This is a genomic window from Nostoc sp. 'Peltigera membranacea cyanobiont' 232 (genome assembly GCF_002245985.1).
In the GTDB taxonomy this organism is placed as follows: Bacteria; Cyanobacteriota; Cyanobacteriia; order Cyanobacteriales; family Nostocaceae; genus Nostoc.
Genome location: NZ_NOLK01000002.1, coordinates 1 through 115,343 on the forward strand (window position 1 = coordinate 1; position 115,343 = coordinate 115,343).

General features: G+C 41.9%; 107 protein-coding genes and 3 pseudogenes. 57 read left to right on the forward strand and 53 right to left on the reverse strand.

The window, feature by feature from the left end; translation table 11 throughout:
* Positions 1-451: 451 nt before the first annotated feature.
* From CDG79_RS00975 to CDG79_RS00985, 3 genes are all read left to right on the forward strand, one after another.
* Positions 452-1,507 carry a glutathione S-transferase family protein gene (locus tag CDG79_RS00975; protein WP_094339745.1) on the forward strand — a complete coding sequence of 352 codons (1,056 nt, stop codon included), beginning with the start codon at positions 452-454 and terminating at the stop codon, positions 1,505-1,507.
* Positions 1,508-1,560: 53 nt separating this feature from the next.
* Positions 1,561-2,445 (forward strand): aspartoacylase, encoded by an 885-nt coding sequence (locus CDG79_RS00980; RefSeq protein ID WP_094339746.1) that lies wholly within the window; start codon positions 1,561-1,563, stop codon positions 2,443-2,445.
* 230 nt (positions 2,446-2,675) lie between these two features.
* Entirely contained in the window at positions 2,676-3,659 is a 984-nt protein-coding gene (locus CDG79_RS00985) for a polysaccharide deacetylase family protein (RefSeq protein ID WP_094339747.1), read from the forward strand.
* A 27-nt stretch (positions 3,660-3,686) separates the two neighbouring features.
* Here the strand turns inward: CDG79_RS00985 and CDG79_RS00990 are convergent.
* A pseudogene (locus CDG79_RS00990) lies at positions 3,687-3,914 on the reverse strand (IS982 family transposase); the annotation flags it as partial.
* A 161-nt stretch (positions 3,915-4,075) separates the two neighbouring features.
* Here CDG79_RS00990 and CDG79_RS43305 point away from each other — a divergent pair.
* A pseudogene (locus CDG79_RS43305) lies at positions 4,076-4,252 on the forward strand (DUF5678 domain-containing protein); the annotation flags it as partial.
* Between the two features lie 83 nt (positions 4,253-4,335).
* Here CDG79_RS43305 and CDG79_RS45335 read toward each other — a convergent pair.
* The 4 genes from CDG79_RS45335 to CDG79_RS43315 form a co-directional block, all read right to left on the reverse strand.
* Positions 4,336-4,635 (reverse strand): type II toxin-antitoxin system RelE/ParE family toxin, encoded by a 300-nt coding sequence (locus CDG79_RS45335; RefSeq protein WP_094339749.1) that lies wholly within the window; start codon positions 4,633-4,635, stop codon positions 4,336-4,338.
* Positions 4,632-4,889, reverse strand: a complete 258-nt coding sequence (locus CDG79_RS01005) for a type II toxin-antitoxin system ParD family antitoxin (protein WP_094339750.1) — start codon at positions 4,887-4,889, stop codon at positions 4,632-4,634. The genes CDG79_RS45335 and CDG79_RS01005 overlap by 4 nt, the downstream gene beginning before the upstream one ends.
* 155 nt (positions 4,890-5,044) lie before the next feature.
* Complete coding sequence (locus CDG79_RS43310; protein WP_223277964.1) at positions 5,045-5,227, reverse strand: hypothetical protein; 183 nt, start codon at positions 5,225-5,227, stop codon at positions 5,045-5,047.
* Between the two features lie 61 nt (positions 5,228-5,288).
* Positions 5,289-5,435, reverse strand: a complete 147-nt coding sequence (locus CDG79_RS43315; protein WP_223277965.1) for a hypothetical protein — start codon at positions 5,433-5,435, stop codon at positions 5,289-5,291.
* 458 nt (positions 5,436-5,893) lie between these two features.
* Here CDG79_RS43315 and CDG79_RS01015 point away from each other — a divergent pair, with 458 nt between their 5' ends.
* Positions 5,894-6,529, forward strand: coding sequence for a hypothetical protein (locus CDG79_RS01015; protein WP_094339751.1), 636 nt, complete (start codon positions 5,894-5,896; stop codon positions 6,527-6,529).
* 42 nt (positions 6,530-6,571) lie between these two features.
* Complete coding sequence (locus CDG79_RS01020) at positions 6,572-6,946, forward strand: hypothetical protein (protein ID WP_094339752.1); 375 nt, start codon at positions 6,572-6,574, stop codon at positions 6,944-6,946.
* Between the two features lie 128 nt (positions 6,947-7,074).
* On the opposite strand, the gene CDG79_RS01025 is transcribed toward CDG79_RS01020, so the two are convergent.
* From CDG79_RS01025 to CDG79_RS01035, 3 genes are all read right to left on the reverse strand, one after another.
* A complete protein-coding gene (locus CDG79_RS01025) occupies positions 7,075-7,425 on the reverse strand; it encodes a DUF1257 domain-containing protein (protein WP_012407317.1) in 351 nt (116 codons plus the stop codon).
* Between the two features lie 142 nt (positions 7,426-7,567).
* A complete protein-coding gene (gene ycf46, locus CDG79_RS01030; RefSeq protein ID WP_094339753.1) occupies positions 7,568-9,079 on the reverse strand; it encodes a stress-responsive protein Ycf46 in 1,512 nt (503 codons plus the stop codon).
* A 78-nt stretch (positions 9,080-9,157) separates the two neighbouring features.
* On the reverse strand, positions 9,158-9,511 hold the full coding sequence (locus tag CDG79_RS01035; RefSeq protein WP_094339754.1) for a hypothetical protein: 354 nt from the start codon (positions 9,509-9,511) through the stop codon (positions 9,158-9,160).
* A gap of 514 nt (positions 9,512-10,025) precedes the next feature.
* On the opposite strand from CDG79_RS01035, the gene CDG79_RS01040 reads away from it, so the two are divergent.
* The 5 genes from CDG79_RS01040 (at position 10,026) to CDG79_RS01060 (ending at position 16,473) form a co-directional block, all read left to right on the forward strand.
* On the forward strand, positions 10,026-10,556 hold the full coding sequence (locus CDG79_RS01040; protein ID WP_094339755.1) for a hypothetical protein: 531 nt from the start codon (positions 10,026-10,028) through the stop codon (positions 10,554-10,556).
* Between the two features lie 188 nt (positions 10,557-10,744).
* Entirely contained in the window at positions 10,745-11,899 is a 1,155-nt protein-coding gene (locus tag CDG79_RS01045; RefSeq protein ID WP_094339756.1) for an NAD-dependent epimerase/dehydratase family protein, read from the forward strand.
* Between the two features lie 12 nt (positions 11,900-11,911).
* Positions 11,912-12,556: a DUF4291 domain-containing protein gene (locus tag CDG79_RS01050; protein ID WP_094339757.1), complete on the forward strand. Its 645-nt coding sequence runs from the start codon at positions 11,912-11,914 to the stop codon at positions 12,554-12,556.
* Positions 12,557-12,562: 6 nt separating this feature from the next.
* Positions 12,563-13,693: a glycosyltransferase family 4 protein gene (locus tag CDG79_RS01055; RefSeq protein WP_094339758.1), complete on the forward strand. Its 1,131-nt coding sequence runs from the start codon at positions 12,563-12,565 to the stop codon at positions 13,691-13,693.
* 224 nt (positions 13,694-13,917) lie between these two features.
* Positions 13,918-16,473: a GAF domain-containing protein gene (locus tag CDG79_RS01060; RefSeq protein WP_094339759.1), complete on the forward strand. Its 2,556-nt coding sequence runs from the start codon at positions 13,918-13,920 to the stop codon at positions 16,471-16,473.
* A 157-nt stretch (positions 16,474-16,630) separates the two neighbouring features.
* On the opposite strand, the gene CDG79_RS01065 is transcribed toward CDG79_RS01060, so the two are convergent.
* Positions 16,631-16,909, reverse strand: coding sequence for a DUF7219 family protein (locus CDG79_RS01065; RefSeq protein WP_094339760.1), 279 nt, complete (start codon positions 16,907-16,909; stop codon positions 16,631-16,633).
* Between the two features lie 692 nt (positions 16,910-17,601).
* On the opposite strand from CDG79_RS01065, the gene purC reads away from it, so the two are divergent.
* The 7 genes from purC (at position 17,602) to CDG79_RS01100 (ending at position 26,519) form a co-directional block, all read left to right on the forward strand.
* Positions 17,602-18,339 (forward strand): phosphoribosylaminoimidazolesuccinocarboxamide synthase, encoded by a 738-nt coding sequence (gene purC, locus CDG79_RS01070; protein ID WP_094339762.1) that lies wholly within the window; start codon positions 17,602-17,604, stop codon positions 18,337-18,339.
* A gap of 176 nt (positions 18,340-18,515) precedes the next feature.
* Positions 18,516-21,056: a BamA/TamA family outer membrane protein gene (locus CDG79_RS01075; protein WP_094339765.1), complete on the forward strand. Its 2,541-nt coding sequence runs from the start codon at positions 18,516-18,518 to the stop codon at positions 21,054-21,056.
* A 203-nt stretch (positions 21,057-21,259) separates the two neighbouring features.
* Positions 21,260-22,108 (forward strand): UDP-3-O-acyl-N-acetylglucosamine deacetylase, encoded by an 849-nt coding sequence (gene lpxC / locus CDG79_RS01080; RefSeq protein ID WP_094339767.1) that lies wholly within the window; start codon positions 21,260-21,262, stop codon positions 22,106-22,108.
* Positions 22,109-22,207: 99 nt separating this feature from the next.
* Positions 22,208-22,732, forward strand: coding sequence for a 3-hydroxyacyl-ACP dehydratase FabZ (gene fabZ / locus CDG79_RS01085; RefSeq protein ID WP_094331408.1), 525 nt, complete (start codon positions 22,208-22,210; stop codon positions 22,730-22,732).
* Positions 22,733-23,036: 304 nt separating this feature from the next.
* A complete protein-coding gene (lpxA, locus tag CDG79_RS01090) occupies positions 23,037-23,855 on the forward strand; it encodes an acyl-ACP--UDP-N-acetylglucosamine O-acyltransferase (RefSeq protein ID WP_094331409.1) in 819 nt (272 codons plus the stop codon).
* Positions 23,856-23,985: 130 nt separating this feature from the next.
* Complete coding sequence (gene lpxB, locus CDG79_RS01095; protein ID WP_094339769.1) at positions 23,986-25,161, forward strand: lipid-A-disaccharide synthase; 1,176 nt, start codon at positions 23,986-23,988, stop codon at positions 25,159-25,161.
* Positions 25,162-25,250: 89 nt separating this feature from the next.
* Entirely contained in the window at positions 25,251-26,519 is a 1,269-nt protein-coding gene (locus CDG79_RS01100) for a DNA cytosine methyltransferase (protein WP_223277966.1), read from the forward strand.
* A gap of 108 nt (positions 26,520-26,627) precedes the next feature.
* On the opposite strand, the gene CDG79_RS01105 is transcribed toward CDG79_RS01100, so the two are convergent.
* Positions 26,628-27,542 (reverse strand): DUF928 domain-containing protein, encoded by a 915-nt coding sequence (locus CDG79_RS01105; RefSeq protein ID WP_223277967.1) that lies wholly within the window; start codon positions 27,540-27,542, stop codon positions 26,628-26,630.
* Positions 27,543-27,965: 423 nt separating this feature from the next.
* Positions 27,966-29,870: an ATP-dependent zinc metalloprotease FtsH gene (gene ftsH / locus CDG79_RS01110; RefSeq protein ID WP_094339773.1), complete on the reverse strand. Its 1,905-nt coding sequence runs from the start codon at positions 29,868-29,870 to the stop codon at positions 27,966-27,968.
* A gap of 412 nt (positions 29,871-30,282) precedes the next feature.
* Between ftsH and CDG79_RS01115 the strand changes: the two genes are divergently transcribed.
* Positions 30,283-30,828: an NADPH-dependent FMN reductase gene (locus CDG79_RS01115; RefSeq protein ID WP_094339775.1), complete on the forward strand. Its 546-nt coding sequence runs from the start codon at positions 30,283-30,285 to the stop codon at positions 30,826-30,828.
* Positions 30,829-30,866: 38 nt separating this feature from the next.
* Here the strand turns inward: CDG79_RS01115 and CDG79_RS01120 are convergent, their stop codons facing one another.
* From CDG79_RS01120 to CDG79_RS45340, 4 genes are all read right to left on the reverse strand, one after another.
* Positions 30,867-31,985 carry a ferrochelatase gene (locus CDG79_RS01120; protein WP_094339778.1) on the reverse strand — a complete coding sequence of 373 codons (1,119 nt, stop codon included), beginning with the start codon at positions 31,983-31,985 and terminating at the stop codon, positions 30,867-30,869.
* 460 nt (positions 31,986-32,445) lie between these two features.
* Positions 32,446-32,658 (reverse strand): type II toxin-antitoxin system HicA family toxin, encoded by a 213-nt coding sequence (locus CDG79_RS01125; RefSeq protein ID WP_094339781.1) that lies wholly within the window; start codon positions 32,656-32,658, stop codon positions 32,446-32,448.
* A gap of 11 nt (positions 32,659-32,669) precedes the next feature.
* Positions 32,670-32,894: a type II toxin-antitoxin system HicB family antitoxin gene (locus CDG79_RS01130; protein WP_094339783.1), complete on the reverse strand. Its 225-nt coding sequence runs from the start codon at positions 32,892-32,894 to the stop codon at positions 32,670-32,672.
* Between the two features lie 123 nt (positions 32,895-33,017).
* Positions 33,018-33,206, reverse strand: a complete 189-nt coding sequence (locus CDG79_RS45340; RefSeq protein WP_442946157.1) for a WD40 repeat domain-containing protein — start codon at positions 33,204-33,206, stop codon at positions 33,018-33,020.
* Here CDG79_RS45340 and CDG79_RS01135 point away from each other — a divergent pair.
* The 5 genes from CDG79_RS01135 (at position 33,181) to dacB (ending at position 39,495) form a co-directional block, all read left to right on the forward strand.
* On the forward strand, positions 33,181-33,801 hold the full coding sequence (locus CDG79_RS01135) for a hypothetical protein (RefSeq protein WP_094339940.1): 621 nt from the start codon (positions 33,181-33,183) through the stop codon (positions 33,799-33,801). The two genes, CDG79_RS45340 and CDG79_RS01135, sit on opposite strands and share 26 nt — an antisense overlap.
* A 182-nt stretch (positions 33,802-33,983) precedes the next feature.
* The gene (locus CDG79_RS01140) at positions 33,984-35,261 is read left to right on the forward strand and encodes an MFS transporter (RefSeq protein ID WP_094339785.1); all 1,278 of its coding nucleotides are present in this window, start codon (positions 33,984-33,986) and stop codon (positions 35,259-35,261) included.
* A gap of 133 nt (positions 35,262-35,394) precedes the next feature.
* On the forward strand, positions 35,395-37,308 hold the full coding sequence (gene ilvB / locus CDG79_RS01145; protein ID WP_094339787.1) for a biosynthetic-type acetolactate synthase large subunit: 1,914 nt from the start codon (positions 35,395-35,397) through the stop codon (positions 37,306-37,308).
* Positions 37,309-37,489: 181 nt separating this feature from the next.
* A complete protein-coding gene (locus CDG79_RS01150) occupies positions 37,490-37,954 on the forward strand; it encodes a tellurite resistance TerB family protein (RefSeq protein WP_094339789.1) in 465 nt (154 codons plus the stop codon).
* A 77-nt stretch (positions 37,955-38,031) separates the two neighbouring features.
* Positions 38,032-39,495, forward strand: coding sequence for a D-alanyl-D-alanine carboxypeptidase/D-alanyl-D-alanine endopeptidase (dacB, locus tag CDG79_RS01155; protein WP_094339791.1), 1,464 nt, complete (start codon positions 38,032-38,034; stop codon positions 39,493-39,495).
* 191 nt (positions 39,496-39,686) lie between these two features.
* On the opposite strand, the gene CDG79_RS01160 is transcribed toward dacB, so the two are convergent.
* Positions 39,687-40,193, reverse strand: a complete 507-nt coding sequence (locus tag CDG79_RS01160; protein ID WP_094339794.1) for a GNAT family N-acetyltransferase — start codon at positions 40,191-40,193, stop codon at positions 39,687-39,689.
* A gap of 475 nt (positions 40,194-40,668) precedes the next feature.
* On the opposite strand from CDG79_RS01160, the gene CDG79_RS01165 reads away from it, so the two are divergent.
* From CDG79_RS01165 to hetR, 4 genes are all read left to right on the forward strand, one after another.
* Complete coding sequence (locus tag CDG79_RS01165) at positions 40,669-41,715, forward strand: zinc-dependent dehydrogenase (protein WP_094339797.1); 1,047 nt, start codon at positions 40,669-40,671, stop codon at positions 41,713-41,715.
* 84 nt (positions 41,716-41,799) lie between these two features.
* Positions 41,800-43,122 carry an inorganic phosphate transporter gene (locus tag CDG79_RS01170; protein ID WP_094339942.1) on the forward strand — a complete coding sequence of 441 codons (1,323 nt, stop codon included), beginning with the start codon at positions 41,800-41,802 and terminating at the stop codon, positions 43,120-43,122.
* Positions 43,123-43,789: 667 nt separating this feature from the next.
* The gene (locus tag CDG79_RS01175) at positions 43,790-46,132 is read left to right on the forward strand and encodes an EamA family transporter (protein ID WP_094339799.1); all 2,343 of its coding nucleotides are present in this window, start codon (positions 43,790-43,792) and stop codon (positions 46,130-46,132) included.
* A 2,237-nt stretch (positions 46,133-48,369) separates the two neighbouring features.
* Positions 48,370-49,269, forward strand: a complete 900-nt coding sequence (hetR, locus tag CDG79_RS01185) for a heterocyst differentiation master regulator HetR (RefSeq protein WP_094332006.1) — start codon at positions 48,370-48,372, stop codon at positions 49,267-49,269.
* Positions 49,270-49,988: 719 nt separating this feature from the next.
* Here the strand turns inward: hetR and CDG79_RS01190 are convergent.
* Complete coding sequence (locus CDG79_RS01190; RefSeq protein ID WP_317616565.1) at positions 49,989-50,639, reverse strand: hypothetical protein; 651 nt, start codon at positions 50,637-50,639, stop codon at positions 49,989-49,991.
* 468 nt (positions 50,640-51,107) lie between these two features.
* Here CDG79_RS01190 and rpsD point away from each other — a divergent pair, with 468 nt between their 5' ends.
* A complete protein-coding gene (gene rpsD, locus CDG79_RS01195) occupies positions 51,108-51,716 on the forward strand; it encodes a 30S ribosomal protein S4 (RefSeq protein ID WP_094332004.1) in 609 nt (202 codons plus the stop codon).
* A 114-nt stretch (positions 51,717-51,830) separates the two neighbouring features.
* Here rpsD and moaA read toward each other — a convergent pair whose 3' ends face one another.
* Entirely contained in the window at positions 51,831-52,817 is a 987-nt protein-coding gene (moaA, locus tag CDG79_RS01200; RefSeq protein ID WP_094339806.1) for a GTP 3',8-cyclase MoaA, read from the reverse strand.
* A gap of 337 nt (positions 52,818-53,154) precedes the next feature.
* On the opposite strand from moaA, the gene CDG79_RS01205 reads away from it, so the two are divergent.
* Complete coding sequence (locus CDG79_RS01205; protein WP_094339808.1) at positions 53,155-54,186, forward strand: hypothetical protein; 1,032 nt, start codon at positions 53,155-53,157, stop codon at positions 54,184-54,186.
* 290 nt (positions 54,187-54,476) lie between these two features.
* Here the strand turns inward: CDG79_RS01205 and CDG79_RS01210 are convergent, their stop codons facing one another.
* The 8 genes and pseudogenes from CDG79_RS01210 to ndhC form a co-directional block, all read right to left on the reverse strand.
* Entirely contained in the window at positions 54,477-56,993 is a 2,517-nt protein-coding gene (locus CDG79_RS01210) for a two-partner secretion domain-containing protein (protein WP_094339810.1), read from the reverse strand.
* Between the two features lie 276 nt (positions 56,994-57,269).
* A complete protein-coding gene (locus CDG79_RS01215) occupies positions 57,270-57,599 on the reverse strand; it encodes a hypothetical protein (protein WP_094339812.1) in 330 nt (109 codons plus the stop codon).
* A 315-nt stretch (positions 57,600-57,914) separates the two neighbouring features.
* Entirely contained in the window at positions 57,915-58,040 is a 126-nt protein-coding gene (locus tag CDG79_RS44690) for a hypothetical protein (RefSeq protein WP_258169492.1), read from the reverse strand.
* Positions 58,041-58,059: 19 nt separating this feature from the next.
* Positions 58,060-58,209, reverse strand: a pseudogene (gene ndhJ, locus CDG79_RS01220) (photosynthetic/respiratory NAD(P)H-quinone oxidoreductase subunit J); the annotation flags it as partial.
* Positions 58,210-58,374: 165 nt separating this feature from the next.
* Positions 58,375-60,099 carry a DUF262 domain-containing protein gene (locus CDG79_RS01225; RefSeq protein WP_094339814.1) on the reverse strand — a complete coding sequence of 575 codons (1,725 nt, stop codon included), beginning with the start codon at positions 60,097-60,099 and terminating at the stop codon, positions 58,375-58,377.
* Positions 60,100-60,465: 366 nt separating this feature from the next.
* Positions 60,466-60,996: an NAD(P)H-quinone oxidoreductase subunit J gene (locus tag CDG79_RS01230; RefSeq protein ID WP_094339816.1), complete on the reverse strand. Its 531-nt coding sequence runs from the start codon at positions 60,994-60,996 to the stop codon at positions 60,466-60,468.
* A complete protein-coding gene (gene ndhK, locus CDG79_RS01235) occupies positions 60,989-61,726 on the reverse strand; it encodes a photosynthetic/respiratory NAD(P)H-quinone oxidoreductase subunit K (protein ID WP_094339818.1) in 738 nt (245 codons plus the stop codon). The genes CDG79_RS01230 and ndhK overlap by 8 nt, the downstream gene beginning before the upstream one ends.
* On the reverse strand, positions 61,717-62,079 hold the full coding sequence (gene ndhC, locus CDG79_RS01240) for a photosynthetic/respiratory NAD(P)H-quinone oxidoreductase subunit C (RefSeq protein WP_094333328.1): 363 nt from the start codon (positions 62,077-62,079) through the stop codon (positions 61,717-61,719). The genes ndhK and ndhC overlap by 10 nt, the downstream gene beginning before the upstream one ends.
* 341 nt (positions 62,080-62,420) lie before the next feature.
* Here ndhC and CDG79_RS01245 point away from each other — a divergent pair, with 341 nt between their 5' ends.
* From CDG79_RS01245 to CDG79_RS01270, 6 genes are all read left to right on the forward strand, one after another.
* Entirely contained in the window at positions 62,421-62,756 is a 336-nt protein-coding gene (locus tag CDG79_RS01245) for a rubredoxin (protein ID WP_094339820.1), read from the forward strand.
* A gap of 175 nt (positions 62,757-62,931) precedes the next feature.
* Positions 62,932-63,936, forward strand: a complete 1,005-nt coding sequence (locus tag CDG79_RS01250) for a photosynthesis system II assembly factor Ycf48 (protein ID WP_094339822.1) — start codon at positions 62,932-62,934, stop codon at positions 63,934-63,936.
* A 172-nt stretch (positions 63,937-64,108) separates the two neighbouring features.
* On the forward strand, positions 64,109-64,357 hold the full coding sequence (gene psbE / locus CDG79_RS01255) for a cytochrome b559 subunit alpha (protein ID WP_094339825.1): 249 nt from the start codon (positions 64,109-64,111) through the stop codon (positions 64,355-64,357).
* A 9-nt stretch (positions 64,358-64,366) separates the two neighbouring features.
* Positions 64,367-64,504 carry a cytochrome b559 subunit beta gene (gene psbF, locus CDG79_RS01260; protein WP_012411801.1) on the forward strand — a complete coding sequence of 46 codons (138 nt, stop codon included), beginning with the start codon at positions 64,367-64,369 and terminating at the stop codon, positions 64,502-64,504.
* Between the two features lie 8 nt (positions 64,505-64,512).
* Positions 64,513-64,635, forward strand: coding sequence for a photosystem II reaction center protein L (locus CDG79_RS01265; protein ID WP_094332364.1), 123 nt, complete (start codon positions 64,513-64,515; stop codon positions 64,633-64,635).
* A 70-nt stretch (positions 64,636-64,705) separates the two neighbouring features.
* Positions 64,706-64,825: a photosystem II reaction center protein J gene (locus CDG79_RS01270; RefSeq protein WP_012411803.1), complete on the forward strand. Its 120-nt coding sequence runs from the start codon at positions 64,706-64,708 to the stop codon at positions 64,823-64,825.
* 169 nt (positions 64,826-64,994) lie between these two features.
* Here CDG79_RS01270 and CDG79_RS01275 read toward each other — a convergent pair whose 3' ends face one another.
* Positions 64,995-65,105 carry a photosystem I reaction center subunit VIII gene (locus CDG79_RS01275; protein ID WP_084227157.1) on the reverse strand — a complete coding sequence of 37 codons (111 nt, stop codon included), beginning with the start codon at positions 65,103-65,105 and terminating at the stop codon, positions 64,995-64,997.
* Positions 65,106-65,275: 170 nt separating this feature from the next.
* Between CDG79_RS01275 and CDG79_RS01280 the strand changes: the two genes are divergently transcribed.
* Positions 65,276-66,169 carry a hypothetical protein gene (locus CDG79_RS01280; protein ID WP_094339827.1) on the forward strand — a complete coding sequence of 298 codons (894 nt, stop codon included), beginning with the start codon at positions 65,276-65,278 and terminating at the stop codon, positions 66,167-66,169.
* A 6-nt stretch (positions 66,170-66,175) separates the two neighbouring features.
* On the opposite strand, the gene CDG79_RS01285 is transcribed toward CDG79_RS01280, so the two are convergent.
* The 3 genes from CDG79_RS01285 to CDG79_RS43320 form a co-directional block, all read right to left on the reverse strand.
* Entirely contained in the window at positions 66,176-66,982 is an 807-nt protein-coding gene (locus CDG79_RS01285) for a hypothetical protein (protein WP_094339830.1), read from the reverse strand.
* Positions 66,983-67,075: 93 nt separating this feature from the next.
* The gene (locus tag CDG79_RS01290) at positions 67,076-67,672 is read right to left on the reverse strand and encodes a hypothetical protein (protein ID WP_143855390.1); all 597 of its coding nucleotides are present in this window, start codon (positions 67,670-67,672) and stop codon (positions 67,076-67,078) included.
* A gap of 242 nt (positions 67,673-67,914) precedes the next feature.
* Positions 67,915-70,920: a hypothetical protein gene (locus tag CDG79_RS43320; protein WP_223277968.1), complete on the reverse strand. Its 3,006-nt coding sequence runs from the start codon at positions 70,918-70,920 to the stop codon at positions 67,915-67,917.
* Positions 70,921-71,483: 563 nt separating this feature from the next.
* On the opposite strand from CDG79_RS43320, the gene CDG79_RS01300 reads away from it, so the two are divergent.
* Positions 71,484-71,681: a hypothetical protein gene (locus CDG79_RS01300; RefSeq protein WP_094332363.1), complete on the forward strand. Its 198-nt coding sequence runs from the start codon at positions 71,484-71,486 to the stop codon at positions 71,679-71,681.
* Positions 71,682-71,762: 81 nt separating this feature from the next.
* Complete coding sequence (locus CDG79_RS01305) at positions 71,763-72,239, forward strand: Tic20 family protein (protein ID WP_094332362.1); 477 nt, start codon at positions 71,763-71,765, stop codon at positions 72,237-72,239.
* Between the two features lie 3 nt (positions 72,240-72,242).
* Here the strand turns inward: CDG79_RS01305 and CDG79_RS01310 are convergent, their stop codons facing one another.
* Positions 72,243-73,016: a fumarylacetoacetate hydrolase family protein gene (locus CDG79_RS01310; RefSeq protein ID WP_094339834.1), complete on the reverse strand. Its 774-nt coding sequence runs from the start codon at positions 73,014-73,016 to the stop codon at positions 72,243-72,245.
* A 246-nt stretch (positions 73,017-73,262) separates the two neighbouring features.
* On the opposite strand from CDG79_RS01310, the gene rpsF reads away from it, so the two are divergent.
* Positions 73,263-73,613, forward strand: coding sequence for a 30S ribosomal protein S6 (rpsF, locus tag CDG79_RS01315; RefSeq protein WP_094339837.1), 351 nt, complete (start codon positions 73,263-73,265; stop codon positions 73,611-73,613).
* Positions 73,614-73,826: 213 nt separating this feature from the next.
* Positions 73,827-74,387 carry an Npun_F5560 family protein gene (locus tag CDG79_RS01320; RefSeq protein ID WP_094332359.1) on the forward strand — a complete coding sequence of 187 codons (561 nt, stop codon included), beginning with the start codon at positions 73,827-73,829 and terminating at the stop codon, positions 74,385-74,387.
* Between the two features lie 496 nt (positions 74,388-74,883).
* Here CDG79_RS01320 and CDG79_RS01325 read toward each other — a convergent pair whose 3' ends face one another.
* Positions 74,884-75,234 (reverse strand): STAS domain-containing protein, encoded by a 351-nt coding sequence (locus tag CDG79_RS01325; RefSeq protein ID WP_094332358.1) that lies wholly within the window; start codon positions 75,232-75,234, stop codon positions 74,884-74,886.
* 487 nt (positions 75,235-75,721) lie between these two features.
* On the opposite strand from CDG79_RS01325, the gene CDG79_RS01330 reads away from it, so the two are divergent.
* Positions 75,722-76,354: a DedA family protein gene (locus CDG79_RS01330; RefSeq protein WP_094339839.1), complete on the forward strand. Its 633-nt coding sequence runs from the start codon at positions 75,722-75,724 to the stop codon at positions 76,352-76,354.
* Between the two features lie 142 nt (positions 76,355-76,496).
* Here CDG79_RS01330 and CDG79_RS01335 read toward each other — a convergent pair whose 3' ends face one another.
* The 5 genes from CDG79_RS01335 to CDG79_RS01355 form a co-directional block, all read right to left on the reverse strand.
* Positions 76,497-77,699 (reverse strand): argininosuccinate synthase, encoded by a 1,203-nt coding sequence (locus CDG79_RS01335; RefSeq protein WP_094339841.1) that lies wholly within the window; start codon positions 77,697-77,699, stop codon positions 76,497-76,499.
* Between the two features lie 314 nt (positions 77,700-78,013).
* Positions 78,014-78,523, reverse strand: a complete 510-nt coding sequence (locus CDG79_RS01340) for a PEP-CTERM sorting domain-containing protein (protein ID WP_094339843.1) — start codon at positions 78,521-78,523, stop codon at positions 78,014-78,016.
* A 113-nt stretch (positions 78,524-78,636) separates the two neighbouring features.
* Positions 78,637-80,595 (reverse strand): alkaline phosphatase, encoded by a 1,959-nt coding sequence (locus CDG79_RS01345; protein WP_094339845.1) that lies wholly within the window; start codon positions 80,593-80,595, stop codon positions 78,637-78,639.
* Positions 80,596-80,615: 20 nt separating this feature from the next.
* The gene (locus CDG79_RS01350; protein WP_223277969.1) at positions 80,616-80,855 is read right to left on the reverse strand and encodes a hypothetical protein; all 240 of its coding nucleotides are present in this window, start codon (positions 80,853-80,855) and stop codon (positions 80,616-80,618) included.
* Positions 80,856-80,979: 124 nt separating this feature from the next.
* Positions 80,980-81,954: a cation diffusion facilitator family transporter gene (locus tag CDG79_RS01355; RefSeq protein ID WP_094339847.1), complete on the reverse strand. Its 975-nt coding sequence runs from the start codon at positions 81,952-81,954 to the stop codon at positions 80,980-80,982.
* A gap of 316 nt (positions 81,955-82,270) precedes the next feature.
* Between CDG79_RS01355 and CDG79_RS01360 the strand changes: the two genes are divergently transcribed.
* The 3 genes from CDG79_RS01360 to CDG79_RS01370 all read left to right on the forward strand — a co-directional run bounded on the left by CDG79_RS01360 (position 82,271) and on the right by CDG79_RS01370 (position 84,495).
* Entirely contained in the window at positions 82,271-83,224 is a 954-nt protein-coding gene (locus CDG79_RS01360; RefSeq protein ID WP_094339849.1) for a glycosyltransferase family 2 protein, read from the forward strand.
* 213 nt (positions 83,225-83,437) lie between these two features.
* Positions 83,438-83,980, forward strand: coding sequence for a tetratricopeptide repeat protein (locus CDG79_RS01365; RefSeq protein WP_094339852.1), 543 nt, complete (start codon positions 83,438-83,440; stop codon positions 83,978-83,980).
* 104 nt (positions 83,981-84,084) lie between these two features.
* A complete protein-coding gene (locus CDG79_RS01370; protein ID WP_223277974.1) occupies positions 84,085-84,495 on the forward strand; it encodes a tetratricopeptide repeat protein in 411 nt (136 codons plus the stop codon).
* A gap of 48 nt (positions 84,496-84,543) precedes the next feature.
* Here the strand turns inward: CDG79_RS01370 and recG are convergent, their stop codons facing one another.
* The 7 genes from recG to CDG79_RS01400 all read right to left on the reverse strand — a co-directional run bounded on the left by recG (position 84,544) and on the right by CDG79_RS01400 (position 92,882).
* On the reverse strand, positions 84,544-87,027 hold the full coding sequence (recG, locus tag CDG79_RS01375; RefSeq protein WP_094339857.1) for an ATP-dependent DNA helicase RecG: 2,484 nt from the start codon (positions 87,025-87,027) through the stop codon (positions 84,544-84,546).
* Between the two features lie 81 nt (positions 87,028-87,108).
* Positions 87,109-87,945, reverse strand: coding sequence for a hypothetical protein (locus CDG79_RS01380; RefSeq protein WP_094339859.1), 837 nt, complete (start codon positions 87,943-87,945; stop codon positions 87,109-87,111).
* 211 nt (positions 87,946-88,156) lie between these two features.
* Entirely contained in the window at positions 88,157-89,101 is a 945-nt protein-coding gene (tsf, locus tag CDG79_RS01385) for a translation elongation factor Ts (RefSeq protein WP_094339861.1), read from the reverse strand.
* A gap of 209 nt (positions 89,102-89,310) precedes the next feature.
* Complete coding sequence (gene rpsB, locus CDG79_RS01390) at positions 89,311-90,105, reverse strand: 30S ribosomal protein S2 (RefSeq protein WP_012411819.1); 795 nt, start codon at positions 90,103-90,105, stop codon at positions 89,311-89,313.
* A gap of 207 nt (positions 90,106-90,312) precedes the next feature.
* A complete protein-coding gene (locus CDG79_RS42040) occupies positions 90,313-90,483 on the reverse strand; it encodes a hypothetical protein (protein ID WP_189524843.1) in 171 nt (56 codons plus the stop codon).
* Positions 90,484-91,293: 810 nt separating this feature from the next.
* A complete protein-coding gene (locus CDG79_RS01395; RefSeq protein ID WP_094339864.1) occupies positions 91,294-92,034 on the reverse strand; it encodes a Uma2 family endonuclease in 741 nt (246 codons plus the stop codon).
* Positions 92,035-92,084: 50 nt separating this feature from the next.
* The gene (locus tag CDG79_RS01400; RefSeq protein ID WP_094339866.1) at positions 92,085-92,882 is read right to left on the reverse strand and encodes an HAD family hydrolase; all 798 of its coding nucleotides are present in this window, start codon (positions 92,880-92,882) and stop codon (positions 92,085-92,087) included.
* 105 nt (positions 92,883-92,987) lie between these two features.
* On the opposite strand from CDG79_RS01400, the gene CDG79_RS01405 reads away from it, so the two are divergent.
* Together CDG79_RS01405 and CDG79_RS01410 are read left to right on the forward strand one after the other, a co-directional pair.
* Positions 92,988-93,809, forward strand: coding sequence for a hypothetical protein (locus CDG79_RS01405; RefSeq protein WP_094339945.1), 822 nt, complete (start codon positions 92,988-92,990; stop codon positions 93,807-93,809).
* A gap of 1,286 nt (positions 93,810-95,095) precedes the next feature.
* On the forward strand, positions 95,096-95,419 hold the full coding sequence (locus CDG79_RS01410; RefSeq protein WP_181154152.1) for a hypothetical protein: 324 nt from the start codon (positions 95,096-95,098) through the stop codon (positions 95,417-95,419).
* 163 nt (positions 95,420-95,582) lie between these two features.
* Here CDG79_RS01410 and CDG79_RS01415 read toward each other — a convergent pair whose 3' ends face one another.
* Both CDG79_RS01415 and CDG79_RS01420 read right to left on the reverse strand, forming a co-directional pair.
* On the reverse strand, positions 95,583-96,128 hold the full coding sequence (locus tag CDG79_RS01415) for an ImmA/IrrE family metallo-endopeptidase (protein WP_094339868.1): 546 nt from the start codon (positions 96,126-96,128) through the stop codon (positions 95,583-95,585).
* A 30-nt stretch (positions 96,129-96,158) separates the two neighbouring features.
* Positions 96,159-96,497: a helix-turn-helix domain-containing protein gene (locus CDG79_RS01420; RefSeq protein WP_189524844.1), complete on the reverse strand. Its 339-nt coding sequence runs from the start codon at positions 96,495-96,497 to the stop codon at positions 96,159-96,161.
* 312 nt (positions 96,498-96,809) lie between these two features.
* Between CDG79_RS01420 and CDG79_RS01425 the strand changes: the two genes are divergently transcribed.
* The 3 genes from CDG79_RS01425 (at position 96,810) to CDG79_RS01435 (ending at position 99,627) form a co-directional block, all read left to right on the forward strand.
* Positions 96,810-98,840, forward strand: coding sequence for an FAD-dependent oxidoreductase (locus CDG79_RS01425; protein WP_094339870.1), 2,031 nt, complete (start codon positions 96,810-96,812; stop codon positions 98,838-98,840).
* A 131-nt stretch (positions 98,841-98,971) separates the two neighbouring features.
* Positions 98,972-99,298 carry an ATP-dependent Clp protease adapter ClpS gene (gene clpS / locus CDG79_RS01430; protein ID WP_094339873.1) on the forward strand — a complete coding sequence of 109 codons (327 nt, stop codon included), beginning with the start codon at positions 98,972-98,974 and terminating at the stop codon, positions 99,296-99,298.
* Between the two features lie 5 nt (positions 99,299-99,303).
* Positions 99,304-99,627 (forward strand): DUF2103 domain-containing protein, encoded by a 324-nt coding sequence (locus CDG79_RS01435; protein ID WP_094339875.1) that lies wholly within the window; start codon positions 99,304-99,306, stop codon positions 99,625-99,627.
* 42 nt (positions 99,628-99,669) lie between these two features.
* Here the strand turns inward: CDG79_RS01435 and CDG79_RS01440 are convergent, their stop codons facing one another.
* The gene (locus tag CDG79_RS01440; RefSeq protein WP_094339878.1) at positions 99,670-99,990 is read right to left on the reverse strand and encodes a hypothetical protein; all 321 of its coding nucleotides are present in this window, start codon (positions 99,988-99,990) and stop codon (positions 99,670-99,672) included.
* A 481-nt stretch (positions 99,991-100,471) separates the two neighbouring features.
* Here CDG79_RS01440 and CDG79_RS01445 point away from each other — a divergent pair, with 481 nt between their 5' ends.
* Positions 100,472-101,305, forward strand: a complete 834-nt coding sequence (locus tag CDG79_RS01445) for a hypothetical protein (protein WP_094339880.1) — start codon at positions 100,472-100,474, stop codon at positions 101,303-101,305.
* A gap of 346 nt (positions 101,306-101,651) precedes the next feature.
* Here the strand turns inward: CDG79_RS01445 and CDG79_RS01455 are convergent, their stop codons facing one another.
* Complete coding sequence (locus tag CDG79_RS01455; protein WP_094339884.1) at positions 101,652-102,140, reverse strand: molybdenum cofactor biosynthesis protein MoaE; 489 nt, start codon at positions 102,138-102,140, stop codon at positions 101,652-101,654.
* Positions 102,141-102,255: 115 nt separating this feature from the next.
* On the reverse strand, positions 102,256-105,393 hold the full coding sequence (locus tag CDG79_RS01460) for an MFS transporter (protein ID WP_442946156.1): 3,138 nt from the start codon (positions 105,391-105,393) through the stop codon (positions 102,256-102,258).
* Between the two features lie 525 nt (positions 105,394-105,918).
* On the opposite strand from CDG79_RS01460, the gene CDG79_RS01465 reads away from it, so the two are divergent.
* The 4 genes from CDG79_RS01465 (at position 105,919) to CDG79_RS01480 (ending at position 109,080) form a co-directional block, all read left to right on the forward strand.
* Entirely contained in the window at positions 105,919-107,196 is a 1,278-nt protein-coding gene (locus tag CDG79_RS01465) for a histidine kinase (protein ID WP_094339890.1), read from the forward strand.
* A gap of 135 nt (positions 107,197-107,331) precedes the next feature.
* Complete coding sequence (locus CDG79_RS01470; protein ID WP_094339892.1) at positions 107,332-107,793, forward strand: BON domain-containing protein; 462 nt, start codon at positions 107,332-107,334, stop codon at positions 107,791-107,793.
* Between the two features lie 200 nt (positions 107,794-107,993).
* The gene (locus CDG79_RS01475; protein WP_094339895.1) at positions 107,994-108,428 is read left to right on the forward strand and encodes a CAAD domain-containing protein; all 435 of its coding nucleotides are present in this window, start codon (positions 107,994-107,996) and stop codon (positions 108,426-108,428) included.
* Positions 108,429-108,672: 244 nt separating this feature from the next.
* Positions 108,673-109,080, forward strand: coding sequence for a hypothetical protein (locus CDG79_RS01480; protein ID WP_094339897.1), 408 nt, complete (start codon positions 108,673-108,675; stop codon positions 109,078-109,080).
* A gap of 123 nt (positions 109,081-109,203) precedes the next feature.
* On the opposite strand, the gene CDG79_RS01485 is transcribed toward CDG79_RS01480, so the two are convergent.
* A complete protein-coding gene (locus CDG79_RS01485; RefSeq protein WP_094339899.1) occupies positions 109,204-110,766 on the reverse strand; it encodes a metallophosphoesterase family protein in 1,563 nt (520 codons plus the stop codon).
* A 184-nt stretch (positions 110,767-110,950) separates the two neighbouring features.
* Positions 110,951-111,922, reverse strand: coding sequence for a YegS/Rv2252/BmrU family lipid kinase (locus CDG79_RS01490; RefSeq protein ID WP_094339901.1), 972 nt, complete (start codon positions 111,920-111,922; stop codon positions 110,951-110,953).
* A gap of 260 nt (positions 111,923-112,182) precedes the next feature.
* On the opposite strand from CDG79_RS01490, the gene CDG79_RS01495 reads away from it, so the two are divergent.
* Positions 112,183-112,605 carry a lysozyme inhibitor LprI family protein gene (locus CDG79_RS01495; protein WP_094339904.1) on the forward strand — a complete coding sequence of 141 codons (423 nt, stop codon included), beginning with the start codon at positions 112,183-112,185 and terminating at the stop codon, positions 112,603-112,605.
* Between the two features lie 97 nt (positions 112,606-112,702).
* Here CDG79_RS01495 and CDG79_RS01500 read toward each other — a convergent pair whose 3' ends face one another.
* Together CDG79_RS01500 and CDG79_RS01505 are read right to left on the reverse strand one after the other, a co-directional pair.
* Positions 112,703-113,350 (reverse strand): response regulator, encoded by a 648-nt coding sequence (locus tag CDG79_RS01500; protein ID WP_094333141.1) that lies wholly within the window; start codon positions 113,348-113,350, stop codon positions 112,703-112,705.
* Positions 113,351-113,352: 2 nt separating this feature from the next.
* Positions 113,353-114,567 (reverse strand): sensor histidine kinase, encoded by a 1,215-nt coding sequence (locus CDG79_RS01505; RefSeq protein ID WP_223277970.1) that lies wholly within the window; start codon positions 114,565-114,567, stop codon positions 113,353-113,355.
* A gap of 335 nt (positions 114,568-114,902) precedes the next feature.
* On the opposite strand from CDG79_RS01505, the gene CDG79_RS01510 reads away from it, so the two are divergent.
* Positions 114,903-115,292 carry a hypothetical protein gene (locus CDG79_RS01510; RefSeq protein WP_094333138.1) on the forward strand — a complete coding sequence of 130 codons (390 nt, stop codon included), beginning with the start codon at positions 114,903-114,905 and terminating at the stop codon, positions 115,290-115,292.
* Positions 115,293-115,343: the final 51 nt, after the last annotated feature.

Sequence of the window (115,343 nt, forward strand, 5' to 3'; positions counted from 1 at the left end):
ACAGATATATTTGATAAATCCCAATATTTCCGACATAGCAGCGTCTGCATTCTTCACAGCCTTCAAGGAGTTTCAAAAATCTCAGCAAATCAGAGCATTTTTCTCTCACCAGAGACATAAAAGAGCGATAATTTGGTAAATAGACTGCCATTGGGGAGCGCTGGCTTAAGAATTGTGTTTTTGACCTAGATTTCTGACACTATTACTTATTGATAAATGGTTGATAAACTTAACTTTTTAACAATGATTTGATGTAAAAAAGGGTACATACATCCAAAAATGAAATTTGAATGACGATTAGCTGAGAAATTTTTCATAAAGAGTTACGATACAAAGCACAGGCAAAGCGTAGTAAAGTAAAGTAGTAAAACTCAGAGTAGGTTGTAAGCAGCGAAACCTACTGTGGTAAAAACATTGATAACGTCAATCCTCCCAAAGCAAGATTGTCACCATGAGCAACTCAACTCCAATGGATGACGAGAAAAATCTCCCAAAGAAAAAGGGTAGGACACTACCTCCCAAGCTAATCATTTGGCTGGGAAAATTTGTCTGGACGACTATGTGGCAGATAATGATGTCAAAGCTTGCTCCTAGCAATCAGTCGGGAGCATATATTCGTCCTAATAGTCAGTTTCGCAAGTTCATTGGCACAGAACAAGGAAATCCACACCCACCAGCAACAGGACGCTACAAACTCTATGTTGGGCTGGGTTGTCCTTGGGCGCATCGAACCCTGGTTGTGCGATCGCTCAAAAAACTCGAAGCGGTAATATCAGTATGTATCGTCTCTCCTTCTCCCATTGAAGGCGGTTGGATATTTAACGAAGAAGAAGAAGGTTGTCACACACTGGCTGAATTTTATCAGTTGGCAGAACCTGGTTACAGTGGACGCTCTACAGTTCCAATTTTATGGGATAACCAAACAAAAACTATTGTTAATAATGAGAGTTCAGAGATTATCGTCATGCTGAATTCTGAGTTTAACGAATTTGCTAACAATCCCACCCTGAATCTTTACCCAGAAGCACTCAAAGAGAAGATCGACTGGTGGAATGAGAAGATTTATCACGCGGTAAATAACGGTGTGTATCGCTGCGGCTTTGCCCAAAGTCAAGAGGCATACAATCAAGCTTGTAATGAACTGTTCGCAACTCTTGATGAGATTGACATTACATTGCAAACTAGTCGATATCTATGTGGGGACGATCTGACGCTTGCGGATGTCCGTTTATTCACGACGTTATTTCGGTTTGATAGTGCCTACTATGGGTTGTTTAAGTGCAATAGACAGCGAATTCGAGACTATCACAACTTGGGAGCTTACTTACGCGATTTATATCAGCTTCCAGGTGTAGCTGACACCTGCGATGTCGAGAGTGTGAAGCGAGACTACTACGGGAACCTATTCCCACTCAATCCTGGGGGGATCATTCCCGATGGGCCTGATATGTCTTATCTGAATCAACCATCTGGGCGCGATCGCATCAGCACAGTGAATGCTTCATAGGGTACATTGATAACTGATACCTCGATGGCTGCACGTCTGGAGTTGGTGTAATTGTGAACCAGATTAATCGAGTTGCAATTGTCGGTGGAACTCATGGCAATGAGTTTACTGGGGCCTATTTAATCCAAAAATTTGCCCAGTTTCCTGATTTGATTGCTAGACAAAGTTTTGAGACAGTCACTCTGTTAGCAAATCCTAACGCTTTTGCAGCAGGGAGGCGATATGTACAAAAGGATTTAAATCGCTGTTTTCTTCAGCAAGATTTACAAGATCCAACTCTTAACAGTTACGAAGAATTGCAAGCTAAATCAATTCAAAATACCCTAGCATCAAACAGAGATGGACAAGCAGATTTTATCTTAGATTTGCACAGCACTACAGCTAATATGGGTCTGACAATTATTTTGGTAAACAGTCATCCCCTAAACTTGCAATTAGCTGCTTATATCAGCGAGATTAGCCCTTTGGTAAGGATTTATCGCTGCTCTTTTAAATCAATTGGAGAAAATCCATTTGTAAATTCTCTGTGTGAATTAGGCTTTGCGATCGAGGTTGGCCCGATTGCTCAAGGACTCTTAAAAGCAATGCTGTTCCAACAAACAGAGGAACTTGTCTATGCGGTTCTCGATTATCTAGAACAGTTTAACCAGGGGGAAATTTCATCAACGAACAAAACCTTGATTCTCTATGACCATTTATCAGTTGTGGACTATCCAAAACAACAGAATGGTCAAATCTTTGGGATGATTCATCCAGAGCTTCAAGACAAGGATTACCAAGCCTTGAACCCAGGAGATCCAATCTTCTTAACTTTTGACGATAAAACAATTATTTATGAGGGTGCATCTACCGTTTGGCCGATTTTTATTAATGAGGCAGCTTACTACGAAAAAGGAATTGCAATGTGTTTGACTCAGAGACAGCAAATCAATATTTAGGATGTTGAAAATTTTTGTCCGATCGCTTTTTATTGGAACTAATGATATAAATTGAGCATCATAACCTAGAAAATATGCCGATCCTAATTTATAATCCCTGTAGCTGGAGATGTTGAATATCCAGTTGTAGACATTCCCAAGGAATAAAGTAAAGTTGCAGGTTCTTAAATCCGTCTTTCTAAGACTTAGTTAAATTTACGCTTAAAATTGTCCAAATACTTAAATTCATAATGAAAGCGAAGCGACCAGGAAACAAACCAATAGCCAGTCTTTCTTTAGACTTGGATAACGTTTGGTCTTTTCTAAAAAACCAGGGCGCTCCGGGTTGGGAGACTTTCCCCTCTTACTTAGATATTGCAGTCCCTCGTTTCTTAGATATTTTTCAGCAGTGGGATTTGACAATCACAGTTTTCATTGTGGGTCAGGATGCAGCCCTGGAAAAGAACACCAAAGCATTACAAGCGATCGCTTACGCCGGCCACGAAATTGGCAATCACTCATTTTACCACGATCCTTGGCTACATCTGTATTCAGAGGATGAAATTGAACAAGAGGTGGCGTTGGCTGAAGAACATATCAAGCGCGTTACTCATCAACATCCTATCGGCTTCCGGGGACCGGGATACAGTTTTTCTCCTGCGGTATTGAAAGTCTTAGCACGACGGGGATACGAATATGATGCTTCGACTTTCCCCACATTTTTGGGCCCCATAGCAAGAGCATATTATTTAATGACCTGTAAACTGAGCAAGGAAGAACGCAAGAAACGGGAAGCCCTGTTTGGTGGTTTTAAGGATGGTTTGCAGCCTTTAAAACCTTTTCAGTGGAAGATGGGTAAGGATAAACTGACTGAAATTCCCGTTACCACGATGCCAATTTTCAAAGTGCCAATTCACTTTAGTTACATCATGTACCTGAGTACATTTTCTTCGGAAGTGGCCTTACTCTACCTGCGAATTGCCCTTTGGCTGTGTAAACTTACGCGTGTCCAGCCTTCTTTCCTATTCCATCCTACAGATTTTATCAGCCAAGAGGATGTGCCAGAACTATCATTCTTCCCTGGAATGAGTGTCCCCACATACAAAAAGCTGGCAATAGTAAACAAAAGTTTGGAACTTATATCCAGTCAGTTTAATGTTTTAACTGTTGGACAACACGCCAAATCCGTAGTCGGCGCACGTCAACTACCTGTATTAGTGCCTCAAAAGAGGTAAAAAAATATAATCTACGCCTTATGTGAATTAAGCCACAGGATGCTGTTCAAAAGTAAGCACATCAATACCAAAACGCTGACGCAGAAAAATACGCAGAGTATGACTGGTGATTTTAGCGGCAACATGGAGGCAGATACCATCAACTTTCTTTCGCAGCAGACGTTCCAAATTACGTCCGGTATTTTGTACCTCGTGAAATACACCTTCAAAACCTTCGCGGAGGCTGTTTAATAAACCTTCAAAGGCTTTTTGCTGATACCAGTCATCTACTAGCACAAAAATTGTTGTCAACAGGGTCGAACCGTCTACCGTATTCATTGGGAGACCTCAAGCTTTGGTGTCCTTACCTTTATCTTGCGGTTTCCCCTTCTTTTTTACTACCGCAACTCACATAAGCCGTTTTATATAAAAATCAATATGTCGCTTACAATGCAAATGGAATAATTGCTCACAGCGAAAACTTACGCGAGGTTTTAGCATTAGCTAATGCTGCAAAACAGCCTTTTTTAATTTACCTAGTTCCCCGTCGTACTGCTTCTATAGAAATTTTACCGATTCGCTTTCGCACCTTCGCCCGGCATGATTGGCAGTAATTTTAGTCAAACTTTAGTAGGTGGATGCTAGCCAAAAGAAACCCAAATTTGCCTAACCAGGTTCCTAACTCAAACTCAAAAATTTATTCCTCATCTTCAAATAAAGACTCTAAATCTCTATAACTACTTGCAACACGAGTAACAATAATTCTATCCTCGCTGGGATAGTAAAATATAATGTAATCATCCACAACAAATCCGCGCAAATTCGTTACAAGTCTTGTGTAACTTTTCCCCATACTGGGAAAATCTGCTACTAACTTACACTTCTTACGAATATCATCAAAAAGCTTACTAGCTGCTTTTGGGTTACTGCGAGCAATATATTCACAAATTTCATCTAAATCTTGAATTGCTTCATCTGAAAATGAATAACTACTTATTCGTCAGATTCCTCAGCCATTTTCCGAATTTTTTCTTGAAATCTAGTGAAAACAACTTCGCCATCAGTTACTTGCCCCTTAGCGATTTGTTCAGTTCCCACAGCAATTTTTTTGCGTAATTCTTCAATTCGCCGTTCTCTTTCTTGAAGCAACTTTACAGCTTCATTAATCACATCCTCTGCACTAGCAAATCTACCACTTGCAATTTGCGCTTGAATAAATTGCTCTATTTCTGACTTGAGTGTGATATTCATAACTTGTACCTCAGCTAAAAAATGGATGCATTAACTGGAACTGCAAAAAAGTTTGTACCAGCTTGTGATTCAATTGCCTTCTGAAAGCGATAGCTTGCAAGTTTTGCAAGACAAGATGCAACAGTATATCCTGACTTCTTAATGAATCTGACTCACTAGCTTAAAGGTTCAATCAACCCACGTTTGACAGCTTCGCTCAACGCAGTGGCTTTTCTTAAAAGTTCTTCTTGATAAACCTGTATGAGGGTTTGCAACTCTGAACGTTCTTCTTCAGTAAGGGTGGCTGCTTGTTGGCGATCAAGTAGTTCGCTTAACCGAGCATCCTGTTCTGATTCCATTTGCAGTTCGGTCAGCACCAGAACTTGTTCATCAGAAAGGACAGAGACAGGCTCAAGATTGCTAATGTCCCCACTGACGGGCGGAATTGAAAGTTGAATGAATGGTATCTACTAAAATACTGGCAACATCACGATTCGCCAACCGTGCAAAGCGTTCTGCACGTTGGTAAATCTCGTCTGGCAGGGTAATGATAATTTGGGTACTCATAACTCCTGTAAATACTTCTCTCTATTCTCACTTGCAATTAAGCTGTCCTGCATTTAATTTGCACGCTCGACGCGGGCAGGATGCCCGCACTACAATGATTTGAATAAATCACAATGTGCAAATTACAAGATTATCAGCTTAGTAATTATGTGTTTCAGGGTAATAAATGAAGAATGTAATTTAAGACACTATGCGGTGAAGCTTTCTACCTGCGGTTGTTTTAAATTTAAGTCAGATTTGCTAGAGAATGAATTCAAACTTTTAACAAATATATAAATTTTTGGGAATCACAGAAACATTACTTAATTCAAGTATATACTTTATCTTAATTTTATTTTATCAATAAATTTAAATAGTTAATCCTTTTCAGTAAATTAAGTTGATACTATTAAATCAATAAACTATATTTTTTACTTTAAATTAAAATAATTTGATGCTCAGATTATAATCAAAAAAAAATGGTTCCAGAGGATAATTTTGGTAGAGATGGGTCTTTTTACCATATACCTAAAGACCAGTATGAGATTATTCAAAAGATTTTGAATGGTGAAAATGTAGAAGGAATAACAACTCGTACTACTCAAAAATTACAAGAAAAAGTTCAAGAAATAGAGCAAATGTCTGGTCATCCATTTAGCCAAACTGTTAGACCAGGATTATCTAATTATTCAGATGTACAAATAGGTAAAGTCGATGATACGGTAGCTCACCATGAAAAAGAATTAAAGAGAGATAACGCAGAAATTAAAGACAGAATACGTACCGAAGCTCAACCTAATATAGCTGATTTTAGTCGGGTTGCCGTTAAAGGCGCAGTTATAGGAGGTAGCATTAGATTTGCTACTAAAATTTATGGAAAGTATAAGGAAGGAAAAAATGTTTTTAAAGGTGAATTAACACTTGAAGATTGGAAAGAAATTGGTATAGATACAGCTACAGGTGCAACACTTAGTAGTATATCAGCTACGGCAATTTATGGGTTAACTAATTTTGCCCAAATGTCCGCTCCTTTAGCTGGTGCATTTGTCAGTGCTGGTATGGAAGTTGCCAGTTTAGTCAAAAGTTGGAATCGCGGAGAAATTTCTTCAGAATAATTTGTAGAACTGAGTTTATTTGCTTGTGCAGATTCTGCAATAGTGGCGACTGGAGCAGCGATAGGACAAGCATTGATACCTGTTCCTGTTATTGGTGCAGTTATTGGTTCAATTGCTGGTCGTATAGTTTCCGATTTCTGCAAAAATTTATTAGGAGAAAATACAAAACTGTGTAAGCAAGTAGAGCAGCATTATCAAAAGTTACTTGCTCAAATTGATCAGGATTACAAGACTACTGTCGCTAATATTATTGCTACTTATGAAAAATTGGGTAACTTAGCTCAAGCAGCTTTTAACCCTAGTTTAAATGTAGAATTGAGGCTGCAAGCTAGTATTAAACTAGCAGTGGCATATAATGTTCCTGATTGCAATATTATTCACAATGTAGATGAGCTAGACTTATTTATGTTTAGCTGAGTGCGACTGAAGGATAAAATTTTATAAAAATCGGGACTGAGAAATAAATCTCAGTCCCGATAAAAAAGCGGGCTAACCGCTATTTATATGGTTAACCCGTGCAGCTTTGGGAACGCGCAGAGAAATTGTTATTGCAATACCAACTTCACGTTAGCGTTTTGCAGACCGCGCTGTTTTACTTCAGCCAAGGTCTTGTTAACGGCATACTTTTGGTTGATTGAGTTGATCAACTCGGTTTGGTTGTGCTTCTTAGCAACGCCCCACAAGTCAGCGATTAGGTCAAAAGAACCATCGCTGTTGCGAGACCAACCGAGGTCATATTCGCCATCCAACATAGCAACGATGTCAGAACGGACGCGCTGACCGTTATAACCACGGACATCAGCTTCAGTCTTTACGCTGATACCGAGGTCGCGCAAAGAAGCTTTGAGGATTTCGGCATCGGTGATCTTGGTACGCAGGGTGCTAAAGTGAGACATTTGGGTTTCCTCCAATGAGAAGATTGAGAAAAACGACAACGGTTTGTTTTGGGCGAAGCCGCGCTTAGTAGGATGCGGCTTTTTCTTATAACTGCTAGCATTTTCAGCTAGCCTTTCCCCCTGGGATGGCAGAGGAAAGCTTTTAAAACTCCATTCGCTGATATTCAGCTACGGAGGATGCTGCGGGGCGGGCGCGCTGTCTGGCCCAATCTCTCAGAGCCGTTACTTGTTCTTGCATCGTTCGAGACAGCGGCAATGTTGCCTTCAGTGCAGCAATAATATCTAGTTGGGTGAACTCCCGATCTTGGGCAAAAGCTTCATACATTGCCGCAACAATCGCTTGCTCAACTTCTGCCCCAGAAAATCCGTCAGACATCTTGGCTAGTTGCTCAAGATCGAATCGAGAGATGTCTTCACGGCGTTTGGTCAGATGAATATTGAAAATGTGTTGCCGTTCTTCCGGTGTTGGCAGATCGACAAAGAAAATTTCATCAAAGCGTCCTTTCCTTAAGAACTCGCCAGGTAAGCGTTCTACTCGGTTGGCGGTTGCCATCACGAATACTGGTGATTTCTTATCTTGCATCCATGTGAGGAAGGAGCCGAAGATTCTGCTTGAAGTCCCCCCATCAGAATCAGAAGAACCTCCACTACCAGCAAAGGATTTATCCAATTCATCGATAAACAAAATCGCTGGGGAAATAGATTCTGCTGTTTTCAGGGCGTTTCGCAGATTTGCCTCACTTCGTCCCACCATTGAGCCGTCGTAGACTCGCCCCATATCCAACCGCAACAGTGGCAAACCCCACAGTCGGGAAGTAGTTTTGGCTATTAGCGACTTACCACAACCGGGAACTCCGAGAATTAACATCCCCTTTGGTTGAGGCAAACCATACTCTCTCGCTCTTTCTGTAAAGGCGTTAGAGCGTTGCTTGAGCCATCTTTTTAACTCTTCTAAGCCACCTACAGCATCAATAGTTTCATCTTCTTCAATGTATTCTAAGATGCCATTGCGCCGAATTAGTTGCTTTTTCTCAGATAGAACGATATCTACTTCATCTTCCGTCAAACGCCCTGTAGTTACCTGCGCCTTTCGGTAGACTTTCTCAGCTTCGTCTTTAGTTAGACCTAAAGCCGCTCTGAGAAGTTTTTCTCGTGCTTCTGTTGTCAACCGCCGACCACGATTTTGGTCTACGTGCTGAGTTAGTACTTTATTCAACTCTGCCATATCTGGCAGTGTAAAGTCGATAACAACAACTTCTTTTTCCAACTCTATAGGTACTTGTTGCATCGGTGACATCAAAATGATGTTCTTTTGCGTACCTTTAAAGCTAGCGATCGCATCACGTAACGATCTGTTTGTTGCAGGCGCATCAATAAAGGGGTGTAAATCTTTAAGAATAAATATACTGGGTTCTTTCTGCCGGATGATCCACTCAATGGCTGCCTCTGGAGACACAGTATTATGTTGGGTGACATTCCGGGGTTGACCATACTCGACAATCCCGTGTGTTACTGTCCAAATAAATACTCGGCGCTGGGGCTTTAACAACTGGGCGATGGTGGAAACTGCTAGCTCGGCCCGCTCTTCCTCGGAGGTCACAAGGTAGATTAAAGGGTATTGAGCTTGAATTAGGATACTGAGCTCTTCTTTCATACTTCGACCTACTTGAGACCTTATAGAGACAGTAGAGACATTGCTTCTGGTAAAGACAACCAAATCATGAATATCTATTTAGCAAGGAACTAACTCTTCCTCGCCCTTGGGATTGGTTTCATCTTCATCCATCTCATCAATAGAAAGATGCTCTTGACCAACTACTCCTGGTTGATTGCCTAAAGTAACCAGTTCCCCATCACGTAAGACTAGTGAGCTATCACAAGTTGGGCATGAATAAACTCTATGAGTCCGCCCATAAGTAGAATCTTCTAACTCGTCAACTAATTCTTGATTAGACAGGTAAAAACCAAGGGCACGCTCGGCAAGTTCTGACATTGGCTCGGAATCGATTGCTGAACGAATCTTCAGTTTTTTGTGCAACTCTGACGATAAATACAAAGTGACCTTTTGCTTAGTTTGCGTTTGCATATAACTCTTTAACGGTCTTACCCGGGTATGTATATCAAGTTATCGGTTCTTTTCTTGGTTGTCAAGACAGTAAAACGTTTTAACGCTACTTTTGTTACATTTATTTACGAATGAGGCTGAAATGCTATTTAATTGGGCGATAAATCGCTGACTATAAACCTGTCAACTCAAAAACTGAAACTTTTACGGGAAATAGCGATGCTTATTTCAATACCTTTGCCAAAATAAGAGCATAGATAAATTTTGGCAAAACTGGCAAAATCAAGCATACATAAGCATTTCGTCAAAAAGGTATTTTGGAATCTGAAACCCTTATCCTGCTGTCAATACGTTAAAAAAACCTTGTGAGAAACCTGAAAGGAATTTTTAGGGCTGATTGTTTTTGCCAAGCCTCAGATAAAAGGGAGTTAATGGTTAAAGCATCATCATCTCATCCTCGTAAATTGGCGAAGGTATTGTTTCAGTGCAAGGTATTTCTATACAATCAGTGACTTTGGCAAAATGTGTAATGTAAATGGCTACTGCTAATAAAATCTGTAGTTTGGGGCGAAGAATTTATCACTTTGTCGCCAGTGTTAGTGGGGTTATTGCCCTGTTAGTAATTCTATGGGGTTGTACTGCAAATGATTTTAACGCCGGAGCGATCGCTTGGAAAACTTATAGCAACTCCCGTTATGGCTTTGAATTTCCATATCCGAGTAACTGGACTTCTTTAGCAGCCCCAGCAAACGGTGATGGGATTGCGTTTATTTCATCACAGGATAACTCAGTGGAAATTCGAGGGTGGGCAAGTCATGATTTACCAAATTCGATTGTTACAGAGCAAGAGCCGTTAAAAAAGATAAAATCCAACTTTCAAACCGCCCAAGGAGTATCTGGGGTAATGGTTGTAGAGGTTGATAAAGATATAGGTTCAATGACATTGACACTAACTCAGAGTCAAGTGAAATACTGTTGGCAGGGACGAAGTAAGAGCCAAAAATTTCAAGATTATTATCGTTTGTTTTATTACATTGCCCAACAGTATCGGATTCCGAAGTCCTGAGAGATTGAGAGACGTGATGAATCGTACAAGAGAGACGCGATGAATCGCGTCTGTACAAGAATTCCTCTTAATTTTCCCTTATTTATTACTGCTCCCTGCGCCCAAAATCGACATTTCCGCCAGAATGATGATTGAGAGGGGACAAAAACCTGATAGATTTAGCTATCAGCGAGTAAAAACTGGTGAAGATGAAAGTCCTGGTTATTGGCGGTGATGGATATTGCGGTTGGGCAACTGCTCTTTACCTTTCCAATCGAGGTTATGAAGTTGGAATTTTAGATAGTTTGGTGCGGCGGCACTGGGATACTGAACTAGGTGTTGAAACTCTCACTCCGATCGCACTAATTCAACAACGTCTCCAGCGCTGGCAAGATTTGACAGGTAAATCTATCGATTTGTTCATCGGCGATATTACAAATTACGAATTTCTCAGCAAAACATTACATCAATTTCAGCCAAATGCCCTAGTGCATTTTGGCGAACAGCGTTCGGCCCCATTTTCCATGATTGACCGAGAACATGCAGTTCTCACCCAGGTCAATAATGTAGTTGGGACGTTGAACTTGTTGTACGCCATGCGGGAAGATTTCCCGGACTGTCATTTGGTGAAGTTGGGGACGATGGGTGAATATGGTACACCCAACATTGATATCGAAGAAGGGTATATCACGATTGAACACAATGGCCGCAAGGATACCTTACCTTATCCCAAGCAGCCCGGTTCAATGTACCATTTAAGCAAAGTCCATGATAGTCATAACATTCACTTTGCTTGCCGGATTTGGGGATTGCGGGCAACTGATTTAAATCAGGGTGTAGTTTATGGTGTCTTAACCGAAGAAACGGGGATGGACGAACTATTGATTAATCGGCTAGATTACGATGGTGTATTTGGGACTGCACTGAACCGCTTTTGTATTCAAGCAGCGATCGCACACCCCTTAACTGTCTATGGTAAAGGTGGACAGACTCGCGGGTTTTTGGATATTCGGGATACAGTCCGATGTGTGGAATTAGCGATCGCTAATCCTGCCGAAGCTGGCGAATTCCGCGTATTTAACCAATTTACCGAACAATTTAGCGTTGGTGAATTGGCATTAATGGTAAAAAATGCTGGTAACGCTATGGGATTGAAGGTAGAAATCAATCACTTAGATAATCCCAGAGTTGAGAAAGAAGAACATTACTTCAACGCTAAAAACACTAAATTGCTCGATTTAGGTTTACAGCCTCACTTGCTTTCTGATTCTCTACTCGATTCTCTGTTAAACTTCGCCATTAAGTATCAGAAACGAGTCGATCATAAGCAAATTCTGCCGAAAGTGTCTTGGCACAGAAATTAGGATAACCTCTGCGTGCGGCTGATAACAGAACCTTATTTAACTCAAGTTAGTAATTGGCCAAAAAATGGTCGTCATATTTTAGCACAATATGACGACCATTCAATTGTTGTTTATCAGGCATATCGTCCTGCGATTGGTCATTTCGCAGCCACCTACGGTTATTTTGGTGGTGAGTTCAGTTTTGAGCGTATGAGTTGGATCAAACCTAACTTCCTCTGGATGATGTATCGTTCTGGATGGGGTACAGAAAATGGTCAAGAGGTGGTGTTAGCTATTTGGCTTAAGCGTTCGGCAATTGAAGAAATTTTAGCGGCGGCTGTTCATTCCAGCTACGTTCCAGAACTTTATCCTGATAAAAGTGGATGGCAAAGCGCATTGAAGCGATCGCAAGTCCGCCTACAATGGGATCCAGACCATCACCCAACTGGGACAAAATTAGAACGACGCGCTATTCAGTTAGGGTTACGTGGTCAAGTTCTGGCTGCTTACGCCAAAGATTGGATTCTCAACATTGAAGACATCTCCGACTTTGTACAAAAACAGCGCCAAAACATTAAATCTGATTGTGCAGAGTTGATTACACCACAAGAGAAAGTCTATTCTGTGTTTGATAGAGAAACGCAAGCAAAGCTGGGATTATCTGCCTGGACTGAATAGTTTTTTATGAGAATTGCTCTATTTACCGAAACCTTTTTACCCAAGGTTGACGGCATTGTAACGCGGCTGCGCCATACTGTTGACCATTTACAGCGTAGTGGTAATCAAGTATTGGTAATTGCCCCTGATGGAGGCATTACAGAACACAAAGGCGCTAAAGTTTACGGCATTACTGGCTTTCCTTTGCCATTGTATCCAGAATTAACAATGGCACTTCCCCGCCCAGCCATTGGTTATGTTTTAGAAGAGTTTAAGCCAGATGTGATTCATGTCGTGAATCCAGCCATTTTAGGTTTAGCTGGCATATTTTACAGCAAAATCCTCAAAATCCCCTTAGTAGCTTCTTACCATACCCATTTACCCCAATATCTTCAACATTACGGCTTGGGGATGCTGGAAGGGTTTCTTTGGGAACTGCTAAAAGGCGCTCATAATCAAGCAGATTTGAATCTGTGTACCTCCACAGCAATGGTAGAGGAACTGACAGCACATGGGATTGAACGTGTAGATTTATGGCAGCGTGGTGTGGATACGGAATTATTTCACCCAGATTTGGCTAATGTAGAGATGCGATCGCGTTTATCACAAAATCATCCAGAAAGTCCATTGCTACTTTACGTTGGGAGGCTTTCGGCTGAAAAAGAAATTGAGCGTATCAAACCAATTTTAGAAGCAATTCCCGAAGCGCGGTTAGCATTAGTTGGAGATGGGCCACACCGTCAAGCACTGGAAAAACACTTTGCTGGCACAAATACTTATTTTGTTGGATATCTTATGGGGCAAGAATTAGGTTCTGCCTTTGCCAGTGCTGATGCCTTTATCTTCCCTTCCCGTACAGAAACACTAGGCTTAGTCCTACTAGAAGCGATGGCTGCTGGCTGTCCGGTAGTAGCAGCCTGTTCAGGGGGAATTCCTGATATTGTGACAGATGGAGTAAATGGATATCTTTTTGAGCCTACAGCAAATGTTCAAGGAGCCTTAGCTGCTACTATTCGCCTCTTAGAACAAAAAGAACAACGAGACATCATCCGTCAAAATGCTCGCCAGGAAGCAGAAAGTTGGGGTTGGGCAGCTGCCACCAGACAGCTACAAGATTACTACCAAAAGGTCATACTTTCTGAACAATTGACAAAATAAGGGAGTGGGCACTGGGGAGGGGAGATGAGGTAGTAGACAAGGCGGACAAGGCGGATAAAGAAAATAACCATGCCCTATGTTCAAAATCTAAAATCTAAAATTCTGATAACCGAAACAGACTCATGATACAAGCCCATTTATTTATGAGGATTATTAATTTTGAATTTTGTTAGCGCAGCGTTAGCGAGTCTGCGAGCGTCATTTTTAATTCGGAGCGAAGCGACGTGACACTCCCCAACCCTGGTAGCGTCTTGGCTACATTAACTGAACTGACTCAAGTTAATCGTACTCATGCTCTATTGCGTCGTGTTAAAGACTTATCTGTTAATGAATTTGTTTGCTTACTTGACTTCATAACTGCTGAGTTTCAGCAATTTCTTAGAGCTATTGAACTAATCAATAATGAAGCTCTAGAGACTATGTTGGAGAAGGTACTAGAAGCTATTACACTCAAAATTGGTCAAATCCTACAAGCAGAACACACAGCTATTTTTTTAGTTGATTATGACAAAGGTCAACTGTGGTCAAAAGTTCCTCAAGATAATAGCCAAAAGTTCTTAGAAATTCGTACCCCCATTACGGTGGGTATCCCTGGTCATGTTGCTAGTACAGGTGAATATTTAAATATATCAGAAACTCATAGTCATCCCCTATTTAGCCCAGAACTTGAAAAACAAATGGGCTATAAAATTCATAATATTTTATGTATGCCTGTTATCAGCAGCAAAAACCATACTGTAGCGGTAGTACAACTGGCTAATAAAACCGGAAATGTTCCGTTTAATCATGATGATGAAGAACGTTTTCGAGACTTTGCTGCTTCTATAGGTATTATTCTGGAAAGCTGCCAATCTTTTTATGTAGCAGCTCGTAATCAACGAGGTGCTACGGCTTTGTTGCGGGCGACTCAGACATTAGGGCAAAGTCTGGATTTAGAAGCAACTTTGCAGATAGTCATGGAACAAGCTCGAATTTTAATGCAAGCAGACCGCAGTACGCTATTTTTATATCGTAAAGATATGAGCGAACTTTGGACAAAAGTTTCGGCAGCAGCAGATGCTACAAACTTGTTAGAAATCCATATTCCCGCAAACCGTGGCATTGCTGGTTATGTGGCTTCCACTGGCGAAGCCCTAAATATTTCTGATGTCTACAAAGACCCCCGCTTTGACCCAAGTACAGATAGAAAAACTGGTTATGTGACTCGCAATATTTTATGTTTACCAGTATTTAATTCTGCAAATGAATTAATCGGTGTAACGCAATTAATTAATAAGCAACAAAGCAGTTTTACTGCTTCTGATGAAGAGTTTATGCGGGCTTTTAATACCCAGGCAGGAATTGCCTTGGAAAATGCTCGTCTCTTTGAAAATGTGTTGTTAGAGAAACAGTATCAAAAAGACATTTTGCAAAGTCTGTCAGATGCGGTTATTTCTACAGATATGGCAGGTCAGATTGTCACGATTAATGATGCAGCACTGGAGCTATTAGGTTGTCCTATAAAAAACACTAATACCAAAACAAACAAGCTTTTGTGGGAACAAAATTTGATTGGTCGCTTTGTTTGGGAAGTTGTACCGATTGAAAACCTTCAAATGCGACTAGAAGACAGTTTAAAAACTGGAGCTAAACATTATGTGCCAGAGCAAAGTTTGATAGTAGGAGTTTCTCAAGTTAATAATCCTACTCAACACTCGATTTTAGCAGTGCGCGATCGCACTAACCCCGATTTGTTCATTCCCTGGAATCTATCCCTCACTCCCCAATCTGAGTTTCTCACCCCTGATGAAGTGCAAACACTAGAACGCAGTACGAATCTCACTGTCAACCCTCTAACTAACCCAGAAGGCGGTGTCCGGGGTGGTTTGGTGGTATTAGAAGACATCAGTCGGGAAAAACGGATGAAAACTACTATGTCCCGCTACTTAACGCCCCATGTAGCGGAACAAGTTATGGCACTAGGGGAAGATGCTTTAATGGTGGGTGAGCGCAAGGAAGTAACCGTCTTGTTTTCTGATATCCGAGGCTACACAACACTTACAGAAAATCTCGGTGCAGCTGAGGTGGTATCCCTGCTCAATCAGTATTTTGAAACAATGGTGGAGGCTGTTTTTAACTACGAAGGCACCCTCGATAAATTTATTGGTGATGCTTTAATGGCAGTATTTGGTGCGCCGCTACCACTGACAGAAAATCATGCTTGGAGAGCCGTACAGTCAGCGTTAGATATGCGAAAACGCCTAGAGGAATTTAACCAGCGACGAATTATCCAGGCGCAGCCACAAATTCATATTGGCATTGGGATTAGTTCTGGGGAAGTCGTTTCGGGTAATATTGGTTCCCGCAAACGGATGGATTACACCGTCATTGGAGACGGCGTAAATTTAAGTTCGCGCTTAGAGGCGGTAACTAAGGAATATGGTTGTGATATTATCTTAAGCGAATTTACTTATCAGCTTTGCAGCGATCGCATTTGGGTACGCCAGTTAGACAAAATTCGAGTCAAAGGAAAACACCAGGCAGTTAATATCTACCAGTTAATTGGCGATCGCAATACTCCTTTAGAGGCTAACACTCAAGAGTTTTTGTATCACTATGATACTGGACGCGCTGCCTATTTATCGCGCAATTTTTCACAAGCGATCGCTTGTTTTGAAGCCGCCAAATGTATCCAACCCAAAGATCAAGCTGTTGATATTCATTTAGAACGTGCGCGTAATTATTTACAAAACCCGCCCCCAGAGTCCTGGGATGGTATTTGGACAATGCTTACTAAGTAGTTTTTGTCATTGGGCATTGGGCAAAAGAGTTCTGAGTGCTGAGTTAAGAGTTATTCTCCCTCATCTCCCTCATCTCCCTCATCTCCCTTGTCACCCTTGTCACCCTTGTCACCCTTGTCACCCTTGTCACCCTTGTCTCCCTCATCTCCCTTGCGCCTTACCCAATTCCCGCCTCTCCCTGGTCATCTTGAAACGGCTCTTCACCGATTCGTAGCTCTTTTTTTGAGTGTTTCAACTGTTTCCATAGATCCCTTATTTGTTTGTAAGCTTCACCTGGAGGCAGTTTTCCACCTGTTTCTAAGTTACAAATGTAGCTGACGCGTTGGGCAAATTCCTGTAGATTCGCATTAAAAACCAAATTTTCTGGCTTTACCTGACCGTAGTAGCGACCACGAGGGTAGAGAAAATCATCTTTATTCACTATTTTGTTCTCCATTGATTAAATTCACCTTTTATTTGAATGTTTGAAGCTGAATCACTAGCTACCTCGATCTTTACTTTCGTAAGACTGGGGGAAATCAAATCATCCAACTCCTTTTCTAATTGCTGATGCAGGAATTAGTTGATTCAGATTGTGACACTAGGGGGTAAAGCTTAAAATATTTTTGTTGTAAAGGTTACACAAATAAGTTTCTACTAAAGTTACTGGAGAGAATATTTGATTTTCCTCCCAGGTATCAGCTATTTATCTCATCTTAAATTATGAAGTTAAAATTGTAATTAACTTCAGTCTAAACCCTGACCTAATAACAATTAAAATATACACGTGTATTTTATTAAAATAGTTTTAGTGAAAATAATTACAAATATCAAGTCTAAAGTACTTAGATTAAGATACTGGATAGCAAAGTTAATCGTCCTCTGTTAAAAGTTAGATATTTAGCTGTGAATACTTAGCAATTAGCTAATTAGGAAACTGGGTATTGGGCACAAGAAGCAAATGGGCAAAGCACAGAAAGGAGAATTCAAATTACCTCTTTCCCCCTGTTCTCCCTCTGCGCCGACTTTTCTATCGTCCTTGTATCCTCTCAAAAAATCACCAATAGCTAATAGTTCACTAACTAAAGATAAAATGGTGAAGCTCGAAACGACAAAAATCCTCCATCCCCTAGAACTTTACCTGTCACCATGTCTGTTAATTCCAAGTTATACGAAGGCAAAGCAAAAATTCTCTATACAACGGACGAGCCTGAAGTCTTGTTGGCTGATTTTAAGGACGATGCCACAGCGTTTAACGCCCAAAAACGTGGCAGTATCCAAGGAAAAGGTGAGATTAATTGTAGCATTTCTAGCCAGCTTTTTAAACAGTTAGAAGCTTATGGTATAAAGACTCACTTTATCGACAGCCCTAGCCCGAATCAGATGCGGGTGAGGGCAGTAAAGATTTTGCCCTTAGAAGTAGTTATCAGAAATATTGCAGCTGGCAGTTTGTCTCAACAAACAGGGTTGCCAGTGGGTACAATTCTGAAACAGCCTTTGGTTGAATTTTATTACAAAAACGATCGGTTAGGAGATCCTTTGTTGACACGCGATCGCCTTTACCTTCTAAAACTAGCTACTGCGGAACAAGTAGATGCCATTACACATCTAGCATTGGAAATCAATGAATTTCTCAATAAATTTTGGCAACGATGCGGTATTACCCTAGTAGACTTCAAACTAGAGTTTGGTTTGGACTCACAACAGCAGTTGCTCTTGGCAGACGAAATTAGCCCCGACACCTGCCGTTTGTGGGATACCGCAGAAGAAGACTCAAACCGCCGGGTAATGGACAAAGACCGCTTTCGCCGAGACTTAGGAAATGTAGAGGATGCCTACCAGGAGGTTTTACAAAGAGTGCTAAAAGCAGTAGAAGCTACAACTTAAACAGGTAAAAGCCAAAAGATCGGAAGGAATTATATTTTACTTTTGCCTTTTGCCTTTTGCCTTGTAAAGTAAAAAAGCAAAAGAAAAAAATTATATTTTGAATTTTACCTTTGGCATAAGGGCATTATTGCCTTGTGATGGTGTGTGTGTGGTCGTGAAGAGGAATCATAAGTAAAATGCGTTTATCTCCCGTATTGCTGGCAGCAGTAGCAATTACAGTCCCTTTGGGGGGATCGTTGAGTGCAAAAGCAGAAACCGCCAACAGTTCAAAACAGACAACAGAAGTTTTGACACTAGAAACAAATCAGCAGCCAGAAAAAAACACTAGTCAACAAGACTCTAGTAAGAGTCTTGAGCCTCTAACTAATCCCAAAGTAGTTATAGAGCAACAAAAATCCCGCATTGTCGCAGTTTACCCTGCTAATCCAGCAGCGATCGCGAAACCAGGGGTAATAGTGCCAACCTCCACAACGCCAAAAACTGCACAACAAACCCCTCAAATCAATCCTAGCCCTACTCAACAGCCCTCTCCCGCCCCAGACATCCCACCGCCAGAAATTCAACAACCAACGCCTTCCCAAACTCCTGAGACCACTCCATTCCCGGAGAATGTTAACCCACCTACAACGGAGCCTTTATTACCCACAACTCCAGAACCATCTGCCGCCCCAAACATTTCACCTTCAGATAGCCAACAAAGAACACCTACCCCACGCCCAGGCGGGACTACCATTCCGCAGAATGTTAATCCACAGACAACTCCCAGTCCGCAGAATGTTAATCCACAAACAACTCCGGGAAATACTCAACCCAACACAGCCCCGGAAGCCAATGACCCCCGCGTACTGGTGTCAGAAGTGGTAATTAAATCGCAGGCTGGGCAACTATCACCAGAACTGGAAGAACAAGTTTACAGAGTAATTCGTACCCAAGCAGGACGAACGACAACTCGCAGCCAACTGCAAGAAGATATTAACGCCATCTTTGGAACTGGCTTCTTCTCCAACGTCCAAGCATCCCCAGAAGATACCCCCTTGGGAGTGCGAGTGAGCTTTGTTGTACAGCCTAACCCCATCCTGAGCAAGGTAGAAGTGCAAGCTAATCCTGGCACTGGTGTTGCCTCCGTATTACCAGCTAATTCTGTCGATGAAGTATTTCGGGAGCAATATGGCAAAATCCTTAACTTGCGTGACTTGCAAGAAGGTATTAAGCAGCTAAACAAGCGATATCAAGACCAAGGTTACGTGCTAGCCAACGTGATTGGAGCGCCACAAGTCTCTGAAAACGGAGTTGTTACCTTGCAAGTAGCAGAAGGTGTAGTAGAAAACATTAGAGTCCGGTTCCGCAATAAAGATGGTCAGGAGACAGACGAGAAGGGACAGCCAATTCGGGGACGGACACAAGATTACATCATTACGCGAGAACTGGAGTTGAAGCCAGGACAAATATTCAACCGCAACACGGTGCAAAAAGACCTACAGCGCGTGTATGGGCTAGGACTATTTGAAGATGTGAATGTCTCTCTCGACCCTGGTAGTGACCCCAGTAAGGTCGATGTAGTAGTGAATGTAGCTGAACGTAGTAGCGGTTCTATTGCGGCTGGGGCAGGGATTAGTTCTGCTAGCGGACTTTTTGGAACAGTTAGCTATCAACAGCAAAACCTAAACGGCAGAAACCAAAAACTGGGGGCAGAAGTACAGGTCGGAGAACGGGAACTGCTGTTTGATCTGCGGTTTACAGACCCCTGGATTGCAGGAGATCCTTACCGGACTTCCTACACAACCAATATTTTTCGCCGCAGTTCCATTTCGTTGATTTTTGATGGCAAAGATGAAGATATTAGAACATTTGACCCAAATAATCCCACTAATACGGATTCTCAGGATCGCCCCCGCATTCTCCGTGTAGGTGGTGGTGTCACCTTTACCCGTCCCCTGTCTACCAATCCTTACAAAACTTCCGTCTGGACTGCCTCAGCGGGTTTACAGTATCAAAGAGTTTCTGCCCGTGATGCTGACGGCAATCTCAAAACAACAGGAGCGGTATTCAATAATGATGGAGTTCCTGTTGACCAGAATGGAAATCCCACTCCCAATGGTCAACCACTCGAAATTCCACTTACCTTGTCTCCCGGAGGTCAAGACGATTTACTACTGCTGCAACTAGGGGCACAGCGCGATCTCCGTAATAACCCCCTGCAACCCACTAGTGGTTCTTATCTCCGCTTTGGGGTTGACCAGTCGGTTCCCATAGGACTAGGCAATATTTTCCTCACCAGATTCCGGGGTAGCTACAGCCAATATTTACCCATCAAGCTGATTAGCCTCAGCAAAGGAGCGCAAACCTTAGCCTTTAACTTGCAAGCAGGAACCATCCTTGGCGACTTGCCTCCCTACGAAGCTTTTACTCTTGGGGGTAGCAATTCCGTCCGGGGTTATGAAGAAGGAGCATTGGGTAGTGGACGCTCTTACGTGCAAGCATCAGTTGAGTACAGGTTTCCAGTTTTTTCAGTAGTCAGTGGCGCACTATTTTTTGATCTTGGCAGTGACCTGGGAACTAGTACTAGGGCGGCTGAGGTGTTAAACAAAAATGGTAGTGGCTTCGGCTATGGTCTTGGCGTTCGCGTTCAGTCTCCACTAGGGCCAATTCGTATTGACTACGGTATCAACGATGATGGGGATAGTCGGATTAATTTCGGTATTGGGGAAAGGTTTTAACTTGTCATTGGTCATTGGTCATTCGTGAATCACAAAGGACAAATGACAATTATCTTTTTTGGATTAGCTTGCTAATTTTTACATTTACCTCAATACTGTTCCGATAAAGGCATTAATGACATTTTTAGGGGAATATCAGGGATTTTACCAAAACAGACGATGAACAATACTAAACGAAATATATTGATATTGACTTTTCGGCTATGCAACAGCACACTCTAGCAGGTGAAATCACCCAAATAGGGGTGGGATTGCATAGCGGCGTGAATACTCAGGTGCGGATACTACCAGCTGAGGCAGGAAGTGGACGCTACTTTGTGCGGGTGGATTTACCGGATTTGCCGATTATTCCAGCCCAAGTTGCGGCAGTTAATCACACTGTTCTCTCAACTCAGTTAGGCAAGGGTGAGATATATGTTCGCACGGTAGAACATTTGTTGGCAGCGCTTTCGGGTATGGGTGTGGATAACGCCCGAATTGAAATTGACGGGTCAGAAATCCCGCTTCTAGATGGTTCCGCAAGTGTGTGGACAGCCAACATTGCCCAAGTAGGCTTAGTATCACAACCTGGTAAAAACCAAGTTCCCTTGGCTGTTACAGAACCCTTATGGGTCTATCAAGGAGATGCCTTTGTATGCGCCCTCCCAGCACCAGAAACTCGCTTTAGTTACGGTATTGATTTTGACCTACCTGCCATTGGTAATCAATGGTATAGTTGGTCACTAACCAGTGAACCAGAAAAAGCTTCTGCTAGCTTTGCTGCGGAAATTGCTCCTGCCCGTACTTTTGGGTTACTGCATCAAATTGAACACTTACAAAAAACAGGGTTAATTAAAGGTGGTAGTTTGGATAATGCACTCGTTTGCGGGACAGATGGCTGGCTAAATCCACCATTGAGATTTGCAAATGAGCCAGTCCGTCATAAAATCTTGGATTTAGTAGGAGATTTAAGCTTACTAGGAACTTTTCCTATTGCTCATTTCTTAGCGTATAAAGCCAGTCACAATTTACACCTTCAACTGGCTCAGAAAATTTTAGATTTTGGATTTTAGATTTTGGATTTACTCTAAAGCTTAAAATCTAGGATTATTAGGGCTTTCGATATACGCTTACCTGCTCAACTTTCAGAGGAAAAATTAACCACAGGGCCAATGTCAATACTGACTGAAGTGAATACAATCGATCCGACTACATCTACTGAACTACAAACTATAAATGAGACTAAGATCGTTTCTGACATTAAAACAACTTTCACCTCTGAAGAAATTCAGGAATTGCTACCCCACCGCTACCCATTTTTACTTGTAGACAAAATAATTGACTACGTTCCAGGGAAAAAAGCAGTTGGCGTTAAAAATGTCACTATTAATGAACCCCAGTTTCAAGGACATTTCCCAGGTCGTCCACTGATGCCAGGGGTACTAATTGTGGAAGCAATGGCACAAGTTGGAGGCATTGTTCTCACTCAAATGTCTTCGGTAGAAGGCGGGCTATTTGTCTTTGCTGGTATCGATAAAGTTCGCTTTCGCCGCCAAGTTGTACCGGGGGATCAACTAGTAATGACGGTGGAACTGTTATGGGTAAAACAACGTCGTTTCGGTAAGATGCAAGGTCGTGCTGAAGTTGACGGTCAACTTGCTTGTGAAGGGGAATTAATGTTTTCTCTAGTCAACTAAAAGTTTGCTTTCGTGGTGTGGGCATAGCCGTGAAATGCCCTTACTGAATCCTAAAAAAGGATAACAGTTAAAAAAAATCCACAACAGCATCTGATTAATTTCTTGATTTTCTACACCCTCTCTACGAGATGCTACTCGAACACACTTAACTTGCTTTGTCCGACACTTTCGTTTACTGAAATACTTCACGCTCTACCAGTCGCCTTGATGGGAAGGCAGTGCAACTCTCTCAACCAGAGTAATATGCTGCCTCAGAACCCTTACCTGGCGCTGACTTAATTAAGACAGTTCTGGAGATTCACCCTTGAAAACGCTAATTCATCCAACTGCTGTAATTCATCCGAAATCGGAACTCCACCATACAGTGCAAGTCGGTGCTTATGCTGTGATTGGAGCGCATGTAAAAGTGGGCCCTGAAACAATAATCGGCGCTCACGCTGTGTTAGAGGGGCCTTGTGAAATTGGGGCGCAAAATCAGATTTTTACAGGTGCAGCCATCGGTATGGAACCCCAGGATCTCAAGTTTGTGGGAGAACCAACTTGGGTCAAAATTGGTGATAACAACTTAATTCGTGAGTACGTTACCATTAACCGCGCTACCGGTGCTGGTGAAGCAACGGTAATTGGCGATGGTAACTTGCTGATGGCTTATGTCCATGTAGCTCATAATTGCGTAATTGAAGACCAGGTAGTGATTGCCAATTCTGTAGCATTGGCAGGTCATGTGCATATAGAGTCACGCGCTAGGCTAAGTGGGGTTTTAGGTGTCCACCAATTTGTGCATATTGGTAGACAGGCAATGGTGGGAGGTATGGCACGGATTGACCGGGATGTGGCCCCATATATGCTAGTGGAGGGAAATCCAGCGCGAGTGCGAACCCTCAACCTTGTTGGACTTAAACGGTCTGGTATGGATTCAGCAGATTTGCTTGTGCTGAAAAAAGCCTTCCGCATTCTCTACCGTTCTGATTTGTCCTTTAAGGATGCCTTGGAACAACTGGAACTGTTAGGGGATAGCGAACAATTGCAGCATCTGCGCCGTTTCTTGCTACTTTCTCAGATGCCAGGGAGGCGTGGCTTGATTCCTGGTAAGGGGAAAAAAGGCGTGAGTGATGAATCGTGAATTAAGGAGTTAGGAGTTATGAATTATGAATTATGAGTTAGGAGTTATGAATTAAATTTTTAACTCCTCACTCCTAACTATTCATTCCTAACTCCTCACTTCTAAGTTTTTACTAATTACCAATTATCAAATGCGGATTTTTATCAGCACTGGCGAAGTATCTGGCGATTTACAAGGGTCGCTGCTAATTACAGCGCTGAAGCGTCAAGCTGTGGCGATTGGGTTGGAATTAGAGATTGTGGCGCTGGGTGGCGAAAAAATGGTGGAGGTTGGGGCAATTCTGCTGGGCAATACCAGTAGTATTGGCTCAGTGGGTATTCAAGAAGGGCTGCCTTATATTTTACCTACTCTCCAGGTGCAACGACGGGCGATCGCTTCCCTAAAGCAAAATCCACCTGACTTGGTGGTGTTGATCGATTATATGACTCCCAATCTGGAAATTGGGACTTATATGAAACGGCATCTGCCAGATGTGCCTGTGGTGTATTACATTGCTCCTCAAGAGTGGGCTTGGTCATTAAGTTTGCGTAGAACTAACCGGATTGTTGGCTTTACAGATAAGCTGTTGGCAATTTTCCCACAAGAAGCCCTTTACTTTCGTGAGAAAGGGGCAAAAGTTACTTGGGTAGGGCATCCTTTGATTGACAGAATGCAAGACGCTCCCAGTCGCCAAGCAGCGCGTGCAACACTAGGGATTGCGCCAGAAGAAATTGCGATCGCACTTCTCCCCGCTTCTCGCCACCAAGAACTAAAATATCTTTTACCAATTATTTTTGAAGCTGCCCAAACTCTTCAAGCTAAATTACCAGAAGTTCATTTCTGGATTCCCTTATCTTTGGAAGTCTATAGACAGCCAATTGAAGAGGCTATTGAGCGTTACGGTTTGCGGGCGACAGTTTTATTAGGTCAACAAAAGGAAGTTTTTGCTGCGGCTGATTTAGCCATTAGTAAATCTGGTACCGTCAACCTAGAACTGGCCCTGTTAAATGTGCCGCAAGTTGTAGTTTATCGCCTAAGTCCCCTGACTGCTTGGATAGCTCGTAAAATACTCAAAGGTTCTATAGCCTTTGCATCGCCACCTAATTTAGTAGTGATGAAGCCAATTGTGCCAGAATTTTTACAAGAACAAGCTACAGCAGAGAATATTATCCAAGCCGCAATGGAACTGCTACTCAATCCCAGTCGCAGACAGCAAACTTTAGCTGATTATGAAGAAATGCGGCGGAGTTTGGGAGAAGTTGGCGTGTGCGATCGCGCTGCTCAAGAAATTTTGCAAATGCTACCGGGACTGGGGACTGGGGACTAGGGACTAGGGACTGGGAAAATTTTGTATATTTAATACGCGATACCCAATCCCCAATCCCCAATCCCTTTAGAGGTGTCATGGCTTATGAGATGAGAAAAAAAAGAGCGATCGCAGTTGATTTGTTCGCTGGCGCAGGCGGTATGACTCTTGGCTTTGAACAAGCTGGTTTTGACGTGTTAGCGTCTGTGGAAATTGACCCCATCCACTGTGCAACACATGAATTTAACTTCCCATATTGCTCAATATTATGTAAAAGCGTTGTGGATACAACCGGAGAAGAAATTAGGAGTCGGTCTAAAATTGGCGATCGTGAAATTGATGTGGTCATTTGTGGCTCACCATGTCAAGGATTTTCTCTAATTGGTAAACGGGTTATTGACGATCCACGAAACTCTTTGGTCTTTCACTTTCATCGGCTGGTTTTGGAGCTAAAACCGAAATTTTTTGTGATGGAAAATGTCCGGGGAATCACAGTTGGCGAACATAAACAAATCCTCCAATCTTTAATTAAGGAGTTTGAAATTTACGGATATAAAGTACAACAAAACTACCAAATTCTCAACGCTGCAAATTATGGAGTACCACAGTCACGTGAGAGATTATTCCTCATAGGTGCAAGGGAAGATGTAGAGTTACCGAAATATCCTCAACCGATTACTAAACAAGCATTACCCAATAATTTAACTTCTAAAAAAATATCTAGTATCCCATTGAGTCCTACAGTATGGGATGCAATTAAAGATTTACCTGAAATAGAAAAGTATCCTGAGTTAATAACAAGAGACTGGGTTCTAGGAGAATATGAAAAGCCTAGTAACTATGCTCGTGTACTTCGTGGTCTGAAATGCTTAAACGATGATTATTCTTATAAACGTGAATACGATCTACGAATACTTTCTTCCAGTTTAAGAACAAAACATTCTGTGGAAACCATTAAACGTTTTCAGGAGACTCAACAAGGCGAGAGAGAAAAAACTAGTCGTTTTTATAAGCTGCATCCTGCTGGTGTCTGCAATACTTTAAGAGCCGGGACAGATAGGTATAGGGGTTCTTTCACATCTCCTAGACCAATTCATCCATTTACGCCTCGTTGTATCACAGTTAGGGAAGCGGCGAGATTACATTCTTACCCCGATTGGTTTAGATTTCATGTAACCAAATGGCACGGATTTCGTCAAGTTGGTAACTCTGTACCACCGCTACTAGCAAAGGCTGTGGCGACAGAAATTATTCGCAGTTTGAATGTTTCGCCTTTTAAGCCGAGTTTGCGATACAAGTTGGGAGAGGAAAAGCTACTACAGTTTAATATATCGCAAGCGGCACAATATTATCAGCAGTATAACAAGTCGATCGAGTAGAGGCAATTTATAAATTGCCTCTGAGTGCATGTAATTTTACGTAAATCCTATGAAGCTTAAAAAACCCTGCCTTCTCTATCAAAACCTGGTTATTAAATAATTTTTAATTTATTTCTGAATAGTACAACAGGGCAATAAAGGCTTGTTTACAACTTCTTTAATTTCTACTGAATTCAACAAATCTTCCCAATATTTCTGAACTTCGGGATCGTTAGGACGTTGGCGGCGTAAATTAGCTAAAGTTCTTAAAGCATCTTCCCAAAATCCAGCCGTTGCAAATAGAACTGCACGATCCAAGTCTGTATTTGGTTGGTTTAGCTCAACAGATAGGTTTTCATCTTGCGATCGCACTATTGTACCTTCTACATAAGAGTCTTTATCGCGGTTGCCGGTATCACAAATCATTGAAAAAGTCCAATTATACTCTTTACCGATTTGTAAGGATGGCTGATTCGCAGGTATATTTACACTAACAATACCATTTTGGCCAACAGGTTTGAAAGTTCCCTTATACAATGGGTCGGAGCTATCATCATCCCGCACAACAAATTCTAATGCTTGCACTGTTGTAGAAGTTTGAGGAATATAGAAAAATAATGTGGGACGCTCTGCTGTGGTTCGTTGAGCTTCCTTATCTGTTGGTGTCAGGGGAATGATATTTTGTCCAGTTTGAAAGCAACTTCCTCGTGTTCCTGCTGACCTTACCCTACCAGGTCTACCGGGAACGAAGGCAATACGATTTTTACCACGTTGAATGTAACTTGTAACATTTCTAATTGCAGCAGTAGCATACCTATCTCCAGGACGTAGCCGCTCTGCTTGCTGAAAATTCAATAAAGCTTTTCGATAGTTTCTCCGTCTAGTTTCGTTATAACCAAGCTGCATATATTGTGTATAAGCAGATTTTGCTTGTGCGAGTTCATAAACCGACTCTGTTGCCAAAACCTGATTAGTAATCACAGGCTCAAAGGGGAGAAATGCTAAAGCCGCAAGCAGATAGCTTGCCCAAAATCTATGTTTCATGATGTCTATTTCCACTTGTAGTACATTGCTTGGGTATATATAATACAATACTTAAGCTTGACAGTTGGCAAGACTTTATGTACCAGTTTGTAGAAATGCTGAGGTAGCCTTCTGACTTTTTACCGAAAAATTGGGTTTAAAGCCCCGTCGATTTATCGCTGGGAGTGTCAAACGAAGATTCCGACTTATTTTAAGCTGTTGCGTATTTAATTTGTATATGCGATGCGCTCATGTTGCCCGCACTACAATAATTTTACGTTTTCGTACTATACAATTTAGATGCACATCAGCTTAGGACTAGCCCTTTGAAGGTAATCTCTAAAATCTTTGCTTTTCTCTGTGCCTCTGCGGTTTAAAGAGGAATTATTAGCCCTTGTAGAGACGTAGCAGTGCTGCGTCTCTACATTATTTTTCATCAAATGTCTAATGAGGTACAGCTAATTTTGTATCAGCTACTTGGGCGTTATCAACAACAATTTGGCGGAATGAATCGCCTTCAATTGTTTCCTCTTCTATTAACAAATCTACTAAACGCTCCAAAACTATGCGGTTTTCTTCCAACAGTTCTTTTGCTCTGATGTAGGAATTGTTGACAATTCCGCGTACCTGTGAGTCAATTTTGGCGGCAATTTCTTCAGAATAGTCTGATTTATTCATCCAGTCGCGTCCTAAAAATACCTCTCCACTCTGATTTTCTAGGGACAATGGGCCTAATTCTGACATGCCAAAGCGTGTCACCATCTGCCGCGCCATCCCTGTCACCTGTTGTAAGTCGTTACTTGCACCTGTGGTAACTTCTGGCTTACCAAAAACAATTTCCTCGGCGGCACGACCACCCAGGGTAGCAGTAATTCTGGATTTGAGTTGGGAACGGGAAATCAACCCTTGTTCTTCGTTAGGAGTAAACCACGTTAATCCCAATGCTTGTCCGCGTGGAATGAGTGTAACTTTCTGCACAGGGTCATGGTCTTTGAGTAATGTGCCCACTAAAGCATGTCCAACTTCATGATAGGCAATCAAGCGCTTGCTCTTGCTGTCTACCAATGCAGTACCTTCCATACCTGCAACGACTCTATCCACAGCCGCATCAATTTCTAAAAGGGTGACAGCTTCTTTCCGTCTCCTCGCAGTCAGAATGGCAGCTTCATTGAGTAAGTTGGCTAAGTCTGCGCCGGTAAAACCAGGAGTGCGACGAGCGATCGCTTCTAATGATACGCTAGGGTCAATTTTCTTATTCCGCGCATGAACTTTCAAAATTTCCAGTCGCCCTTTGAGATCCGGTGCATCTACCATCACTTGTCTGTCAAAGCGTCCTGGTCTGAGTAGCGCTGCATCTAGTACATCTGGGCGGTTAGTAGCGGCAATAATAATGATACCTGTGTTACCTTCAAAACCGTCCATTTCGGTGAGCAGCTGGTTGAGAGTTTGTTCGCGCTCGTCGTTACCGCCACCGATACCAGCGCCCCGTTGTCTACCTACTGCGTCAATTTCATCGATAAATATTAGACATGGAGCATTATCTTTGGCTTTCTTGAAGAGGTCACGGACGCGAGATGCACCCACACCAACGAACATTTCCACAAATTCCGAACCGGAAATACTGAAGAATGGGACACCTGCTTCACCTGCGATCGCTTTTGCTAGTAAAGTTTTACCAGTACCAGGAGGGCCAATTAACAGTACTCCTTTGGGAATCCGTGCGCCTACAGCCGTAAATCTTTCTGGCTGTTTCAAGAAAGTAACAACTTCTTCAAGGTCTTCTTTCGCTTCTTCAACCCCGGCTACATCTTCAAATTTCACTCCGGTTTTCGCCTCCATTTGAAAGCGAGCTTTGGATTTGCCGAAATTCATCGCTTGGCTAGAAGCATTAGTAGAGCGTCGGAGGAACAATAGCATTAAAGCCACTAGTGGCAAAATCCACATGAGATTAATCAACAGCCCAACAGCAGCTCGACTGTTAGCAGAGGAAACCTCGCCAAACTCAACATTCTTATCTTTGAGTATGTTAATTAACTCTGTGTTTTGTGCCAGAAGTCTCACCTGTTGCGGTGGCGTATTCTCCTTTTGCCCTTTGAGATAAACCCTAGCTACCTGTTCGGTTTCGTCAAGCTCTACTTTTTGAACTTCTCCCGCCTTCGCTTTCTTGAGCAAATCACCATAGTTTAGAGAGGTACTAGGGGTAGAGGTACTATCTGCTTTTTGTGCCAAGACGGGGGTACTCCCGAAAATTCCTGGTAACATAATCAAGCTAGCTGCGATTGCACCAACCCAAGCAACGCGCTTTGATGACTGCCTTTTTACCAATGCTTTTTTTCCCAAATTTGTCATAATAATTACCCTTTGTCTGCTGGCACAAATTGAGCTATGGTTTTATGCCTATTCTTCTACCAAAAATTGTAATAACTGGAAATTACACTTTTCTTATCTAGTCTAACTTCCAGATAAGGGACTGGGGACTGGGGATTGGGGATTTGAAAATAGAAACACAAGGTTAGAGGACAAATGGATAAGGGACTGGGGACTGGGGATTGGGGATTTGAAAATAGAAACACAAGGTTAGAGGACAAATGGATAGTTCTTTCCTTTGCTCATTTGCTCATTACCCAGTCCTCAGTCCCCAGTCCCCTTGATATCAATTTGACACATTCCGATACAAATCGCTAAGATAAACATAGTCATAACGATTCCGCCTTTTAAGAAATCTGATGATAGTGGCTAGTTAATAGTTTGTAGGTTAATTATGGTAAGAATTATTGGCATTGGTGGTAGTTTAAGACCAAACTCCTATACGCAGCTTGCTTTACAAGTAGCAGTGCAAAGGGTAGAAGCCATTGGTGCAGAGGTAGAAATTCTTGATTTAAGACAGTTGCAGTTACCGTTTTGCACTGGCGCAAAGGAGTATCCAGAGTACCCAGACGTTAAGCGGTTGCAAGATACAGTCAGTCACGCCGATGGATTAATTTTAGCAACACCTGAGTATCACGGTGGGGTTAGTGGTGTCCTGAAAAATGCTCTAGATTTGATGAGCTTTGAGCAACTGTCTGATAAAGTTACAGGACTAATCAGCGTATTGGGCGGTCAGTCCAATAGTAACGCTTTAAATGAACTACGGTTAATTGTCCGATGGGTTCATGGTTGGGTGATTCCAGAGCAGATTGCCATCGGACAAGCTTGGGGTGCATTCAGTCCTGAAGGCAAGCTAGTAGATGAGAAACTCTCCCAAAGATTCGATCAATTTGCTCAGAGTTTAGTTGATAACACTCGCAAGCTGCGGAGTGTGAATTAGTTAGTAGGGTGGGCAAAGCTTTGCCCACCTTACTAAACTTAATGATGGTGGTGATGGTGATGGCGATCGCCAGCGAGTTGGGGATTAACTGCCAAAGCTTGCTCTGACAACAACTCTGCAATATGAGTATCAGCCCATTGCGCCACCATCGCTAAAAATTCTGGGCGATCGTTAACGCAAGCCATTTGCACGTAGTTCGTACCAGGATGCTGTTTCTCTAAAGCATGGATGATATGGTGTACATCCAATAAAGTTTCGTGGTTTTCTGTGGCAAAGCCAATTGGCATAAATATCACCACTTTTGCACCTAGTTGAATCAGGTTATTTGCCGCTTGCTCTGCATTTGGCTGTGTCCAATCAATTAAGGGGGTGTCATGATTGAGCCAACCTACCGAGATTAACGGATAACGATTTATCAACTTATCTCGAACCAAATCGTACATTGCTTCACTTTCGGCAATCCCAGAAGTAAAGCCTTTAGCTTTATGGGGACAGCCATGATTCATTAACACAATACCGATTTGAGAAGGTAGATAAGCTGCGCCTAACTCAGCAATTTTTTCCTCAACTAGATGAGCCATCAAATCGATGTAAGCTGGTTCGTTGAAGAAAGAAGGAATGTAACGCTGTGCTTTAATCCAGTGTTCCTCACCATCAGTTAACTCAACGAGGGCATTGTTAACTTGCTCGATCGCAATCCCACTGGTAAAGATAGAATCAACAACCAGCAACGGATAGATTAGCAGCTTCTCAAAGCCTTGGTTTTTAATTTCTGCTAAAACTTGATTGGGTAAGAAAGGGGCGCAAAAGTTAAAAGCTTTGAAAACTTGAACATTCTCACCCCATTTTTCTTGTAAATGCTTCTCAATCCCAGCCCGTTGCTGTTCAAAGATGGCATTGTGTGGGGAGATAAAATCGTGGTGTGTGTGTCCCCACTCGTGGCGGTCAAATAGCGCCAAAAGCTTTGCCAGTGGCGGATAAATCCAGGTTGGTACTGGTGCGAATTTTGCTGTCAGTAGATTTAAAGCCTGTTCGTTATAGTTGGCGAAATCTTCGTAGCTTTCGACTTCGCCGTAGCCCATAAGCAGTACGGCTACACGGTCTTTACCTGATAGATGCTCGTGGGTGTGTTGTACTTTTTCCGGCGTGGCAACCACAATTAGTTCCTCAATATAACCAGAGTGCAGAGAAATATAAAGTTAGGGAATAGTTTGCACATTTTCCCTACTTGTAACTTATTATCCCATCCAGGGGGATAGGATAGGTGGGAAAATCAAGATAATACATCAAAAGACATACAAGACTTACACACAGATAGCGGAAAATCTTTCGCGTAGCGTGCCGGAGGCATACCACAGAGACACAGAGGACAAGGAGAAATAAGAGTTTGAGAGGTATTTTGCGTAAGTCCTCACATACAAAACTTACGTGGGGTATTGAGTATGCAAAATTGAATCAATACATTATCTTCTGCCATATCGCTAGAATAGCGAAAGCGGTTAAGCTGCCGAAAAGCTGCGTTTTCAGTGAAATTAATTTGGTACAGTTTTTTGCGAACGGATAATGATCCTGCTTTATCCTAAAACTGATTTTTGCGAGTATAGTTATTACTCTTTTTCATAAATCATCTGGTTTTAATCCTGTTTTTTTAGCGATACGAGCAAGCATTTTCGAGCCAATTTCATCACTATCCCGAAATGCAAATACGTAATCATCCCAACCTTCTCGCTCTAAAATTTTATGCGATCCTGTTTGTCGTTTAACGCACCATCCAATTTTCTCTAGTGCAGCTAACACTTTTCTGGCTTTTGTTGATGACCACTGACTCATATTACTATCCTTTATGCTGCAACAAAGGTGAGAGTGGTTAACCCTAAGCGAATTTCTCCATGTTCCAGTTTGTCAGCAATCACTCGCAAAGCTAAAGCTTGCACATTGGATATTGCTTGTTGTTGAGTCGAAGCATACACTAAAACACCCGGTATTTCTGAGATTTCTGCAATCCAACGACCGTCTTCTTCTTGTTCAACTTCAATAGTCAAGTGAGTAGATATTGAACTTTGCATTATATCGACTCCATTCTTTTGTATTCATAAAAATATTAATACTCGACACATGATAACTTATCCATGCGATCGCTCTTCACAAACCATATAGCGGAAATGCGATCGCACTACTCTACTCTCAGGCTAAACCCTCTTTTGCTGCCATACTGCGATCGTGCCATCCCTATAACTACTCATTAAAACTTCTCCATTACCACTGAAATTAAGCGAGGTAATATGATTTAAGGTTTGTTGAAGGATACAAATCTCGCTGCCAGTTTTTATATCCCAAAGTTTGATGTTAAAGATGAGTATAATTATTTGCCCTGGAATTCATCAGCCAGAATTAACAGAAAGCTTTAAAGTCGGATTATTAGATATGGTTGCTGATGGCGCGATCGCCTACAACTCCGCAAATATACTGATTTATCCCGGTAAAGATGTTTTAGTTTTATCAGCTTTGCACATTTTGCAGTTCTTGCGCGTTAGCGTAGCTCACCGCAGGTATCGCTCGATCAACTCTCTACAATCGCCAATTATATTTATTAGCTTTAGTGCTGGCGTAGTTGGAGCGATCGGGGCAGCACATTTGTGGCAACTCTTGGGTGGTTCTGTCAAAGCATTTATTGCTATAGATGGATGGGGAGTACCACTACAGGGTAATTTTCCGATTCATCGCATGAGTCATGATTATTTTACTCATTGGAGTTCTAGTTTGCTGGGTAGTGGGCAGAATAACTTTTATGCTCAACCAGCAGTCGATCATTTATCTATGTGGAAATGTCTGACAAAAAGCCGCTCTGCATCTACCCTCCAAACTGTACAAGGCTGGTGGGTAGATTCATTAATTGAAATTTATCCACCCAAAGGTTATCTGACAGCAGCTGAGTTTTTGCTTATGCTGTTAAAGCGCTATGAAGCAAATTAGTCCGGACAATAGAATTATGAGTTAGGAGTTAGGAGTGGTGAAGGGAAAAGGTTACAGGTGATAGCGTACAGGGGACAGTCAAGAAAAACTATGCCCAATGTCCCATACCCAATGCCCAATGCCCAATGCCCAATGCCCAATGCCCAATGCCCAATGCCCCATCTACCCAAATAAAGTATCGAATGTTTCCAACTGAACCGGCTGCTGTTAATAACGGGTTTGGCGCACTGCTAAAAAACCGTGGTTTTATGCTTCTGTGGATTGGGCAAATAGTCTCCCAGTTAGCAGATAAAGTCTTTTTTTTAATGTTGGTCGATCTGGTAGTAGACAAAAACAGTATCTACCTTCCTCCTTTGGGAGTAGCGAAAGAATCGATGTACCCCATTTTGATGGTAGCGTTTACCATCCCAGCAGTTTTATTTGGTTCGGCAGGAGGTGTATTTGTCGATCGCATACCAAAAAAGCTAATTATGGTAGGCTCTGATATCTTACGCGGATTATTAGTCATCGGACTTGCCTTTTTACCAAGGAATTTCCATATACTTTTTCTCATTACCTTTGGGGTTTCCACCATTACCCAATTTTTTGCCCCAGCCGAACAAGCTGCAATTCCTTTACTGGTGCGGCGAGAGGGTTTAATCGCAGCCAATGCGCTGTTTACTAGCACAATGATGGGTGCTTTAATAGTCGGTTTTTTGTTAGGAGATCCGCTGCTGAGTTTGGCTGAAACTGGTATAGCTAAAGAGTATGGTCCAGAGTTAGTAGTGGCGTTGTTATACCTGTTATCGGCTGTAATTATGCTACCGATTCACTTTCGGGAAAAAAAATCAGCGAGTGAAGCTCAAGGCGATCGCATCGATCTTTGGGCTGACTTTAAAGAAGGCTTACGCTACCTGAAGAAAAACCGTTTGGTATTAAATGCGATGCTGCAAACTACAGTTTTATACTGTGTCTTTGCAGCTTTAATGGTACTTGCGCTTCCCTTAGCAGAAAAGTTTGGTTTACAGGGCAAACAATCTGGACGCTTTATTGCCGCAGTTGGAATCGGTATAGTCATTGGTGCGGGCATTTTGGGTCATTTGGGCGATAAAACACATCACAAACCTTTACCTTTGATCGGCTTTTTAGGTATGGCGATGATTTTAGCTTTGGTTCCCTTTACCAATAGTCAAGGAGTAGCAATCGGATTATGTATTTTATTGGGTGTGAGTGGTTCCCTAATTGGTGTACCAATGCAAACTCTAATTCAACAGCAGACTCCACCAATTATGCATGGTAAGGTCTTTGGCTTTCAAAATCATGCCGTTAACATCGCCCTTTCTGCACCACTGGCGATTACAGGCTGGTTAAATCAAGAGTTTGGCTTGCGAATTGTCCTGATCGCAATGAGTCTCGTGGTTGCAGTTGTCGGTGTTTGGACTTGGAGAAATACCCGCAATGTCTTGCAAGACGTACTTTAACTAATGTAGGCTAATAATCTAGATTTATATTTAATATAAAAATTAATCAGATTTTGATTGAAGTTTTCAATTAAAATGAAATCTTAACTACAGAAATTCAGCATTAACTTTAGCTATAGTCTGAGGTTTGACCGTGCGTTCACAAAGTGTCTCCGCAGGAGAATCACTCTCCCAAATTAGTCTCCCACAAACTGAGAATCACAAACAGTGTCGTCCTTATAACCCGCCAGTCCTGCCCAAACGTGCATCTGGCGGTTTTGCCCTGCTTGACAGCCTTCATCGCCACGGCGTTGATTACATTTTTGGTTATCCTGGTGGGGCAATTCTCCCAATTTACGACGACCTGTATAAGGTGGAAGCAACTGGTGCTATGAAGCACATTCTCGTGAGACACGAACAAGGCGCAGCCCACGCCGCAGACGGTTACGCCCGTGCTACTGGGAAGGTAGGAGTATGCTTTGGTACTTCTGGCCCAGGAGCAACTAACTTGGTGACAGGAATCGCCACCGCCTACATGGATTCAATCCCGATGATTGTGGTTACAGGGCAGGTAGCGCGTCCGTCCATTGGGACAGATGCCTTTCAGGAAACCGATATTTACGGGATTACACTACCCATCGTCAAGCACTCCTATGTAGTGCGTGACCCCAAAGATATGGCGCGAATTGTCGCCGAAGCGTTCCACATCGCTAGTACTGGGCGACCGGGGCCAGTTTTGATTGATGTCCCCAAGGATGTAGCTTTAGAAGAATTTGACTATGTACCTGTAAAACCAGGTTCAGTCAAATTACGCGGTTATCGTCCCACGGTGAAGGGAAATCCCCGGCAAATTAATGCCGCGATTCAGTTGATTGCTGAAAGTCGCCGTCCGCTATTGTATGTCGGTGGTGGCGCGATCGCATCTGGTGCCCATGAAGAAGTCAAAGAACTTGCGGAATTATTCAACATCCCTGTCACTACAACCTTAATGGGGATCGGTGCATTTGACGAACATCATCCCTTAGCTTTGGGAATGTTGGGGATGCACGGCACTGCTTACGCTAACTTCGCCGTTAGTGATTGTGACTTGTTAATTTGCGTCGGCGCGAGATTTGACGATCGCGTTACAGGCAAGTTAGACGAATTCGCCTCCCGCGCTAAAGTAATTCATATAGACATCGATCCGGCAGAAGTCGGCAAAAACCGCGTTCCTGAAGTGCCCATCGTCGGCGATGTGCGGAACGTATTAGTAGACTTGTTGCGTCGCTGCAAAGAAACAGGCGTTAAAGCCACACCTAATCAAAACCAAGAGTGGTTAAATTTAGTAAATCGTTGGCGCGAAGAATATCCTCTAATAGTGCCGCACCATCCCGACAGCATTTCGCCCCAAGAAGTAATTGTAGAAGTCAGTAGCCAAGCACCCCACGCTTTCTACACCACAGATGTCGGACAACATCAAATGTGGGCAGCCCAATTCCTCAAGAACGGCCCAAGGCGCTGGATTTCTAGCGCTGGTCTGGGGACAATGGGTTTTGGCTTACCTGCGGCAATGGGTGCTAAAGTAGCGTTTCCTGATGAAGAAGTGATTTGTATCAGTGGCGATGCCAGTTTCCAAATGTGTTTGCAGGAATTAGGAACCCTTGCACAGTATGGAATAAATGTCAAGACAATAATTATCAATAACGGCTGGCAAGGGATGGTGCGCCAGTGGCAACAAGCCTTCTATGGTGAGCGTTATTCATGCTCAAATATGGAAGTAGGGATGCCAGACGTAGAGTTATTGGCAAAAGCTTACGGCATTAAGGGTATGATAATTAGCGATCGCAGTGAATTAAAAGATGCGATCGCCGAAATGCTGGCACACAAAGGGCCAGTTATCTTAAATGTCCACGTCACCAGAGACGAAAACTGCTATCCAATGGTAGTCCCTGGCAAGAGCAACGCTCAAATGGTTGGCTTACAGAAGCAAGTGCCGAAAGCAGCAGCAGAGCCAGTGTATTGTAGCAACTGCAACGCCAAAAATGCTCCTACCCACAACTTCTGTGCTGAGTGTGGGACAAAGCTGTAACACTTTTTGAGAATTAAACTGTTTTTATACGCAGAGGGATATCTCTCTGCGTATTTTTCATGAACAAATATTCATATCAATGTATTTTTCTGCATTCTTTTGGGAATCCTAAATTTTAGGAAGCATCAGAAACCGCAAGGTATTACTTCCTGAAATATCACGTAACTTTTACAGGATAATTATGTCTCAACGCAAATTGCCCAAAGGACGTAGTGTTAGTTCAGTTGCTCTGGAACCAGAAGTTGCGATCGCAATTATTGGACTGTTTTCCGCCGCTGCTGACGGTGAAGGTATTTCTTCAACAGAAGAATATGCTTTAAGTGAATTTCTCAGTCAGGTTGGCTTATTTGAAGATTACTCTGACGAAGACTTTGAAGAATTGACCGAAAAAGTCGTCAACTTGATTGAAGAAGAAGATTCAGAAGATTTAATCGCCCAGTCCATCGAATCCTTGCCCAATAGAGGTTATCGGGAAGCTGCATACATCGCAGCTATCTTAGTGGTGGGGATTGACGAAGAAGTACCTGAAAGTGAGCAAGATTATATCTCTGAGCTTCAGGAAGCCTTAAAGATTTCAGACGAGCGGGCACAAGAACTTATAGACGGAGTGTTCGGGGAAGAAGAAGAGGAAGACGAAGAGGAATAAGATTTTCTCTGGTCGAACTGACGTTAAAAAGATGCCACACAAAGGTATTATCATCAAGTAGTTTTACTAACTATGTGATGACTAGAAAAATTTCTCTTGGCTTGATGCTGCTGTTTCTAGGTACTCAAATTGGTGTTACCCAGCCAGCAGCTAAAGCACAAACCCCAGTTGCACCAACAACTACCACAAAATCAATTTGCTCTACCCAATTGGGAACAGCTATAGATGCTGTAATCAATCGTCCTTTATTTAGTCGGGTGCGCTGGGGAATTTTGGTACAACCTCTGTCAGCGGGGTCAACTCTTTATAGTCGGGATGCTCAGAAATATTTTATTCCCGCATCTAACCTCAAGTTGCTGACAACAGCAGCTGCATTGCAAGAATTGGGTGCTAATTTTCGGATTCGCACCTCTATTTATCAAAATGGCAATGGTGTTTTACGTGTTGTTGGTAGGGGAGATCCCAGTTTAAGTGATACTCAACTGCAAACATTAGCACAGCAGCTAAAACAGAAGGGTATTACTCAAATCCAGCGATTGATAGCTGATGATAGTTATATTCAAGGTGATATTGTTAACCCCACCTGGCAATGGGAAGATGTGCAGTCAGACTATGGCGCACCAGTCAGTAGCTTTATTCTAAATCAAAATATTTTTAGTTTAAAACTTGTACCGCAGGCTGTAGGTAAATCTTTACAAGTGGTGTGGATCGATCCTGGTGAGGCAAAACAGTGGCGGACAATTAATCAGTCAGTAACAGTTCCACAAAATCAATCAACCTACGTCAACGTTACCCGTGAATTATCAGGAATAGCATTACGAATTCAAGGACAACTAACAACAAATTCTGAACCGTCTTTAATAGATTTGCCTGTAGTTGACCCTAATTATTACTTCTTACGGCGCTTCCGTGCTGCTTTGGCAACAGAAAAAATTGCTTTGGGGCAAACATTAGTCGTAACTGGTGGTTTTCATCAAGAGGAAATAGCATTTGTAGACTCGCCACCTTTATCTGAATTATTAATGGAAACTCTTCAGAATAGTAATAATCTTTATGCTGAGGCACTACTGAGAGCATTAGCTGGGGAAAAACCTAGAGTGAAAACTAAGACTAGCGCTGATGTCGGTTTAGAAGTTGTCAAAGCAAATTTAACTCGATTGGGAGTTGATCCAACAAATTATATTTTAGTAGATGGTTCGGGTTTATCACGTCGGGACTTAGTGACACCAGAAGCTTTTGTACAAACTTTGCGAGGAATGGCAAGAACACCAGCAGGATATGTGTATCGCGCATCTTTACCTATGGCGGGTAAAAGTGGAACCTTGAAAAACCGTTTTGAAAACACATCTGCTGAGGGGATTGTGCAAGCAAAAACGGGTACGTTAACGGGTGTTGTTTCTCTATCTGGATATATGAATGCGCCTAAATATGAGCCGTTAGTTTTTAGTATTATTGTGAATCAATCAGAGCAGCCTGCTACTGTTGTGCGCCAAGCTATTGATGAGATTGTTGTCTTATTAACGCAATTGCGGCGTTGTTAAGAAGTGTTTAAAGATTTAATAAGAAGGGAGTACTCATTGCTGTTACTCCCTTTTTTTGCGTAAAATAAATCACATATTTTTAATCTATAGGATGCATCTAAAATGGGAATTGAATTAAACCAAGATGTCGAGCGCACATTAAATTCGACTGCGAGTTTTGCCCTTCAATGAAACCTTGCATTCCCACGGCTTTAATCTGTAGAAATGTCAATAATTCGGAGTCCCATGATGACTAAATCGCATTCAATGCTGTCAATTTCGGCAACTTTAGGTAAATGTCCCCAATGTTGAAAACCAAATGTTTCAAAAAGTTTTAAACTGGGCTGATTGTGGGCAAAAATGAAGCATAGTAGGGTATTTAAACCCAAACTAGGGCTTTCGCTAATTGCTTGTGCTAATAGTTGTCGTCCCAAACCACACCGATGAAAGTGAGGGGCTATATAAATACTAATTTCGGCAGTCGTATTATAGGCGGGCCGCCCATAAAAGGATTGAAAACTAAGCCATCCAGCAATTACTCCCTCTACTTCGATAACCCAAAGTGGGCGTTGTGAAGGCGATCGCCCCTTAAACCAAAGAAGGCGACTTTCCACAGATATTGGCTCTAAATCAGCAGTTGCTATGCGGCTAGGAATTGCAGCATTATAAATTGCCACAATTGCAGGCAAGTCAGTTTCAGTCGCATGGCGAATAGTCATTGCTAGCGTCTCGGAGAAAATCTTGAGAAAATATTCAAAAATAATACAGCGTTACGGAAGCCGCAACACACTCTTGTATCTGAGAAGAAGTGGTATTGTCGCGTCGCTTGGATAGCAACCATAGTTTCTCCGGTTTTTCCAGCCTCTCATCGGCAGATATCGAATGGCACTAAGTTAAGCTGAATGGTAGGCAGCGTAAGGATTGCAGAGGGGCAGGGGTGCAGAGGGGAATTTCTAAATATCTGAACGCAATTGCCTAAAATTTCTTCTTTCTCCCCTGCTCCTCTGCACCCCTGCTGCCTCAACGATTTTCCCTTTTCTTAGTGCCATTCGGCAGATATCAAAGCATTCCAAATATTTGAACAAAGTTTAGAAACAGAACTACAACAAGCTAAGACACATAAATCACAAATCTGATAGCTTAACGTTGACCACTAATGTTACATCTAGTATCGTTGAGCGGGGAAAAACCAACGTGAAAGCACAGGTATTTAGAGGCGTTAATCAACTGTCTTACGAAGATATCCCAGTTCCAAGCCTAGAACCAGATGAAGTGCTGGTACAGGTGCGGGTTGTGGGGTTGTGTCAGTCAGATATTAAGAAAATTCGTTATCCACTGTATGAACCGCCACGCATTTTTGGACATGAAACTGCCGGTACGATCGCAGCGTTAGGTAATAATGTCAAAGGTTGGCAAGTTGGACAACGGGTAGCAGTGATGCACCACATCCCTTGTATGCGTTGCGCCTACTGTCTAAATGATAATTTTTCTATGTGCGATGTCTACAAAAACATCTCCACAACCGCAGGCTTTAACGCCAGTGGCGGCGGTTTTGCTGATTATGTTAAGGTTCCAGGACATATTGTGGAAAACGGTGGGTTGATTCCCATCCCAGATAACATCAGTTTTGAAGAAGCGAGTTTTGTAGAACCAACTAACTGCTGCTTGAAAGCTGTGAAAAAAGCTCAAATTGCTCCAGGACAAACTGTATTAGTTACTGGTGCTGGGCCAATTGGGTTAATGTTTATCATGTTGGTAAAGTATTTCGGAGCAAAAGCGATCGCTACCGATTTGCTACCCTCTAGAATTGAAAAAGCTTTGAGTGTCGGTGCAGAGGCGGCTTTTGATGCCCGTGATGCGGATTTACTAGCCAAAATCCATGCCCTAACTGGCGGACTTGGTGTTGATGTCACCCTGCTAGCTGTTCCTAGCGAGAAAGCCTTCTTTCAAGCACTCGATTGTACCCGCAAAGGTGGCAAAATCTTGTTTTTCGCCGAATTCCCTGATGAGGTGGAAATTCCCATCAACCCCAATCTTCTCTACCGCCGGGAAGTTGACTTAATCGGTAGTTATAGCTCATCGTATCGGCTTCAGAGTCTATCGGCTGATATTGTATTTAATCAGCGAATTGACGTGCAAGCGTTGATAAGCGATCGCTATCCATTAAAAGATTTATCAACAGCTGTCGAGCAAGCGATCGCACCCACACCGGATACTTACAAAATCCTAATTTATCCGTAAAATAACTTAGACATGGGGATGCATGGAAATTATTCTCCACGTCCTCGCGTCTTGTTTCCTTATCTTCCCATTAGCCCAAACAAAATGCTTATTACCCTACTTTTGGTCGCTCTACTAGCTTTCTACGTCGCTTGGAATCTGGGAGCAAACGATGTTGCTAACGCGATGGGAACCTCCGTCGGTTCCAAAGCTGTAACCTTAAAACAGGCATTAATTATTGCTGGGGTATTAGAGTTTACGGGTGCTGTATTGTTTGGGCATGAGGTAACGGAAACTCTCGCAACGAAAATTGCCAATCCCGCTTTATTCGCAGCTACACCCCAAATATTCGTTATTGGGATGGTAACGGTACTAATTTCTTGTGGTGTGTGGTTGCAAATTGCCACATCACGAGGTTTACCAGTCTCATCTTCCCATGCCGTTGTTGGTGCGATCGCTGGATTTAGTTGGGTAGCTTTGGGAGTAGGTGCAATTGATTGGCCGTCAATTGGCTTAATTAGCATTGGCTGGGTTTTAACGCCATTAATTAGTGGTGCGATCGCTGCTTTATTTTACAGTCTAATCAAGCACTGGATTTTGGATCAACCCAATCAAGTAGTGCAGTTACAAGAATGGATTCCCTGGTTGAGTACTGCGCTGCTAGGTGTATTCGGCGTGATTGTATTGCCATCGCTAACTGAACCGCTAACCAATTTTGTGATTGAGCAAGTTGGTTTTACGATCCCTGCTTACGACATCCCACTATTAATGGGTGCAGTAGCAGCAGTTGGACTCACAATCATTAGTTGGCGACAATTAGAAGATTTGGGAAAAACAGAAAAGTCTACCCAATCCCCAATCCCCAGTTCCCATTACCCCTTATCCCCAGAGGGGGCCCCACCTTCCCCAATCCCCAATCCCGTAGAAAGATTATTCGGACGATTCCAACTGCTGAGTGCTTGCTTTGTAGCCTTTGCTCATGGTTCTAATGATGTGGGAAATGCGATCGCTCCTTTAGCTGCGATCGTCTACATCAATCGCACTGGTAGCGTACCTATAGATGGTATAACTATCCCCCTTTGGATTTTAATCCTTGGTGGTGCTGGTATTGTTGGTGGTTTAGCTGTTTGGGGTAAAAAAGTCATCGCCACTATTGGCGAAAACATTATTGCCTTGGAACCTAGTAGTGGATTTTGTGCAGAACTTGCTACTGCTACCACCATCCTCATCGCCTCCCGGCTAGGTTTACCAGTCTCCACTTCCCATGCTCTCGTCGGCGGTGTAGTTGGTATTGGACTAGTGCAAAATATCAAGTCGATAAAGTTTGAAACACTAAAAGGCATTGCTGCCGCATGGCTAATTACAATCCCTGTGAGTGCTTTACTTAGCGCTGCCATCTTTAGCATCGCCCAAATTTTATTCCGCTAAGAATTATTAATATTTTTCTAAGTTTTTTGTCTGCTAAATCTACTCAAAGTACAACCTAGACTGCAACAACGCCAAAAAAGCGTGTTTTTGCAGAACTGCTGCTCATTCTATTAGAATGTTGTGCAGGGGATAGCGTAACTTTGAATTTCCACAGAAAGATACTTTAATCTCCATTTAGAGATATAAACTGTCACACAAGTTACATTCCACAGAAATTTACAAATTTCCGCCTAAGCCACGCATCTGCATGGTAAAAAACAATAAATATTTATTTGGAGTGAGATTTATAAAGTAAAAATCTCATTGGCAAATAATTGATGTAAACTAAACCGATCAAAAACCAAAAAGGTGTCATTTCAAGCTAATTACAGCCATACCGACAATCCAAAATCGTTCGATTGAGAGAAGTTGTTTGCGTAGCGTTCCGCAGGAAAGTCCAAAATCGAATGGCTAAATACTTATCAATGCTGAAAAAAACACAGCGTATTAAGCAGTAGGGCAATTTGATGCTTTGCCAAGTTGTGTTCAGTATGACAGAATTACGTTGAAATGCGGAAGTGCTGTTAAAATTTTTAATTTATCTGACAAAATACAGGAAATTAGGATGAGCGCCAATAAAGCGTACCGGAAGCAGCTTTATCGTCAAGGTGTTAGAGGTTAGAAGCTAATGGGGCGATTCGAGAAGCAACCAGAAAACCCAAGAGTCAGAGGCGAGCTATCTAGAGCAGCAGAAAATGCTCTTTGGGCTGTAGTTGAAGACTTAGAAAATCTTCAGCAGAATGTCCTCAGAGCATTGCAGGAAGACGTAAAGCGGCTTCAGTCAGAAAAAAATCGGTTATCTGATGAGATTCAAAGCTTGGTAGAGGAAAAAGAGCATTTACAACAAGTGCGCCAAATCACTGAGCAACAAGTCTTAATTCGTCAACTAGCAGAAGTTCTGGCAAAGCATATATCTTCACAACTGCAATCCTCTCTGGCAACTTTAGCTAACCAAAGCATAGAGGGTAAGTCTTACGAACAAGCTGCGCTAAAGTCCGCTGAAGTGAGCAGCAACGTAGTAAATGTAGTAGGTGAAATCAATGAAAAAGTCGAACACATGTTTGACAGCCTGGATGACACCGTTACTGTTACTTTTAACTCGCTACAACAGGAGCTAAAAAACTATCAAAGTAATCTTTCCCAACAGTTGTCACGGATGTATAGCCAGCAGCAGCAAGGGGAAACGATTTTGGCGGAGTTTGTTAACCGCCTGCATGGAGAACTAGAAAAAACTATAGAAGAAACTTCACGCAAACCAGCAGCAGGTACACCTACTGTTTTACAGTTTACTCAGCCAGAAAAAAACAGTTCTTTTGAGACATCCCCGCAGCCCTTTGGCGAAGTGGTAAGAAATTCCCCTGAGCCAATTTCCCCGATCCCTAATCAATTTTTAGAAAGAGAAACAACATCAGAGCCTCCCGTTGTTAGAGAAAACGCCACTAACCCAATTTCTGTTCCCATCAAAGACTTGTCGGAAAGGGAAACAACATTAGAACCTCCCGTTGTTAGAGAAAATGCCGCGAACCCGATTTCTGTCTCTATCAAAGACTTGTTGGAAAAAGAGATAACATCAGAGCCTCCCATTGTTAAAGAAAACACCGCGAACCCGATTTCTCTCCCCAGCAAAGACTTGTCGGAAAGAGAAACAACATCAGAGGCTGTTGCTGTTGTTCCTCCACCAAAGGAAAACGCTGCTGAACCCATTTCTGTCCTCAATAAGGATTTGTCAGAAAGCGAAACTACATCAGAGCCTCCTATTGGATCTGTGCCACAGCCGGAAGTAATACAACCTCAACCTTTACGACGGAGAAATGCTGCTGAACCAACTTCTGTTATCCGCAGGGTTTCGCAGAGCAAACCCAAATCGCCACCTTCTACTGCGCTAGAGCCGCAGCCGGAAGCAAAACCTCCAGAATCGCGATCGCCTAATTCCTCCGGCTTTTCGCAGTTGCAAATCGGTTTCTTGTTGATTGTCTTATCGGCAGTGGTATCGTCGCTTTACAACATAGCCATCAAAGTAATTTTCCATGAAGGTTCCCAGATTTTTGGAGTATTAGATGTAGAACGCTTGCTACCGCCGACTTTAGGCAATACTCTGTTAATTTTGACGCTACGGTTTATGGTAGTAGTACCACTGATGGTACTGCTGTCTCCCATATTGCATCCAACACTATGGCAAGACTTAGAAAACTTGGCTGCTTCAGTGCGAGGAAATCCCACAGCTGCTAATACAGCTACCAAGCGGATTTTGCTGTTGTCAGTTGTGAGTGGGTGCTTTTTGTTTTTGTCTCAGGTGCTAATCTACATTGCGATCGCTCAAGTTACAACTGGAATGGCGATCGCACTCTTCTTTATCTATCCAATGGTTAGTGGGCTATTGTCGTGGTTTCTGTTCCGCGATCGCCCCACCACATTCCGCTTCGCTGCGATCGCCGCCATTTGCTGTGGCGAATTGTTGGTTTTAGGAGGTTCTCCCAACACCAGTATGGGTAATAGTTCTATGGGAAGCAGCACCGCCATTCTTTCGGGCGTAGCTTTTGCTGCCTACATAATTCTGACACGGGTATGTGCTAGCAAACTGCATCCTGTGACTTTTACCTTAATTAACTTCGCTACCATGTTGGTGTTGAGCTTTATTTGCTTGATGCTACCTTTACCGAGCAATTGGAACTTGATAGTTTTTGACTCCTCTAAGATGCTAGAACTGGTTTTAAGTGCATTTATCTTGGGTGTGCTGACTCTTGCGGGCTATTTGCTGAACAATGTTGGTATTAGTAAACTAGGTGCTTCGCGATCGGCAATTATCGGTGGTAGCATCCCAGTTTTAACCGTAATTTTCGCTGGGTTAATCATTCAAGAAAATTTAGATATTGTGCAAATTCTGGGAGTGTTGTTAGTAACCTTTGGCGCGGCTGCTTTCAGCCTGGAAACCATGCGAAATCAGGCTAAACCCTCCAGTAACACGAATTAAATGGCAAGTTCAATCAGTTTAGGTGTAATGGGTGCTAGTTTACCTCCTATCACTCTCAGCATCAATCCTGACGCTAATATGCCTACTTGGAACTTCTCTACATCAAAGATCCCCGATTTCTTTTATAAGTCGGGGATCTTTAGTTTTCAAGGATAATTTAGGGCTGTTGTATAGGTGCAGATAAATATAGCGATCGCTCATTTAGGTGCAATACACTTTAACCTCTCTCCGACTCGGCTACGGTATACACACATTTTTGTCCGAGGCGGGATAGAAACGCAGTACGAGATATTAATAAAAATATAAGGCGTACTTCTAGCCCGCATTTCTCACGCATGAGAGAAGGGATTGAACTTGGCAGATTGAACTCTCCCACTAGCGAACCTCACGGGCGAAGTAATAAGTAATAAGTAATAAGTAAGATTCATTACTCATTACTCATTACTTATTTAATTATTGAGATGTGGTGAGAAATCCGGGCTAGGCGTTCCTGATGACTGCGAAATAGAAACGCAATCTAAGAATATGACTGCGGCAAAACTTGTGTGTACACTGTAGCCGAATTGGAGAGAGGCTTTGAATCTTCCTCCCCAATGCTACAAGGCTGTATTCCATAGGATTGAGAACCGCTATAGTTGATGACTTGTAATATATTTTTGGGGATTTAGCCTGATACAGATAGGGAAAACACGTATATATAACCAGTACGAGTAGTACTGACTCAAGCAATTGAGTACGAGTACTTGCCCAAAAAGGAAATTTGCAAGGAGTTAAGACCATTGCAGCACATTTTGGAACTAGGAGATAAAGAAGTAGTAGAAGGGTTTAGAGTAAACCGTTTTTTAAGGTATGTGAATATATGGAGCGATCGCTCATGAAACACCTTGTCTTTTGATTCTACGAAAACCCCTGCGGGTAACGCGAAATTAAAAAAACCTCATTTGCATGTTCTTGAGGTTGGCGAAATGGTATCTTTATTAATGCCTTTGTATACTAGTCAACTTAGTCTGCGTAGGCGTAGCCCACCGTAGGTATCGCCCAGATGCTTAGAGAAAGAGGCTTATTTCGTAGCCTGCGGCGAATTCTCATCCTTTTTCAGCAACAAACTATCTATGCAATTCCAGTTTCTCAAGTATATAAAACAGCAATGTAAAAATATACTTTAAAGTAGTCAATGAATTAGTTAAATCATGAAAATTTAAAATTCTTTCATGAAAAAAATATAATTTCATTGAAAAACAACCTCTAAATAATCATCAGACGGAATGCAATATGTTTTATTATATATATGCCTAGTCACTAATTTCTAGTTTATTAACACGAGCGAAAAAGCATGATAGCTATGCGGTTCAGTCTGAATTAATCGCAGCTTTCTGTGTCAAATTACCAACACAAAAGATAAATTAGACTTAGGTTTAAGAGTCAAAATAGAAATATCATCAAACCTTGATTTAGTCATAATATAAAATATTTAAATTTCAATTATTTATAAACTTTAAAATACATATTTTTATTCCAAAACTAAAAAATGATGGTATGATAAAAGACGATATTTGAAAGAAGAACAGGTATTTTGAAATTGGAATTAATTGCTCTACTTGATGTCTACTATCTTCCCTCAAGCCAACGGCTGACACTGCCGAGACATCACAGGAGGTTATGAACAAAATGATAGTTCCCAACGAGCCATTTGGCTCAACCTCTGAATGTTGCTACACCTGGTAAGCGGTTTCTTTTGAGATTACTCCCAAGGATCTCCAGCCACCTGTGTACTACAAATAATTCACCAAAGCTGAATAAAAACCATCTTTTTTGAGTAACAAATACCCCAGATGAACCGCGCAAACTAGTTTTTACTCCGAGTCGGTATAGTGCCATAATTAGGTGTAAGCAGCTTAACGTTCTTGCTCTTGAAAGATGAGAAAAACCCCAGAAAAGTTAAAGGCTTCGTAGATTATTTGCAACACAGTTGACTTTTGAGAAGTAAACCGCCGTCAAGCTGGACTTGATAATATCTGTAATTTTCCAGGCAGATGCAGAGACAGTTATAGTAACAACGACTGAATCTGCTTGTGTACTAGAAAATATGCGAAAATGGTAGTTTGGGCTACTACCAGTTCTATGGTTATCGCATACTAATATAGTCTGAAGTGAAAAAATCGCTTTCAGCCAGGTGTATACTACCTATTCTCACTCGATTAAAAACTTTGTAAACGTGCTATTCAATTGTCTGTAATATGAGTAACGACATAGATCTGATCAAACGTCTTGACCCCAGTGCGATGGATCAGATCATGCTTTATCTGGCTTTTAGTGCCATGCGGACGAGTGGGCACAGGCATGGGGCATTTTTAGACGCAGCCGCAACAGCAGCAAAGTGTGCAATTTATATGACCTATCTAGAGCAGGGGCAAAACCTGCGAATGACAGGGCATCTGCACCACCTAGAGCCAAAACGCGTAAAAATTATTGTAGAAGAAGTCAGACAGGCGTTAACAGAAGGCAAACTGTTAAAAATGTTGGGTTCTCAAGAACCTCGATATTTGATTCAATTGCCTTACGTCTGGCTAGAAAAGTATCCTTGGCAACCAGGGCGATCGCGCGTACCAGGTACGAGTCTGACAAGTGAAGAGAAAAGACAAATTGAGCAGAAACTGCCAAGTAACTTACCAGATGCCCAGTTAGTTAGCTCTTTTGAGTTTCTAGATTTGATTGAGTTTTTGCATAGGCGATCGCAAGAAGACTTGCCAACCGAACACCAAATGCCTTTGAGTGAAGCTTTGGGTGAGCATATCAAGCGCCGTCTACTCTACTCAGGCACGGTAACACGCATAGATTCTCCTTGGGGAATGCCCTTCTACGCACTTACCCGTCCTTTTTATGCTCCAGCAGACGATCAAGAACGCACTTACATCATGGTAGAAGATACCGCTCGGTATTTCCGCATGATGAAAAATTGGGCAGAACGGCGACGAAATGCCATGCGTTTACTAGAAGAACTTGATATCCTGCCAGAAAAAATGGAGCAAGCTATGGAAGAATTGGATGAAGTTATCCGGGCTTGGGCAGATAAATATCATCAAGACGGTGGTATTGCAGTGGTTTTACAGACGGCTTTTGGTGAAAGAGAAGACTAGTAGCACTACGCACAACTCAAAAAGCTTACTTTATAAGCTTTTCACCCCTTTTATCCCTTGCTTGAAAGTAGGGGGATGGTCGGTCTATTTACATTGTAATACTGTATTAGTAGTACAAAAGTCACAAAACTGCTTGTGACTTTTGTCTTGCAAGTTTTTAGTTTGCATCCTTTGCAAGCAGAAGGCAATTATAGCGGATTTTATATAGATATTTTATTTTGATATGTGAATTAGTATTTTAAATTTCTTTTATTACCTCTTAACTTGGCGCTTTTTGTGCGCTTTGCGGTTCGTTCTCTTAACCCTCAAAACTAATGACATAGACCACCAGTTTTGAGGATTAAGTCCTTATACCATTTCGCTATAGGACTAGTATTTGATTTCTGAAAAAATCTAAGTATGTGTAGGGTGTGTTACGGCTTCCGTAACGCACCAAAACATAAAGGGTGGTGCGTTAAGCCTACGGCATAACACACCCTACGTGTATTTCAAAAATCAAATATCAATCCTATATGAGTATGCACTTAATATTTATTAAACGAACCACCAAGTACGCCAAGGGAGAAGGAGCAATCATTAAGTGCAAGTTTACAGAGAATTGGTATTACTACGAACTTGCTTACCCATAAATTAAAACTTGACAGATTAATAGGGTGGGCGTTTTGATGCCCACCCTATTAATTAACCTATATTCTCAATCAATTACAAAGCACTGGAATTTAATTAGTGCCAGGTTGTGTTGGAACAATCGGTTGCGTTGGAATAGTCGGTTGCGTTGGAAATGGTATAGTGTCGGTACTTGGACTCGATCCCCCAGGAATGATGATCGGCGGTGCAGACGAAGATGAAGCACCAACAATACTATCACTAGCACTGATACAAGTATCTAACGCCTGAGCAGGGGGGAAATCGATTTGACTACGCAAGCCAACCACACACTGCCCAAAACGCACGGGTAACAAGCTACGTCCACAGTAATCTAAAACTGCCGGATTAGCTTCTTCCTTAGTACTTAAGCTCACGCCAACTACACAGGTAGCTAACTCTTCAGGTCGCCGGGCCTTGCCACAAGAATAAAGTGCATCTGTCGCGGCAATTTGGGTTTCCTTCTTGATTTTAACCACACAAGCAGCCAAATCCCTTGGACGCAGTGCTGCTGCACAACCTTGTGATGCCCCTTGTGCTGTTACACCTACGCTCAAAAGGCGACCTGCACAGACACTATAATCATTGCTGTAGGAAGCAGCGATCGCTGGATTGGGTAAAATTGTTGTCAACCATCCAGCTATAGCCAAAACTGGTACTATTAAACTTCTGGAGGTGGAACTGGCTTGTTTGTTCTTACCTCTATTAACCGCTTTATTGCTCATTAACATTGCCATTCTCCAAACACCCAAGGTTATGCTAACTCAAATATTTTAAAAATCCTCTGTAATTCAAGAATTTCAGCGTTAGCAAGGTATAGACATAATTAATTATGCCGGAAATTGTGTTACTATAACTGTTTGAAAGATAAGTAAGCAACGCAAAAAGTATTTCAGAGTAAGAATACTGCGTAAACCAATCTGATGATTGAGTAGCCTACGAAACTAAATAAACACAAAAAACTTATGGGCAGGAGTACGGCGTGACAGGTCGGAATTCAGGCTTGGAGGCTAGTTTGTCGGGTTTACCGATTAAAAGCAACTGGCGCAAAAATCGATGCGTCTACCTTGGTGAGATACGTCTTACCTCGGTAAGCAGCTTCAAAAAACCAAGAATCCCCTGATTAAAAATTAGGGGAGTGTCAAAATGGAATGTTTCGGTAAAGTTTAAACAGGATTAGATTAAGGAAACTCATGTCCCGATATAGAGGGCCCCGCCTCAGAATTGTCCGTCGCTTAGGCGACCTACCAGGATTGACTCGTAAAAGCGCTAGACGCGCTTACCCACCTGGTATGCATGGTCAGAACCGTAAGAAACGCTCTGAATATGCCATCCGTTTAGAAGAAAAGCAAAAGCTCCGCTTCAACTACGGTTTGACTGAAAAACAATTGCTCCGCTATGTGCGAAAAGCCAGACGTGTTACTGGTTCTACCGGACAAGTATTGCTGCAATTGCTAGAAATGCGTTTAGATAATACCGTTTTCCGCTTGGGTATAGCCCCAACTATCCCCGCCGCTCGTCAACTGGTAAATCACGGTCACGTAACTGTTAACGGTCGTGTCGTGAATATTGCCAGCTACCAATGCCGTCCTGGTGAAGTAATTGCAGTCAGGGATCGCGCCCAATCACGGAAGTTGGTGGAAGCTAACTTGCAATATCCCGGTTTGGCAAACCTCCCCAGTCATTTGGAGTTTGACAAAGCTAAGTTGGTTGGTAAAGTCAACAGCGTTATTGAGCGCGAATGGGTGGCATTACAAGTTAATGAACTACTTGTGGTGGAATACTACTCACGACAAGCGTAATAGTCATTTGTCCTTAGTCATCTCTTACAAAGTTCTGATCGGAGGAAACCTCCGCTCAGACTTTGCGCTTTGTCCCTAGTTATTTGCAAAGGACAAATGACAAATGACCAATGACTAACCACCAATTTGTGACATAGTGCGAGTATATGTACCGACAATGCCAGAATCACGCCCTTTAAAGTTAATTTCTGGCTTGATTCCGAGTAAATGCCTCACCTGCTCTTGTAATTGAGCGGTGCTAGTGCCAGAACGCAAAGCAGTTTTTAAATCTATTTGACCAGTTTCATTCAATAAACAAGGACGCAGCCAGCCATCAGCACTCAGGCGCATCCGGTTACAACGATCGCAAAAACATTCCGACATTTGACTGATAAATCCTAGTGTCCCCTTCGCACCAGGAATTTGAAAGACATCAGCCGGGCCAGCGCCACTAACTTGTGATTCTGTCAAGCCCCAGCGATCGCGGATTTGTTGCCGTAAATCGGCTGAAGATACCCAACCGCGATCGCCAAATAAATCCACATTACCAATGGGCATAAATTCGATAAATCGAACGTGCCACTGTTTATCAATTGTTAGGGCGGCTAAATCGAGAACTTCGTGGTCATTAACGCCAGGAATCACCACCACATTCAGCTTCAAAGGGTCGAATCCAACGTGATGGGCAGCTTGAATACCTTGCCAAACTTGTTGCCAACGAGAACGCCCCTGATTTCCAATAATTTGGTCAAAAATATCGGGATCGAGAGAGTCCAGACTAATATTAATTCTTCGCAGACCAGCATTGTAAAGGTTTTGTGCCATCGGAGCCAGCAAAAAACCGTTGGTGGTCATTGAAATGTCTTGAGTTTGGGGAAAAGATGCGATCGCGCCTACCAAATCCACCACACGCGGACGCAATAAGGGTTCGCCCCCAGTCAAACGAAATCGGGTAAAGCCGACTGGAATAAATACCTCTTGAATTAAGGTCAGCAGTTCCTCATCAGTTAATAGCTGTTGCTTGAGAATATAGTCCAGTTCTACTCCCTCTGGCATACAGTATTGACAACGAAAATTGCAGCGATCGATTAAGCTAATGCGGAGGTAGTCTACCTGGTTCATCGTTTTATTTTTATTGTCTCTGATTAATTAAAGACTTTACAGAAGTGGTTTACGGAAGAGGACAAGGGGAAAAAGAAAAACCCCTTGTCCACACGGTTTCAGCAGCCCATGAATTCATTTTTTATGGAATAATAATAAAAATTGTTCCCTTGATAGCTTGCAACAAAGAACTGGACATCAAATTTTTCAGCAGCTTACAGATTTATCTATAGGGTTTTCCCCTCGTCCCCTTCCTACTATTATTTGTTGTAACTCAAAATACCGTACTCCCCCTTAAGTGAGAGACCACAGATTGTGGCATAATAAGCCGATCGCATCCACTAGTTAGTCATCAATCGTGCAAGACACCGACTCCATCAACGACCTTGCTGCTGCTTTACAGCAGCCAGCAGATATCAGCTTTGAACTGCCCGATCCAGAAGATGAACAGATTCTAGAGTCAGATTTTCAACAGCAGCTAGAAATAGCTTGGCAGGTATGCGATCGCTTTGATTTGCAAACTGAAATCTGGCGAGGGCGAATTTTACGCGCGATCCGCGACAGAGAAAAAGTCGGTGGTGACGGACGCGGTACTGGCTTTTTGCGATGGCTAAAAGAGCGGGAAATCAGCAAAAGTCAAGCTTATGCCTGGATTCAACTGGCGAATAGTGCTGATACTCTCATCGAAGACGGTAAACTCGATCCCAGTTCTGTGAACAACTTCAGTAAACGGGCATTTGTTGAAACCTCCAAAGCATCGCCAGAAGTGCAACAAATGGTAAGTGAAGCGGCCCAAAAAGGCGATCGCATCACCAGACGCGAAGTGCGTCAACTCAGCGATGAATGGACAGCCATGTCCTCAGATTTATTACCTGAATCAGTCAGAGAAAAAGCAGCAGATAACACCCTTCCCCCGCGCTACATTGCCCCATTGGTGAAGGAAATGGAAAAACTGCCAGAATCGCACCAAAAGTTTATCCAGAAGGAAATTGCTGCTAACCCTGATGTGGATACTCTGAAACAGGTAACTAGCGAGGCGCGTAACTTAGCAAAATATCTCAAAGGGGCGGCTCAAGTGCAGGCACTGACGCAGGAAAATGTTGATATTGAAACAGCCTTAGAAGAAGCGCAAAGAGTCGGCTGTTTAAGCATTGCTGCTGATTTGGTCAATCAAGCATCGCAAATTGAACAAACGATCGCTAAATTGTACATGACTTGGAAACGGATTGGTAATTTAGCAGATCGATTATATGTAGATACTGGCGCAAGTACACCCAATTTGCGATCGCTCCTGACTTGCTTGGAACCTCTAGGTAGTGAAATCATGGAATTGCAACTTAGTGGTACGACTGAACACACTGTACGTCTGCAAATTCAGGAGACGAGTTAGAGCATAGAGACGCGATTAATAGCTTCTCTACAGGAGTTAGGAGTATTAGTATTTTACTCCAACTCCCCTCACTGGCTTTGAAGACTGTCTTAGCTGCTTCAAAGCTGATGCGGTGCTTGTTGAGATTTAGACTAGCTTTTTGGTTATCCCACTCAAATTCTAAATTTATGACCTTATATAAGGATACTGGCAATGAAATCACAAGTTCGAGACAGTAATTGCGATCGTAATTACTGCAAGGTGACGGGAATTGAAGGTTAATTCAGAGACTGTTTAACTTATCTCAAATTCTAATGAGCAGCGCAAGATGTAGCGGTAAGCGAGGAGTTATGAGGCGATGCAGTGGGAACTTGAGCAACTAAAACCACATTACCATTGGCATCTGTAACCCATCCTTGGGCTTCGACAATTTGAGTAGGTTCATTGACAGAATCAACCTTCTGTGATTTTTCTTCTGTGTTTCGCTGCGCCTGAAGAACCGCTCTTTTCTGAATACCGCCAGCACGATTTTTACTCTCTGGCTGTAGTGCTATCCAATCTGCCAGCACCGCATCATCAGCTATCAATGGCTGGGTGGGATCGGCTACTAGTCCTCCACGCCCAGTGGTAATAAATGAACTCTTAGCTATTTTTCCACCAGAACCACAACCAGCAGCAATTTGCTGGGAAGCATCAACCAGATTTACAGGCAATTCCACTAATCCTTTGCTGGGGTCAGCATCTGGTGAGTTGATTTGGACTGTGCCATTTAATGAAGGGTTTTGCTGAGAAAACGCCGTGATATCACTTGTTCGCAGGTTCTTTGGGTTGATTTCACCTGTTGGGTCAAGTCTCTCTACGTCTGCACGGGTGCGGGGCACAAAACCAAAGATGTTTTTAGTGGTGATTGCAATCTTACCACCAGAGCCAGAGAAGGCATTGGCGGTGATATCGTTATTTCCGAAGGGAGTGGCGATAAGGAAGCCATTAGGTACTTTGATGGTGATGTTGCCGCCATCTCCATCACCCCCTGCATTAGTGGATATTTGACTATTACGGAGCATCAGTAATAAGTCCCGCACCTGTAGCGAAATATTTCCGCCTTTACCTGATTCACTATTAGATGTGAGTATTCCTTTATTGTCTAAAAATATAGACCGAGCATTTACATTTAGTTCGCCTGCTGCTCCTAGATTGCTTACATTCCCCTGATAGATTACACCCTGTGAAAGTTCTGGAAGTTCGCTACTCACAGTTATTGTAGCCCCATCCCGGATAATTAATGTATTTGTATTTATTGTCACTTTCCCTGCATCCCCAGGGCCGTTAGTCAAAGCAAACAAGCCGCTGGGTGTAGTACCATTAGGTGAAATTCCAGTTATTTCTACAGATTTGGAGGCGTTTACAGTCAAATTTCCTCCTTTTCCTGTAGCTGGGAAATATTTGTTAGGATCTGATGATGATAACGTTCCTGAAGATTCTGTTGTTACTCTTGCCCCACCCTGGATACGTAACTTCCCAGTGTTGATCGTTATATCGTCAGCATTTCCAACATCGGAAGTTGCACTAAACAATCCACTGAAGAAAAAATTACTCCCAAAGGAGAAACCACCGATCAAGTCTACAGAATCTGAGGCGTTTACGGTCAATTTTCCTCCTGAACCCAAGCCTCGTAGTCCATTCCCGACTTGCGCTCCATTTCCGACTTGCGATCCATTTCGCACTTGTGCTCCATTCCTGACAATCAACTTCCCTGTTGTAATCGTTAAGTCTCCAGCGTCTCCGGCACCAAAAGTCACAGCCGTCAACGGTGTACCAGGACCAATTAATTCCACAGACTCTGAGCTAGTGAGCGTTAAATTTCCTCCCGATTGGGAACCCAAGGTATTAGCTAAAATCTGTGAGAAACCAGTTAACAGAATGCGCCTACCCTGTACTTGGATATCGCCACTACCTTCACCACTAACATCTACTTGAGATGGCTTTGTAGATCCGTTAGCAGTTCGCTGTATTAGTTGAATGTTCTGAAAATTCTCAACACCTTCATAACCTAAGATCCAACCTTGGTTTGTTGGATTGAGACCGACTAGACTATTGCCAGCAACGCTTCCTAGCTCAATTCGTCCCCCTTTTGCCGTTAAATTTCCACCCGCCAAGGTTATATCACCGCCTACAAGTGCCAAGGTTTTACCTGGCTGGACTTGTAGACCAACGGGAGCTTTTAAGCGATTGGTTGCTTGATTTGGACTAGCTTGGGATTCATTGCGGATGAAACCCGCATTTCCTCCGAATTGTAAACCAGTGGGAACACTTACTGTTAGCAGAGGTATGGTTTTGGGATCTGTGGCACTAAATTTAGTACCATTAGCAAAGTTTAGACTACTCGCTGTACTTGCTACAAATGAACCATTTATGTTTAAGGAAGCATTGGGCCCAAAAATAATCCCGTTAGGATTAATCAAAAACAGATTAGCTTGATTATTAGCTTTAAGGATTCCATCAATATTTGAAATAGATTTACCTGTTACGCGGGTAATAATGTTCTCAATATTTGCGGCGTTATTGAAATAAGCTGCGCTTCCAGTGCGAACAGAAAACTGCTCAAAGCTGTGGAAAAGGTTCGTACCGCGAGTTGCCCCACCATCGATCTGGTCAGTAGGGATGCTACCGATCGGTTTGGGTGTAACAACTGAATTTTCAGCTCCCAAGGTGCGATCCGGTGTAATTTGAGACAAAGCACATCTTCCAGAAAAAGTAATTGCTCCAGTAAATGCCAAAACACTCACTAGCTTTAATTTCCAGTACCAACCGCTTCGGCTCTGATACATCATAGAATTTGCACCTTAATCAATTTACACCGAATATGAAATAAGAAAAAATGTGGGGCAAGCTAAGAAAATAAAAGTTACCAGCTTTGCAATTCAGATTTCCCCGATCGCTAGTATAGACTTGATAAGAGGTTTATCTCATCCGATGGGCAAGTTGCAATTGCAAAGCTTCTATGCCTAAATCTTTATCAATAAGTATGGATTAATAGGATACTGGTAAACTTGTTGAGGTCTTGATGTTTTTATTGACACAATGCGTTGCCCCCGATGGATCTTTTAGCAGTCTGACCAGCAACCATCAGGATTGTTGTCATACGGGCAAGGCTTACGCAATACCATGCACAATTTATGCAATTTTAGGTCTGGAAATGCTTGCAAAAAGCTCTTGGTTTGCTCATGTACACCAACATCATTAGATTGAAGTTGATTTAGGTCGAGTGTACACTCAAGTTTAAGAACATCTTGTGCTGGTATACCGTATTTTTCGAGTACGTTTCTCAAGTTAGAGTTACTCACTATATTTTGCATTTCCTGCTTAATTTCGTCTTTTAACTCCTGTAATGTGCGATCGTCTATGACTGTTGACTGTACTATTGGAGATTCCATAAATTTTGCTCTTCTTGCAGACTGGTAAATGTTTAAACTTATTTTGTGATGTACTAAATTAACGTGAGTTTGATTAGTACAATTTGGCAACGAACGAATCAAGGATACAGAGTCTAGAGTGGCGCGAAAGCATTAAATTTCTAAAGCTCTTGCAAACTCCGATAATTATGACTTCAGCTTGGCTAGTTATAATTACGCATTGCGTAACAAAGCTTCATATATTTTTGCCGGATTTCCTTAAAGCATTGATGAATCTGGCTACTGACCTGAGGAAGAAGCGATACTTTCTCTACGAGATGCTACGCAAACGCCGGGTTACGCCAATGCACCCACAGATGAGTCGAGTACAAGAGGCGGAGCGATCGCTTGTCTGAAGGTTATTACAAAGAAGCGATCGCAAAAAAAACTACCCCTCTCCGCCACCGGAAAGGGGTTAATCACTGCTGAAACTCAGGATTCTTTAATAAGCGTCTTGCAACTCGTAGAAATCAGGCGAGATGTAATCCTTCCGTAAAGGCCAACCCACCCAATCTTCCGGCATTAAAATCTGCTTGAGATTTGGGTGTCCTTCGTAGATAATGCCGTACATATCGTAAGACTCGCGCTCTTGGCATGGGCAAGAAATTGTATTTGACTCTGATATCGGTAAAGAGTAGGTATCGCCTAAATTGTAGGTTGGGTTAAACGAAGTGAAATCCAACATCAGCTTTGCGTGTTGTGAATGAGTAATGTTGGGTTTCGTTCCTCAACCCAACCTACGAATTACTAAGAATTACTACAACTTCCAAATTTCATTATATGCTTTGTGAGACATTGCTTTGCCTCGCTCTTTAATTTCTTCCTCAGTCCATTGAGTAGCATTCAACAAATGCTCATCAAGCGGATAATTTTTATCTTTTAGAATTTCAATCTTCTTCAGGAAATCATAATTTTTTAATTCTTCACTGTTAGTCGTTTTATCTACTAATATTAAATTTCCTATACTACCGACTATTTCTTCGTCTCCTTTAGATTGTGCTAGGAGATGTTCAATACTGGCAGAATTATAATCAATGGGTAGTCCATTAATATTTTGTCCTATGAATTTTTCAAGTATATATTGTATGACTTTTTTATCTCTTTGCTTATTTTTTGTATAAATTAAATCCATAAAATCTACTTCAAATTCATCGAAACTAGGTAGTTTTTCCTTGAGTTTTCTTACTAAATTTGTATTAATTGACTGAATTTTATCTGAGTTTTCAGTATTAGAAAGTTCTTGGGCATATTTGGAATAAAGTGGAGCAATTGATCCAGAAGACCTTTGAGAAGTAATCGAATTAAAAATAAAATGAAAACATTCAATTTTCCATAGTATGGGACGTAATGCCTTCAATGTTATCTTAATTTCTCTATATGCCCTAATAAGAGATAGAATCATTGACGTTTGTTGCTTGACATTAAAAAGACGTAATGCTTTTAACGATTGATAAATACTATTTTTTTCTTCAGGACTCCATTGATGATTATCTGGAGATACAATAGAAACATAATAATCTGAGTTTTTTTGGAATTCTAATAATAGTAAGCGAGATTTATTTTCAGAGTCATTTTTACTAGAAGAATCAATATATTTTTTTATTTCACCAAATAACTGTTTTTGAGTTGTATCACCATACTTAGAAAGCCAATGATGATACAAAAAAGATTCCACAACAGTTTGTTCTAATCCATTATTGTCAAATTTTTCTAAGATGCCATTCCATATCAATTTAAAAGTATCTAATGTTACGTTTGAAGCTCTGAGTTTTTGTAAAAGTAAGTTTTTTACTAAATCAGGTGTTGTAAGGTCTTTGGCTCTAGTATTGAGAGTTTCAAAAATTAAATAGGCATCATCTTCATTATCTAATTGAATAAATACTAGTTTTAAGGAAAGAACTTTTTTTCTTAGAGATTTTAGAGTCTCTAGAATTGGAGATATTCTCTCTTCAAATAAATCATTATAAGGCTCATTGCTATCAACTTTAGGAATTATGGCATACAGTTTCTTATTGATTAATTCAAATGCTGATTTTAGATTTTGTTCTTCATTACCTACATTACATTGTATTTCTGCTTTGTTAAAACTTTGTATGTATCCTTGAAGATAAGGAAAAGATGTCTCAGAATTTAAAACATATTCAGGGATATTATCTATATTAGCTTTTTCAATATATTGATGTACTCCTTTAGCTAAATTTTCATCTCCATAATCAAGAAAAGCATTTCTTATAGCTGCAAGCATTAATGTAATCGTTGTTAACCTTTGTTGACCATCGACTATTCCATAGTATGGTTTTTCTGTTTGATAAACAACCATTGAGCCTATAAAATAATGTTCATAATCTCTAATGACAACATCATCCCAAAAGTTAATAACCTCTTCATCAGTCCATGAATAAGGACGTTGAAATCTGGGTATTTTAAAATAACCTAGAGCAAATATATCCTGAACTTCTTTGTCATTAGCTTCGATTTTCATTGATTTCACATCCTTTATCAAGATAAACATTGTATTGATTAAAATAGTTATAGTCTAGTAACTATTGTTACAAAGTATAATGCACTAACACTTGTTAAGCAGTGTTATAACTATTGTTCCAGAGCGTATTAAACTTAACTTACTATTCACCCATATTCAACTAATCAACCGCGTACACAGATCAAAACTATGAAAGTATAGGCAAACATTAAACTCATCAATATTTGAGTAACCAAAATCCTCTGTATAAGCTGTTTGAACACTGAATTACAACAAATTTTGTCAACCGACTTTATGTAGAACACCAAAAACATAACCCCTCTCCGCCACCGGAAAGGGGTTAATCATTGCCAAAACTAGCAATCTCTAATAAGCGTCTTGCAACTCGTAGAAATCAGGCGAGATGTAATCCTTCCGCAAAGGCCAACCTACCCAATCTTCCGGCATCAAAATCCGCTTGAGATTTGGGTGTCCTTCGTAGATAATGCCGTACATATCGTAAGACTCGCGCTCTTGCCAATCTGCGGTTTTCCAAATCCAGTACACAGAAGGCACTACGGGGTTTTCTCGTGGTAAGAACACCTTAACTCGGACTTCTTCGGGGCGATCGCTATTATCACCCACTTTAATCAAGTGATACACACTCACCAATTCCTGTCCTGGCCCAAGGTCAACGCCACCTTGAAACTGGAGATAATTAAACCCATAAGCATAAAGGGCTGTAGCAGTGGGAAGCAAAAAATCTGCCGCCACCTTAATTATCTCTACACCATTTTTGTCTGGTGCTAGAAACTCATGGTCAAAACCATTTTCCGTCAACCATTGGGAAATTTTACCCGCTTGTACCAATGACTCTTCTTTCGCTGCTGGTACTGGTTTAGATTCTTCTTCAGCCACGGGTTTGTTCCTCCTTTTGCGCCAATTCTTTCAGCAGTGCAGGTGGTATTGGCATACCGATCGCTTCTGCCAATTCCTTTGGTGGTGCATAGCGAGTTTCTGACTGCAAATACTTACCAGTTAAGATTTCCTCTACTGGCTTCAAATTATGAGTCGTGCTGTAGTAGCGGTGAGTTTGCTTAATTTTATCCCGCTCTTGCATCGATTCATTGGAGATTTTCTTCCGCAGCTTAATAATTGCGTCGATAATTGCTTCTGGACGGGGAGGACAACCAGGCAAATATACATCCACAGGAATCAGTTTATCGACTCCGCGCACTGCTGTAGGGGAATCAACGCTGAACATCCCGCCAGTAATTGTGCAAGCACCCATTGCAATTACATACTTCGGCTCTGGCATTTGTTCATAAAGACGCACCAGTTGAGGGGCCATCTTCATTGTAATAGTCCCTGCCGTAATGATTAAATCGGCTTGGCGGGGGCTAGAACGGGGAATTAGCCCAAAACGGTCAAAGTCAAATCGTGAGCCAATTAAAGCTGCAAACTCAATAAAGCAGCAAGCAGTACCAAATAATAACGGCCACAGACTAGAAAGCCGCGCCCAGTCGTAGAGGTCATCAACCGTCGTCAAAATGACGTTTTCTGAAAGGTCTTGAGTGACATTGGTACGCTCAATGGGGTTGATGATTCGTTCTTTGTCCTGGGTTGTTAAGTTAGAATTCAAGACCATTCCAAAGCTCCTTTACGCCATGCGTAAACTAAAGCGACTACAAGAATTGCAATAAAGACTAGCGCTTCAATAAATGCCAATAGCCCCAAACGGTGGAAAGCTACCGCCCAAGGATACAAGAAAACAGTCTCCACATCAAAGACGACGAAGACCAGAGCAAACATATAGTAGCGGATGTTGAACTGAATCCAGGCTCCCCCGATGGGTTCCATGCCAGATTCATAAGTGGTGCGACGTTCTGGGCTGTAACCACTGGGTCGTAGGAGTTTGGAAGCTGAGAGCGCTAAGGCAGGTACTAGGCTACAGATGATGAAGAAGCCTAGAAGGTACTCGTAACCGCTGAGGACAAACACAATGAGTATCTACCGCTTATGGAGTATTTTAAGTAGTGACTGGGGATTGGGGACTGGCGATTGGGGATTGGGGACTGGGACTGGGAAATTCTTCTGAATTGACAATCCCTCATCTCTAATACGAAATTATTGATTTTTAATTCCCAATCCTCAATCCCTAGTCCCCAATCCCTTCAATTACGTTACTTTCTTTTACATTATATCTGTTTGGTTTTTCTGAAATCTGGGAAACAGATACACTTCAAGTATTTAATTAGCTTTTGATAGTGATAGAAAAGCCTAACAATTATGTCATAATTTTTAACGTATATTTAAGAATTCTCCTCTGCGAGGCCCTAGCCATGAGCGAACCAGCTGTTGAGACTCCAGTGTTAGACCGCTACGAGTGTCGCGCCTGCGGTTATGTTTACGAACCCGAAAAGGGAGATGACAAAGATGATATTCCTTCTGGGACACTCTTTGCAGACCTGCCTGTAAGTTGGCGTTGCCCAGTTTGTAGTGCTAAAAAAACCGCTTTTGCCAACATCGGCCCGGCGGGTACTGCATCCGGCTTCAAAGAAAATCTCGGTTACGGTTTGGGTGTCAACAACCTAACGCCAACCCAAAAGAATATCCTAATTTTTGGCGCTTTGGCTCTTGGCTTCTTGTTTTTTATCAGTCTGTACGGCTTACAGTGACAGCCGTTAAGCAATTAAAAATGACGCTCTCTACGTTCGCGCAGCGTGTCGAAGACAGACGCTAAAAGCGAACACGGACTCGCTAACGCTGCCCTAACAAAATGAAAAACCCAGGATTGCCTAGCATCCTGACTGACGACTTCTACAAAAATTTAGAAACAACTAAGAAATACTGATGCATTCAATTGTAAAAAGCTGGCAACGAATAGCTGCCTTATTCATAGTAGTCGTCATGTGCATAGGTTGTAGCAAAATCCCCTCTGTTAGCTACAATCCCTGGAAAATCATTTCTGTGCCAACAGACTCAAATCTATTGGATATTGCTTTTACTAATAACCCTGAGCATGGCTACTTAGTAGGTAGCAATGCCACCCTATTAGAAACCAATGACAGTGGTAATACCTGGAAACCAATAATTCTGCAACTGGACGATCAGAAGTATCGCTTTGACTCAGTAAGCTTTACAGGTAAAGAAGGCTGGATTGCCGGAGAACCAGGACTGTTACTGCATACTAGCGATGAAGGTGGTTCTTGGTCGCGTATTCCCCTGAGCGAAAAGCTACCAGGTAGCCCGATCGCAATTAAGGCATTAGCAGACAATACAGCTGAAATGGCTACTGATGTGGGAGCCATATATAAAACTACAGACGGCGGCAAAAACTGGAAAGCCCAGGTGGAATCAGCAGTTGGTGTGGTGCGTAACATAGAACGTTCTGTTGATGGTAAATATGTAGCAGTCTCGGCTAAGGGTAGTTTCTACTCAACTTGGGAACCGGGACAAGATGCTTGGGTTCCCCATAACCGCAATAGTTCTCGGCGGGTAGAAAACATGGGCTTTGCTGACAATGGGCAATTGTGGTTGCTAGCTAGAGGAGGTCAAATTCAGTTTAGCGACCCAACTAAACCTGAAGAATGGCAAAAGGCAAAATATCCAGAGTTATCCACCAGTTGGGGTTTACTGGATTTGGCATATCGTACACCTGATGAAATTTGGATCGGTGGCGGTAGCGGTAATTTGCTACGGAGTGGTGACGGTGGCCAAACCTGGGAAAAAGACCGTGAGGTAGAAGAAGTTGCTGCTAATTTGTACAAGATTGTGTTCTTAGAGCCAGAACGCGGATTTATAATTGGCGATCGCGGCGTTTTGCTCAAATATCTCCCAAACCCTGAAGCAGCTTAATGGGTATTAGGTATTGGAGATTGGCTACTGGGTATTGGGTATTGGGAAAACTCGTATCCAGTCCCCAATCCCCAGTACCTATTTCTGAGAAGAACTTTGCAACTTGTAACTCTTTCTTAACTTTGTAGGATAATAAACTCAATAACACTCTATGTATAAGGTAGGGATCTAAATGTCAGGTACCACTGGAGAACGTCCGTTTTCGGACATCATCACTAGCGTTCGTTACTGGGTAATTCACAGCATCACCATTCCAGCATTATTTCTTGCGGGTTGGCTATTTGTGCAAACTGGGCTGGCCTATGATGCTTTTGGTACACCTCGTCCCAATGAGTATTTCACACCAGCGCGGCAAGAAGTGCCAATTGTGAAGAACCGTTTTGAAGCTAAAAAACAAGTTGAACAATTTATTGGAAAGTAGTTTGAAATCATGACTAGCGGCAATAACATCAATCAACCAGTTACCTATCCCATTTTTACCGTTAGATGGCTGGCAGTACACACATTAGGTGTACCAACTGTATTCTTTTTAGGCGCGATCGCCGCAATGCAATTTATTCACCGTTAGGAGCAATTATGGCAGAAAGATCGCCTAATCCCAATAATCAGCCGGTTGAACTAAACCGGACTTCGCTATACCTGGGACTACTACTAGTTTTCGTTCTGGGGATTCTGTTTTCTAGTTACTTCTTTAACTAACTGGAACCACTGTTGTTAATTTCTGTTTATTGAACCTGTGTTGATTTGTTGTTAAGGGAGGAGAAAAGCTGTGTCTGGAAGTGGGAGAATTCCCCTGTGGGTCGTCGCTACGATCGCAGGTTTAGGTATAATTACAGTCTTGGGCATTTTCTTTTATGGTGCCTATGCCGGACTCGGTTCTTCGATTTAACATTAGTTAGTTTGAACCGAACACTCACTATAAGTTAGATTTTTCTAGCATCTGTTGAGAAATCAACGTTAAAAAAAACCGCCTGTCTCTATGAGATAGGCGGTATTAATTTTTACCATTAGTCATTTGTCATTTGTCATTTGTTTTTTGCAAATGACTCATGACTAAATCAGCTGATATCGTCGCTTTCAATGTATAAAAACAGAAATGCGAAGGTTATAGCTGGCAAAACCCAACCAATGATGGGAACGAAGATAGAAGGCAAAAAGGAAGCTGCCATAGTAAAGGTTCCTGTTAAATAACACTACAATTCAAAATGAGCTTACTGCAAATTCTGCCAAAATTTTTGAAATTCTAAAGATTTTTAACACAGGGGAGATGAGGAAGAGGATCGCGCTCTGTTCGGTGTGTGTAGCTTGCCGCCCCTAAACCTCTTAATCTAAAATTTTTATGAGTGAATTCAGTGACAGTTATCACCTCTTAGCCTCAAATATAAAAGATGCCAAGTCTTTAATTCGGCAGTCAAACCGTTATGGAATGGTTATTCCCAGTTCAGGGAAATACATTCCCTTTATCGTGGAGGGACTAGAAGAGGCGGGTGGGCCAATTGAGCGGCTTGTTCAGCACAATACCCAACTTCTGATTCACTATGCGTATGCTGGAGACTACGGTTGTTGGGTCAAATTCTTCGACAAAGATATAGAATTGGCTTACCTCTCCTATCAACCAGGAGATAATCTGTTGTTCAAAAAACTTGCAGCACCTTTAAATAATTTGGTCAGTCGAGCAATCATCAATGAATCTACTGCATCTAGTTTGCAAGCCCTAGCAACCGATTTAGTTGTTGAGGAAATCGGGTCTAAAATTGCGGGAGTCTTAGGTTTACAGCACGTTTCCTGGTTAAGCTGTACTGATTTAACCTACCAGAGCAAAAAAAACCTTCAGAAACGATTTTCAGGTGCTGAGTTCGTCAATGTTTCTAAACGAGGTCAGATTGAAACTCCTGCACAGTGTATCCCAAATGAATGGTGTTCAGAACCAGACCAGCCATCATTTATGTACCTTCCTCTGCCAAGTGTGTTACTGACAGTGGAACAAGAAGCTATGGTCAATCGGCATTTTCAATATTGGACTAAATTTGGTGACTATGATAATGAGACCCAACAAGGGTTTTGGATGTACGAACTCTACCAGATGTATCTGCCATCACGATATCGATATCTCTGTGACCGACTGATGAACTTGTTGTATACAGAGCCTACCAAACTTTTGGAGATTCTTCGTGCAATCATTAAGCTGATAGACACAGACTTAAACTGGGAAGAATATCTTCGTGGTTTCTAAAACTGATTAGTACTGTGGTAATAGACCTTCTGGATCAAGCTGTTGGTAATACTCATTAGGTTGAAAGTATAACAACCGCGCCCCATCTGCTTCTAGCTGTTCCTGTTGGGTATATGCTTGGTAAACTAGTGGTTTTTCTAAGTGCCAATAAGAATCAGGTTTGCTCAGTAGCTGTTCTAGTGCTTCACTTGTAAGTCTGTTTTCGCTTTGTCTAGAATACTCCAATTCAATCCAAGCATTGGGATCTTGTTTTACCTGTGCCTCTAATTCTTTCACACTTTGTTTTTGAGATTCCGAAACTGAGAGTCTTGTTGTAGCGACGATTTTCTCTGGTAAAGCTAACAGGGAAAACTCGACACGTTCACTTTTTTTAGTGATTTGTTCCTCGTAAAACATCTCTTCTAATTCTGCATCAACTTTACCAGTGATATGAATATGACCTTGAGCATCTGTTTCTAGCAAAACTCCATAATCAGTTTGGTATACGCCTAAATGAAAAGCATTACAGCCAATTTGCATTGCTAATCTTGATATTCTTGGAAGGCATACGCCCCTAGCTCTACGGCATAAAAGTTCAGCAGGCGAAGTCTTAATTATTGTCCATCCTAATTTCCCAACAAACAAACCAACAATCCATAAGTCCCATGCTGTCAGATAAGAACGATCTCGTAACTCTGCATCTGACAGAAGCTGTGGAGGCAAAGGGATACGATGACAATTTTCCTGTTGAAAAATCTGAGTTAGAGCTAGTTCAATCGCATCTAAATTTTTACAAAGAACACAAGTTGTATAATTCCAGTAATTGAATTTCATCAACTATGAATCTATAGCTTTTCTAAGTTTTATGTTCCAATGATTCTGATACATCGAGAGCATGAATTTAGACGATTTGACCGCTTTTAACTATCAATGCGACTGGTCATCCCCTCCCAAGGCTAAAGCTACTACGCCTGCCAACCCCGTGGTAGGAAGAGGTGCTTTCAGAACAGCTTTGGAAACTCCCATATTGGCTAGAATATACCTAATTGTATTTGGCAGATTCCACAAGTTATTACTAGTATTCGAGCCAGCAGAATAGCGTTCTCCTTCGCGCTCAAAGCTATCCCAAAACTGAAGACAAGCTTTTAGCATGGGTTGGTATCGTGTAGACCGCCATTTCTCCGGGGGGTCAAACCACATTGCACTTTGATAAGCTATAAGACCAAGTACCCCCCATTCAGTTTGTAGCGAAGCATTGAAAATTTCCTCCACCATGTCGGCATTCAGCCGACCATCAAACTGTATTTGGTAATGAAGAAGATAGCAATGAAAATGTGGTTGACCACCGAGCAATGGACTGGGGCCTTCAAGCACTAGCATACCAGGTTGAGTTGCAGTATCAACAGTGTCATCAGCACCTATAGCATCATTCAATGCCTCACCACGGGCAAGCTTCGTAACAAGCCGACGACAACGGGGCTTAACGTCTCTATAAAGACCATAGAACGAAGAGGGAATATGCACTGTTTTCCTCCCAGGATAAACGCATCTAAAATTTCCCAAAAAAATGAACATCTTGTAGATAAGTTGCTGTAAAAACTGGAAGTGATAGAAACCCCTGTCGAGTAAAATTTAAAGTCTTGGCAGTCAGTAAATTTCATAATGTAGATTCAAAATTAGTGCTTGAAGCAGCAGGACTTAGTGTGAAACCAAACTTCGACAGCTAAATAGCGATCGCACTTTTACCAAAACCTCCCCATACCACCTCACATACCCAGGAGTTCATCTAGCTGCAAGTTTGGCAAGTCTGGAGGAATCACAGTCCGAACTATTGTGACTTTGTGACTTTCTTGTAGGGTTGTCAGATCGAGTGCGATCGCTTCTATACGAATTTCCAAACAGCCAAAGGGAATCTTTAATTGGGTCATTACTTCCAATTCTCCCAATACATTAGGTTGTAAATTTGTCAACAAATGGGGGCCATCTAGTAGCCAGCGAGTTTGACAGTCTTCAACCCATAACTTCACAACTACTTGGGGAGGTACTTCAGGCAGTACTACCCGCGCAATGATAAATTTGTCGGCGATTAGTTCACCTTCTGGTACATGTAGTTGCGGAATTGGCAAAGGCTCAATCGCTGCCGCACTTATGGGCAGAGAAGGGGATAAACCTAACAATGGTTGCTTCTCTTCTTCCAAGGAGTAACTATTCGTCGCATCGGCTTCCAGTTCACTATCTGTATCATCTACAACGATTTCTTGCGCCAACCAAGCTGACGCTATATTTACTTTTATCGGAGGAGGGGGAGGTGGTAGTTGTCTTACCAGAGCCGTTGAAAGTGTTGGTTCAGATACTTTTTCTACTACAGTATCTTCCACTGCCTCTAGATCGGTTTCCTTTGCTGTGTCTGCGTCTTCCTCAAAATTCCCAAGCTCAAAAACCGACTCTTGGCTTTCTTCCAACGTCCCTGTGGCATCATTGAGGCTTAATGGCAAGTTGACATCAACATTGGGAGTTCCAGCACTCAGAAAAAGCTGAGTCTGCTGGACTGGAACATAGCGATCGTATTCTTTAGGTTCTGGTTCATTGATGGATTCAGGCAAAGAGTATCCTTGGCTCTGCATCCACTTCCTGAGTAGGGGAGATGAGTAAAGGTTGCCTGTTGTAATGAATTGTGCATTTGACTGGGTTTCTACCTCAGCAACAGGTTCTTCCTGGAATTGTTCATTTGACTGGGTTTCTACCTCAGCAATAGGTTCTTCCTCGGATTGTACATTTGGCTGGGTTTCTACCTCAGCAACAGATTCTTTCTGAGATGGTGCATCATCTAGTACTAATTCTGGTATCTTTTCATCTTCAGCTACAATTGCGTCCAACGGCAAAAAGTCTTCAGCCGCTTGAACTTCCAATACATCTGAAGGGACATTATTTTTTACTTCTTCTTCTGCATCACCCGCCAAAGCTTTTACCCGTCTCAAATATGGAAAAGTAGTATCGAGTTTTGGCATTCGACGTTGCTTGATGACCAACTGCTCCAAATTGATGGCAGCTATAGTAGCATCTTTTTCTAGAAGCTCCTCTTCTGTAGTGGGTTCTGCAACAACGTCTGTGGGAGGATTGGCATTAATTTGAATCGGAGGCAGTTTCGGCAATTGAGGCGAAGTACCTGAATTTTTTAAATTAGATGTCCGCAGGGTGGTTTCTCGCAGAACTTGCAGGTTAATTTGCGGAGGTAGGGGTGTATTTGGAGATGGATTGAGTATCAGAGACTGATCTGTTTTTGGAATCTTGACCAGATTGAATAGTTTTAAATCGATCCTCACAGCGGCCTCCGGCTCGGTGAAAGTATCAGATGAGTCCGATGGTATGGGGTCATTTAAGGATGTACTAGGTTTTGCTGCGGCTGTGATTGCCAGTAATTCTGTTACATCTGCTGTAATGGTGAAGGACTGGCTGGCTAACCGGATGATTTCACCAACATCGGTGAATAGACCATACAGACTGATATCTGCCAAAATTAATTTCGATTCAAAGTCAGCAGGAATATCAATTGAGGTATTGATGGTGAAGGGCAATTCCTGGTCTGGTAAGGATTGCCGTACCTTGGTAAAGATTTTCGACTCAAGGGGCGATCGCAGTTCAATTCCTAGTTCAAGCGCCTGCAAGCTTTTTGGGGATGATGTTTCAGCCCGATCTAGATTTTTCTTTTCTTTAAGTTCTATGTGCCCATTGATTGTAAGAGCTTGTCCCCAAGCAGCAATGTAAGTATCTCGATCTAAAGTTAACAATAATGGTGGTTCTGTTACTAGAGAATCTTCTTCTATTTCATCTTTCAGAAACGATTCAGAAGTGGGTAAAGCTAAATCTATTAAATTTTGTAAAATTTGCTCTGCTGTCTCACCTTTAAGCCATACAGGACTCACAGGCTCATCGATAACTATATTTTCATCTTCTTCCGTTTTATCTGGAACAACTGTAATAACTGCCAACTCTGCCGAAACTGCGATCGCATTATCTAAAGCAATTACAGGTTCTGCTGGGGCAATATCCAAGTTTCCTTCATCTGGAACAACTGTAAGAACTGCCAATTCTGCCGAAACTGCGATCGCATTATCTAAAGCAATTACAGGTTCTGCTGGGGCAATATCTAAGTTTCCTTCATCTGGAACAACTGTAAGAACTGCCAATTCTGCCGAAACTGCGATCGCATTATCTAAAGCAATTACAGGTTCTGCTGGGGCAATATCTAAGTTTCCTCGATCTGGAACAACTGTAAGAACTGCCAATTCTGCCGAAACTGCGATCGCATTATCTAAAGCAATTACAGGTTCTGCTGGGGTAGTGGATTTTAAGCTTTTAAAAATAGTATCTTGGCGATCGGGTGAATTTGATTCTACATTCTCCCCTTGCTCCACTTCTTCTTCCTGGGATAATACTCGAAGCTGAACGCTGTATTGCCAAGATTTACCAAGTAGATCCGACATCAAATCGCCATTACAGCGCAACTCCCAAACTCCCGCATCAAAGTGGGTAAAAGGAATTACCGCCATTAAGCCTTCTGAATTAGTGCGACGCGATCGCTTGAAAATTCGCCGCGTTGGTTGAACTTCCTGGGTTGAAGAGTGAGTTACCCGCACTTCCACATCTGTATTAGGAAGGCTAGAACGAGCTAAAACTCTATACTGCCCTTCCGAAATTGCCAAATTTGGCGATTCTAGGATATGCCACGAGCGATCGCCTTGCTTCTGTATCAGAAATTGCCAGTGTTCCATTGTGAGTGATGCCCAGACCGACGAGCTGCTGAGTAATATTGTGTATTAACTTGCTTGCAAGTTTACCCCAGTATTTTGCAAATGCACCCCTTAAATGGCTATCTAGTTAACTCAGCTTTACTTACTTGACTTCTAACCCTTTAACTAATCGCATCAAGAGACTTTCAACGGATTGCTGTGGTGCTTGTGGGTAAAGCTTTTGTTGCTCCCTAAATATTAACTTTGACAGTATCCATTGCTAAATTAACGTGGATGCAATAGATACCGTTGGCTGTCTCTGCTCAACTTAGCGCGAATATTTTTGTATTATTTTTTACTACAATGTCCAATTTGCAATAGACACAACATACAATAAAAAATTAAGATTCACTTGACAAGTGTTACTTAATTGTGGTTTTCCAGATTTTTGTTAAAAGGTAGGATGTGGTTCTTAAGTGTCCTGTGCGATCGCTAATTACAAACTTAACCGCGCAGCACCCACACAACCTTACAAAAGCGGTTCAAGGATGTATCCTCACCTGAGTGAAATGTGGGTGACAATAAGGATTTACAGGAGGGATTCGATGCTAGTCATTTTAATGGACGAGCAAATCCTTGCCCCTGAGCAAGTTTGCCAGTCTTGTTTACTCGCTGACAGGAGCGGTCAACCCCGTTGGCGTGGAGGTGAACTACGCTGTGGTCAAGCCATTCATAAACTTACTCAACAGCAGCCAGACCAGTATGAATGCATGATGGGCTTTCTCATCGCCCATATAGAATAGTTTAATTTACCAGCAAGACCAAGCAACTGCGTTATCCTAAGCTCAAGTAACTATAGAAATTTAACCACAGGAGAACGCATAATGTCTTGGCGCGGGTCTACAACGGTTTCAGATCGGATTTTTGCTTGCTTGCCTTATTTGCTGCCTCTAATTGAGGTTTTTGTATTTGGTAGATATTTGTTCTCAGACTTTCCACCACTACAACTACTGTTTCTGCCACTTATACCATTGTTGAAAATTTACTACGGTGTGCGTTATGCAGGAATGATTATTTTCTTTGCTTTATTTTTGCTGGTAGTCAGAAACGAAAAAATTAGTCACTTTATTCGTTTTAACACCATGCAAGCAATCCTTTTGGACATCATTATCTTTTTGTTTAACATCCTCACCGATGTTGTGGGACTAATTCCCGTTGGTGGTTTTGCAATTCAAACCCTATCCACAACGATTTTTATCGGCATAGTGGGAGCAGTTGCATATTCCGTCATCCAGTCTGTAAGTGGGCGTTATGCGGAAATCCCGGCGATTTCCGATGCAGTGTATATGCAAGTGCGCTAGTTGTTAACGGGTCGCTACGGTGTTTTCCAGGCGACCAATACCTTCAATTTCGACGCGGACGCGATCGCCTGGATGCAATGGACTTACCCCCTCTGGTGTACCTGTAAGGATCAAATCACCGGGTAGTAGCGTCATAACCTGGCTAATGTAGGAAACTATCACATCGGGGGAAAAAACCATCTGATCGATACAGGCAGATTGGACTGGGTTAGGGTCATCATTCACAAAAGTCTGCAATCTCGCTCCTGGATTTAACTCCCGCACAATCCAAGGGCCCAAGGGACAGAAAGTATCAAAACCTTTGGCTCGCGTCCATTGACCATCCAGTTTTTGTAAATCCCGCGCTGTTACGTCATTGGCGATGGTGTAGCCCCAAATTTTGGTTTGGGCTACCTCTGGTGTACATTCAAAAGCATAATCGCCAATTATTAAAGCTAACTCTCCTTCGTAGTCAACTCTTTGTGACTGGCGAGGATACTTAATTTCCTTCTCAGATGGAATAATAGTCGTGGGTGGTTTGAGAAAGATTAGTGGCTCAGAAGGTACTGAAGTTCCCATTTCGGCAGCATGGTCTGCATAATTCTTACCCACCGCCACAATTTTTGAAGGAGCGCAAGGAGCCAGAATTTGGTAATTTTCTGGTGTCAAAGTTAGATCGGTGGGTTGTCCTTGTAACCAGGGCGGAGCATCTAACACCTGCACGTTCAGGGATAGTTGTAGTATCCCATAGTAAATCTGTCCTTCTTGATTTTGAATTCGCACATAGCGCTGCGCCATAACCTTGATGAATATCCTTTTATCTGCAATTAGAAACAGTCAGTGAGTAGCAATTCTCAGTTAGTTTTCATTAGGGACATCCAAAAAATCCAAACTTTGGCGATTTGGCTAATGAAACAAAATTGAAAACTGGTAAGATTATAGTTCCTTGTTGCTTCCGATGTTGATTAATACTGGTATTTTAAATTTAAATCAGGTATAAATTAAAATCAGCAACCGTTTTTGTCCATAAGGAAACTGGAAAATATGACTACAAATTACGAAACAATGTACATCCTGCGTCCTGACCTGGGAGACGAACAGGCAGAGCAAGCAATTGCTAAATATCAGAATTTGCTTCGCGATCAAGGCGCTGAGGATATCCAAATTCAAAATCGCGGTAAGCGTCGTCTAGCTTATGAAATCAAAAAACACCGCGATGGGATTTATATCCAGTTAAACTACACTGCGCCTGCAACTGCGATCGCTCCTTTTGAACGCGCCATGCGTTTGAGTGAAGAAGTGATTCGCTATTTGACAGTTAAGCAGGATATCGCAGAGGAAAAACCTCCTAAAGAGGAAAAGGAAAAGCCCACTAAAGTAGCTGCAACCGTCTAAGACTTAGGAGCAGGGGTAGGGAGCAGGGGGACAAGGGGGAATTATTTAAGAAGTTTCTTCTCCAATTCCCAATTCCCATTCAGTAAAATTTTGTCTTTTTCTTTTTGCGTGACTTATTTGGGAATGCTAAATTAACAAATACTTGCCAAAGGTAGTACTCCCGCAGTTATACCTAAGAGTGGACAAGATTCTGAATGGGAGCTGTAAGCTACTGTGAGCCAATCTGATACACCCAATATCCAAGTTCTCTCTACGGAAGTTTCGCAGCTACGCCAAGAGTTGCAACTCCGCGATCAATTAGTGCAACAACTATCTCAAGAACTCTTCCGCCTGGTAAAGGGTAACACCAGTTTTATGCCCCAACAGCCGGATCTTGAGCGCGATATGAGCCAGTTGCAGGCTTTGCAAGAACAACTCCAAGCTGTGGAGCAGCAGGTAGCGTTCTACCAAGAGCAAATTACAACTCGTGACTCCGAAATTTACCAATTGCGACAGTCAGTTCAAGAACTTACAGATCGCACTCGGATGTTAGAGCAAGTAGTACAAGAGTTGCCTCAAATTTATCGGCGGAAGTTTGAAGAGCGGATGACACCAGTCAGAGAAAAGGTAGCAACGCTACAACGGGAAAATCGCCAATTGCAAGCAGAACTGCAAAGTGTGAGTTACCGTTTAGCACTCAAAACTCGCAATGCTAGTCACAGTGGAATTGATTTGCCAAATTTTCCGCGCCCAGCATCCGAACAAACTAATATTTCAACTCCCCAGAATGCCTAAAGTTACCATTATGGTGGAATCAAAGAGGTAAGAAATTGTCATAGCAAAGCATCTTGGAGGTATCCAAGTAGTACATCAGGGTAAAAATGACTATAGAGTTAGAAATAAGGCAAAGGCTAATATTCTAACCTTTCTTACCTCCTGCTTCCTTTCGCTAGTTGCGTTGGATATATAGAGAGTATTTAGCTCAGAGTAATTTGATAAAGCTAGTAAGAAATGCAATTCTTTGCATTTTCTTTGACTGATTTTGGTAATTTCCTGCTAGATATATCTTATGGTAGATGTGGTGTTCGATTAAGCAGATTCATTGATCTGTCATTGAGTCCACCTCGATCAAAACCGTAAGCTTTCCTCGGCATTTCCGATCTAGACAATATAAAAAACCAGCCTGCTAGCACCAGACTGTTACTTTTGGCAATGTGAGGATATTTAGGGAAATGTGAAAATATGCAAATATTGATTGACTCTACCATCCTTCTATAGGTAGATTTATTATCTAGCCTGCTAGCACCAGACTATTATTTCCGGCAGTAAAAATGTCTTTGTAAGTGGGAAAAATTTCAAAAACTGAATCTAGTTGGGTAAGTTCCAAAATTAGCCGTACAGGAGCTTGCACGTTGCATAAAACTAAACGGCAACCGCTCTGACGTGCAGCTTTCAACCCTTTTACTAAAGGAACTAACCCAGAACTGTCCATGAAATTAACTTCTGCTAGATCGATAACCCAGAGTTGATGAGCTTGAGGCACTACTCCAGCCATCTGTTCGCTCAAAGCTTTGCCGCCTTCTAAATCTATGCTTCCTTGGGGTTTAAACAAAATAACTTGAAGTTCTTGTGTGAGAATCATAAATTGAACAGGGTAATTAGAACAGTTGACTAAAAATCGAAAAATGACATAAATACTTCTTCTCTTTCAATGGCGAAATGGCTGTTTACCCTGATATTTATGGGATTGCAGCCATGCAATTGAGAGGGATTGTTTCAGTATTCATGTCGTATAATTTGTGATAACTTTCATAAATATAGGCATAACGACCTCATAATTTCGGTATCAACCGTATCTTTTACGAAATTTTTATAATTTAACTAGAAACATATAAAGTTTTTGTAATTTCTTTTTATTTATTTTTAAATAAAATTAAATTGTGGTAGTGAATGCTAAAATTTATGCAGTTAATATTAAAAAATTAATAGTTTCCATAGAGTATGAACTATGGATTACTCAGAATTAAAATGACGACCTAATGAGTCAATGTAGCGGTTTAATTGACACCTCGCCCAAAAACAAGCAAAGATATAATAAAAGTAAAAATTTGTAAAGACGGCGGTGCGGAATGTCTTTAGAGCTGATTTCCCTAGAAAATATCCAGAAAGTAGCCCATAGTTACGGGTATTGGGCAATCTTTTTGGGCATTTTGCTAGAAAATTTAGGCATTCCCCTTCCTGGTGAAACCGTGACCCTTGTGGGCGGGTTTTTAGCTGGCAGCGATGAACTAAATTTCTGGCTGGTTCTCGGTGATGCAATTATGGGTGCTGTAATTGGCGGCACTTGTGGCTATTGGATTGGTAGACTTAGTGGTTGGCCTTTTCTGGTAAAAGTTGGTAGCATATTTCGGATTTCTGAAGTACGGCTACTGACTATTAAAGATCAATTTAGTAAAAATGCTGCTAAAGCTGTATTTTTCGGACGTTTCTTGGCGTTATTGCGAGTTTTTGCTGCACCACTAGCTGGTATAGCTGAAATGCCTTTTGGAAAATTCTTTTTATACAACTTATTAGGAGCAGTTGCTTGGGCTAGTTTAATGGTGACATTAGCTTTTTTTGCTGGCAGAATTGTCTCTCTAGAACAATTAGTTGCTTGGGTGGGTCAATTTGCGATCGCAGCCTTACTGATCCTCGCTACCTTAATTGTTGTACCCCTGTGGTTAGAGTCTCGTCAAGTGAAGGAAGCGAGTAGTGAGGAGTAAAAAGAGACGCGATTAATCGCGTCTGTACAAGAGTTTGGAGTAGAGACGCGATTAATCGCGTCTGTTTGGAGTAAAGTGAAAAGTTATTTTTTTAATTTTCACTTTTGTATTTTGCATTTCAACTCCTAGCTCCTAGTAACTCCTAACTTTTAATTTGCCGCGACCAAATGCGAGTTGGTAGTCCCCAAACGTAGATAAAGCCTTCAGCAGCTTTGTGGTCAAATTGGTCTTCGGCTCCGTAGGTTGCCAAATCGGGAGTATAGAGGGAATTATCGCTTGAACGTCCAACTATCGTAGAGTTACCCTTGAATAACTTCACTCGCACAGTTCCAGAGACTCGCTCTTGTGTCTTTTGAATAAACGCATCCAGTGCAACTTTGAGTGGACTATACCACAGACCGTTGTAAACGATTTGGCTGTAAGTTTCTTCAATACCACGCTTGTAATGGGTGACATCTGCTGTCAAAGTCAAGCTTTCTAAATCCCGATGTGCCTGAATTAGCACTAACATCGCGGGTGATTCGTAGATTTCCCGCGATTTGATTCCTACCAGACGGTTTTCAATCATATCGATCCGTCCAATGCCGTGATTTCCTACAAGCTGATTGAGTTGTTCAATTAGCTCAACTGGCTTTTTAGCTATGCCGTTGAGGGTGGTCGGAATACCACCGTGGAAACCAATTTCGATATACTCTGGCTCATTGGGAGTATCAGCGATCGCTTTGGTCATTTCATAGATTTCTTCTGGTGGCTCAAATGAAGGATCTTCGAGACTACCCGCTTCAATACTACGACCGAGTAAATTTTTGTCAATGCTATAGGGAGAGGATTTTTTGACTGGTGAGGGGATACCAAACTTCTCACCATAAGCGATGGTTTCCTCACGGCTCATCCCCCATTCTCTAGCTGGTGCGAGGATCTTCAGGTTGGGGTTCAGGGCGGTGACAGAGACATCAAAGCGAACCTGATCGTTACCTTTGCCGGTGCAACCGTGAGCGATCGCATCAGCACCATATTTTTCAGCCGTTTCTACTAATACTTTAGCAATCAGTGGCCGGGCAAGAGCAGTTCCTAGAGGATAACGATTTTCATAGAGGGCGTTGGCTTGAATCGCTCCAAAGGCGTAATCTTTAACGAAGCTGTCTTTCACATCCGCCACGAGTGATTCACTTGCACCCGATTTCAGAGCTTTTTCTCGAACTGGCTCTAATTCATCTCCCTGACCTAAATCTGCTGCTAGGGTAATCACCTCTTCCACACCCCACTCCTGTTTGAGGTAAGGGATGCAAACAGAAGTATCCACTCCACCAGAATATGCTAGGACAACCTTTTTGGCGCGACCCATTAATTTCTCCACTTAGGACAACAAAGAATGAGTCATTATTATATCTGAACTAATCCAGGTATATTTTATTCATGCAACTGAATAATAAAATTCCCAACATCTTAGAGAAGCCGGGAATCTGAGCCTTACGATGTTCATAAATTAAATAAAATTGCGATCGTTTCTAGACAAAAGTTCAAGTTAGGGAGAGGTTCATCCAACTCACATTAAACTGCATTGACCTATAAATATTGAAAATTTAAGGGTGGAATTATCCACCCTGTTTTAAATAGATGCAAATCAACTGCCTAACAGTTTATTCTTGACGATCTGGTTTAAGCTTTTGTGCTTGATGGTCTAGAAGATCCTATCTTTTTACCCAAGAACAAACTCAACCCAAATACAGACAATCCAAGGATCAAACTTGGCTCTGGAATACTTGTATAAGTGACAGTTTGAACACCCGCACTAGTTGGATCGTTCAAATCGATAAAACTATCGCGGAAGACATTAAAAGTGCTAGGTGTAAAATACAACCCTAACCCGGCTTGGTTAAAAATTGTGCCCGAAAAGTCGGTGAAAACTGACGCTAAAGGATCGTCCGCTTCAGTGTATAACTTTCCACCATAGTTAGCAGAAATCTTTAAACCTTCAGCGATCGTTACTTCTTGATCGTCTGCTGCTGCTGCTTGGTCGAATGAAAAAGTGCCTGTGAGAGTTTTATCGTCGTTAAAAAAATTATAAGTTAGGGCAGCTGCTTGAGCGGGAATAGTCTCGCCTAATGAAAAAATCAAAGCAGTTCCTACCGTTGCAGCTGCTAACTTCTTGAAGATGGAGTCAGTCATTTTTTTCTCTTGATAAAAGAACTGTGAGCAAAAATACCGCAATAGTTTTATGAGACAGAGACGTGTATTACCACGTCTCTGCAACGTAGTTAGTGTTTAGTGAAGCGGTGGATTCAATTTACAGACTTACCTGCGATCGCAGTTTTCATGGCTTGGAAGATATGACTCTGATCGACTACACCCCGAACACCGGGCGCAGTGTAAGTACCAGAACTATCTGTAAACTCAAGCTTTTGTCCAAAGGATCGAGTCAGAGTTGATGAATAAGCACCCTGGTAGTAAACAGGTACAATTCTGCGGCTATGGCTACCCCAAAGGTACTTGTAATTTGGATCGGCTCCCCAGAAGTGACCAGCGTCTTTAGAGTTGTGCTTGTTGAAGGTGATGTCTTTAGCGTTATACTTCAAGCCTCTAGCCTGATTAGGATCGGGATTAGGAGTCAATTTAGAGGCAAAGTCATTATTCAGAGTCAAGTAGTGGTCATGGTCAGCAGTCACAAGGAGTAGGTTCTTACTCCAACCACCATGATTCTCTACCCAAGTAATGACCTGTTGGACTGCCTTATCAAAATCATTCATGGTACCGATTAGGTTATCCATGTTGTTGTCATGAGCAGACCAGTCTACATCACCTCCCTCAACCATCAGCCAAAAACCGTCTTTGTCTTTACCTAGAACCGTTAAAGCTGCTTTGGTCAGATCCGCTAAAGTCGGATTTTCGTTAATCTCTCTGGCGATAAAACTAGCATCGGTTTCACCGGGAGCTAGAGGACGGACAGTATCAGGTGTGGGGCCAGAAATTGGGTTCCCTGCTGCATCGACAACAGGAACACAATCCCCAGATGTACCAGGAATAATCTGACCTGATGGACAGGGACTTACACTCTTAACAACAGAGCTATAGAGCGAGCCGTTGTTCAGACCTGTTAAACTGTAGTCTCCCTTAGAAGAGCTAGTAGGAAGGTTGCCTTCTTGTCCACGCGCACCGTATAGACCAAATAATTTGTCTCCCTTATTGGGATCGAGTTTAGCAGCCGTGTTTAGCAGTGTCTGAGTTGCATTAGGGCCGCGTTCTAAAAAGGTATAGCCGTAACGATTGGACGTAGGGTTATTGCTGAGATGTTGATAAGTGTCTTCTGTAATATACGTATAGTTAAAGACACCCTCTGCGGTACTTGTACTACTTTTATTGTCAAAGTCTTTCGGATGACCGCCACCCAATAAAACATTAGGCTGAAAGTTTAGCAATGTCTGTTGCAGAACACTGTCTTGGTTAGTCTTGGTAGGGTCGTACTTACTATCGTATTTGCTGCGACGATTTACAAAAGAAGCCGCAGCACCAGGCGTTGCATGGCTAATGGGTACAGAAGTAACTAGTCCTGTAGACTTACTATTTTCCTTGGCAATTTCCAGGATTGTTTTCAACTTTTTCTCGTAAATGTCTACACCCATCGCGTTGTTAAAGCTCTTTACGCCAGTATAAAGAGTTGTAGCGGTGTTAGCAGAGTCGGGATAACTATGTTTGATGTACTCTGTGTCATAAGTACCAGCATTAGCAGGGGTCAGAGGAATCCAAGGAAGAGGGCCGCCTTTGCTAGGGTCGTAACCTGTGAGATTACCATCTGCCAAACTGTTACCATCAAGGCGATCGCCTGGATTAAAAGGAGTAGGCTTGAATGAGAAGTTAGGACGAACAGGACTTGCACCGGTGAATGTATCAGACCCATCTAGAGCAGAGTTACCTGTTAGGTGGGGCTGACCTGTTGGTTTAGCTGGTGTATTTCCTTGAATTGTTGTGCCGTAAGTAGTCACCAATCCATATCCAGTTAGCTTTTGGAAGCTCAGACCTGAACCTTTACCACTTGTATAAAAAGGAGCGCCTTTGGCAACGGCTGCGGCTCGGGCCATATTCCAACCCATACCATCGCCAATCATGATAATTACGTTAATTCCATTACCAGCGGCCATAGTCGGCTGAAAAACAGAATTACCAAATACCAGCAGAACGGTACACAGCAAGCCAGCCATAGCAAAGGCTAGCGATCGCTTGTACTTTCGCAAAAGTGAAATCATTGCAATGTGCCTTAAAGTTGTTAGTACTGATAAAAATTTGGTTCTAGGTGAGTAGCGCCAAAGTCTGAGGGTGTAGCAGTCACATCTAGCTGAGTAGAGGCTGTAGTATGACTTGGGTTAGTAGCTGTTGCTGGTTGTTGATTTGATGTTCCTAAGAACAACAAAACTGCCAGAACCACACCAGATATAAACCAAAGCAAGGTACGTTTGTACTGTTTTAGGAATGAAATCATTGGTAATTTTTGAATGGAATTCATCATTAGTAAACCTCTTAGTAAATAATCTTTTGCTATGTTTTGACAATTAAAAATAATGCCAAAAAACATAATTTTAAAATCTTAATTTAAGTAATTTTTGGAGAAATTCGAGTGAAAATTTTTGGTTTTATTTTGCTCTGTTAGGAGATAACATTAAAACTAAATCTTGATTAAATAAAGGATGAATTTTCACTAATGAAGGATTTTTACAGCTAGTTAGCTGCAAAGTTATTTCATTAATATGAAAAGTTTTGCGGATGTGATTTTCCAACTTATTGAGTAAGCGATCGCGTTCTTGGATAGTTGTACATTCAACCGTCAAATTGGCACAAAGCATAACTTTATTTAAACTGAGTGTCCAGATGTGGAGTTTTTCTACCTGCACAACACCAGGAAAAGATTTGAGAGATATTTCCACCTCAACGGGGTCAATTGATTCTGGTGCATATTCCAAAAAAATCTTTAAACTTTCTTGCACTAAAGGTAAAGCACTTAAACCCGTAAAGATTGCAACTACTAAACTAATCGCAACATCTGCCCACCACCAATCCCAAAGATGAACTGTTAAAGCAGCTATAATTACGCCCACAGAACTAGCGGTATCAGCGATGACATGAAGCAAAGCCCCACGCAGGTTTAAGTCGTCGTGAGTGTGAGGATGAAGCAAAGTAATATTGAGCAGATTGACGATTAAACCTAACACGGCAATCCCTAACATTGGTAATCCCAAAATGGTTGCTGGATGTTGCCAGCGTTGAATAGCTTCCCATGTGATAAAAGTAGCGATCGCCAGCAAACTTAATCCATTTAACAAAGCTGCTAAAACTTCGATTCGCTGATTTCCAAAGGTTGCTTTTTTCTTAGCTGGTTGCTGTGCTAAAAAACTAGCAAGTAACGATATTCCTAACGCTGTAATATCCGAAAGGATGTGTCCTGCATCTGCTTGTAAAGATAAACTATGGCTCCATAAACCTACACTCCACTCAGTAACAAAAAAAATAGCAAGTAATCCTACTGTTATCCACAAAATTTTTGCTTTTTGCTGATTATTAACTACTTTTGCCGAATCATCCACACAGCCACACAATTGAAATGAAAACATTACTTTAAAAGCCTTTTTATAGTAGATTATTAGCTGAAGCAATCAAAGTTTTGTGATTGATATAAAGAATCATTAATTTACTGAGGATTTCTGTATTTCTCAATAACTAATTAATAGTGGAACAATTGAATCAATTGGTTTTTATAGATGAGAATATTTATCATTATTATTTAGTCTATTTGGCAATAATTAAATTTAGGTTATATTTCAGTTAATTAAAATATAACCTCTTGCTATTTTCTTAACCCTAATCAATCAGATAAGGAACAGTGTCAGCGCCCCATCTGTCCTATCCTGGAGATGGGTCAATAGTGTTATGGGTGATACTGTGTTTTTCAGCGTTGTGATACCGACTTATAATCGTCAACCGATTTTAGAAAAGTGCCTCCGTGCCTTGGAGGTGCAGGAGTTAAGTCAGCCAAGTTCGGTTACTGGTTACGAGATTGTCTTGGTGGATGATGGTTCTACTGATGGCACATTGGAGTGGTTAGCAGCACACAAAGACGAGTTTCCCCATGTGCGATGGTTTCAGCAAGATCATGCTGGCCCATCTGCGGCTCGGAATTTAGGGGTAAAGGAGGCGCTGGGAGACATAATTATCTTTATTGATAGTGATTTAGTGGTGCTGGAGAATTTCTTGCAAGCTCATGCTAATGCATTATTGCAGGGACAGGAGAAATTGAGGAGCGATCGCTTTTTCACTTACGGTGCAGTTATTAATACTTGCAATTTCCACAACCCAACGGCTGAACCCTATAAAGTCACAGATTTTTCAGCAGCTTTTTTTGCTACGGGGAATGTAGCAATTCCCAAATATTGGCTAGAGAAAGCCGGACTTTTTGACACCAGCTTTCAACTCTATGGCTGGGAAGATTTAGAATTAGGTGTACGGCTGAAAAAACTAGGTTTGACATTAATTAAATGTCCAGAAGCCGTAGGATATCACTGGCATCCAGCATTTAAATTAGAGCAAATTCCCAGATTAATTGACCAAGAAATTCAACGCGGACGGATGGGAGTTTTGTTTTATCAAAAGCATCCCACATGGGAAGTGCGAATGATGATTCAAATGACTTGGCTGCATCGGTTACTTTGGGGAATTCTTTCACTCAATGGCGCACTAAATGAACGGACAATGGCTCCATTGTTGCAATGGCTAATTAATTTAGGTAAACCACAATTAGCTTTAGAAATTGCCCGAATTTTCCTCAATTGGTACAACGTGAAGGGTGTTTATGAAGCCTATGCTCAAATGCAGCAAGCATCGTGATTAAAACACCTTTGGGAAGTACCACTGTGTAATCAACCTGTTAAAACTTTGTTGGTTATGTCGCGCATCTCAACTCAATACCTGATTCTCTGATAGTGAACGAACTGGCAGAATTGACTACCGTATAAACTCAAATAGGAATGTTTAAAATATTACTATTCCTCCTGAATACAATTATAAGTCCTGCCAAATTTAAACTGGGACTAAATAGAGATGAATAAGCACCATAAAAACCTGATTCAAAAGGGAATCCTAATCATAGGAGTGGCTATTGCATTCAATGGGCTACCCAAAAGTGTCTATGCTCAGTCACCAAAAATACTTATTGCTCAAAATAGCGGTTCTGACTTCTTAGACCAAGAAATAGACAAGGAAAGCGACTTGTTGTTCCAAGGAGTAGAGAAGTTTAACCAACATGACTATAGAGGGGCTATTACAGATTTTAACCAGGCAATTCAACTAAATCCGAATAATGCCCAACCCTACTACAACCGTGGTCTTGCCCGCTCTGGGTTGGGAGATCATACTGGAGCAATTTCTGATTATAATCAAGCCCTGCGATTAAATTCCAAGTTTACCGATGCCTATAGCGACCGAGGTTGGGAATATTACAAACTGGGCAATTACAAACAAGCTATCTCCGACTACAATCAGTCCATGGAAATCGATCCTAAGTATGGTCGTTCTTACTACCTTCGGGGTATTGTCTACGCGGCACAAGGAAACTATAAGCAAAGTAAGCTGATGTGCATCTAAATTGTATAGTACGAAAACGTAAAATTATTGTAGTGCGGGCAACATGAGCGCATCGCATATACAAATTAAATACGCAACAGCTTATTGCTGATTACAATAAAGCTATCGAATTACAAAGCTATCCACTCAGTTGGTCATACTATAATCGTGGTCTTGCCCGCTCTCATTTGGGAGACTTGAAAGGAGCGATTGAAGATTACAACCAAGCTTTAGGAGAAGACCCCAACTATATGGAAGCCTATCTTAGTCGAGGTCAGACTCTTGCACAGCTAGGGAAACTCCAGGCAGCGCTCATAGATATTAACCAAGTGATTCGGCTTAAATCTAACCTACCCGAAGCTTACTACAGTCGTGGTCTTCTTCGCTTTCTCTTAGAAGATAACAAAGAAGGAGCAATGGCAGATTTACAGCAAGCTGCTGACCTGTTTCTTATGCAAGGGAAGAAACAAAAGCATCAAATGGTAATAGACACAATCAAAAACCTAAAGAATGTCTTTCGCAGCAGGCGCATATAAAAGTTAGGAATGCATAGTAAGTTTCTCTCTTAAACTAACTCAGATATATTACGTCAAAATCGCCCCACCCATTAACCGCTCATACCGATACTTCAATTCTTCTTTCATCAAATACCAACGTTCTAAAGTAACATCCATCTCTATTATTTTCTCTGCTGCTTGGCGTGCTAAAAGTAAAACTTCTTCATCGTCAACCAAACTCGCTAAGGTAAAATCTGGCACTCCAGATTGACGAGTTCCCAGTACTTGCCCTGGCCCACGAAAACGCATATCCATCTCGGAGATGAAAAAGCCATCCTGAGATTGTTCCAACACCTTCAACCGTTGTTGAGCATCAGGACTTCTGGAACTGCTCATCAACAGACAGTAAGACTGAGCCGCGCCACGACCAACACGCCCCCGCAGTTGGTGCAGTTGCGATAAGCCAAATCGTTCAGCGTTTTCAATGAGCATCACTGTAGCATTAGGTACGTCTACACCAACCTCGACAACGGTAGTAGAAACCAAAATTTGTGTTTGGTTATCACGAAATTTGGTAATCGCTTCATCCTTATCGGCTGAACTCATGCGACCGTGGAGTAGCCCTACTTGAAAGTCAGGAAAAACGCTTTCTTGTAGCTTTTGATGCTCATCTACAGCCGATCGCAAATCCAGTTTTTCTGATTCTTCTACCAAAGGCAAAACCACGTAAACTTGTCTACCTTGGGCAATTTCTCGCCGGATGAGGTCGTAAGCATGGTTGCGTTGCTGACCTGATAATACTGTTGTCTGAATCTTTTGCCGTCCTGGTGGTAATTCATCAATTTGGCTCACATCCAAATCCCCGTGTATCGTCAGTGCCAAGGTTCGGGGAATCGGTGTAGCTGTCATAGTTAACACATGGGGTTGTTCGCCTTTTTGTTGTAAACGCGCCCGTTGTTCTACTCCAAAACGATGCTGTTCATCTATCACCACTAAGCCCAGTTGCTGGAAGCTTACAGAGTCTTGAATTAAGGCATGGGTTCCCACTAACAGAGGTAATTCACCAGTTCCCAACTGGGAATGGATTTGTCTTCGTTTCGCAGTTTTAGTTGAACCTGTCAGTAATTCCACTGGTAAATGCAAGAGGTTAAACCAGCTAACTAACTTGCGATAATGTTGTTCTGCCAAAACTTCCGTGGGAGCCATCAGCGCCGCTTGATAGCCAGATTGAATTGCTGCGAGGATAGCTAGCACGGCGACGACCGTTTTACCTGAACCGACATCACCTTGCACTAAACGATTCATTGGTACAGGTTTTTGCAAATCGTTAAGAATGTCATTAAGGACTCGTTGCTGCGCGCCCGTAAGTTTAAAAGGCAGTATTTCGTAGAATTTCTCTACAAGTTGACCGCGTGGAACGAGGATAGCACTGGTTTGAATTGCCCTTGCTTGCTGCTGACGTTGCAGTAAACCAAGTTGTAGGTAGAAAAATTCGTCAAAGACTAGGCGACGACGGGCAACTTTTAAAGCGTCACTGTCACTGGGAAAATGGATATTAGCGATCGCATCTTTCAATTCCATCAAACCATATTTCTGTCGCAAACCATTGGGTAAAGGGTCTTTCAGGTTAGCCGCAGCAGGTAAAGCAGCAATTACCGCCTGTCGGACTGTATTCGCCACTACTCCTTCAGTCAATCCATAAATTGGCACTACCCGCCCAATATTCAGCGACTCAATCGAATCTCCTGGATTTGCCAAAACCTCTAATTCTGGATTATCAAGTGTCAAGCCGTATTTACTTTCTTTCACCAACCCACACGCAGCTAAAATACTACCCACTGGATAACGGCGTTTTAAACTTTCTTGCCAAGCGCGACTACTAAAGCGCGTCCCTGCGTAAAAACGACCAATTTTGATTTGACCGCTATTATCTTTTACTACCAGTTCTAAAATTGATAATTTCTGATTTTTAGGGCTACTAAAGCAGTTGCAACGCTTCACAGTTGCCACTATTGTCACCGTGTCACCTGCCTGTAACTCGCGGATATTCACCTGACGCGCATAATCAATGTGGTCACGAGGATAGTAGAAAAGCAAGTCGCGGACAGTGTGTAAACCAAGCCGTGCCAAATTATCAGCTTTTTTGAAGCCTATTTCTGGTAAATCGCTGAGTTTTTGCTCAATTTTCGGTGCAAGCCTCCGACTCACCTCTGCAACAATTGGAGATTTTGGATTTTGGACTTTTTTCCCCTGCTCCCCTGCTCCTCTGCTCCCCTGCTCCCCCTGCTCACCCTCTTCATCTTGCTGTAGTTGGGAGAGATACCTACGAGTCTCTGCGACTAAATGTTGTCTTTCTTCCAGTGCTAGATGTGGATAACTAGCAAATTGCACCGCTAGTCCTTGCCAACGGCGGCGTTCAGTTTGGGGTAAGCCTGTTGGAAATTTGCCCAAAGTCAGGCTCAGAAATTCACTGAAACGGTATTCTCTGCCCACCAAGTCTGTAAAGCCGCGTTCGGCTTCTATTGCCAAGGCTTTGTGCAATCTTATCCAATCTGGTTTTTCATTAGTCATTGGTCAATAGTCATTGGTCATTTGACTTTGGACAAAGGACATAGACGGGCCAGCGGCTTCCCGTAGGAGTAGGACAAATGACTAATCCTCAAACCAACTAGCACGCCATGCAGCTTCAGCTTCAGCGATCGCTCTTTCTCGATGTTTCTTTTGATACTCTCTTCCTAGTTTGTTTAGCTTAACTAAAATACTGCGAATTTGCCTACGTTCAGAGGAGAGTGTCACATCAGCAAATTCAATTTCTCCTAGCCGCAGGTTAATAGCCATGATTTGCGTCAGTCCAGAATCTTCTGACTGCTGCTCATTTTCAATTTCAATTACTAAGTTTAATAAGTTCGGTGGCCCTGGCATAACCTCGGCAGATGCTTCTGATGCCGCCGCAGCCGCAGCAGCTAAAATCGGTTCTGGTAATTTTTTGGGTAATACCCCAGCTTTTTGTAATAAAAGATTAGCATCATGAGAAAGTTTTTTCAGTATCTCTTGCGTGGCCTCTTCTAAGTTATGTTGCCATTTTGCCAGTTCTATAGGATTAGAAGTGTCGGTAGTCAAAGGCTGAGAATTTGAGGTGTCTAGAAGTTCAGAAGATGCTACTTCTTTATCCTCCTCTTCCACCTCTTCCTTATCTAACTCAGCTTCGTCACTTTTAATCCAAGCGAGCAATTGCTCTGCTGCCACCTGACCCGACTTGCGGATGGCTTGTTGCAATTGCTGGCGCTGATTTAATGACAGATGCAGAAAGTTTTCAGGATACCCCTGTGTACAAAGATGGTAACTCGCCAGAATCAATTGTTTTCGTACAGCTAGCCCCAAGGTGTTTAGATAACTAGCATAAGCGGTTTGTAGTTCTATTGCGATCGCCCGAATCGCTTCTTTGAGTGCTTCAATATCCCGTTCAATTCGCTCGATTGCTCTTGCCATATCTTTTCGTTCTTGTCCATGTGAACTATTACATAGTACAAATGTACAAATTTATTTTATAATAACTTCCCAAAGGATTTTAGATTTTAAATTAAATGCGATATTTCGCGTCTCTACTAAAAAAACACAGGTCAGGCTATTTGCTTGACCTGTTTGTTAAAGAGTCCTTTGTCCTTGGTAAAAACTAATTACTAATTACCAATGACCAATATTACATACTGCTAATTTGTGCAGCGACTTCATCAGCAAAGCTAATTTCTTGCTTCTCAATGCCTTCGCCCAATATATAGCGGACAAAGCGATTAACTTGAATCTCTGTGCCTAATTGCGTCTTCGCTTGCTTCAAGAGGTCTTCTACCGAAATACTCTGATCGCGGATGTAAGGCTGATCGAGCAAAGTCAATTCTTTCAGGCGTTTTTCAATCCGTCCCTGAACAATCTTTTCTTTGATGTTATCTGGCTTGTTCGCCAAATCATCCTTGCCCATTTCAATGTCTTTTTCCTTTTGGGCAATTTCGGCGGGGATTTGGTCTACGCTCACATACTCGACATTTGGACAAGCCGCAACTTGCATTGCGGTGTTCCGTGCCAAGCTTTGAAATTCTGAATTAGCAGCCACTGACTCACTTTCAGAACCCAGTTCTACTAATACACCAACTCGACCGCCAGTGTGAATGTAGCTGTCTACTACTCCTTGAGCGCCTTCTGCTAGTACAAAATTGATAAAGCGACGCACTTGGATATTTTCACCGAGCGTAGCAATAGTTTGCTTGATGAATTCTTCTACAGTCCCGCTTGGATTCTCAGCATACTGTTGAGCCAACAAAGACTCAACACTATCAGCAGTTGCTGCTTGCTTTGCTAGGTTCTTAACTAAAGCTTTAAAAGCGTCGTTACGAGCCACAAAGTCAGTTTGGCAGTTGACTTCGATGAGTACACCTACTCGACCACCGGGTTGAATGTAAGTGTCTACTAGACCTTCTGCCGCAATGCGATCGCTTTTTGCCCCTCCCTTAGAAATGCCCTTTTTGCGTAGCCAGTCTGCGGCTTCTTCTACATTGCCTTCAGTCTCTATCAGCGCCTTTTTGCAGTCCATCATGCCGGCACCAGTTTTTTGGCGTAGCTCTTGGACGAGTTTTGCAGATATTTCCGCCATGTTGCCTCAATTCCTAACTTGACCTCGAGTTGTAATCGCTCACGGGTGTTGAGTATTTCTATCTTACTCAGGGCTGGGGCAGAAAAAATAATGAAGTTATCAGGTATGAGTTTTTTCGCCTCTACCTTAATACCGCAGGTTAGGGCGGATTACTGCTACTCTGCAAACAACCGCCCTCCTTTGGATACTTCCTTCACCCCCTGCTTTACTTATTCCTCTGTTTCCTCATCGGGAATTACGGCATCAGTATATTCGGTTTCTTCGTAGTCATCGTCATACTCACTACCGTCGTAATCTTCGTAATCATCTTCAGCATCCAGCTGACCGTGACGACCTTCATAGATGGCATCCGCCAATTTTCCGACTATCAGCTTAATTGAGCGGATAGCATCGTCGTTTGCTGGAATGGGGATATCTACTACATCGGGGTCACAGTTTGTATCCAACATGGACACAATAGGAATATTCAGCTTTTGGCATTCTTGAACTGCGTTATATTCCCGCCGTTGGTCTACGATTACCACGATATCAGGTACTTTTCGCATTGTTTTAATGCCGCCCAAGTACTTCTGAAGCTTCGTCATTTCCCGACGTAGCATTGATGCTTCTTTTTTGGGTAATAAATCTAGTGCGCCAGTTTCTTCACGGCGTTCTAAATCTTTCAGACGGTCTACCCGTGTTTTGATGGTTGCCCAGTTGGTCAACATTCCGCCCAACCAGCGTTGGTTAATGTAGTGGGAACCACAACGGCTAGCTTCTTGAGCAATAATTCCAGCTGCTTGGCGCTTAGTGCCGACAAAAAGAAATTTCTTCCCTTGTTCTGCGTGCGATCGCATGTAATTGTAAGCATTATCCATCAACTGGGCAGTTTGCACCAAGTCGATAATATGCACACCATTGCGGGAAGTATAAATGTAAGGAGACATTTTTGGGTTCCAACGCCGGGTCTGATGCCCAAAGTGAACCCCTGACTCCATCATTTGAGCCAATGAAACTACTGGCATATATTTTCTTACTCCGATTCGGGTTAAACCTCCATCCAAGTGCATTTCCCAACTGGGAAACACCCGAATTCTTAGATGTGCGAGATTAGTTAACCATACTAGGTTAGCACATTCCAAAGAGTTTTGTGAGGTCGATAAAATAGCGCTGCCCACTCAACAATAGAAAGCGCTATGCTTATATTGAACTCAAAAATTACGAATTATAAATTACAAATCCCGGTCTTCTCGATCCTTGGGCTTGGGTTTTTGTCGCCGTTGTTCTACCTGCTCGTCGATAGTTTCTCTCATTTTGCGATCGGCAGCGTCCATCGCAGAATACTTAAAGCGGTTGAGTATGCCACTGAAAAAGTTGCTGAAGAATCTTTCAATTTCTTGCATAATTCTATACCTCAGTATTTAAAGGTAAATTGTTGACTCTACATTGATGATCTTGGACTTTATGGTGGAACTTAGAAATAAAACGTTAACCCTCTGACGAATGACTGTATAAAACAGTCTCATCAATTAAACCAGTACTGTTGAGATTTCTGAGATTGAAACGCGGTGGACACACATCTATTGTATTCTGTCTAAGGTGATAAATGTGGCAAAGACACAGGTAACAAATTGTTTACTTGGTATTGAGCCGAGATATAGCCAACAATCTGCAAGATGATCTAGAAAGGCTTGATTTCTCCTTGTAAATCATGGCTGAAAAACCCCGATGGAGGAAGTTTTCAAACCTAGACAGGATAAATTTTTTCAGAGCATTTTAGAGAAAATTATACTGATCTCGGTTTCATGCCCATTTGAGCAGAGATCATTAAATCTTCATAATCTTTATCATTAGGTTTCCCGATGTCTAATGATTCATGTCTCAAAGATGATGAAGTTTTAGGGTACTACCATGAAAGTATTATTACTCAGTGGGTTATTTGTTTTGTTTGCTAGTCTGCCTGTTCGTGCGGATGTATGGAAAGATGTAGGCTCAAGTATAGCTTGGGGGCTGCTACGTACAAATTTATATGTAAATAAAACATTTTAGAAGCTAATAGACAAAAAATTCTCGCAAGTCTTTTAAATTATGATTTGTGGGAATTTTGCCTATCAAAAGATGGATTTTAGCAACTTATGAATTGGGATTGCAATTCACCGAGGCACGCAACTAATGAGAGCAATTATCCTGAGCTATAGCAACTTCTGGACTTATTACTGAATAGTATCGGGGTCTGCGTTGAGCGATCGCAACCTTACCTTTAACTGTTCTATCTGCAATTCTGCCTGTTCTGCTCGTTGACGTTCTTGTTCTGCTCGTTGACGTTCTTGTTCTGCCAGTGCTTCTGCTTGCTGCCTTGCCAAAACTTCCTGCCGTAAAACCTGTGCCAGTTCATCAGGGATGAGTAATTTTTCTCCTGTATCTTCTCGATAAAACCCAATTAACCTTCCCTCAATCACCAAGCGCAGTTGTAGTGGTTCACTGCGTCCATCTTGTATGGGTTCGTAGATTTCTCCTCGCAGGCGATAGCCACGTAACTGTTGTTCTACCCACTCACCTTTTGGGTCAAATAGCCAGTATTCTTTAACACCTAGCTGCTCATAGAGAGTCTTTTTGAAGATTTCGTCTTGTCCTTTAGTACCAAAGGATGTCATTTCAAAAATAACTGTGGGTACTTGACCCTCTTCCCAGATTTTATAGTTGTCCCGACCACCGGGTGCAACATCAAAAATCACCATTACATCTGGGGCTACCCGCAACTTAGGAAAACCCTGTGCATAATAAAGAAATTGATTTCCTAATACTGTTGTCTGACGGTCTGCCAGATACTGTTTTAGGACTTCCAGGGTAGTTAGCAAGGCATAAAGGTGGTCGTAGGTTTCTGCCACTGGTTGACCATCAGCACTGGGATAGAAGATTTCTGATTCAATACCAACAGGTAAAGTAGCCGTCATGGTTGTAAAATCAGTGCTACAAGATTATTGTAGAGCAAGTTTAGCTCTCCCTAACTTGGGATGTGCAAGCTTTTCAAAATATAACTAGATAACTCACAAAATCCTTCGCCTTCAGCAGCATTGGTAATATAAGCAGGGTGATATTTCAACTGATTCAGATATTCCAGTACGTTTGCAACGCCTACAGAAACAGGAAAATAACGCGGATCGAATAAACTTTCATCATTGGGACTATCGCCCACAGTAACAATTTGTTCTGGTGAGTACTGGGGCAAATATTCGCGCAATACTTGCAACAATCCCACAGCTTTATCTTGCCCTTGGGGTTTAATGTGACACTGCACATTGCTATAGGTAAATCCCCAACCCATTTGTTGACAAAGACTATCTAGGGTTTGTAGTTCATCTTGATGCAAACCAGCTACATCAAAAGTCCAGTCGGTGATGCGAAAGCGATTATCAGCAGATTCTTGAATTTGGGGAAATTTAGTTTGTAAATTCTCAAAAGTCGTAGCTAAGTGCTGGCGATGTTTAACTAAATCGGGAATGGGTGTTAAAACTACTGGTTTCTGGTTTCCAGGTGGAAAGTACAAACCGCCATTTTCTGCCATAGCACCTGCGACTAGCATCAAGCTACTCAATCCACTCACCCACCCAGCAGAACGTCCTGTGACAATCAGCACCTTAATGTCAGCAGCCGCTAAATCCTCTAAAGCTTGCAGCAGTGCGGGAGTAAATTTTCCTCGTCTAGTTAGCGTGCCATCCATATCTGTGGCTATCAGACGAATATTGCTAAAGCTTGTAGATGAAACCTCAGACAGGGCAGGGATGCTCAAATGTCTGGACATAGGGGGTTTTGTAAAAAGCTGTTAAAAATATTAATCATACAGCAAGATGGCATGGAAGATTTGGGCATCCTAAACATCAGGAGTCAAGTTTTTCAGTTTGCAACCATGTCCACTTCAATGTTTCTTGCCCAATCCTCTGGGACAAAGCCTAAAAAAGCAACCCAGGAAGTGCCAGCAAGTAATCCTCAAATACCACCATTATTGTTGGTAACTTCTGGAGGACTGGCTTTAGCGGTGATTGCTTTAATTGTCTATAGTAAGCTCCAGAAGGATAAGCTGGAGAAAAAACTTAAGTTTGAACAATTCCGGGCGCGAGAATTAGAGAAAAAATTTAAGCTGGCGCTAGAAACGATTCGCAAAATGGAAACTAATCCCGATTTGGTCAACTCACGGGACTTTAACCTAGATTATCTGCGAATGCGGATGTCAGAGGAGGTGTTTCATTTTGCAATCCTTAATCAGGTAAAGATTCAGATCAAAGATAAAGTTACTCAAGCTCTGCGTCCAAATCAAGCACAACTTGGATCTGTCGGAATTGCTAATAGCTCTGGACGGCAAGTAGATGAAACTTTTGATGTAGAGTATGAAACTGGGAGTCCAGGGAACTCTGCTAAACGAGTGCTGTTTCGCATTCAAGTCCGGTTAATGAAGTTACCGACGCAAGCAACTTCTGCTACTATTAGTCAAATTATTGACTGTATAGAAACTTATCTAAGTCCCATAGAAGATGAAGATAGTTGGCAACCAACACTTCAGGGTCGGATTGCTACTATGCATTGGGATCAAAAGGCTAAACCCACGCCTCTACTGGTTCTAGAGCAATCGAATGAAGGCGTGAATGTGACTTTTCGTACTAGTCGCCAACCAAATTCCCCAACTCCGCCAAACCAACCTGGAATGAAAAAATCAGGCTCGGCTAGACAATAAATTATGGCTTTAAGTAGGTAGACGTAATTAAATGTAATAGATTAAGGACTGACGAACTGTACAAAATGACTTTCATCTGCATTACTAAATTCGCTGTTCCAGGGTAGCGTAGGCGTAGCCTGCCGTAGGCATCGCTAGCTAATAGTGAAAAAATCAAACTTGAATGCCTGGAAATCTATATACATATTTAGCTACTTATATCAATGTGTAGTAGCCTTTTCAAGATAACTCCAAAAATCTCTTTTTTGCTTTGTGTTCTCTGCGCCTGTACGGTTTAAAAGTAAATATTTAACCTTTTCAGACGCAGACAGGACTCATGCAAACAATAAAACTTTAATACTCAGGTAGGGGCAATTTGTGAATTGTCCCTATCACGTGTAGTTTTGCGTAACTTTCAAACAGAAATGGTATAATTTCTCCCACTGTTCGTTACTTAAGTCTTTTCTGTTGATCGTGACAACATAGCGATCGCCTATGTCTTATACTAATTCTGTATGAAGATGCGCCAAACTATATAAGGAACGAACCGCAAAGGGCCCATTCGCGTAGCGTCTCGTAGAGAAGAACGCAAAGAAAGAAGCCAAGAGAATTTGGCGCAGCCTCACAAAGAAATGGTATTAGGATATAAAGATTTTGAAAATATGCCCTAGTCCTAAATATCAATAATTTGATTAATTAGCAGTTATTTTTGACACTACACGAGCTTTAGCAGAATATATAGGAATCCGGTTTTATTCTTGAAATTAATTGGCTTATTAAGCAAAAGGCAGCAGGCAAGAGGATTCCAGAAGATTAAGGCGTACCGAGGTTTTTGCAAAAATCAAATAGTAATCCTATACAAAAAAGCAGAACCTATCTCTCTTTATGAAGGTAAAACTTGAAATTACTAACTCTAAAAGAATAGTTTAGCCGGAGAAAGCAAGGTCTAAGACGGGCTATGCCTATCCTTGTTGGGTTGTTCACAATTATTCATTTTTAGATTGGAATTTTAAGATATAAAGAGTTTAATTAAGCAGTAATACTCACTGATTTATTTACATTTCTTGACCTTCAACCTTTCAAGTAAAGTTTATTGTCTTTTAAATTAAACAGCCTCCATCAACTGCTAATCTTCTAATTAGTGAAAGTAAGGTTTGAGCGTAATTATATGCGTCTCAACTGCTTAACAAAGCTTAAAAGTTGGATAATTAGCGTTAATTTTATAGCGATTAGTTAGTTATTTAGGAATCTCCAAAAGTTTATATTCACAGAGTACACAACTTCTACAAACCGAACTCCGAAACGCGATGATGAATCATTACTCACTTCAATGGATTGAGGCATGGTGCCAAGAAAATGGCTGGACAGATTTATTTGTAGAGCGACGTAACAATTTCTGGGCTTTTCCGCCAGGTGGCGTAATGCCAGAACCAATCCCAGTGAATGTTCTCAGAGTGATTAAAGCTGAGAAGGGATTAACCTTTGAAGAAAGATTGTGGTCGATGTCCGCAGTAATTGGAACGATTTTAGCTGTTCTTTTTACCTTTTGGTTTCAGTCGCCGATGCCATTGGTTTTAGCTTTCGCTTTTAACGCTGTTACGGTGGCTCAATTTGAACTTGAAGATGCCTAAATTATTATTTTGGGCTTTACTATTAAAAAGTGCTCTTGTCTACTTTTGACAAGAGCAGTTTTTAATTTCAGAAAAAGAGAAGAAATCATAACAGTTTCAGCTAAAGATTATTAATAACTCATTAATGAATTCTGTTTGCTGGCAGAGCATATATTGTAAAATATTAGCATTTGATAGGCACATCAGTTACATTACTGCGAAACTTCACCATTGCTTCGCTAGCACCAAAATGTGTTGCGATTTGAGGTAATAGCATCTTTCGTTGTGTCGCCCATAATAATCCACGTTTAGGAATTTGCAGGCATCCACCTAAATAAGTTGCTTCATCTTCGTTGTTTTGTTTACGTTTTGGTAGTCCAGTTATTGAATCAAAGCCAACAGCCTTATGATTGAACAACAGATGAGCTATTTCATGCATCAGATTTGATTCATAGCGTGCAGGTGCATGACGTGGGTTGTATACAATCCATAGTGGGTTATAGCGTATAATCCCTGCTGACCACCCATCGTTAGCAAGTAATACTGCTACTTGCTCTGGCTCTAAATTCGGAACCCGATCGGGTGTAAAAAGTCTTGCTCCTAACTTGGTTGCTAGAATGTCTGCGGGTAACGGTTCAAACGATCGCACTCGAAGTAAGCTTCGTTGTTCAGTTGCGATCGCTTCACAGCGTTGCCTAGATTCCGGCGATAGACTTTGAATTAATGGCATATATTTTAGGGTTCTTGCTTCAATTCGCCATCATTTTGAGAGATCGCGGTACGCTGCTTTAACTAGAGATGCTAAAGCATTGGCGATCGCTGGATCAAGATTTTTGTCAGCCGGTAGTTGAATAGCGATCGCTTCAGGCGTATCCAGTTGATCCTCCTCTGAGGTTCTAAACAATTCCGCAGGTGGCACTTCTAGCCAGTTACAAAGTGCCAGAAAAGTTTCCATATCCGGCATTTTGCCACTCTCTACTCGTGAAAGAGTGGATGGACTAACATTACCAATCTCCGCCGATGTTTCCCGTAGTCCTCTGCTGCCGCGTTTTTTGCGAACTAGGCTTGCTAACCCTTCTATATCTAGATAACTTCCCATTCCTTTGCCCCTGTCTTACAAAAGAATAAATTGCTTTTTATTTGACACAAAATAAATAATAATGTATGTTTTATAAAACAAATGTATCACGCTTGAAAAAGTTCGTGCTGTTAAAAAAATCCTTTAAATGAAGGATTACCTTCAATGGGAAGTAATGAATTTGATAACTTCAGGGTAAATTTAGCATACATACTCAGTATTTTAGGTATAAAACTTATATTTAAATATATTTACTCCGATCAACTTGTGATGAACATTTCCTGGATGCTACCTTCTACAAGGTGACACAGGATTTGGAGCGGTTTTTTAACCATGAAGCACAGACACAAAGTAGCTTATAGCTTAACATCGCTGATCGGTCTCAGTTTAATATCTACCTTAGTTGCATTTGATTCTGCAAATGCCACACCACCCAGAACCCCAGATAAAAGTGTCAATTGCGAAATTTTAGTTGTGGGTGGTGGACTATCTGGTGTCGCCACAGCTTACGAGGGGTTGCTAGCAGGACGAACGGTTTGTCTGACGGAAATTACTGACTGGCTGGGAGGACAAATCTCTTCTCAAGGGACATCTGCGTTAGACGAACGCCCAACCCAACGCGCTCTCAAATTCTATTCTCGCGGCTATCTGGAATTGCGAAACCGGATTGGGCGCAAATATGGCAAACTTAACCCCGGTGATTGTTGGGTAAGTGAATCCTGCTTTCTTCCCCGCGATGCTCACGCTATTTTAGCCCAGATGCTCAAAGATGCCGAGAAAGAGGGTAAGGGGAAGTTGCAATGGTTTCCCAACACGGTAATTAAGGATTTGGAAATTACTACTAATGGGAAAATAATTAATAGTGCGATCGCTATTCAACATCAACCACCCAAAGGCGCACCACCTCTCAATACCTATACTTTATCTCAAAGTATTGAAGATTCTTATAGCTATGAAAATTCATCTCGGTTTACCAAAACTATTCTCCGTTTCGTCCCCAAGGTAGGGAAAGGGGATGCTCCTAAGTGGTACGTCGTAGATGCGAGCGAAACCGGAGAAATTATTGCACTAGCTGATGTCCCCTATAGATTAGGCATTGATGCCCGTTCCTACCTGGAACCTTCGGCTTCCAGCACCAACAACGATCCTTATTGCCCTCAAGGTTTTACCTACACCTTTGCAATGGAGGCAACTAAGGAACCGCAACCGCAGACAATGCCCCCATTTTATTCACAATACGCTCCATATTTTAGCTATGAATTAACGCGACTGGCTAATTTTGATTTAGTTTTCACCTATCGTCGCATTTGGAGTCCAAACAAAGGGAAACCTGCAAAATTCGGTGGTGTAAGTTTTGATGCTCCTACACCAGGGGATATCTCGATGCAAAACTGGACTTGGGGTAACGACTATCGCCCTGGAACAGCCCAAGATAACCTGATTTACACTCGACAGCAGTTACAAGCTACTGGGCAGTTAAACCCAGGTGGCTGGATGGGAGGACTGCGGACAGAAACCCTCCGCAAAGCTGAGGAAAATGCCATCTCTTTCTATTATTGGTTGGTAGCTGGGACTACAGATTCTCAACTGGGGGATGGCGTGAAGCAGCAGCAAAGCAATAACCGCTTTGTTTCCGGGCTAAATTCTCCAATGGGGACAGTGCATGGCTTATCGAAATATCCCTACATGCGTGAAGGACGGCGCATCATTGGCCGCCCTAGTTGGGGACAACCTGATGGCTTTGGTATTTGGGAAATTGATATTTCTCGCCGAAATTACAGTGATGAATATTACTCCAAGACTCTACCAGCAGATATGTATCGGAGGCTACGAGCAGCACTTGCAGGTTTGGAAGCTGTATCAGTAATTGATGGCAAAGTTTCACCAGAGAAAGCAATGCGAAGGACTCGTTCTACTATTTTCCCCGATGCTGTAGGTATTGGTCACTATGCTATAGATTTCCATCCTTGTATGGTGAATAGTCCCCCAGAAGCCCCTGGTAATACAGAACATCCAGGTGAAAGGCGGGGTGCTGGCCTTGCTTATCCCTTCCAAATTGCTCTCAGGGCTATGATTCCCCAGAAAATTGATAATTTATTAGTAGGAGGCAAAAGCATTGCTACTAGTCATATTGCGGCTGCTGCCTATAGAGTCCATTCCTTTGAATGGTCGTCTGGCGCTGCTGCGGGAACTGTTGCTAGTTTTGCCATCAAAAATGCGATCGCACCCTACCAACTAGTCGATAACTTACCCAAACAAGAGCCACAACTAGAAGCACTCAAAAGGCTTTTGCAACAAAATGGCAACCCCACCGCCTTCCCCGATACATCCATTTTTAACGAAAACTGGGATAATTGGCGGTAGATAGTCATTGGTCATTTGTCATTGGTCATTTGTCATTGAATTTTGAACAAATGACAAAGGACAAATGACAACTGACAATGCACTAAACTAGTTAGTTGTAGTTTTGTAAAATATTATTGACCAATTGTTTTATGATTACGACACTTTCAGCAGATATTTACGGGATGGCCACAGCACCAACTATAGCTCCTGAACGGTCTAGTCAAGTTATCCGTAAGACTTATCCCAATTACAAAGTGATTGTATTAAACGATGATTTTAATACATTCCAACATGTGTCTGAATGTTTGATGAAATATATTCCAGGGATGAGTGGCGATCGCGCGTGGGATCTGACTAATCAGGTACACTATGAAGGTCAAGCGATCGTTTGGGTCGGCCCTCAAGAACCTGCGGAACTCTATCACCAGCAGCTGCGCCGAGCAGGTTTGACAATGGCACCTCTAGAAGCAGCTTAATTATTATGGGCAAACCCACCGCAGATTCACTCCGGGCGACTTCACAAAAAGCTGCCAGACTAGTTTGGAATCACTCGACACACCTTTCTGGTCTTATCCCAATTTTAGAACGTCTTTGTCAACAACATGGCATCCAAACTGTAACGCCAGGAGTGATTGGGCGATCGAGAGGTCATTGTCCAAAAATGCAACTGCGGATCTCTGTACCGATTCGCGGTGGCTATAAAGTCATTGCACGGCAGGGAAAAACGGTACAAGAGGTGTTTATTTTGACCCCTTTGGCACAGTCAGAACTGGAAGCAGCATTAGCGATCGCAATGAAATCTTAAATCATCCCCAATTCCCAATTCCCAATGCCCAATTCCCAATGTCTATTCTTCAACACGGTGGACTGCAAATTTGTGTAGTGGCAGACTAAGAATGCACGAAAAAGTTAAGAAATATGACAGAGCAGTAGTTATTTTCAAAGTCATAACTACAGATTCCCATTCGGGTAAAATTATTTTCTCTATGCCAAAAGCTACACAATAAACTAGCCAATAAGTAAAGCTCATTCTAAACAGAATCACCTCTGTTTCTTCCACATCACTTTTTTGTTGCTTACTATCCCACAGTAACACCAGTCCAAGAATGCAAGCTACAAAGGAAACAGCAACTACAGATTCGTGACAAAATATATTTAACGAATGCATTTGTGTTTATTCCCACATTTTTCGGTTAAAGATCAGTCTAAAGGAATATTCCTTGCAGAAATACAAATTATTTACAAACCTCAATAGAGCAATGCAGATTATGTAAACAAATGCAACAAAAATTGTTGTTTTGCAAATATAAATATTATTTAATAATTTTCTTAGAGTTTAAAATAATTTGTCTTATATTCCAGTAGGAATGGCTGAACAAAAAATATCCATTCTGGAGTTCAACAAGCGATCGCTAACCTGATATCTTGCACCAGGCGACTCGAAGTCGCGGCTACACGAGGCTTTACCCGCCTGCGCGGGTTGAAAACCTTGATTTTGTATTAGTCCGCGTAGGCGGACGAAAGTTTGTATAGCCGCGATTTCTAATCGCCAGGGCTAGGTGCAAGATATGGCTAACTACATCTTCTGAAGTTTGCTGCTTGGCGATCGCCATATTTATCTTTAAATCTCCCAAATCTTAAAAAAGAAGATGAATTTAGTTCCGGCTAGCGATCGCACTAAAAAGCGAGTTTTCCCTTATGCTGCTATTCTGATCGGTCTTACCGCAGCCTTGTTAAATTCTGCATCTCTAGCACAATCAACAAGAGGAAATACTTCCGAGCGATCGCCCTTACCACAAGCTTATCTAGATGCAGTAGAGGATGCAAAAATTGCCGAACCTCGTAAAATTTATCGAAATCTGACTCCGATTGTTTCGTATAACTCCGATCTTAAATGGGACAAAAGCCGGGTTTTAGTAGTAGCTTGGACAAGCTTTCCTGGATATGCAGATAATTTGGGTAAGGTGATGCTTTTATCACGCGATTTATGGGTTACGGCTGTTCCAGACTTACAAAAATTCTGCAAAACTTACCGTACTACTAGCCCAATATCTTTAGAGTATCGACTGAACCAACTATTGGGTTTACCTCCAGACTCCGCAACTACAAACAGATATATAGTTGAACTTTGGGTGGAACCGCGATCGCTCTTTCGTCCTAGTCGAGATCCTAACATTAGCGATCGTGAAGCAGAAGTGGAATTTCCTGTACCTAACGCCTTTGAATCAATCTCAACTAGCTATCAAGATTGGTTTACCCAGCAATTTAAGAGCCGCTATGGTTCACCAAGTGACTCATCAACTACCGTTGTCCATTATCCGTGGACACAACTAGGATACACTTATGACTGGGGAAGTCAAAGTGATTGGCAAAGCCTCGATGCCAAGCGATCGCCCCACGTCGGTTTAAGTGAATTCGTGATTAGAGAATGGTCACAAGTAAGCGTTAATTCCACTCAAAGCGCCAAAGATTACTGTAAATAAGAGACTTGCAACAAGAGGAACAGGGACTGTTGTACATTGATAGCGGCGCATTTTGCGAAATTGCTAAGTACAGCATTTCATTAATTCGTAGCGAATTAAATTTGGCAATACCTTGCAATGCTAATGCATCCTAATACAATGTTAATGCGTGCCCCTGCAATGTTAATGCATCCCTCTGCAATGCCAATGCGTGCCCCTGCAATGCTAATGCATCCCAATACAATGTTAATGCGTGCCCCTGCAATGTTAATGCATCCCTCTGCAATGCCAATGCGTCCCGATACAATGCCAATGTATCCCCCTGCATTAAAAACGCTACGCTTAATTATGCAAAACTAAAACTGTACTAAAAACAATTTTCTCCCAACTGTTCGCAAGCAGCAATACTCACCCAACGGCTAGAACCATCTTCCCAATGTTCTTTTTTCCATATAGGTGCATTGTGTTTGAGAGTGTCAATAGCATATTGGCAAGCTTCAAACGCCTCACTTCGATGAGGACAACCCACTGCTACTAAAACGCTAATTTCTCCAACTTGCAAACGTCCGGTGCGATGATGAATCACTACCCGATTCACATCAGGCGTAGATAAGCGAATATCAGCAGCAATTTGATAAAATATCTGCAATGCCATAGGTTCATAAGCTTGATATTCTAGAGCAATGACAGGTTTACCATCGGTTTTATTGCGAACTACGCCACTCATCAAAACCACAGCACCGTTGCCTGGATCTTCAGACTTGGCATAGATTTCTTCAAGAGACAATGGCGCAAAGGTAATAGCAAAACTATCTTCGGCTCTTGGTTTAACAACAGAGGTAAGTGTAGTTGTCATAACTGCGTTTTTATTATGTAGACTTTTACTATTGTCTCTAAAAAAAAGTGGTATTCATTCTTTAGAAATGAATACCACTTTGTATTTTTTCAAAATTCCTGATGAGGGAGATATTTTAACGAGGTAGAGGTATCCCTGTAACAGCGATCGCACCAGCGATCGCACCAGCGATCGCACTAGCTGCAAGGGAAGTTATAGCTGTCCCAAATATCCACCAAGCAGCATTCGCAACGGTTTTTTTGCTTTCTTCAGCTTGCTTTTTAGCTTGATGTTGGATCGCTTTCAAACGTTTTTGGGTTTCTTTCTGGATGCGTTCGGCTCGTTGTAATACGCCATCCCGCGCTGATTCTATTTGATCGATAATGCGATTAGCGTCTGCCTCAGAGATATCCTGGCGAGAACTGATGACAGCAACTAAGGTGTCACGATCGAATTCACTGAGGCGATCGCGCAATGCTTCAAATCCAGCTTGCGGATCGTCGAATACTTTGGAAAAGTCTTGCTTAATGCCTTCATAGTTGAGTTCGGAACGATCCAGGGAGTTAAGATAGTTGCGAACTTTGGCAAAAACTCCATCCAGCACTGATTGTACCCTTTCCTGGATCTGCTGAAACTGTTCGACAATGGAACTGCGAACTGAATCAATTTGATCCACAATTCGGTTAGCTTCTTCTTCTGAGATATCCTCACGTTGGGATAATAGCGCCACAATTGTCGAACGATCGAATTTCGAGGCGCGATCGCTTAAATTCCCAATTCCAGCGCGGGGAGAAGACAGCAGCAATTGTAAATCGCGTTTGATTCCTTCAGGATTGAGTTCGTCTTTGTTGGTATTACGCAGATATTCTTCAAGATTGGCTTCAAAATCTAAAGCTACTTGAGTGGTACGTTTTGCTAAACGTTTTGGCGCTCTGATAATATCACCAATGGCATCTTGGGCGCGATCGATGATCTGATTAACTTCCTCTTGGCTCAAGTCTCCGCGCTGACTGACAAGTTTAACCAAGGTTTCTCGATCGACATTAGATAAGCGATCGCGCAGTGCTAAGGCTCCGGCTTTAGGATCGTCGAGTAATTTTTCCAAATCGCTTCTAATACCTTCTGGATCGAGTTCTTCCAAGTTGGTATTGCGGAGATATTCTGCGATCGCTTTTGTAGTTTTTTCGTACTGTTCTTTCGCCTGTTGCGGTACTTGCAAAATACTATCTCGGACTGATTCTAGCTGATCGAGAGTTTGATTTACCTGTTCTTCGCTCAAATCTTGGCGCTGACTGAGCAATTGTACCAGTGTATCGCGGTCAAATTGCGCTAGGCGCGAAGTTAAAAGGCTAATTCCAGCTTGCGGATCGTCTAGTAAAACTTTAAACTCACGTTTGATGCCTTCGGGATTGAGTTCGTCTTTATTAGTATTCCGTAGATAGTCTTCAACTTTTTGGCGCAGTTCATCGGCTTTCGCTTTTGCTTGTTCTTGCAATTCTCTAGCGCGATTCAAGACATTATCACGGTTGCGTTCGAGTTGACTAACAATATTATTAGCTTCCTCTTCGCTGATATCTTGACGCTGACTGAGCAATTGTACAAAAGTATCGCGGTCAAATTGTCCGAAGCGGCTAGTTAAATCTTCAAAACCAGCTTGTGGATCTTCCACCAACTTGGCAAAGTCTCGTTCAATACCTTCAGGGTTGAGTTCTTCTTTCCCCGTCGAACGCAGATAATCTTCGATGCGCGTGCGGAAATCTTGCCCTTTTTCTCGCGTTTCGGCCTGTTTTACAGTCTCTAAAACTTCCAGGCGATCGCTTTCCATTTGTTCGGAAATTTCTTTCACTCTGGCTTCACCCAAATCGCCTCGCTGCTTTAGCAAGTTAGTGAAATATTCTTGATTGATTTCTTCCAACTCCCGTCTGACAGTTGTCGGATCTGCATTTACGTCATAGATAACTTCTTTAAATTCATCTACGAGGGTAATTCGGTTAAAGTGCCAAGGGAACGAATGCAATATGTAGTCTTCGACATCTGCTTTAATCGCGTTTTCAAGTGATATTGGCAATTTTGCAGATACTTGCTCAGTTGCTTGCTCTCTAAACTTTTGAAATTGTTCTGTGACTCGATCGACATCGACATCCTGAACTTTTTCCTTCAGCTTTTGCAACTGAGTTGTAATTTTGCTGACATCAATATCAGAAAGGTTGATCCGCTCCAAAACGGCTGGTGCAGCAGCGCTCAAACCGTATCGAATAGCTTGCTTAATTACACCATTGCCATTACCGCCTCCAAATGTAACCAGTTGTTGAAGTCGTTCGCCCAATTGCTCGGAATTAAGTTCTTCAGGAGTAGCAGATTTAAGTAAATTAATTACTTGTTCTGTGGGATTTTGACGATTCAAAGCTTGTTGCCAAGCACCTTGAAATTGGTCAGCAATGCCATTGATATCTTCTTTAGATAAATCTGTGCGACTGCTGATTAAATCAATAAATGTTTGGCGATCGATGTTTTTTAATAGGTCGCTGTTAGCAACAGATTGCAAATCTGTATCTTTAAGAAGCTGGTCAAATTTGGTGCGAATTTCTTTAATATCCAGCTTTGGCAATTGCAGAGAACTTAAAGAACTTTGGAGCGTATTTTTAATTCCTTCAGCATCAAAACCTGAAGTTAATTCCCGTCGGACTGCGGCTGTAATATCTTCAGCCGTAGAAACTAACTGTTTTTTCGCAGCATTAGCACCGATACCAGCAGTTGCTGTACCCATCAGAGCTTGAAAACCAGAAGTTACAGTATTAGAAATAGAACCAATTAAAGAACCTACTGCTGATGAACCCAACCAAATTACTAATGAAAAATAGGTAGACCAGATGACTACACCAATAATTGCACCTAAAAATGCACTTTCGATTAAGCTAAGTTTTACTGCTAAAAAACAAGCAATAAATAATGCAATACTAACCGTTATTAACGCCCAAGTACCAACTTTAGCTTGACCTTTACGAATTGTCTTACCCAAACTTTCGGACTCATCATCGGAATCTGAGCCAATTTCCCAAGATGAAATTCCGACAGCAACTGAAAAGTTTGTCAATAATAATTGAAAGGCAAATGCCATCAAAACCCCAGCTACCAATGCCACCAAGAATTTAGGCCCAGAAAAAAGAACTGATGCTTCTTCTGGAGTTAGTACATCCTGAGCTAAAGTTATCGGCACTAACCCAAAAGGCAACCAGTTACATCCCAATATACTTAAAAAACCTTGAAACATCATATTTTCTCACTTGCACTAAATTAAATACCCATTTAGCAAATGGCTTTAATTATCAGCTTAATTATCAGTTATAAAAGCTGACACTTTCTTAGGTAATAGTTTTTTTTGCCAAAAGTTGTATTTTCAAATAACAAATGCTTTGTTATCCTTTTTCCAATTTTTGTTGCCTTCTAGAAAAGAAGTATTTTTAGATAAAAGTAATTTTTATAAACTTATTAATTGCATCTATGTACACAGCAGGTTAGAAATAGATGATTAACGGTGCTGAACGGTAGAAAATAATACCTTTTGTATCAATATTTAGCAAAAATATTTCAACCTAGGATGATTGATATCTAAACTTTTAGAAAAAATATTTTATGTTTGAGATTTGTTTACTCATTTAGATAAAAACACCTATGTCTAATGATAGAGACAAAAATTCTTCCAAGCGATTGATGAAATAAAAACAAAAACATGCATTAATAAGGGTATTACAAGCTATAAATTTGTTGAATAATTTATTTTTGCTGAGGAGAAAAGATAATGGTTGTGGGCGTACATAAACGTGGTGTAGGTGTATTCTCTAATCGTCGAGATGTCGAACACGCGTTACATGAATTAAAAAAAGTCGGTTTTGACATGAACAGAGTCTCTGTCATTACGCAAGATGGAGACAAAGATGATATTGCTGGAGCCGAAGTGCGCGATCGCGTCGGTGATAAATCCGACGAAGGTGCTAAAGTCGGAGCAGCCACAGGCGGTGCTTTGGGCGGATTAACTGGTTTATTAGTCGGTCTTGGAACTTTGGCAATTCCTGGAATTGGGCCAATTATGCTGGCTGGAGCCGCAGCAACTACCCTAGCTACAACTCTCGCTGGCGCTGGTATTGGTGCAGTAGCAGGTAGTTTGATCGGTGCATTAATTGGTTTAGGAATTCCTGAAGAACGAGCCAGAGTCTACGACGAACGTGTGAGACGAGGACACTATTTAGTTATCCTTGATGGCACAGATACAGAAATCGCTAGAGCAGAAGCAATTCTCCATCAGCAGGGTGTCGAAGAGTTTGGTATTTATGACAACCCAGATGCTAGAAATGCTGATTATGTTGCTCCAACCCCTAATGTTAATGTCGCTGATAGTGGTGTTGCAAGACGCGCGATTGGAGTCTTTTCTCATCGCCGAGATGCGGAAACAGCACTTACAGAATTACGAGATGCAGGTTTTCCTTTAAGTAGAGTCTCCATCATAGCCAAAGATGCAAACGGTCAGGGAATCGCTGGTGTAGATGTAGATAGAAACGTTGGTACAGGTAATAAAGCTGACGATGGTGCAAAAGCTGGAGCAGCTACAGGCGGAGTCGTAGGTGGCTTGACTGGCTTATTAGTTGGACTTGGAACTTTAGCAATTCCTGGAATCGGGCCTGTGATTGCTGGTGGCGCAGTAGCAACAGCTTTGGCGACAACCTTAGCTGGTGGTGCGATCGGTGCAGCAGCTGGGAGTATTGTTGGCGCACTCGTTGGCTTAGGAATTCCTGAAGATAGAGCGCGAGTTTATAGCGATCGCTTCCAAAAAGGCGACTACTTGGTAATTATCGATGGTACGGAAGCTGAAATCCACCAAGCTGAAAAGATTCTCAAACATCGGGGGATTGAGGAGTTTGCGATCTATGATGCCACTGAAATTAGCGAACATCGCCCAGGTTTAGACCGGGTAACGCATCACGACACAGCAGCCGTTAATAGTGGCACCAGTTACTCAACACAAACCGATCGAGACGATCCTTCTGTAGTCATTGTTGACCGTCGTGACGAAGTACTTTAATTCAAAGTAGCTGTCACTCATTCCCCAAAATTGCAGGAGCAAGAATTTTAAAACTTTGCTCCTGACTTAAAAAACTTGCTCCTCCCTTCAGCCGTAAATATCAACAAATTTCACTTTCGATTGCAAATTAAACCTATGCAAAAGCTTACCCCCTTCTTAATTAGCGGTCTTTTAGTTTTTGGTGTTGCTGCTTGTGATAACGCTTCTAAAACAAGTGAATCTGCACCCAATAATCCTAATGAGGCTCCCCAAACACCAACTGCAAAAATAACACAAGCTTCTCAACAAGACGCGCAAAGTGAAGTTCGCAGAAAACAACTTGATGCTGATATTCGCGCCCGCGAACAGCGCAATAATACAACTGGTGGCGATACACAACGAGCCAAAGGAGACTTATCAAGTGAAGTTCGCTCCAAATTAGAAGCTAACATCCCCAAGAGTCAACTAACAGTTAATGCTTCAGGTGATGGAATTGTTACTGTCGGGGGAACTGTGAGCAATCAGAAAGAGTTGGCTAAAATTGAACCTTTATCTAAGCAAATCAAAGGTGTCAAAACTGTAGTTGTTAAAGCAACTGTTGTCCCGCCAAAAAACTAAGGCAACTAGCGAATAAATCCAAGTGAGTAGGTAGACGAAAAGAAAATAAATCTAAATGCTCCTGCTCAGTCTTAGTAGTCAGTTAGTTATACTTATCACTTGCTGATTACTAAGAATTAAAAACTGACGATCTTAATAATTATATTTATTGATGCTCAGTTCAATTACACAAACTATTGTAGTTACCGCGAATAAAAACTATGGAAACCGGACAACAGCAACGTGAATCTATCAACACCTCCTTATCACAAGGTACGCTAGCAATTAAAGGTGTTGATACTGAAAACTTACCAAAACTACCACCAGCACCTGAACCTGAATCTCAATGGCAGCAAATTGGTAGGCAAGTTTCTCACTTTTTAGAGCAATTACCCGAATATTTAGGTAGCTTTTTTAAGGAATATAAACAGCCTATAATAACTTTTGCTTTAATTTGGGCAGCAATTGTTACAGCAAAAATAGTATTAACACTATTGGATGCAATCAATGATATTCCACTACTATCACTGCTATTTGAATTAGTTGGAATTGGTTACGCTAGTTGGTTTATTTCCCGTTATTTATTGAAGGTTTCAACTCGGCAAGAATTAGCCGATGAAATTCAATTTCTAAAAAAACAATTTCTGGGCGAATAAATTTCCAACCATTAAGCTTAGACAGGATGGTGGAACTTTGCTTAACCTTAATCAGGGGCTTAAGATAAGAGCATTAAGCCCCTTTCCTAATATTGGTAACTATGAGTATTTATATCCAAAGAGAGAGAAGATAGCGTTATACTTAACCTTTAAATCACTTCTAAAGATAGTAGATTTGAGATTAAAAACAGCCTAATCTAGGTTTTGAAGTTATTCAATAGATTTTTTAACGAGGACATAAATTATGGCTAATGAAGCAGTTAAGAGAGATATAGATTCATCCGATAGAGCTGAATCAAATACATACGATCGCGGCATTATCCCAGCTGAAACTGCTGCTCGAATGGAAAGAGAAGGAGATAAGTACAAAACACTCCCCACAGAAGAAGGGGAAGCAGACGCACCTACTGACGATCAAACCGATTCAGAAAGTATACGCACCACTGACGGCTATACTGTGGACAAAGAAGGTTTGTCTAATAATTATGCAATTGAACCGGAAATGTACTACGAAGAACCCGGTGATGCACGCAAACAAGCAGCTGAGGAAAAGGCAGCACGTATTGAAGAACTCGGAGAAGTTAATCAAGACGAAGAAGGTAAGTTAACCGACAAGGGTGACAAACGCGGTAGAGGCCCAGGAGTAATTTAATTAACACCAATCCTTTTTACTAGGTGCAATCACACGTAATTAGGCGAAATAAATAGGTATTTATGTAGAGACGCAATCATTGCGTCTCTACTTTTATGGGCTAATATTTCCAGAGGTTTAACACTAAATAATCAACGGTTCGAGTTCACTATTATGCCATTGTCGCTGATGCCATTCGGCAACCAAAGGACGGACAATAAACTTAGGCTGTCCATCGCCTTTAACATCAATACGTAAACCTGAATAAGGTCGTCGCTTCAGAGAACCTTGACCGTTGCGACCAATGAAGAGATGCGATCGCGCCACTAATCTATTTTCATTCCCAAAAGTCTCCATCAAATCTGCTCCCTCAATCCGTTGGCGGCGCAAACTAAACCCGCTTCCACCACAAACAAGCCAGTGGATATGAGCATCAGCGTGTCCTGTATCCATTGTCTCAAGGTGTTCCAAGCAGTGGGCGTGACCGTTTAATACCAAATCAACCAAAGGACGGCCCTGATTTAAGGAACCTATTTCTTTAGCTACTGCATCCAACACACCACGGAAGTGATCGCGAACGATCAAAGTTTGTGCTTGCTCCCATTTTGTCGCCTCAGTTACGTAAGGAGGATGATGGAAATAAATCACCCTTCCCCGAATTTCTGAATTATTCCAAGATTCAATTAATCTTTGCTTGAGCCAGTCTAATTGTTCGATATCAGTCTGCATTGTTTTGTCACTGGCTAATTGCTTCTTGATATCAACAATAATTTCTTCGATTTGCGATAGCTTGGCGTGGAAGTCGTCTAATTGGTCGGCTTCAATTGGGTTTTCAGGACGAAGCTTGGCTGAGGTTTCAATGATTTGCTGCTTTTCTTGCTCTAAATCTTCCCGACGCTTTTCTAAGATTTTGCGATCGGCATCACCTTGTTTTGTTTTAGGCAGGGGTGGCGGATCGTTAAATGTATTAGAATCTAAGGCAAAGAAATCAATCCCGCCATAGCGAAAAGTGTAGTAGCGATTGGGAAGACGGGTAAAATGCCCAGGTTCGTACTTCAAACAACGACCTGTATCTGTCTTACCTGTGTAGTACTTATCTAAATGGCTAGTTAGCTCTCCCGGAAGCTGCAACGCCTTAAGATAGTCTAGAAAAGCCCGTGCGTAAGCCTCACCAGTTCCCGATCCATGTAAGGCTACATCTAAGTCTAACCGCGATCGCAATAGGCGACGAATCGGTAATGTTGTTAGAGAGGCCAAGCTCAATAAAATGGGCAAGTTATAGTAATCGTGATTTCCCGGTACTGGTAAAATTGGCAGTTTAAAAGTCATCTGGTCATAAGCAATCCGTTTCGGATGCTCTCCGCCCAAGAGAAACTCTCGGTAAGGTTCGATGAAATTTTGCTGATAGTATTCACTCGACCCCACCAAATAGATTACATCTCCGGTATGCAGCATAAACCGGGATTCGTCGTGATGGGGCAACATGAGTTCAGCAACCTGTCGCTGGGGATTGTGTCCCCGATGCCTACCAGAACCACTATCACCTACAACTAAAAATGAGAACTCAGGATTATCTGTTTGTCCATCCTCCAACACCAGGCGAGTTTGGTCGATGTTCCGTTCCACAATCAACGGATCTTGCCACTTTACTCGCTGATTCATTTTACGAATTTTGTTAGCGATCGCTGGATCTGATACAAGTTTCAATGCAACATACTCCTGAATCTTGAATAGTAGGGGAGTAGGGAGCAGGGAGCAGGGGAGCAGGGGAGCAGGGAGTAGGGGAAGAAGAACTATTGATTATTACTGCTCAATTCCCAATTCCCAATTCTCAATTCCCAATTCCCATTACCCCTTATCCCCAGAGGGGGCCCCACCTTCCCCAATCCCCTCATTCCTCTGCTGTGTCTTTCATCTCAATAGTCAAATTAGGGAGTCCCTCTAATTTTTCGGTAGGCTCAACTTCTTCTACTAATGGCACAAAAATCTTCAATCCTGCTGGTACACACTTAATTTCTACTGGTGTTGTGCCGACTATTTCACCATCTAGAACAACTTTTTGTGGTGGCTCAGTCGTAATTTTAAATTGTTTGGCTCGCAGAAAACCAATATCATCCCGCTCTACGGCGTTACCTGTAGAAGCCGTTTGGAATAGATGGAATGTAGCAGCGATCGCTCCTGCCTTATTAACTGGAGCGACAATCGTTAAATCTAGTAACCCATCATCATAAATCAGACCTGCTGGCCCCTGAGCTAAGACTGAAGTCGGAGGCGCGGCATTTGCAACTGTTACTGCACAGGCGCTAGTTTTAATTATCCTGTCTTCTGTTTCAATTTCAACATCAAAGTTTTTTAAGTTTCTCAGTTGCTGAATTCCAGCGAAAACGTAGGCCATCATTCCGAAGCGATTCTTGGCATCCCGGTCTGCCAATTCTACAGTTTCAGCTTCAAAGCCAATACCTGCTAAGAGTACCATCGGGCGATCGTTGCAATAAGCTACGTCTACATTGCGGGTTCCTCCGTGTAAAATTGTGTTACACGCACCTGCGATCGTGTCAGGAATTCCTAAAGCTGTGGCAAAAGCGTTTGCTGTTCCTCTGGAAATGATGCCAAATGCAATATCAGTACCAACTACAGCCGCCGCCGCAGCCGAGAGAGTCCCATCTCCACCCGAAGCAATGATTGCATCTACTCCTCGCCCTACAGCTGCATAAGCTAATTGGTCGGCATCGATTTCTTCAGTTGTTAAATAAATATCTAGGTCAATATCTGGCTCTAATATTGCCCGAATTTCTGCTAATTCTTGGTCTGGGTCTCCCTGACCCGCAACTGGATTGAAAATAAGGCAGGCGGAACGATTCATAAAATATAAAAGCTTAACTTAAGATCGCTAAAATACCAAATTATTTTTAGCATTTTCGTAAAATTTCGACTTCCTTCTAGCGGCTAGATTATATTTTGTAACAAATTGTCAATCTCCTGCATCTTAATATACACAAATATTCATCACCACTGGTATATTTTATCAATGAAGGCAGGAGGTGGGAGGAGTCTTGGGTTTAAGATCCTTCCAGCCTTCTGCCTCATGCCTCCCTCAAATACTTAAACAATAAAATTTTTGCCATGCGTCAATTATTACTAGTTTTGGCAAGTATGCTAACTCTCAGCAGTTTAGATACCCCTGCGATGACAATGGCAGGTACAACACCTGCTTTACCCCAGATGCGGTTAGTTCAAAAATTCAACTGTAATAATCCTCAAACTCAAGTAGCAATTAATGAATGCGCTAGATTATCTTATCAGAATGCAGATAAGAAACTAAATCAAGCTTATAAACAATTGCTACCTACCTTAGAAAACTCTAGGAAACAGAAATTGATTGCTGCACAGGTAGTATGGGTAAAGTTTCGAGATGCCAATTGTGAGTTTGAAAGAAGCAAATATGAGGGAGGAAGTATTGCTCCTACCATTTATTTTGGTTGTCTGGAAAATACCACAAAATTGCGTACCAAGCAATTACAGGAATATCTCAAATCCGATTCTTAAATTAAAGGACACGCAACGCAATATTATGATGCCAGTGCGATTTGTTAGCTAGAAATCAAACCCAATATTATGAAGAATTAGCCGCAAGATTCTAAAGCTATTTAGAACCACCAAACAACGAATGGGCAAATAAAGCGGCTTGAGTGCGATCGCGCAAACTCAACCTACTTAAAATACTGGTAACATAATTCTTAACAGTATTTTCTGAAAGAAACAGCGATTCAGCAATTTCACGGTTGTTAGCTCCACAAGCAATTAATCGTAATACATCTAATTCTCTGGGTGTGAGTTGTGCCAATTCTGGAGGAGGTTGCACAGAAGGGACAGGCGCGGCAATGGGCGTGAGTGCTTTCTCAAACAATCCCGGGCCGAGTAGGGTTTGTCCCTTATAGACGGATCGAATTGCCAACATGAGTTCCTCTGGTTCGGTGTCCTTGAGTAAATAACCCTTTGCACCCAGCCGCATCGCCTGGAAAACATACTCATCATCATCGAAGGTGGTGAGGACGAGAACTTTGATGTTGGGATATTGTTGAGCGATCGCTTTTGTTGTCGCAACTCCATCCATTACAGGCATCCGAACATCCATAAGCACAATATCGGGTTGCAGTGCCAGAATCTGTTCGAGTGCCCGTTGCCCATTCTCCGCCTCACCAATTACCTGCATCTCTGCATTGGACTCAAGCATACTCTTAAGTCCCTGGCGAATAAGATGCTGATCGTCAACTAATAAAATCCGAATCATAGCTAAAACAACAGCTTTGATAGTGGCAAAGAAACAGAAATACAGCAACCTGTTCCTAGTTTACTGTTAAGATTCAACTGAGCGCCCAGTGCAACCGCTCGTTCTCGCATTCCTTGTAACCCAAACCCGGTTGTATTTTGAGTGGGATTAAATCCTTGTCCATTATCTTCGATTGACAGATGAATCATCCCAGCGTGAGCGAGTAAGCCAATGGTGACACTTGTTGCTTGAGCGTGTTTGCAAATATTTGTCAGCGATTCTTGCACAATCCGGTAGAGGGCCGTGTTTACTTCAGTTGGTAAAGTGTGCGGCACGTCAATTTTATAAGACGGTTCAATACCTGTGGTTTGCTGAAAATCTGTTAGCAGCTTTTCAATGGCTGATGTGAGAGATTGTCCTTGCAAAGGATTTGAACGTAACACAGAAAGCGATCGCCGAATTTCCAGCAGCGCCTCAGCCCCTAATTCCTTTGCCTGTTTGAGAAATACCAATGCTTTGTCATTATTTGATTCCCAAAACAATAGAGTGTTATTAATTTGAATAGTTTGGGCGACTAGAGTGTGTCCTAATCCATCATGGATTTCGCGGGCAATTCGGTTGCGTTCCTGTAAGGTTGCCTGGTCTTCAATCCGTAGCGCATACTGACACAGCTGTTGATTGGTGATCTCTAATTGCAAATGGGCAATTTCTAACTGCTCTCGACTTTGGCGCTCTGCAAGCAGAGCATTAATTAACAACAAAGCGAATACTAACGTTAAGCTAAACAATAATATATTACTTAATCGCCAATCCCAAGACATGGCAATTATATCTCGCCTAAAATTCTCAGGTAAAATTGGTCTTGATAAAAGCAGTGTTGCATAAGTAAGCAGAGATAAAACCAAGACAGCCAGCTGTCCCGATTGCTTAAATATTAGACAACTCCGCATCACTAGTACCAGACACAGCAGGAAAACGGAGCGACTAGATAAGCTATGTTGAGTTGTTGGCAGCAAAATTAAACCGAATTCCAGGACTGTATAAAATAATTTCGTTTCCAGCTTCACCATTGGTAGTCTCAAGCCCATCAAGCTGAAAGTTGCGATCGCAACAACTCGCAGTGGCAACGACCAAGAAAACTCAAACGGCAGCAGAACTTCCATGAACATTGCCGTAGCTAATAACAGCCACTCTAAGTAAAGTAACAGACGAAACGATGGGTAGGTCAAGCGAATCATAGAACTGTTCCAACTCAATGGCCTTTGTGACAAAACCATAGGTATTTTCACAATTTTAGGATGAAACTCTTCTTCCTATATAACGAATCTGTATCTAAAATCGATAGAGCCGTTCCGACTGATTAATTATTCCTAAATTAGGAAAAAAGTCATAATAACTTCAGTACTTTTTTCCTGGTCAGGTTAGGAATTCTAGTTCATGCACAAATCTATCCCAACTTTTAAGATTAGCTGGTATGAGTCAAGCCGCAACTTTTCAAACATCTTCTAGACAGTCATAAACCTAAATTGAGTCAGAACAATCATATTACATACAACAAAAACCAGAGAAGTAAATGATTAAAAAACAGATAATTTTACCAACCCTTTTATTTGCAACTCTCCTAATTGGAGGAATGACGGGTTGCACCAGTTCTAAGTCTCCAGATGTGTCTCAAGGTGACAATGGTGGCACAAAGGTATCTGATACGAACACTTCTGCGCCAAGCTCTCCTGGAGCAAATACGCCGGAACGCGCCCAGAAGCGCGAGGCAATTCGCCAACAAGTTGAGGCAGTTTTGACCCCAGATCAAGTAAAGGAATTGTCAGCGAAATTGCAACAAGGTGAAAAAATGCGTAAAGCAGTGTTCAGCCTGAATCTCACGGCTGAACAAAAAACTAAAATTCAGGATATTTTTAAGACTGCCTATCCCCACAGGAAAGGGCAATCTCAAGATAAGTCCTAGTGGTTTTATCAAACATAATTCAGAATTCAGGAGTCAGAATTCAGATAGAAT

Excerpts from the sequence above, each read along its gene's own strand:
- CDG79_RS00975 (WP_094339745.1), top strand. The coding sequence starts at position 452 with ATGAGCAACTCAACTCCAATGGATGACGAGAAAAATCTCCCAAAGAAA.
- CDG79_RS00985 (WP_094339747.1), top strand. The coding sequence starts at position 2,676 with ATGAAAGCGAAGCGACCAGGAAACAAACCAATAGCCAGTCTTTCTTTA.
- CDG79_RS01005 (WP_094339750.1), bottom strand. The coding sequence starts at position 4,889 with ATGAATATCACACTCAAGTCAGAAATAGAGCAATTTATTCAAGCGCAA.
- CDG79_RS43310 (WP_223277964.1), bottom strand. The coding sequence starts at position 5,227 with ATGGAATCAGAACAGGATGCTCGGTTAAGCGAACTACTTGATCGCCAA.
- CDG79_RS43315 (WP_223277965.1), bottom strand. The coding sequence starts at position 5,435 with ATGAGTACCCAAATTATCATTACCCTGCCAGACGAGATTTACCAACGT.
- CDG79_RS01015 (WP_094339751.1), top strand. The coding sequence starts at position 5,894 with ATGGTTCCAGAGGATAATTTTGGTAGAGATGGGTCTTTTTACCATATA.
- CDG79_RS01025 (WP_012407317.1), bottom strand. The coding sequence starts at position 7,425 with ATGTCTCACTTTAGCACCCTGCGTACCAAGATCACCGATGCCGAAATC.
- ycf46 (WP_094339753.1), bottom strand. The coding sequence starts at position 9,079 with ATGAAAGAAGAGCTCAGTATCCTAATTCAAGCTCAATACCCTTTAATC.
- CDG79_RS01035 (WP_094339754.1), bottom strand. The coding sequence starts at position 9,511 with ATGCAAACGCAAACTAAGCAAAAGGTCACTTTGTATTTATCGTCAGAG.
- CDG79_RS01040 (WP_094339755.1), top strand. The coding sequence starts at position 10,026 with ATGGCTACTGCTAATAAAATCTGTAGTTTGGGGCGAAGAATTTATCAC.
- CDG79_RS01045 (WP_094339756.1), top strand. The coding sequence starts at position 10,745 with ATGAAAGTCCTGGTTATTGGCGGTGATGGATATTGCGGTTGGGCAACT.
- CDG79_RS01055 (WP_094339758.1), top strand. The coding sequence starts at position 12,563 with ATGAGAATTGCTCTATTTACCGAAACCTTTTTACCCAAGGTTGACGGC.
- CDG79_RS01065 (WP_094339760.1), bottom strand. The coding sequence starts at position 16,909 with ATGGAGAACAAAATAGTGAATAAAGATGATTTTCTCTACCCTCGTGGT.
- purC (WP_094339762.1), top strand. The coding sequence starts at position 17,602 with ATGTCTGTTAATTCCAAGTTATACGAAGGCAAAGCAAAAATTCTCTAT.
- CDG79_RS01075 (WP_094339765.1), top strand. The coding sequence starts at position 18,516 with ATGCGTTTATCTCCCGTATTGCTGGCAGCAGTAGCAATTACAGTCCCT.
- lpxC (WP_094339767.1), top strand. The coding sequence starts at position 21,260 with ATGCAACAGCACACTCTAGCAGGTGAAATCACCCAAATAGGGGTGGGA.
- fabZ (WP_094331408.1), top strand. The coding sequence starts at position 22,208 with ATGTCAATACTGACTGAAGTGAATACAATCGATCCGACTACATCTACT.
- lpxB (WP_094339769.1), top strand. The coding sequence starts at position 23,986 with ATGCGGATTTTTATCAGCACTGGCGAAGTATCTGGCGATTTACAAGGG.
- CDG79_RS01100 (WP_223277966.1), top strand. The coding sequence starts at position 25,251 with ATGAGAAAAAAAAGAGCGATCGCAGTTGATTTGTTCGCTGGCGCAGGC.
- CDG79_RS01105 (WP_223277967.1), bottom strand. The coding sequence starts at position 27,542 with ATGAAACATAGATTTTGGGCAAGCTATCTGCTTGCGGCTTTAGCATTT.
- ftsH (WP_094339773.1), bottom strand. The coding sequence starts at position 29,870 with ATGACAAATTTGGGAAAAAAAGCATTGGTAAAAAGGCAGTCATCAAAG.
- CDG79_RS01115 (WP_094339775.1), top strand. The coding sequence starts at position 30,283 with ATGGTAAGAATTATTGGCATTGGTGGTAGTTTAAGACCAAACTCCTAT.
- CDG79_RS01125 (WP_094339781.1), bottom strand. The coding sequence starts at position 32,658 with ATGAGTCAGTGGTCATCAACAAAAGCCAGAAAAGTGTTAGCTGCACTA.
- CDG79_RS01130 (WP_094339783.1), bottom strand. The coding sequence starts at position 32,894 with ATGCAAAGTTCAATATCTACTCACTTGACTATTGAAGTTGAACAAGAA.
- CDG79_RS01135 (WP_094339940.1), top strand. The coding sequence starts at position 33,181 with ATGAGTATAATTATTTGCCCTGGAATTCATCAGCCAGAATTAACAGAA.
- CDG79_RS01140 (WP_094339785.1), top strand. The coding sequence starts at position 33,984 with ATGTTTCCAACTGAACCGGCTGCTGTTAATAACGGGTTTGGCGCACTG.
- CDG79_RS01150 (WP_094339789.1), top strand. The coding sequence starts at position 37,490 with ATGTCTCAACGCAAATTGCCCAAAGGACGTAGTGTTAGTTCAGTTGCT.
- dacB (WP_094339791.1), top strand. The coding sequence starts at position 38,032 with ATGACTAGAAAAATTTCTCTTGGCTTGATGCTGCTGTTTCTAGGTACT.
- CDG79_RS01160 (WP_094339794.1), bottom strand. The coding sequence starts at position 40,193 with ATGACTATTCGCCATGCGACTGAAACTGACTTGCCTGCAATTGTGGCA.
- CDG79_RS01170 (WP_094339942.1), top strand. The coding sequence starts at position 41,800 with ATGCTTATTACCCTACTTTTGGTCGCTCTACTAGCTTTCTACGTCGCT.
- CDG79_RS01175 (WP_094339799.1), top strand. The coding sequence starts at position 43,790 with ATGGGGCGATTCGAGAAGCAACCAGAAAACCCAAGAGTCAGAGGCGAG.
- hetR (WP_094332006.1), top strand. The coding sequence starts at position 48,370 with ATGAGTAACGACATAGATCTGATCAAACGTCTTGACCCCAGTGCGATG.
- CDG79_RS01190 (WP_317616565.1), bottom strand. The coding sequence starts at position 50,639 with ATGAGCAATAAAGCGGTTAATAGAGGTAAGAACAAACAAGCCAGTTCC.
- rpsD (WP_094332004.1), top strand. The coding sequence starts at position 51,108 with ATGTCCCGATATAGAGGGCCCCGCCTCAGAATTGTCCGTCGCTTAGGC.
- moaA (WP_094339806.1), bottom strand. The coding sequence starts at position 52,817 with ATGAACCAGGTAGACTACCTCCGCATTAGCTTAATCGATCGCTGCAAT.
- CDG79_RS01210 (WP_094339810.1), bottom strand. The coding sequence starts at position 56,993 with ATGTATCAGAGCCGAAGCGGTTGGTACTGGAAATTAAAGCTAGTGAGT.
- CDG79_RS01215 (WP_094339812.1), bottom strand. The coding sequence starts at position 57,599 with ATGGAATCTCCAATAGTACAGTCAACAGTCATAGACGATCGCACATTA.
- CDG79_RS01225 (WP_094339814.1), bottom strand. The coding sequence starts at position 60,099 with ATGAAAATCGAAGCTAATGACAAAGAAGTTCAGGATATATTTGCTCTA.
- ndhK (WP_094339818.1), bottom strand. The coding sequence starts at position 61,726 with ATGGTCTTGAATTCTAACTTAACAACCCAGGACAAAGAACGAATCATC.
- CDG79_RS01245 (WP_094339820.1), top strand. The coding sequence starts at position 62,421 with ATGAGCGAACCAGCTGTTGAGACTCCAGTGTTAGACCGCTACGAGTGT.
- CDG79_RS01250 (WP_094339822.1), top strand. The coding sequence starts at position 62,932 with ATGCATTCAATTGTAAAAAGCTGGCAACGAATAGCTGCCTTATTCATA.
- psbE (WP_094339825.1), top strand. The coding sequence starts at position 64,109 with ATGTCAGGTACCACTGGAGAACGTCCGTTTTCGGACATCATCACTAGC.
- psbF (WP_012411801.1), top strand. The coding sequence starts at position 64,367 with ATGACTAGCGGCAATAACATCAATCAACCAGTTACCTATCCCATTTTT.
- CDG79_RS01265 (WP_094332364.1), top strand. The coding sequence starts at position 64,513 with ATGGCAGAAAGATCGCCTAATCCCAATAATCAGCCGGTTGAACTAAAC.
- CDG79_RS01275 (WP_084227157.1), bottom strand. The coding sequence starts at position 65,105 with ATGGCAGCTTCCTTTTTGCCTTCTATCTTCGTTCCCATCATTGGTTGG.
- CDG79_RS01280 (WP_094339827.1), top strand. The coding sequence starts at position 65,276 with ATGAGTGAATTCAGTGACAGTTATCACCTCTTAGCCTCAAATATAAAA.
- CDG79_RS01285 (WP_094339830.1), bottom strand. The coding sequence starts at position 66,982 with ATGAAATTCAATTACTGGAATTATACAACTTGTGTTCTTTGTAAAAAT.
- CDG79_RS43320 (WP_223277968.1), bottom strand. The coding sequence starts at position 70,920 with ATGGAACACTGGCAATTTCTGATACAGAAGCAAGGCGATCGCTCGTGG.
- CDG79_RS01300 (WP_094332363.1), top strand. The coding sequence starts at position 71,484 with ATGCTAGTCATTTTAATGGACGAGCAAATCCTTGCCCCTGAGCAAGTT.
- CDG79_RS01305 (WP_094332362.1), top strand. The coding sequence starts at position 71,763 with ATGTCTTGGCGCGGGTCTACAACGGTTTCAGATCGGATTTTTGCTTGC.
- CDG79_RS01310 (WP_094339834.1), bottom strand. The coding sequence starts at position 73,016 with ATGGCGCAGCGCTATGTGCGAATTCAAAATCAAGAAGGACAGATTTAC.
- rpsF (WP_094339837.1), top strand. The coding sequence starts at position 73,263 with ATGACTACAAATTACGAAACAATGTACATCCTGCGTCCTGACCTGGGA.
- CDG79_RS01325 (WP_094332358.1), bottom strand. The coding sequence starts at position 75,234 with ATGATTCTCACACAAGAACTTCAAGTTATTTTGTTTAAACCCCAAGGA.
- CDG79_RS01330 (WP_094339839.1), top strand. The coding sequence starts at position 75,722 with ATGTCTTTAGAGCTGATTTCCCTAGAAAATATCCAGAAAGTAGCCCAT.
- CDG79_RS01335 (WP_094339841.1), bottom strand. The coding sequence starts at position 77,699 with ATGGGTCGCGCCAAAAAGGTTGTCCTAGCATATTCTGGTGGAGTGGAT.
- CDG79_RS01340 (WP_094339843.1), bottom strand. The coding sequence starts at position 78,523 with ATGACTGACTCCATCTTCAAGAAGTTAGCAGCTGCAACGGTAGGAACT.
- CDG79_RS01345 (WP_094339845.1), bottom strand. The coding sequence starts at position 80,595 with ATGATTTCACTTTTGCGAAAGTACAAGCGATCGCTAGCCTTTGCTATG.
- CDG79_RS01350 (WP_223277969.1), bottom strand. The coding sequence starts at position 80,855 with ATGATGAATTCCATTCAAAAATTACCAATGATTTCATTCCTAAAACAG.
- CDG79_RS01355 (WP_094339847.1), bottom strand. The coding sequence starts at position 81,954 with ATGTTTTCATTTCAATTGTGTGGCTGTGTGGATGATTCGGCAAAAGTA.
- CDG79_RS01360 (WP_094339849.1), top strand. The coding sequence starts at position 82,271 with ATGGGTGATACTGTGTTTTTCAGCGTTGTGATACCGACTTATAATCGT.
- CDG79_RS01365 (WP_094339852.1), top strand. The coding sequence starts at position 83,438 with ATGAATAAGCACCATAAAAACCTGATTCAAAAGGGAATCCTAATCATA.
- recG (WP_094339857.1), bottom strand. The coding sequence starts at position 87,027 with ATGACTAATGAAAAACCAGATTGGATAAGATTGCACAAAGCCTTGGCA.
- CDG79_RS01380 (WP_094339859.1), bottom strand. The coding sequence starts at position 87,945 with ATGGCAAGAGCAATCGAGCGAATTGAACGGGATATTGAAGCACTCAAA.
- tsf (WP_094339861.1), bottom strand. The coding sequence starts at position 89,101 with ATGGCGGAAATATCTGCAAAACTCGTCCAAGAGCTACGCCAAAAAACT.
- rpsB (WP_012411819.1), bottom strand. The coding sequence starts at position 90,105 with ATGCCAGTAGTTTCATTGGCTCAAATGATGGAGTCAGGGGTTCACTTT.
- CDG79_RS42040 (WP_189524843.1), bottom strand. The coding sequence starts at position 90,483 with ATGCAAGAAATTGAAAGATTCTTCAGCAACTTTTTCAGTGGCATACTC.
- CDG79_RS01395 (WP_094339864.1), bottom strand. The coding sequence starts at position 92,034 with ATGACGGCTACTTTACCTGTTGGTATTGAATCAGAAATCTTCTATCCC.
- CDG79_RS01400 (WP_094339866.1), bottom strand. The coding sequence starts at position 92,882 with ATGTCCAGACATTTGAGCATCCCTGCCCTGTCTGAGGTTTCATCTACA.
- CDG79_RS01405 (WP_094339945.1), top strand. The coding sequence starts at position 92,988 with ATGTCCACTTCAATGTTTCTTGCCCAATCCTCTGGGACAAAGCCTAAA.
- CDG79_RS01410 (WP_181154152.1), top strand. The coding sequence starts at position 95,096 with ATGATGAATCATTACTCACTTCAATGGATTGAGGCATGGTGCCAAGAA.
- CDG79_RS01415 (WP_094339868.1), bottom strand. The coding sequence starts at position 96,128 with ATGCCATTAATTCAAAGTCTATCGCCGGAATCTAGGCAACGCTGTGAA.
- CDG79_RS01420 (WP_189524844.1), bottom strand. The coding sequence starts at position 96,497 with ATGGGAAGTTATCTAGATATAGAAGGGTTAGCAAGCCTAGTTCGCAAA.
- CDG79_RS01425 (WP_094339870.1), top strand. The coding sequence starts at position 96,810 with ATGAAGCACAGACACAAAGTAGCTTATAGCTTAACATCGCTGATCGGT.
- clpS (WP_094339873.1), top strand. The coding sequence starts at position 98,972 with ATGATTACGACACTTTCAGCAGATATTTACGGGATGGCCACAGCACCA.
- CDG79_RS01435 (WP_094339875.1), top strand. The coding sequence starts at position 99,304 with ATGGGCAAACCCACCGCAGATTCACTCCGGGCGACTTCACAAAAAGCT.
- CDG79_RS01440 (WP_094339878.1), bottom strand. The coding sequence starts at position 99,990 with ATGCATTCGTTAAATATATTTTGTCACGAATCTGTAGTTGCTGTTTCC.
- CDG79_RS01445 (WP_094339880.1), top strand. The coding sequence starts at position 100,472 with ATGAATTTAGTTCCGGCTAGCGATCGCACTAAAAAGCGAGTTTTCCCT.
- CDG79_RS01455 (WP_094339884.1), bottom strand. The coding sequence starts at position 102,140 with ATGACAACTACACTTACCTCTGTTGTTAAACCAAGAGCCGAAGATAGT.
- CDG79_RS01460 (WP_442946156.1), bottom strand. The coding sequence starts at position 105,393 with ATGATGTTTCAAGGTTTTTTAAGTATATTGGGATGTAACTGGTTGCCT.
- CDG79_RS01465 (WP_094339890.1), top strand. The coding sequence starts at position 105,919 with ATGGTTGTGGGCGTACATAAACGTGGTGTAGGTGTATTCTCTAATCGT.
- CDG79_RS01470 (WP_094339892.1), top strand. The coding sequence starts at position 107,332 with ATGCAAAAGCTTACCCCCTTCTTAATTAGCGGTCTTTTAGTTTTTGGT.
- CDG79_RS01475 (WP_094339895.1), top strand. The coding sequence starts at position 107,994 with ATGGAAACCGGACAACAGCAACGTGAATCTATCAACACCTCCTTATCA.
- CDG79_RS01480 (WP_094339897.1), top strand. The coding sequence starts at position 108,673 with ATGGCTAATGAAGCAGTTAAGAGAGATATAGATTCATCCGATAGAGCT.
- CDG79_RS01490 (WP_094339901.1), bottom strand. The coding sequence starts at position 111,922 with ATGAATCGTTCCGCCTGCCTTATTTTCAATCCAGTTGCGGGTCAGGGA.
- CDG79_RS01495 (WP_094339904.1), top strand. The coding sequence starts at position 112,183 with ATGCGTCAATTATTACTAGTTTTGGCAAGTATGCTAACTCTCAGCAGT.
- CDG79_RS01500 (WP_094333141.1), bottom strand. The coding sequence starts at position 113,350 with ATGATTCGGATTTTATTAGTTGACGATCAGCATCTTATTCGCCAGGGA.
- CDG79_RS01505 (WP_223277970.1), bottom strand. The coding sequence starts at position 114,567 with ATGATTCGCTTGACCTACCCATCGTTTCGTCTGTTACTTTACTTAGAG.
- CDG79_RS01510 (WP_094333138.1), top strand. The coding sequence starts at position 114,903 with ATGATTAAAAAACAGATAATTTTACCAACCCTTTTATTTGCAACTCTC.